Source organism: Aeromicrobium duanguangcaii (assembly GCF_024508295.1).
Classification (GTDB): Bacteria; Actinomycetota; Actinomycetes; order Propionibacteriales; family Nocardioidaceae; genus Aeromicrobium; species Aeromicrobium duanguangcaii.
Genome location: NZ_CP101990.1, coordinates 1 through 112,170, shown reverse-complemented (window position 1 = coordinate 112,170; position 112,170 = coordinate 1). Strand labels below are relative to the sequence as shown.

112 protein-coding genes and 4 tRNA genes (1 of these 116 only partly in view) are annotated in these 112,170 nt (G+C 70.6%); 53 read left to right on the top strand and 63 right to left on the bottom strand.

Annotated features, from left to right (window positions below):
- A protein-coding gene (locus NP095_RS00580) for an aspartate-semialdehyde dehydrogenase (RefSeq protein WP_232418173.1) crosses the window boundary here: on the top strand, positions 1-37 show its end. It extends 1,001 nt beyond the left edge of the window; the window shows 37 of its 1,038 coding nt (coding positions 1,002-1,038); the start codon falls outside the window, past its left edge; it ends in the stop codon at positions 35-37.
- Positions 38-115: 78 nt separating this feature from the next.
- On the opposite strand, the gene NP095_RS00575 is transcribed toward NP095_RS00580, so the two are convergent.
- The 5 genes from NP095_RS00575 to NP095_RS00555 form a co-directional block, all read right to left on the bottom strand.
- On the bottom strand, positions 116-2,065 hold the full coding sequence (locus NP095_RS00575; protein WP_232418174.1) for an acetoacetate--CoA ligase: 1,950 nt from the start codon (positions 2,063-2,065) through the stop codon (positions 116-118).
- Between the two features lie 431 nt (positions 2,066-2,496).
- A tRNA-Pro gene (locus NP095_RS00570) sits at positions 2,497-2,573 on the bottom strand.
- Between the two features lie 18 nt (positions 2,574-2,591).
- A complete protein-coding gene (locus NP095_RS00565) occupies positions 2,592-3,494 on the bottom strand; it encodes a metallophosphoesterase (RefSeq protein ID WP_232418175.1) in 903 nt (300 codons plus the stop codon).
- Positions 3,495-3,526: 32 nt separating this feature from the next.
- Positions 3,527-4,123 carry a response regulator transcription factor gene (locus tag NP095_RS00560; RefSeq protein WP_232418176.1) on the bottom strand — a complete coding sequence of 199 codons (597 nt, stop codon included), beginning with the start codon at positions 4,121-4,123 and terminating at the stop codon, positions 3,527-3,529.
- Positions 4,120-5,244, bottom strand: a complete 1,125-nt coding sequence (locus NP095_RS00555) for a sensor histidine kinase (protein WP_232418177.1) — start codon at positions 5,242-5,244, stop codon at positions 4,120-4,122. Before NP095_RS00555 ends, NP095_RS00560 begins: the two co-directional genes overlap by 4 nt.
- A gap of 98 nt (positions 5,245-5,342) precedes the next feature.
- Here NP095_RS00555 and NP095_RS00550 point away from each other — a divergent pair, with 98 nt between their 5' ends.
- Genes NP095_RS00550 through NP095_RS00540 form a run of 3 tightly spaced genes read left to right on the top strand, consistent with a single transcriptional unit; the run spans position 5,343 to position 7,539 of the window.
- A complete protein-coding gene (locus NP095_RS00550) occupies positions 5,343-6,281 on the top strand; it encodes an ABC transporter ATP-binding protein (RefSeq protein ID WP_232418178.1) in 939 nt (312 codons plus the stop codon).
- Positions 6,278-7,042, top strand: coding sequence for an ABC transporter permease (locus NP095_RS00545; protein WP_232418179.1), 765 nt, complete (start codon positions 6,278-6,280; stop codon positions 7,040-7,042). The genes NP095_RS00550 and NP095_RS00545 overlap by 4 nt, the downstream gene beginning before the upstream one ends.
- A gap of 35 nt (positions 7,043-7,077) precedes the next feature.
- Entirely contained in the window at positions 7,078-7,539 is a 462-nt protein-coding gene (locus tag NP095_RS00540) for a GatB/YqeY domain-containing protein (RefSeq protein WP_232418180.1), read from the top strand.
- Between the two features lie 6 nt (positions 7,540-7,545).
- Here the strand turns inward: NP095_RS00540 and NP095_RS00535 are convergent, their stop codons facing one another.
- Positions 7,546-9,738 carry a transglycosylase domain-containing protein gene (locus NP095_RS00535; protein WP_232418181.1) on the bottom strand — a complete coding sequence of 731 codons (2,193 nt, stop codon included), beginning with the start codon at positions 9,736-9,738 and terminating at the stop codon, positions 7,546-7,548.
- Positions 9,739-9,980: 242 nt separating this feature from the next.
- Here NP095_RS00535 and NP095_RS00530 point away from each other — a divergent pair, with 242 nt between their 5' ends.
- Positions 9,981-10,238, top strand: coding sequence for a WhiB family transcriptional regulator (locus NP095_RS00530; protein ID WP_232418182.1), 258 nt, complete (start codon positions 9,981-9,983; stop codon positions 10,236-10,238).
- A gap of 10 nt (positions 10,239-10,248) precedes the next feature.
- On the opposite strand, the gene NP095_RS00525 is transcribed toward NP095_RS00530, so the two are convergent.
- A complete protein-coding gene (locus NP095_RS00525) occupies positions 10,249-11,448 on the bottom strand; it encodes an ArsA family ATPase (RefSeq protein WP_232418183.1) in 1,200 nt (399 codons plus the stop codon).
- Entirely contained in the window at positions 11,445-12,425 is a 981-nt protein-coding gene (locus NP095_RS00520) for an ArsA-related P-loop ATPase (RefSeq protein ID WP_232418184.1), read from the bottom strand. Before NP095_RS00520 ends, NP095_RS00525 begins: the two co-directional genes overlap by 4 nt.
- Positions 12,426-12,499: 74 nt before the next feature.
- On the opposite strand from NP095_RS00520, the gene NP095_RS00515 reads away from it, so the two are divergent.
- Genes NP095_RS00515 through NP095_RS00500 form a run of 4 tightly spaced genes read left to right on the top strand, consistent with a single transcriptional unit; the run spans position 12,500 to position 14,688 of the window.
- Positions 12,500-12,655 (top strand): DUF4177 domain-containing protein, encoded by a 156-nt coding sequence (locus NP095_RS00515; protein ID WP_153302903.1) that lies wholly within the window; start codon positions 12,500-12,502, stop codon positions 12,653-12,655.
- A 2-nt stretch (positions 12,656-12,657) separates the two neighbouring features.
- Positions 12,658-13,116, top strand: coding sequence for a RidA family protein (locus tag NP095_RS00510; RefSeq protein WP_232418185.1), 459 nt, complete (start codon positions 12,658-12,660; stop codon positions 13,114-13,116).
- A gap of 1 nt (position 13,117) precedes the next feature.
- Positions 13,118-13,930 (top strand): NUDIX hydrolase, encoded by an 813-nt coding sequence (locus tag NP095_RS00505; RefSeq protein WP_222865810.1) that lies wholly within the window; start codon positions 13,118-13,120, stop codon positions 13,928-13,930.
- The gene (locus NP095_RS00500; protein ID WP_232418186.1) at positions 13,927-14,688 is read left to right on the top strand and encodes an MBL fold metallo-hydrolase; all 762 of its coding nucleotides are present in this window, start codon (positions 13,927-13,929) and stop codon (positions 14,686-14,688) included. The genes NP095_RS00505 and NP095_RS00500 overlap by 4 nt, the downstream gene beginning before the upstream one ends.
- Positions 14,689-14,691: 3 nt before the next feature.
- Here NP095_RS00500 and NP095_RS00495 read toward each other — a convergent pair whose 3' ends face one another.
- On the bottom strand, positions 14,692-15,369 hold the full coding sequence (locus NP095_RS00495) for a Crp/Fnr family transcriptional regulator (RefSeq protein WP_232418187.1): 678 nt from the start codon (positions 15,367-15,369) through the stop codon (positions 14,692-14,694).
- Between the two features lie 81 nt (positions 15,370-15,450).
- Here NP095_RS00495 and nth point away from each other — a divergent pair, with 81 nt between their 5' ends.
- From nth to NP095_RS00475, 4 genes are read left to right on the top strand one after another with little or no spacing between them, the layout of a single operon-like run.
- Positions 15,451-16,182 carry an endonuclease III gene (gene nth, locus NP095_RS00490; RefSeq protein ID WP_232418188.1) on the top strand — a complete coding sequence of 244 codons (732 nt, stop codon included), beginning with the start codon at positions 15,451-15,453 and terminating at the stop codon, positions 16,180-16,182.
- On the top strand, positions 16,179-16,826 hold the full coding sequence (locus tag NP095_RS00485; RefSeq protein ID WP_232418189.1) for an NUDIX hydrolase: 648 nt from the start codon (positions 16,179-16,181) through the stop codon (positions 16,824-16,826). Before nth ends, NP095_RS00485 begins: the two co-directional genes overlap by 4 nt.
- A 1-nt stretch (position 16,827) precedes the next feature.
- Positions 16,828-17,994 (top strand): MarP family serine protease, encoded by a 1,167-nt coding sequence (locus NP095_RS00480; protein ID WP_232418190.1) that lies wholly within the window; start codon positions 16,828-16,830, stop codon positions 17,992-17,994.
- Positions 17,994-18,809 carry a hypothetical protein gene (locus NP095_RS00475; RefSeq protein WP_232418191.1) on the top strand — a complete coding sequence of 272 codons (816 nt, stop codon included), beginning with the start codon at positions 17,994-17,996 and terminating at the stop codon, positions 18,807-18,809. Before NP095_RS00480 ends, NP095_RS00475 begins: the two co-directional genes overlap by 1 nt.
- Here NP095_RS00475 and NP095_RS00470 read toward each other — a convergent pair.
- The 4 genes from NP095_RS00470 to serS all read right to left on the bottom strand — a co-directional run bounded on the left by NP095_RS00470 (position 18,787) and on the right by serS (position 23,460).
- Positions 18,787-19,215: a phage holin family protein gene (locus tag NP095_RS00470; protein ID WP_232418192.1), complete on the bottom strand. Its 429-nt coding sequence runs from the start codon at positions 19,213-19,215 to the stop codon at positions 18,787-18,789. The two genes, NP095_RS00475 and NP095_RS00470, sit on opposite strands and share 23 nt — an antisense overlap.
- 74 nt (positions 19,216-19,289) lie before the next feature.
- Positions 19,290-21,260, bottom strand: coding sequence for an acetate--CoA ligase (gene acs / locus NP095_RS00465; protein WP_232418193.1), 1,971 nt, complete (start codon positions 21,258-21,260; stop codon positions 19,290-19,292).
- Positions 21,261-21,393: 133 nt separating this feature from the next.
- Entirely contained in the window at positions 21,394-22,179 is a 786-nt protein-coding gene (locus NP095_RS00460; protein WP_232418194.1) for an HAD family hydrolase, read from the bottom strand.
- A 3-nt stretch (positions 22,180-22,182) separates the two neighbouring features.
- Entirely contained in the window at positions 22,183-23,460 is a 1,278-nt protein-coding gene (gene serS / locus NP095_RS00455) for a serine--tRNA ligase (RefSeq protein ID WP_232418195.1), read from the bottom strand.
- A gap of 84 nt (positions 23,461-23,544) precedes the next feature.
- Here serS and NP095_RS00450 point away from each other — a divergent pair, with 84 nt between their 5' ends.
- Positions 23,545-25,155, top strand: coding sequence for a YegS/Rv2252/BmrU family lipid kinase (locus NP095_RS00450; RefSeq protein ID WP_232418196.1), 1,611 nt, complete (start codon positions 23,545-23,547; stop codon positions 25,153-25,155).
- A 6-nt stretch (positions 25,156-25,161) separates the two neighbouring features.
- Here the strand turns inward: NP095_RS00450 and NP095_RS00445 are convergent, their stop codons facing one another.
- The 4 genes from NP095_RS00445 to NP095_RS00430 form a co-directional block, all read right to left on the bottom strand.
- Positions 25,162-27,666 (bottom strand): glycoside hydrolase family 65 protein, encoded by a 2,505-nt coding sequence (locus tag NP095_RS00445; protein WP_232418197.1) that lies wholly within the window; start codon positions 27,664-27,666, stop codon positions 25,162-25,164.
- On the bottom strand, positions 27,663-28,382 hold the full coding sequence (locus NP095_RS00440) for an HAD family hydrolase (RefSeq protein ID WP_232418572.1): 720 nt from the start codon (positions 28,380-28,382) through the stop codon (positions 27,663-27,665). Before NP095_RS00440 ends, NP095_RS00445 begins: the two co-directional genes overlap by 4 nt.
- Positions 28,383-28,462: 80 nt before the next feature.
- The gene (locus NP095_RS00435; RefSeq protein ID WP_232418198.1) at positions 28,463-29,302 is read right to left on the bottom strand and encodes a DUF5926 family protein; all 840 of its coding nucleotides are present in this window, start codon (positions 29,300-29,302) and stop codon (positions 28,463-28,465) included.
- A 37-nt stretch (positions 29,303-29,339) separates the two neighbouring features.
- On the bottom strand, positions 29,340-29,714 hold the full coding sequence (locus tag NP095_RS00430) for an ATP-binding protein (RefSeq protein WP_232418199.1): 375 nt from the start codon (positions 29,712-29,714) through the stop codon (positions 29,340-29,342).
- Positions 29,715-29,872: 158 nt separating this feature from the next.
- Here NP095_RS00430 and NP095_RS00425 point away from each other — a divergent pair, with 158 nt between their 5' ends.
- The 3 genes from NP095_RS00425 to NP095_RS00415 are packed head-to-tail and all read left to right on the top strand — an operon-like array spanning position 29,873 to position 33,189.
- Entirely contained in the window at positions 29,873-30,190 is a 318-nt protein-coding gene (locus NP095_RS00425; RefSeq protein WP_232418200.1) for a rhodanese-like domain-containing protein, read from the top strand.
- Between the two features lie 50 nt (positions 30,191-30,240).
- Positions 30,241-30,834 carry a TetR/AcrR family transcriptional regulator gene (locus NP095_RS00420; protein ID WP_232418201.1) on the top strand — a complete coding sequence of 198 codons (594 nt, stop codon included), beginning with the start codon at positions 30,241-30,243 and terminating at the stop codon, positions 30,832-30,834.
- Positions 30,835-30,873: 39 nt separating this feature from the next.
- Positions 30,874-33,189, top strand: a complete 2,316-nt coding sequence (locus NP095_RS00415; protein ID WP_232418202.1) for an MMPL family transporter — start codon at positions 30,874-30,876, stop codon at positions 33,187-33,189.
- A 70-nt stretch (positions 33,190-33,259) separates the two neighbouring features.
- On the opposite strand, the gene NP095_RS00410 is transcribed toward NP095_RS00415, so the two are convergent.
- The 4 genes from NP095_RS00410 to NP095_RS00395 all read right to left on the bottom strand — a co-directional run bounded on the left by NP095_RS00410 (position 33,260) and on the right by NP095_RS00395 (position 36,411).
- Positions 33,260-34,348: a CPBP family intramembrane glutamic endopeptidase gene (locus tag NP095_RS00410; protein ID WP_232418203.1), complete on the bottom strand. Its 1,089-nt coding sequence runs from the start codon at positions 34,346-34,348 to the stop codon at positions 33,260-33,262.
- Between the two features lie 71 nt (positions 34,349-34,419).
- Positions 34,420-34,698: an HU family DNA-binding protein gene (locus tag NP095_RS00405; protein ID WP_146826569.1), complete on the bottom strand. Its 279-nt coding sequence runs from the start codon at positions 34,696-34,698 to the stop codon at positions 34,420-34,422.
- A 97-nt stretch (positions 34,699-34,795) separates the two neighbouring features.
- Entirely contained in the window at positions 34,796-35,452 is a 657-nt protein-coding gene (gene aat / locus NP095_RS00400) for a leucyl/phenylalanyl-tRNA--protein transferase (protein WP_232418204.1), read from the bottom strand.
- Positions 35,449-36,411 (bottom strand): phosphotransferase, encoded by a 963-nt coding sequence (locus NP095_RS00395; protein WP_232418205.1) that lies wholly within the window; start codon positions 36,409-36,411, stop codon positions 35,449-35,451. Before NP095_RS00395 ends, aat begins: the two co-directional genes overlap by 4 nt.
- Before the next feature lie 87 nt (positions 36,412-36,498).
- Here NP095_RS00395 and NP095_RS00390 point away from each other — a divergent pair, with 87 nt between their 5' ends.
- Entirely contained in the window at positions 36,499-37,176 is a 678-nt protein-coding gene (locus tag NP095_RS00390; protein WP_232418206.1) for an EcsC family protein, read from the top strand.
- Between the two features lie 95 nt (positions 37,177-37,271).
- On the opposite strand, the gene NP095_RS00385 is transcribed toward NP095_RS00390, so the two are convergent.
- Genes NP095_RS00385 through NP095_RS00375 form a run of 3 tightly spaced genes read right to left on the bottom strand, consistent with a single transcriptional unit; the run spans position 37,272 to position 41,523 of the window.
- Positions 37,272-38,198, bottom strand: coding sequence for a hydroxymethylglutaryl-CoA lyase (locus NP095_RS00385; protein WP_232418207.1), 927 nt, complete (start codon positions 38,196-38,198; stop codon positions 37,272-37,274).
- Entirely contained in the window at positions 38,195-39,985 is a 1,791-nt protein-coding gene (locus tag NP095_RS00380; RefSeq protein ID WP_232418208.1) for an acetyl/propionyl/methylcrotonyl-CoA carboxylase subunit alpha, read from the bottom strand. Before NP095_RS00380 ends, NP095_RS00385 begins: the two co-directional genes overlap by 4 nt.
- 5 nt (positions 39,986-39,990) lie before the next feature.
- Entirely contained in the window at positions 39,991-41,523 is a 1,533-nt protein-coding gene (locus NP095_RS00375; protein WP_232418573.1) for a carboxyl transferase domain-containing protein, read from the bottom strand.
- A gap of 53 nt (positions 41,524-41,576) precedes the next feature.
- Here NP095_RS00375 and NP095_RS00370 point away from each other — a divergent pair, with 53 nt between their 5' ends.
- Positions 41,577-42,137: a TetR/AcrR family transcriptional regulator gene (locus NP095_RS00370; RefSeq protein ID WP_232418209.1), complete on the top strand. Its 561-nt coding sequence runs from the start codon at positions 41,577-41,579 to the stop codon at positions 42,135-42,137.
- Here NP095_RS00370 and NP095_RS00365 read toward each other — a convergent pair.
- The 4 genes from NP095_RS00365 to NP095_RS00350 all read right to left on the bottom strand — a co-directional run bounded on the left by NP095_RS00365 (position 42,067) and on the right by NP095_RS00350 (position 45,906).
- Complete coding sequence (locus tag NP095_RS00365; RefSeq protein ID WP_232418210.1) at positions 42,067-42,978, bottom strand: EamA family transporter; 912 nt, start codon at positions 42,976-42,978, stop codon at positions 42,067-42,069. The two genes, NP095_RS00370 and NP095_RS00365, sit on opposite strands and share 71 nt — an antisense overlap.
- Positions 42,979-43,063: 85 nt before the next feature.
- Positions 43,064-43,549 (bottom strand): NUDIX hydrolase, encoded by a 486-nt coding sequence (locus NP095_RS00360; RefSeq protein WP_232418211.1) that lies wholly within the window; start codon positions 43,547-43,549, stop codon positions 43,064-43,066.
- 25 nt (positions 43,550-43,574) lie between these two features.
- Positions 43,575-44,381, bottom strand: a complete 807-nt coding sequence (locus NP095_RS00355; protein ID WP_232418212.1) for a hypothetical protein — start codon at positions 44,379-44,381, stop codon at positions 43,575-43,577.
- Positions 44,382-44,400: 19 nt separating this feature from the next.
- Complete coding sequence (locus NP095_RS00350; protein ID WP_232418213.1) at positions 44,401-45,906, bottom strand: MFS transporter; 1,506 nt, start codon at positions 45,904-45,906, stop codon at positions 44,401-44,403.
- 126 nt (positions 45,907-46,032) lie between these two features.
- Here NP095_RS00350 and NP095_RS00345 point away from each other — a divergent pair, with 126 nt between their 5' ends.
- Positions 46,033-46,551, top strand: a complete 519-nt coding sequence (locus NP095_RS00345; RefSeq protein WP_232418214.1) for a TetR/AcrR family transcriptional regulator — start codon at positions 46,033-46,035, stop codon at positions 46,549-46,551.
- Between the two features lie 9 nt (positions 46,552-46,560).
- On the opposite strand, the gene NP095_RS00340 is transcribed toward NP095_RS00345, so the two are convergent.
- From NP095_RS00340 to NP095_RS00325, 4 genes are read right to left on the bottom strand one after another with little or no spacing between them, the layout of a single operon-like run.
- Positions 46,561-47,163 (bottom strand): IMPACT family protein, encoded by a 603-nt coding sequence (locus NP095_RS00340; protein ID WP_232418215.1) that lies wholly within the window; start codon positions 47,161-47,163, stop codon positions 46,561-46,563.
- Position 47,164: 1 nt separating this feature from the next.
- The gene (locus NP095_RS00335; protein ID WP_232418216.1) at positions 47,165-47,929 is read right to left on the bottom strand and encodes a class I SAM-dependent methyltransferase; all 765 of its coding nucleotides are present in this window, start codon (positions 47,927-47,929) and stop codon (positions 47,165-47,167) included.
- A 48-nt stretch (positions 47,930-47,977) separates the two neighbouring features.
- Entirely contained in the window at positions 47,978-48,781 is an 804-nt protein-coding gene (locus tag NP095_RS00330; RefSeq protein ID WP_232418217.1) for a crotonase/enoyl-CoA hydratase family protein, read from the bottom strand.
- A gap of 4 nt (positions 48,782-48,785) precedes the next feature.
- A complete protein-coding gene (locus NP095_RS00325; protein WP_232418218.1) occupies positions 48,786-49,667 on the bottom strand; it encodes a MerR family transcriptional regulator in 882 nt (293 codons plus the stop codon).
- A gap of 129 nt (positions 49,668-49,796) precedes the next feature.
- Here NP095_RS00325 and NP095_RS00320 point away from each other — a divergent pair, with 129 nt between their 5' ends.
- Together NP095_RS00320 and NP095_RS00315 are read left to right on the top strand one after the other, a co-directional pair.
- Positions 49,797-50,087, top strand: a complete 291-nt coding sequence (locus NP095_RS00320; protein ID WP_232418219.1) for a WhiB family transcriptional regulator — start codon at positions 49,797-49,799, stop codon at positions 50,085-50,087.
- Entirely contained in the window at positions 50,087-50,389 is a 303-nt protein-coding gene (locus tag NP095_RS00315) for a DUF4235 domain-containing protein (RefSeq protein WP_232418220.1), read from the top strand. The genes NP095_RS00320 and NP095_RS00315 overlap by 1 nt, the downstream gene beginning before the upstream one ends.
- A gap of 103 nt (positions 50,390-50,492) precedes the next feature.
- On the opposite strand, the gene NP095_RS00310 is transcribed toward NP095_RS00315, so the two are convergent.
- Positions 50,493-51,122, bottom strand: coding sequence for a M15 family metallopeptidase (locus NP095_RS00310; protein WP_232418221.1), 630 nt, complete (start codon positions 51,120-51,122; stop codon positions 50,493-50,495).
- An 82-nt stretch (positions 51,123-51,204) separates the two neighbouring features.
- A tRNA-Leu gene (locus NP095_RS00305) sits at positions 51,205-51,287 on the bottom strand.
- A 195-nt stretch (positions 51,288-51,482) separates the two neighbouring features.
- Between NP095_RS00305 and NP095_RS00300 the strand changes: the two genes are divergently transcribed.
- The 6 genes from NP095_RS00300 to pknB are packed head-to-tail and all read left to right on the top strand — an operon-like array spanning position 51,483 to position 58,621.
- Complete coding sequence (locus NP095_RS00300; protein WP_232418222.1) at positions 51,483-52,193, top strand: FhaA domain-containing protein; 711 nt, start codon at positions 51,483-51,485, stop codon at positions 52,191-52,193.
- A 19-nt stretch (positions 52,194-52,212) separates the two neighbouring features.
- Positions 52,213-52,698 carry an FHA domain-containing protein FhaB/FipA gene (locus tag NP095_RS00295; RefSeq protein ID WP_232418223.1) on the top strand — a complete coding sequence of 162 codons (486 nt, stop codon included), beginning with the start codon at positions 52,213-52,215 and terminating at the stop codon, positions 52,696-52,698.
- Positions 52,699-54,012 (top strand): PP2C family protein-serine/threonine phosphatase, encoded by a 1,314-nt coding sequence (locus NP095_RS00290; RefSeq protein ID WP_232418224.1) that lies wholly within the window; start codon positions 52,699-52,701, stop codon positions 54,010-54,012.
- A complete protein-coding gene (locus NP095_RS00285) occupies positions 54,009-55,394 on the top strand; it encodes an FtsW/RodA/SpoVE family cell cycle protein (RefSeq protein WP_232418225.1) in 1,386 nt (461 codons plus the stop codon). The genes NP095_RS00290 and NP095_RS00285 overlap by 4 nt, the downstream gene beginning before the upstream one ends.
- The gene (locus NP095_RS00280) at positions 55,391-56,857 is read left to right on the top strand and encodes a peptidoglycan D,D-transpeptidase FtsI family protein (protein WP_232418226.1); all 1,467 of its coding nucleotides are present in this window, start codon (positions 55,391-55,393) and stop codon (positions 56,855-56,857) included. Before NP095_RS00285 ends, NP095_RS00280 begins: the two co-directional genes overlap by 4 nt.
- 30 nt (positions 56,858-56,887) lie before the next feature.
- Positions 56,888-58,621 (top strand): Stk1 family PASTA domain-containing Ser/Thr kinase, encoded by a 1,734-nt coding sequence (gene pknB / locus NP095_RS00275; protein WP_232418227.1) that lies wholly within the window; start codon positions 56,888-56,890, stop codon positions 58,619-58,621.
- 8 nt (positions 58,622-58,629) lie between these two features.
- Here the strand turns inward: pknB and NP095_RS00270 are convergent, their stop codons facing one another.
- Positions 58,630-59,340 carry a DUF881 domain-containing protein gene (locus NP095_RS00270; RefSeq protein WP_232418228.1) on the bottom strand — a complete coding sequence of 237 codons (711 nt, stop codon included), beginning with the start codon at positions 59,338-59,340 and terminating at the stop codon, positions 58,630-58,632.
- 12 nt (positions 59,341-59,352) lie between these two features.
- Between NP095_RS00270 and NP095_RS00265 the strand changes: the two genes are divergently transcribed.
- The gene (locus NP095_RS00265) at positions 59,353-59,685 is read left to right on the top strand and encodes a cell division protein CrgA (RefSeq protein WP_232418229.1); all 333 of its coding nucleotides are present in this window, start codon (positions 59,353-59,355) and stop codon (positions 59,683-59,685) included.
- Between the two features lie 77 nt (positions 59,686-59,762).
- Here the strand turns inward: NP095_RS00265 and NP095_RS00260 are convergent, their stop codons facing one another.
- Together NP095_RS00260 and NP095_RS00255 are read right to left on the bottom strand one after the other, a co-directional pair.
- Positions 59,763-60,629, bottom strand: coding sequence for a rhomboid family intramembrane serine protease (locus tag NP095_RS00260; protein ID WP_232418230.1), 867 nt, complete (start codon positions 60,627-60,629; stop codon positions 59,763-59,765).
- Positions 60,626-61,156, bottom strand: a complete 531-nt coding sequence (locus tag NP095_RS00255) for a peptidylprolyl isomerase (RefSeq protein WP_232418231.1) — start codon at positions 61,154-61,156, stop codon at positions 60,626-60,628. The genes NP095_RS00260 and NP095_RS00255 overlap by 4 nt, the downstream gene beginning before the upstream one ends.
- A gap of 173 nt (positions 61,157-61,329) precedes the next feature.
- On the opposite strand from NP095_RS00255, the gene NP095_RS00250 reads away from it, so the two are divergent.
- The 3 genes from NP095_RS00250 (at position 61,330) to NP095_RS00240 (ending at position 62,902) form a co-directional block, all read left to right on the top strand.
- Positions 61,330-62,103, top strand: coding sequence for an enoyl-CoA hydratase/isomerase family protein (locus NP095_RS00250; RefSeq protein WP_232418232.1), 774 nt, complete (start codon positions 61,330-61,332; stop codon positions 62,101-62,103).
- Between the two features lie 134 nt (positions 62,104-62,237).
- Positions 62,238-62,699, top strand: coding sequence for a hypothetical protein (locus tag NP095_RS00245; RefSeq protein ID WP_232418233.1), 462 nt, complete (start codon positions 62,238-62,240; stop codon positions 62,697-62,699).
- Positions 62,699-62,902: a helix-turn-helix transcriptional regulator gene (locus NP095_RS00240; RefSeq protein WP_154597244.1), complete on the top strand. Its 204-nt coding sequence runs from the start codon at positions 62,699-62,701 to the stop codon at positions 62,900-62,902. Before NP095_RS00245 ends, NP095_RS00240 begins: the two co-directional genes overlap by 1 nt.
- A gap of 4 nt (positions 62,903-62,906) precedes the next feature.
- Here NP095_RS00240 and NP095_RS00235 read toward each other — a convergent pair whose 3' ends face one another.
- Genes NP095_RS00235 through glyA form a run of 3 tightly spaced genes read right to left on the bottom strand, consistent with a single transcriptional unit; the run spans position 62,907 to position 65,263 of the window.
- Entirely contained in the window at positions 62,907-63,245 is a 339-nt protein-coding gene (locus NP095_RS00235; RefSeq protein ID WP_232418234.1) for a DUF3817 domain-containing protein, read from the bottom strand.
- Positions 63,246-63,254: 9 nt separating this feature from the next.
- A complete protein-coding gene (locus NP095_RS00230) occupies positions 63,255-63,989 on the bottom strand; it encodes an SURF1 family protein (RefSeq protein ID WP_232418235.1) in 735 nt (244 codons plus the stop codon).
- The gene (gene glyA, locus NP095_RS00225; protein ID WP_232418236.1) at positions 63,986-65,263 is read right to left on the bottom strand and encodes a serine hydroxymethyltransferase; all 1,278 of its coding nucleotides are present in this window, start codon (positions 65,261-65,263) and stop codon (positions 63,986-63,988) included. The genes NP095_RS00230 and glyA overlap by 4 nt, the downstream gene beginning before the upstream one ends.
- A gap of 152 nt (positions 65,264-65,415) precedes the next feature.
- Here glyA and NP095_RS00220 point away from each other — a divergent pair, with 152 nt between their 5' ends.
- The 3 genes from NP095_RS00220 (at position 65,416) to NP095_RS00210 (ending at position 70,838) form a co-directional block, all read left to right on the top strand.
- Complete coding sequence (locus NP095_RS00220; RefSeq protein ID WP_232418237.1) at positions 65,416-66,999, top strand: ABC transporter substrate-binding protein; 1,584 nt, start codon at positions 65,416-65,418, stop codon at positions 66,997-66,999.
- 81 nt (positions 67,000-67,080) lie between these two features.
- Positions 67,081-68,163, top strand: coding sequence for an ABC transporter permease (locus NP095_RS00215; RefSeq protein WP_249378820.1), 1,083 nt, complete (start codon positions 67,081-67,083; stop codon positions 68,161-68,163).
- Positions 68,163-70,838, top strand: a complete 2,676-nt coding sequence (locus tag NP095_RS00210; RefSeq protein ID WP_232418238.1) for an ABC transporter ATP-binding protein/permease — start codon at positions 68,163-68,165, stop codon at positions 70,836-70,838. Before NP095_RS00215 ends, NP095_RS00210 begins: the two co-directional genes overlap by 1 nt.
- A gap of 59 nt (positions 70,839-70,897) precedes the next feature.
- Here NP095_RS00210 and NP095_RS00205 read toward each other — a convergent pair whose 3' ends face one another.
- Positions 70,898-71,341: a VOC family protein gene (locus tag NP095_RS00205; protein WP_232418239.1), complete on the bottom strand. Its 444-nt coding sequence runs from the start codon at positions 71,339-71,341 to the stop codon at positions 70,898-70,900.
- A gap of 426 nt (positions 71,342-71,767) precedes the next feature.
- Here NP095_RS00205 and NP095_RS00200 point away from each other — a divergent pair, with 426 nt between their 5' ends.
- Complete coding sequence (locus NP095_RS00200; RefSeq protein WP_232418240.1) at positions 71,768-74,995, top strand: beta-glucosidase; 3,228 nt, start codon at positions 71,768-71,770, stop codon at positions 74,993-74,995.
- Positions 74,996-75,025: 30 nt separating this feature from the next.
- On the opposite strand, the gene NP095_RS00195 is transcribed toward NP095_RS00200, so the two are convergent.
- The 3 genes from NP095_RS00195 to NP095_RS00185 all read right to left on the bottom strand — a co-directional run bounded on the left by NP095_RS00195 (position 75,026) and on the right by NP095_RS00185 (position 77,706).
- Entirely contained in the window at positions 75,026-75,649 is a 624-nt protein-coding gene (locus NP095_RS00195) for a response regulator (protein ID WP_232418241.1), read from the bottom strand.
- Positions 75,650-75,658: 9 nt separating this feature from the next.
- The gene (locus NP095_RS00190) at positions 75,659-76,471 is read right to left on the bottom strand and encodes a collagen-like protein (protein WP_232418242.1); all 813 of its coding nucleotides are present in this window, start codon (positions 76,469-76,471) and stop codon (positions 75,659-75,661) included.
- Positions 76,472-76,575: 104 nt separating this feature from the next.
- A complete protein-coding gene (locus NP095_RS00185) occupies positions 76,576-77,706 on the bottom strand; it encodes a GAF domain-containing sensor histidine kinase (RefSeq protein WP_232418243.1) in 1,131 nt (376 codons plus the stop codon).
- Between the two features lie 116 nt (positions 77,707-77,822).
- Between NP095_RS00185 and NP095_RS00180 the strand changes: the two genes are divergently transcribed.
- The 4 genes from NP095_RS00180 (at position 77,823) to NP095_RS00165 (ending at position 80,780) form a co-directional block, all read left to right on the top strand.
- Positions 77,823-78,308: a universal stress protein gene (locus tag NP095_RS00180; RefSeq protein ID WP_232418244.1), complete on the top strand. Its 486-nt coding sequence runs from the start codon at positions 77,823-77,825 to the stop codon at positions 78,306-78,308.
- Positions 78,309-78,458: 150 nt separating this feature from the next.
- Positions 78,459-79,313, top strand: a complete 855-nt coding sequence (locus tag NP095_RS00175) for an oxygenase MpaB family protein (protein ID WP_232418245.1) — start codon at positions 78,459-78,461, stop codon at positions 79,311-79,313.
- A 61-nt stretch (positions 79,314-79,374) separates the two neighbouring features.
- Complete coding sequence (locus NP095_RS00170) at positions 79,375-79,860, top strand: hypothetical protein (RefSeq protein ID WP_232418246.1); 486 nt, start codon at positions 79,375-79,377, stop codon at positions 79,858-79,860.
- Complete coding sequence (locus NP095_RS00165) at positions 79,860-80,780, top strand: LLM class F420-dependent oxidoreductase (RefSeq protein WP_232418247.1); 921 nt, start codon at positions 79,860-79,862, stop codon at positions 80,778-80,780. The genes NP095_RS00170 and NP095_RS00165 overlap by 1 nt, the downstream gene beginning before the upstream one ends.
- 9 nt (positions 80,781-80,789) lie before the next feature.
- Here NP095_RS00165 and NP095_RS00160 read toward each other — a convergent pair whose 3' ends face one another.
- Entirely contained in the window at positions 80,790-81,290 is a 501-nt protein-coding gene (locus tag NP095_RS00160) for a MarR family winged helix-turn-helix transcriptional regulator (RefSeq protein WP_232418248.1), read from the bottom strand.
- A 111-nt stretch (positions 81,291-81,401) separates the two neighbouring features.
- Between NP095_RS00160 and idi the strand changes: the two genes are divergently transcribed.
- The 7 genes from idi to NP095_RS00125 are packed head-to-tail and all read left to right on the top strand — an operon-like array spanning position 81,402 to position 87,047.
- Entirely contained in the window at positions 81,402-82,025 is a 624-nt protein-coding gene (gene idi / locus NP095_RS00155; RefSeq protein WP_232418249.1) for an isopentenyl-diphosphate Delta-isomerase, read from the top strand.
- On the top strand, positions 82,022-83,059 hold the full coding sequence (locus NP095_RS00150) for a polyprenyl synthetase family protein (protein ID WP_232418250.1): 1,038 nt from the start codon (positions 82,022-82,024) through the stop codon (positions 83,057-83,059). Before idi ends, NP095_RS00150 begins: the two co-directional genes overlap by 4 nt.
- Positions 83,056-83,949, top strand: coding sequence for a phytoene/squalene synthase family protein (locus tag NP095_RS00145; protein WP_232418251.1), 894 nt, complete (start codon positions 83,056-83,058; stop codon positions 83,947-83,949). Before NP095_RS00150 ends, NP095_RS00145 begins: the two co-directional genes overlap by 4 nt.
- Positions 83,946-85,541 (top strand): phytoene desaturase family protein, encoded by a 1,596-nt coding sequence (crtI, locus tag NP095_RS00140; RefSeq protein WP_232418252.1) that lies wholly within the window; start codon positions 83,946-83,948, stop codon positions 85,539-85,541. Before NP095_RS00145 ends, crtI begins: the two co-directional genes overlap by 4 nt.
- The gene (locus NP095_RS00135; protein WP_232418253.1) at positions 85,538-85,867 is read left to right on the top strand and encodes a lycopene cyclase domain-containing protein; all 330 of its coding nucleotides are present in this window, start codon (positions 85,538-85,540) and stop codon (positions 85,865-85,867) included. The genes crtI and NP095_RS00135 overlap by 4 nt, the downstream gene beginning before the upstream one ends.
- A complete protein-coding gene (locus NP095_RS00130; protein WP_232418254.1) occupies positions 85,864-86,175 on the top strand; it encodes a lycopene cyclase domain-containing protein in 312 nt (103 codons plus the stop codon). Before NP095_RS00135 ends, NP095_RS00130 begins: the two co-directional genes overlap by 4 nt.
- A complete protein-coding gene (locus NP095_RS00125; RefSeq protein WP_232418255.1) occupies positions 86,172-87,047 on the top strand; it encodes a prenyltransferase in 876 nt (291 codons plus the stop codon). The genes NP095_RS00130 and NP095_RS00125 overlap by 4 nt, the downstream gene beginning before the upstream one ends.
- Here the strand turns inward: NP095_RS00125 and NP095_RS00120 are convergent.
- Both NP095_RS00120 and NP095_RS00115 read right to left on the bottom strand, forming a co-directional pair.
- A complete protein-coding gene (locus NP095_RS00120) occupies positions 87,034-87,771 on the bottom strand; it encodes a glycosyltransferase family 2 protein (RefSeq protein ID WP_232418256.1) in 738 nt (245 codons plus the stop codon). The genes NP095_RS00125 and NP095_RS00120 overlap by 14 nt on opposite strands.
- Positions 87,768-88,316 (bottom strand): hypothetical protein, encoded by a 549-nt coding sequence (locus NP095_RS00115; protein ID WP_232418257.1) that lies wholly within the window; start codon positions 88,314-88,316, stop codon positions 87,768-87,770. Before NP095_RS00115 ends, NP095_RS00120 begins: the two co-directional genes overlap by 4 nt.
- A 205-nt stretch (positions 88,317-88,521) precedes the next feature.
- Between NP095_RS00115 and NP095_RS00110 the strand changes: the two genes are divergently transcribed.
- Entirely contained in the window at positions 88,522-89,106 is a 585-nt protein-coding gene (locus NP095_RS00110) for a hypothetical protein (RefSeq protein ID WP_232418258.1), read from the top strand.
- Here the strand turns inward: NP095_RS00110 and NP095_RS00105 are convergent.
- Positions 89,045-89,584 carry a hypothetical protein gene (locus tag NP095_RS00105; protein WP_232418259.1) on the bottom strand — a complete coding sequence of 180 codons (540 nt, stop codon included), beginning with the start codon at positions 89,582-89,584 and terminating at the stop codon, positions 89,045-89,047. The genes NP095_RS00110 and NP095_RS00105 overlap by 62 nt on opposite strands.
- Before the next feature lie 143 nt (positions 89,585-89,727).
- On the opposite strand from NP095_RS00105, the gene NP095_RS00100 reads away from it, so the two are divergent.
- Complete coding sequence (locus NP095_RS00100) at positions 89,728-90,201, top strand: hypothetical protein (RefSeq protein WP_232418260.1); 474 nt, start codon at positions 89,728-89,730, stop codon at positions 90,199-90,201.
- A gap of 134 nt (positions 90,202-90,335) precedes the next feature.
- On the opposite strand, the gene NP095_RS00095 is transcribed toward NP095_RS00100, so the two are convergent.
- The 10 genes from NP095_RS00095 to NP095_RS00050 all read right to left on the bottom strand — a co-directional run bounded on the left by NP095_RS00095 (position 90,336) and on the right by NP095_RS00050 (position 101,967).
- Positions 90,336-90,411 (bottom strand) — tRNA-Ala (locus NP095_RS00095).
- A gap of 145 nt (positions 90,412-90,556) precedes the next feature.
- A tRNA-Ile gene (locus tag NP095_RS00090) sits at positions 90,557-90,631 on the bottom strand.
- Between the two features lie 93 nt (positions 90,632-90,724).
- Positions 90,725-91,699: a DUF3566 domain-containing protein gene (locus NP095_RS00085; protein WP_232418261.1), complete on the bottom strand. Its 975-nt coding sequence runs from the start codon at positions 91,697-91,699 to the stop codon at positions 90,725-90,727.
- Positions 91,692-94,244, bottom strand: coding sequence for a DNA gyrase subunit A (gyrA, locus tag NP095_RS00080; RefSeq protein ID WP_232418262.1), 2,553 nt, complete (start codon positions 94,242-94,244; stop codon positions 91,692-91,694). Before gyrA ends, NP095_RS00085 begins: the two co-directional genes overlap by 8 nt.
- A gap of 85 nt (positions 94,245-94,329) precedes the next feature.
- A complete protein-coding gene (gyrB, locus tag NP095_RS00075; RefSeq protein WP_232418263.1) occupies positions 94,330-96,315 on the bottom strand; it encodes a DNA topoisomerase (ATP-hydrolyzing) subunit B in 1,986 nt (661 codons plus the stop codon).
- A 194-nt stretch (positions 96,316-96,509) separates the two neighbouring features.
- Positions 96,510-97,118: a histidine phosphatase family protein gene (locus tag NP095_RS00070; protein ID WP_232418264.1), complete on the bottom strand. Its 609-nt coding sequence runs from the start codon at positions 97,116-97,118 to the stop codon at positions 96,510-96,512.
- The gene (locus NP095_RS00065; protein ID WP_232418265.1) at positions 97,115-98,617 is read right to left on the bottom strand and encodes an FGGY-family carbohydrate kinase; all 1,503 of its coding nucleotides are present in this window, start codon (positions 98,615-98,617) and stop codon (positions 97,115-97,117) included. The genes NP095_RS00070 and NP095_RS00065 overlap by 4 nt, the downstream gene beginning before the upstream one ends.
- Positions 98,614-100,062 (bottom strand): FGGY family carbohydrate kinase, encoded by a 1,449-nt coding sequence (locus NP095_RS00060; protein ID WP_232418266.1) that lies wholly within the window; start codon positions 100,060-100,062, stop codon positions 98,614-98,616. The genes NP095_RS00065 and NP095_RS00060 overlap by 4 nt, the downstream gene beginning before the upstream one ends.
- Positions 100,059-101,099: a 2-hydroxyacid dehydrogenase gene (locus tag NP095_RS00055; RefSeq protein ID WP_232418267.1), complete on the bottom strand. Its 1,041-nt coding sequence runs from the start codon at positions 101,097-101,099 to the stop codon at positions 100,059-100,061. The genes NP095_RS00060 and NP095_RS00055 overlap by 4 nt, the downstream gene beginning before the upstream one ends.
- A gap of 79 nt (positions 101,100-101,178) precedes the next feature.
- Positions 101,179-101,967, bottom strand: a complete 789-nt coding sequence (locus NP095_RS00050; protein WP_232418268.1) for a DeoR/GlpR family DNA-binding transcription regulator — start codon at positions 101,965-101,967, stop codon at positions 101,179-101,181.
- A 164-nt stretch (positions 101,968-102,131) separates the two neighbouring features.
- Between NP095_RS00050 and NP095_RS00045 the strand changes: the two genes are divergently transcribed.
- The 4 genes from NP095_RS00045 (at position 102,132) to NP095_RS00030 (ending at position 106,221) form a co-directional block, all read left to right on the top strand.
- A complete protein-coding gene (locus NP095_RS00045) occupies positions 102,132-103,208 on the top strand; it encodes an ABC transporter substrate-binding protein (protein WP_232418269.1) in 1,077 nt (358 codons plus the stop codon).
- A gap of 62 nt (positions 103,209-103,270) precedes the next feature.
- Positions 103,271-104,083 carry an ATP-binding cassette domain-containing protein gene (locus NP095_RS00040; protein WP_232418270.1) on the top strand — a complete coding sequence of 271 codons (813 nt, stop codon included), beginning with the start codon at positions 103,271-103,273 and terminating at the stop codon, positions 104,081-104,083.
- Positions 104,080-105,330 (top strand): sugar ABC transporter permease, encoded by a 1,251-nt coding sequence (locus tag NP095_RS00035; RefSeq protein ID WP_232418271.1) that lies wholly within the window; start codon positions 104,080-104,082, stop codon positions 105,328-105,330. The genes NP095_RS00040 and NP095_RS00035 overlap by 4 nt, the downstream gene beginning before the upstream one ends.
- 90 nt (positions 105,331-105,420) lie before the next feature.
- Positions 105,421-106,221 carry a phosphatase PAP2 family protein gene (locus NP095_RS00030; RefSeq protein WP_232418272.1) on the top strand — a complete coding sequence of 267 codons (801 nt, stop codon included), beginning with the start codon at positions 105,421-105,423 and terminating at the stop codon, positions 106,219-106,221.
- A gap of 131 nt (positions 106,222-106,352) precedes the next feature.
- On the opposite strand, the gene NP095_RS00025 is transcribed toward NP095_RS00030, so the two are convergent.
- The 5 genes from NP095_RS00025 to dnaA form a co-directional block, all read right to left on the bottom strand.
- Positions 106,353-106,835 carry a DUF721 domain-containing protein gene (locus NP095_RS00025; protein ID WP_232418273.1) on the bottom strand — a complete coding sequence of 161 codons (483 nt, stop codon included), beginning with the start codon at positions 106,833-106,835 and terminating at the stop codon, positions 106,353-106,355.
- Positions 106,828-107,955 carry a DNA replication/repair protein RecF gene (gene recF / locus NP095_RS00020; RefSeq protein WP_232418274.1) on the bottom strand — a complete coding sequence of 376 codons (1,128 nt, stop codon included), beginning with the start codon at positions 107,953-107,955 and terminating at the stop codon, positions 106,828-106,830. Before recF ends, NP095_RS00025 begins: the two co-directional genes overlap by 8 nt.
- Positions 107,956-108,064: 109 nt before the next feature.
- Entirely contained in the window at positions 108,065-108,967 is a 903-nt protein-coding gene (gnd, locus tag NP095_RS00015) for a phosphogluconate dehydrogenase (NAD(+)-dependent, decarboxylating) (RefSeq protein WP_232418275.1), read from the bottom strand.
- A 27-nt stretch (positions 108,968-108,994) separates the two neighbouring features.
- Complete coding sequence (gene dnaN, locus NP095_RS00010; RefSeq protein ID WP_232418276.1) at positions 108,995-110,140, bottom strand: DNA polymerase III subunit beta; 1,146 nt, start codon at positions 110,138-110,140, stop codon at positions 108,995-108,997.
- 330 nt (positions 110,141-110,470) lie between these two features.
- Positions 110,471-111,940 (bottom strand): chromosomal replication initiator protein DnaA, encoded by a 1,470-nt coding sequence (gene dnaA / locus NP095_RS00005; RefSeq protein ID WP_404801100.1) that lies wholly within the window; start codon positions 111,938-111,940, stop codon positions 110,471-110,473.
- Positions 111,941-112,170 lie beyond the last annotated feature (230 nt).

The window sequence follows — 112,170 nt, the reverse complement described above, 5'->3', positions numbered from 1 at the left end:
GCTCAACACGATCCAGATCGCCGAGCTGCTCGTCTGAGCGACCCGCCGTCCCAAGATTTGCTCCGATTCCTACCTTTCAAAGGGTTTGAAAGGTAGGAATCGGAGCAAATCTCGTTCAGGAGCGGAAGGCCTCGAAGTCGTCCAGGACCTCGGGGTTCTGCAGGGCGCCCTTCGCGGCGGCCTCGTCGACCGGGGTGCCGCGCAGGATCTTCTTGACGGGCACCTCGAGCTTCTTGCCCGAGAGCGTGCGCGGCATGCCGCGCACCTGGTGGATCTCGTCGGGCACGTGGCGCGGCGAGAGCTTGGACCGCAGCTCGCTGGCGATCTGCTTCGTCAGGGCCTCGTCCAGCTGCGCGCCCTCGACCAGCGCCACGAACAGCAGCAGCCGTCCGGCGCCGCCCTCGGTGTCCTCGAGGTGGACCACGATGCTGTCGGCGACCTCGGGCAGTGACTCGACCACCGAGTAGAACTCCGAGGTGCCCAGCCGCACGCCGCCACGGTTCAGGGTGGCGTCGCTGCGACCGGTGATCGTGCAGGAGCCGTACGAGGTCAGGTTGATCCAGTCGCCGTGGCGCCAGACGCCCGGGAAGTCCTCGAAGTAGGCGGCGCGATAGCGCGAGCCGTCCTCGTCGCCCCAGAAGCCGACCGGCATCGAGGGCATCGGCTGCTTGATGACGAGCTCGCCGAGCTGGTCGCGCACGGGCTGGCCGGACGCGTCGAAGGAGTCGACGTCGCAGCCCAGGCAGCGGCACGAGATCTCGCCGGCGTAGACCGGCACGGTCGGCGCGGCTCCCACGAAGGCGGCGCACGTGTCGGTGCCGCCCGAGACCGAGCACAGCTGCACGTGCGGCTCGAACTCCTCGTAGACCCACCGGAACCCCGCCTCGGGCAGCGGCGCGCCCGTGGAGCCGATCGCGCGCAGCGACGACAGGTCGGCGATCCGGGCGGGGTGCAGGCCCTCCTTGCGGCACTGCAGCAGGTACGGCGCGCTGGTGCCGAAGTACGTGACGCCGACCTCGGCCGCCATGCGCCACAGCTCGCCCAGGTCGGGGTGGGCCGGGTTGCCGTCGAACATCACCACGGTGGCCCCGACGCCGATCCCCGAGACGAGGTAGTTCCACATCATCCAGCCCGTGGTCGAGAACCAGAAGAAGCGGTCGGCCGGACCGAGGTCGCTCTGCAGGGCGAGCGCCTTGAGGTGCTCGATCGTGATGCCGCCGTGCCCGTGCACGATCGGCTTGGGCAGGCCGGTGGTGCCCGACGAGAACAGGACGTACAGCGGGGCGTCGAAGGCCACCCGGTCGAACTCCAGCGGCCCGGGCGTCGCCGTGAACTGCTGCCACGTGATCGCCTCGGCCGGGACGGTCGCCTCGAAGTCGAGGTACGGCAGCCACACCACGGTGCGCAGGCTCGGCAACGCGGCGGTGATGGTCTCGACCTGCTCGCGGCGGTCGATGCCCTTGTCCCCGTAGCGGTAGCCGTCGACGGCCAGCAGCACGACCGGCTGGATCTGCTGCCAGCGGTCGATGACGCTCTGCGTGCCGAACTCCGGGGCGCACGAGGAGAAGATCGCCCCGAGGCTGGCGGCCGCCAGCAGCAGGACCAGCGTCTCGGGGATATTGGGCGAGTACGCCGCGACCCGGTCACCCGGACCGACGCCGGCGTCGATCAGACCCTGCCGTGCCCGGGCCACCTGATCGCGCAGACCCGCGGCGGTCAGGCTGATCTCGTCGCGGCTCTGCGACCGGGCGACCACCACGACGTCGTCGTCGGCGCGACCGGGCAGGCGCAGCATCGCCTCGGCGTAGTTCAGCCGGACGTCGGGGAACCAGCGGGCCCCGGGCATCGACGCGTCCGGCAGGACCTCGGTGGCGTCGCCGTCGTACGGCAGCTCCAGGTACTCCAGCCACGCGCCCCAGAAGCCCGCGATGTCGTCGACCGACCACTGCCACAGGGAGTCGTAGTCAGGGACGTCCACGCCCCGGTGCTGCGCGATCCACGCCGCGAATCGCTCGATCTGCGTGGTGCCTCGATGAGGCGGTTTCCAGAGGACGTCGGCGGACATGCCCGCAGTCTAGGACGGCGGGGGCGCCGAGTCGGCGTGGCGCGGACGGCGTCCGACGGCCGGTGGCGTCGAGGTGATCGACGACCCTGCCTTCCCCAGCAGGTCGACGATCACCTCGACGTCGGCATGCCCCCGGGCACACCGGCACGTTCCGACTCGGGTGACGCAACGGGCTCCACGGCAGTTCTCCCGCTCCCGATCGCGCCACACCAGCGCTCCCGGACCTGCCGGTCCGCCGATCCCCTCCGGCGAACACCGCACATCATGCCGAACTGACAGTTACAGCGGGCTGATTCCGCAGAAATGCCGAGAAGTGTGATCCAGTCCACACTCCCCGCACTGAGTGTCGGATCAGTCGGGCACCGGGGTCTGCTTGAAACGACAGATCCCCGGAACCCGAGGGTTCCGAGGATCTGATCGTGCTGAGGCACTGGTCGGGGTGACAGGATTTGAACCTGCGGCCTCGTCGTCCCGAACGACGCGCGCTACCAAGCTGCGCCACACCCCGTGTGCAACCTTTGAGATTCTACCCGGTCAGGGTGAGAACTGTCGCCTCGGGTCGGCAGGAGAACCGGAAGGGCGTGAACGGCGAGGTTCCGCAGCCTGCCGAGACGTGCAGCCACGAGGCGTGGTGACCGGGCGTCTGGTGCGTGTGCAGGCCGTTCGCGCGGGCCCGATCGATGTCGCAGTTCGTGACCAGGGCGCCGAAGCCGGGCACCTGCAGCTGGCCCCCGTGCGTGTGCCCCGCGAGGATCAGCTCGTTGCCCGCGGCGTTGAACGAGTCCAGGACGCGCAGGTAGGGAGCGTGGGCCACCCCGATCCGCAGGTCGGCCGTGGCGTCGGCCGGCTGGTGGTCGAGCCGGTCGAACCGCAGGTGCGGGTCGTCGACGCCCGTGAACGCGATGCGCGTGCCCTTGACCGTGAGCTCGCCGCGGTCGTTGTTGAGGTCCAGCCAGCCCTGCTGGGTGAACGCGGCGCGCAGGTCCTCGAAGGGCAGGTCCGGCGACCGGCTCCAGTCGCCGCCGACGTCGACGCCGGTGCCGCCGCTCAGGTAGGTCGTGGGGCTCTTGAGCTTCGGCGAGAAGTAGTCGTTGGACCCGAAGACGAACACACCGGGGACGCCCAGCAGCCCGGCGAGCGAGGCGACCAGCGGCGACACGGAGTCCGCGTGCGCGAGGTTGTCACCGGTGTCCACGACCAGGTCCGGCTCCAGCGCAGCCAGCGACTCGAGCCACTCGCGCTTGGGCAGCTGGCCGGGCACCAGGTGGATGTCGGAGAGGTGGAGCACCCGCAGCGGCTCGTGCCCGGCGGGCAGGACGGGCGCGGTGAACTCGCGGACCACGAACCGGCGGGTCGCCTCGACGTACGAGTAGCCCAACGTGCCGAGCCCGAGCGCGGTCGTCGCCGCTGCCAGCCGTCCCAGTCTCATGCGGGCAGCCTAGTCAGGCGGTGCCAGTGGACTCAGATCCAGCCGTGCTCGTACGCGTGCTCGGCCGCCTCGTACCGCGAGGAGGTGTCCGTCTTGGCCATCGCGCTCGACAGGTAGTTGCGCACCGTGCCCTCGGCCAGGTGCAGCGTGCCCGCGATCTCGGCGATCGACACATGCCGCCGGGTCAGGCGCAGGGCATCGAGCTCGCGATCCGACAAGGGGCACGTCTCGGCCACGAGCGCCGCCGCGGCGACCTCGGAGTCGACGTAGCGCCGGCCCGCCGCGACCTCGCGGATCACCTGCGCCAGCGTGGACACCGGGCTCGACTTCGGCACGAAACCCGAGATCCCGGCCGCCATGGCCCGCCGCAGCACGCCCGGACGGGCATGGCGAGTCATCAGCACCGAGCGCGTCGGCGCCGCGATCTGGGTCGACACCTCGATCCCGTCGGTCGGCGGCATCTCCAGGTCGAGCAGCACGACGTGCGGCTCGTGCAGCCGGACCAGGTCGAGGCCGTCCGCGCCGTTCGCGGCCTCGCCCACGATGTCGAGGTCCTCCTCCAGGGCGAGGAGCGCCACGATCGCGCTGCGGATCATCTCCTCGTCGTCGACGACCACCACGCGGATCACACCGTCACCTCCAGCGTGAAGTGGCCCTCCTCGCGCCGGACCGCCAGTCGGCCGCCGGCAGCGGCGACGCGCTCGGTCAGCGAGGCCAGGCCCGTCCCGTGGGACGACGTCGCGGGACCGGCGCCGTCGTTGGTGATCGCGAACCGCTGCGGGGATGCGGCGATCCGCACCGAGGTCGCGTCGCTGTGGCGCAGGATGTTCGTCGTCGCCTCACGCAGCGCCAGCGCGAACAGCGGCTGCTCGAGCTCGCCGACACAGTCGACCTGGACGGCCGCGCCGGCGGCCTCGAGCACGGCGGCGGCGTTCGCCATCTCCTCGCGCAGGCTGGTCCGGCGGTAGCCGCGCACGATCTCCTTCGTCTCGGCGATGGCTGCGCGGGCGATCTGCTGGACCTCGTTCATCGTGGCGCGGGCCGCCTCGGGGTCCCAGTCGAGCTGACGCTCGGCCAGCTCGGCCTTGAGCGCGATCACCTGCAGGTGGTGGCCCTGCACGTCGTGCAGGTCGGCCGCCAACCGCAACCGCTCGCGCACGGCGGCGAGATCGGCCTCGGCCTCGCCCCGCGAGCGCACCTGCAGCATGAGCTGCCACAGCCAGACCTGGAAGACGCTGACCACGGGCAGGAAGACCGCGATGAAGCCGATCGCGTAGGCGCCGGACCAGTCCAGCTGCCCCAGCCGGTCCCAGCCGCCGAGGGCGTACAGGCCGACGAGCAGCACCAGCACGAGCGGCACCGCGTTGTTCCGCCACCGCGGCGCGAGGTCGATCGCCAGCAGCGACACGACCAGCCACGGCACGAGGACGACGCCGGGCGGGAACGTGGGCGGCAGCCACGCCAGCGGGAAGACCAGCAACGCGGGAGCCAGGAATCTCGCCCGCTGCCCCCAGGAGAACTGCTGCTGACCGAGCCCCGCCTTCGCGGCCGCGATCAGCGGACGACAGGAGAACCACACGACCGCTGCGATGACGACGAGCAGCCCGACCGTGCGGACGACGGCGATCCCCGCCGCGAGGTCGCTCACGGCTCGAGCGACCGGCCCGATGAGGCCGATCACCACGTAGAGCCACAGGCTCGTCGCGGTGTAGCGCCAGGTGGCGACGAAGCCGTCGGGATTCGGACTCACGCCGACGACCGTAGCGGACAGAGCGCATGACAGATGTCATGAGTTGTGGTGACGCCACACTCTGGTCCGGCCCACCCCGAGCCCGCGAGGGTTGAGGCATGGACATCACCACCGACACCGTCATCGAGGCCCACGGGCTGACGTGCTCCTACGGGGACTTCGTCGCCGTGCGCGACCTCGACCTGACGGTCCAGCGCGGCGAGCTGTTCGCGCTCCTGGGCACGAACGGCGCCGGCAAGACCACGACCATGGAGACCCTGGAGGGCCACCGCGGCGCCGACGGCGGGCAGGTGCGCGTGCTCGGGCTCGACCCGCAGCGCGACCGGGCCGCCCTGCGCCCGCGCATCGGCATGATGCTGCAGGAGACCGGGTTCGCCGGCGACCTGACCGTCCGCGAGACACTCGAGATGTGGGCCGCGCTGACGACCCGCCCCGATCCCGTCGCCGACGTTCTCGAGCGCGTCGAGCTGGCCGATCGCGCCGACACCCGGGTCGTCCAGCTGTCCGGTGGCCAGCGCCGTCGCCTGGACCTCGCCCTCGCCACCCTCAACCGCCCCGAGGTGCTCTTCCTCGACGAGCCGACCGCCGGACTGGACCCCGAGTCGCGCGAGCGCACCTGGAGCCTGGTGACCGACCTGCTGGCCGGCGGCACGACCGTCGTCCTGACCACGCACTACCTCGAGGAGGCCGAGTCGCTGGCCGACCGCATCGCGATCATGCACGGCGGGCGGATCGTGCGCGAGGGCACGCTGGAGCAGATCGTCGGGGCCGCCCCGGCCCAGATCACGTTCCGCGCACCGCTCGCCGACGGGGCGCAACTGGAGCGCGAACTGCGTACCGTGGTCGACCCGCAGGACCTGCACGTCGACGGGGACCACGTCCGGCTCGGGGTCGCCGAGCTGCAGCCGGCCCTCGGCCGCCTGCTGGGCTGGGCGGACCAGCACGACCACCGCCTCGGCCGCCTGCACGCCCAGGAGGCGAGCCTGTCCGAGGTCTTCACCCGCATCAGCCAGGACCGTATCGAGGAGAACGCATGAGCACCACGACCGTGACCCCCGCCGCCACCCGACCCTCCGTCAAGGCATCGGCTGCCCGGGCCCGGGTGATCGCCCGCACCGAGCTGCGCCTCATCGCCCGGTCCAAGGCCACGCTGATCAGCGCGACCGCGTTCCCGCTGCTGTTCGCCGCCTTCGTCATCGCGCAGGCCGAGACGGCGCGGAACGCCGCTGTCGGGATGATCTGCATGGTGCTGGCCTTCTTCGCCCTGTTCGCCATCTACCTCACGGCCACGACGACGCTGGTCACCCGCCGCCAGGACCTGTTCCTCAAGCGGCTGCGGTCCGGCGAGACGTCCGACGGCGCGATCCTGGCCGGAGTGATGGCCGCGCCGCTGGTGTTGTTCCTGGCGCAGGTCGCCGTGGTCGCCGGTGTCCTCGTCGCGCTCGACATCCCCGCCCCGTCGCGACCGTGGTGGATCCTCGTGGCCGTCGTCGGCCTGGTGGCGTCGAGCCTGACGGCGGCCACCGCCACGGCGGCGCTCACGCCGAACGCGAGCGCGGCCCAGATCTCGACGATGCCCTTCATCACCGTCGTGCTGGGATCGCTGATCGCCGGACCGTTGGTCGAGAGCCGGTACCTCGACCTGACCCCCGGCGGAGCGGTCGTGACGCTCGTCCGCGCCGCCTACGATCTCGAGCTGGCCGGCAGCCCGTGGTTCGCGACGGCGGGGCTGGCGCTGTGGACGTGGGTGGGCGTCGATCTCACGCGCCGGTACTTCCGCTGGGAGCCGCGGCACTGAGCCGGAGCCTCGCCGACTGGTGGGACACTGGAGCCATGTCAGCTCTCAAGGATCGACTCCGCGACGACCTCAACACCGCCCTGAAGGCCCGTGACGCCCTGCGCACCTCGGTCATCCGGATGGCGCTGGCGGCGATCACCAACGCCGAGGTCGCCGGCAAGGAGGCGCGCGAGCTGACCGACGACGACGTCCTGACCGTCCTGTCGTCCGAGGCCAAGAAGCGCCGCGAGTCGGCCACCGCGTTCGACGAGGGGAACCGTCCCGAGCTCGCCGAGAAGGAGCGCGCCGAGGCCGCCATCTTGGCCGACTACCTGCCGGAGCCGCTGAGCGCCGAGGAGATCTCGGCGATCGTTGCCGAGACCATCGATCAGACCGGCGCCGCGGGCGAGGGCATGAAGGCCATGGGCAAGGTCATGGGCGCCGTCACGGCGAAGACCAAGGGCCGCGCCGACGGAGGCGCCGTCGCGGCCGAGGTCAGGCGCCAGCTCGGCGCCTGACCTTCGTCAGTCGTCCCGGTCGCCGCCGCGGTCGGGGCGGTCGCCACCGCGCCTGGGCCGATCCCCACCGCGGGTGGGCTTGGCGTCGGCCTTCTGGGCCGTGGGCAGGCTGGCCGAGTCGAACTTGGCCGGCGTCAGGCTCTTCTCGATCTCGCCCATCGCCGCCTTCCACTGCGGACCGGCCAGCGACGAGCCGCCGGCCTGGTTGAACGACACGGGAACGCCGCGCAGGCTGGTGTTGACCAGACCGGCCGGCCGGCCGCTCTTGGTGATGCCGGCGATCATCGACGCCGCCGAGATCTCGGGGGTGTAGCCCACGTACCAGACGGCCTTGGAGTCGTTGGTCGTACCGGTCTTGGCCGCCGAGGGGATGCTCAGGCCGGTGCCGTTGCTGTGTCCGAAGCCGCCGGGCTGCTGCAGGCCGACGAGGATCGCGTTGATCGTGGCGGCCGTCTTTTTGCTCATGACGCGCTTGCAGTCGGGCTTGTACTTCTTGACGGTCTTGCCGTTGCGGTCGAGGATCTCGGCGACCGGAGCCGGCTCGCAGTACTCGCCACCGGCGGCCGGCGTCGCGTAGGCGGCGGCCATGTCGAGCGGGCTCACGTCGATCGGGCCGAGCGTGAACGAGGGAACGTAACTGCCGGGCTCGCCCTTCTTGGGATCCGGCTCGTCGATCGGGATGCCCATCTTCTTGGCCATCTTGACCGTCTTGCACAGGCCCGCGTCTCGCTCGAGCTGGGCGAAGTAGGTGTTCACGGACTTTCGCAGCCCGGTGACCATGTTGAATCCGCCGGCGCCCGTGGAGTTCTTGACCTCCCACGAGCCCGTGCCGCGGCCGTCGCAGTCGAAGTAGGTCCCGGTCGGGATGGTCATCGTCTGGGGCGCGTTGTACGACTTGCTCGGCGGGATCCCGTCCTCGAGCGCCGCGGCGGTCGTGAACATCTTGAAGGTCGATCCGGCCTGGAAGCCGGCCGAGTCGCCGTACTTCCGCGGCACGGAGAAGTTGATGTACGTCTCGCCCTTCTTCTTGCCCATCGAGCGCGACTGGCCCAGGGCGCGGACCTTGCCCGTGCCCGGCTCGACCAGCGCGAGCGAGCCGATGGCCTTGTCGGTGGCGCCGACGTACTTCGTGACGGCCTTGTTGACCGCCTCCTGCATCGAGAGGTCGATGTTGGACTTGATCGTGAGGCCACCGCGCTCGAGCATCGTCTGACGCTCCTTCACGGTCGCGCCCAGCGCCGGCTCCTGCAGCAGGTAGCGGCGGATGTAGTCGCACGAGAAGGAGGCGACCGAGTCGACGCAGCCGTTCGGGAACGACGTGATCTTCAGGCCGATGGTGGTGGCGCTGAGCTTCTCGGCCTCGGCCGCCGGGATCTTGCCCAGGCGCGCCATGACGCCGAGCACCGTGTTGCGGCGCTGCAGCGCACGCTCGGGGTAGACCCGCGGGTTGAACTGCTCGGGGTTCTGGACCAGGCCGGCGAGCGTGGCGGCCTGCGAGGTCGACAGCTTGTCCGGGCTGACCGAGAAGTAGTGATAGGCCGCGGCGTTGACGCCGTAGGCACCGTCACCGAAGTAGGCGATGTTCAGGTAGTGCTCGAGGATCTCGTCCTTCGAGTACTCCTTCTCGTAGTTGATGGCCAGCTTCAGCTCGCGGATCTTGCGGGCCGTCGAGACCTCGGTGGCCGCCGCGCGCTGCTCCTTGGTCGTCGCCTGCTGGACCAGCGTCAGCTTGACCAGCTGCTGCGTGATCGAGGAGCCACCCTGGGTCTCGCCGGCCGACGCGTTGTTCATGAGGGCGCGCAGCGTGCCCTTGAGGTCCAGCGCGCCGTGCTCGTAGAACCGGTAGTCCTCGATCGAGATGATCGCCTCCTGCATGACCGGGGCGATCTTCTTCAGCGGGACGTCCTGGCGGTTCTCCTGGTAGAAGTACGCGACGCGTCGGCCGTTGGAGGCCAGCACGCGCGTGGTCTGCGGGTTGGGCAGGTCCTGCAGCGCCAACGGCAGGTCCACAATGTCCTTGCTGGCCTTGTTGCCCGTGGAGGCCACGAAGGCCGTGCCCGGTACGAAGATCACCGCGATGATCACGCCGGCCAGGACGGACAGCCACGCGATCGACCCGATCGCCCCCCACACAGAGGTCGGCTTCGGTTCGCTCTCGGCGACCTTCTTGATCGATTCGCCCATGTCCTGCCACGCCATGGCACGAGGATACGGGAGTTTCGCAATGTGAACACGGACCGCTGCGATGCCGGGAGGCGGCACGTCGGTTCTGGGCGCCGGGACGTATCAGGCGGGCCCGGAGTGACTCTTTGGAACTATGTACCAACTACCCGGACGAATCTGTCCACTTCGGACGATCCTCCCTAGGCTGGTGGCACTGCAGAAACAAATTCTCCTTCCGGTCACGGGGACCGGGGGGATCTCGGGAAAGGTCTCTGCGCATGTGGAACGACAACTGGTCTCAGGACGCCGCCTGCTTGGGCAAGTCGGACGATCTCTTCGTCAAGGGTGCCGAGCAGAATCGCGCCAAGGTCGTCTGCAACGGGTGTGAGGTCCGCGCCGAATGCCTGGCCGAAGCCCTCGACAACCGCATCGAGTGGGGCGTGTGGGGCGGCATGACCGAGCGGGAGCGCCGCGCGCTGCTGCGTCGCAAGCCCAACGTCCGCCGCTGGCGTGACGTGCTCGTCCCCGCCACCTGACCGTCGCCCCTCAGGCGCCCTGCGGGGCGCCGAGGTGGTTGCCGATCGTCCGTAGTCCCGCCACGTCGTGGACGTCGGTGTCCAACGCCGGCACCGGGACGATCTCGACACTGCGGTGCGCGGCACTGAACCGCTCGCGCAGCCGGTTCTCGCGCTCGGCGAGCCGCATCCGCTCGGCATGCACGTCGAGCAGCTCGGCCGTCCGGCGCTCCGCCGCCTTCCCCCCGGCCAGCCGCGGCGACGCCGACTCGGCGTCCACCGCGCTGACCCCGGCCGCCGCCTCGTCGTGCACCCGGTTCACCACCAGGCCCGCCAGCGGCATGTCGTCGGCCGCGAGCCGCTCGACGAAGTAGGCCGCCTCGCGCATCGCCGCCGACTCGGGCGCGGCGATGACCAGGAACGCCGTCCCCTCGGCCTGCAGCAGCGAGAACGTCGCCTCGGCGCGCTGGCGGAATCCGCCGAAGAGCGTGTCGAAGGCCGCGATGAACGTCTGCATGTCGGTCAGCACCTGCGCGCCGAGCACCTTGTTGAGCGCCCCCGTGACGAGGCCGAGTCCCGCCGACAGCATCCGCGCCGGACCGCGGGCCGGCGCCAGCATCAATCGGATGAACCGTCCGTCCAGCAACGACGACAGCCGCTCCGGGGCGTCGAGGAAGTCCAGGGCCGACCGCGACGGCGGCGTGTCCACGACGATCAGGTCCCAGCGGTTCTCGCCGTGCAGCTGGCCCAGCTTCTCCATCGCCATGTACTCCTGCGTGCCCGCGAACGAGCTGGACAGGGCGACGTAGAACGGGTTGTTCAGGATCTCGGCGGCCTTCTCGGGCGAGGCGTGCGCCTCGACGACCTCGTCGAAGGTCGTCTTCATGTCCAGCATCATCGCGTCGAGCGAGCCGCCGGCCGACGTGTCGATCCCGGCGACCGGCCGCGGGGTGTTGTCGAGCTCCAGCAGTCCCAGCGACTGCGCCAGCCGCCGCGCCGGGTCGATCGTCAGGACGCAGACCGTGCGTCCTTGCTCGGCCGCGCGCAGCGCCAGCGCGGCGGCCGTGGTGGTCTTGCCGACACCGCCGGAGCCGCAGCACACGACGATGCGGGTCTGGGGATCGCCGATCAGCCCGTCGACATCGATGCGCACCGGCTCGTGCGCCGAGGAGATCCGGCGCTCCGTGCGGGGACGGCGCTCGCGCGGCGTCGTGGTCGCGCGCCCGCTCATCGGGCGTCCTCGACGAGGGGAGCCAGCGTGTCGGCCAGGTCCTGCAGGGCGCCCAGGTCGATCCCGCCGGTCAGCATCGGCAGGCTCAGGTGCGGCCGACCGCACTCCTCGATGATGGACCGCTGCTCGTCCTGCAGTCGTTGCCGCTCGACGTGCCCGAACCCGTCCGCGACGAGCCTCTCCGCGGCCTGTCGCGGGAGCCCGACCCGCTCGAGCACGGGCGCCACGGCCTTGGCGTCGAGGCGGCCGGCCTCGAGCGCCTCGACCGTGTCGGGCGAGAGCAACGAGGGACGCACCAGGTTCACGACCACGTGGCCGACCGGCAGGCCCGCCCGGGTGAGCTCCGCGATGCCGTCGAGGGTCTCCTGCACGGGCATCTCCTCCAGCACGGTGACCAGGTGCACGGCCGTCTGCGGGCTGCGCATCATCGTCATGATCGATTCGGACTGGGTCTTGATCGGGCCGACCTTGGCCAGCCCCGCGACGTCGTCGTTGACGCCCAGGAAGCGGGTGATCCGGCCCGTGGGCGGCGCGTCGACGACCACCGCGTCGTAGACGAAGTCCGACGACTTGTCCTTCGTGCGTCGCCGCGCGGCCTCGTAGACCTTGCCGGTCAGCAGCACGTCGCGCACGCCCGGCGCGATCGTCGTCGCGAAGTCGATGACGCCGAACTTGTCCAGCGCCCGCCCGGCCCGGCCGAGCCGGTAGTACATCTGCAGGTACTCCAGCAGCGCGGCCTCGGGATCGATCGCGAGCGCGTGGACGTGACCGCCGGCGTCGCTCGTGGCGATGCGGCGCTCCTCGTAGGGCAGCGGCGGCACGTCGAACAGCTGGGCGATCCCCTGGCGGCCCTCCACCTCGCACAGCAGCACCTTCTTGCCCTGATCGGCCAGGGACAGCGCGAGGGCGGCGGCCACGGTCGTCTTGCCGGTGCCGCCCTTGCCGGTCACGACGTGCAAGGGGGTCGAGTTCGCCACGCGTCGAGACTACCGAGGGTCGGGCCGTCGCGTCGGTCGAGAAGTGGTCGCGGTCCCGGCGATACAGTCGGGCCATGACCAAGTGGGAATACCTGACGGCACCCGTGCTCGTCCATGCGACCAAGCAGATCCTCGACAACTTCGGACGCGACGGCTGGGAGCTGGTGCAGATCGTCCCGGGCATGAACCCGGAGAACCTCGTGGCCTACTTCAAGCGGCCGGTGGCCTGACCATGGGCGTCGTCACCGAACGCCTCGCGTCGATGGGGCTGACCGTCCCCGACGTCGCCGCTCCCGTGGCGTCGTACGTGCCCGCGCTGCGCAGCGGCTCGCACATCTTCACGTCCGGGCAGCTGCCGTTCGTCGACGGCGCCCTGCCGGCCGTGGGCAAGGTCGGCGCCGAGGTGTCGCCCGAGGACGCCCAGGAGCTCGCCCGGCTCTGCGGCCTCAACGTCATCGCGGCCATCAACTCGATCGCCGACCTCGACCAGGTCGTGCGCGTCGTCAAGGTCACCGTGTTCGTGGCCAGCGCGCCGGACTTCACGGGTCAGCCCGGGGTGGCCAACGGCGCCAGCGATCTGCTCGCGGCGGCGTTCGGCGCCGCCGGGTCGCACACCCGCAGCGCGGTCGGCGTGGCCGTCCTGCCGTTGAACTCGCCCGTCGAGGTGGACGCGATCGTCGAGGTGGCCTGACGTGCTGGTGCCCGTCCCGCCGAAGGCCCTGAAGCGGCTCGAGACCTTCGACCCGGCCGACGCCGTCCAGCCCAAGGACGCCGCCACCATCGCCGTCGTGCGCGACGGCGAGGCCGGTCTCGAGGCCTTCCTCATGCGCCGCCAGGCGTCGATGGCCTTCGCGGCGGGCATGTACGTGTTCCCCGGTGGCGGCGTGCAGGACGACGACGGCGAGCCGATGACGTGGGTCGGGCCGGAGCCCGAGGAGTGGGCCGTCCGGTTCTCGTGCGATCCGGAGCTGGCCCGGCGTCTGGTCGTCGCCGCCGTGCGCGAGACCTTCGAGGAGACCGGCGTGCTGCTGGCCGGCCCCGACGAGCACTCGATCGTGGGGGACACCACCGATCTGGCCGGGGCCCGCGACGAGCTCGAGGCGAAGAAGATGTCGTTCGCGCAGTTCCTCGCCGACGAGAAGCTCGTGCTGCGCGCCGACCTGCTGGGCGCGTGGGCGCACTGGATCACCCCGGCGCTCGAGCCGCGCCGTTACGACACCCGCTTCTTCGTCGCCGCCCTGCCCGAGGGTCAGCGGATCGGCACCGTCAGCACCGAGGCGGACAAGTCGTTGTGGGCACCCCTGGCGGACGTGCTCGCGCTGGTCGACGCGGGCCGGGCGGCCATGATGCCGCCCACCGCCGTGACCTGCCGCGAACTGGCACCCCTGGCAGCCGGCGACGTGCTGACTGCCTCGGCCGAGCGGACCATCAAGCCCATCGAGCCCCGCTTCGTCCGGGTGGACGGTCAGTGGTGGCTCGACATCGATCGTGAGGAAGAGCTGTGACCACCTCGGTGACGCCCCGCGCGTCGTTCATCCTGGCCGACAACCCCGGCATCATGACGCTCGACGGCACCAACACCTGGATCCTGCGCGAGCCCGGAGCCACCCGGTCCGTCGTGGTCGACCCCGGCCCCGACATCGCCGAGCACGTCGACGCCGTCGTGGCCGCCGCCGGCGAGGTCGCTCTCGTGCTGTTCACCCACCACCACTGGGACCACACCGACGCCCTCGAATCGATCGTCCGGGCCACCGGCGCACCGACCCGGGCGCTCTCGCCCGACTACACCCGCTCGGCCGATCCCCTGCGCGACGGCGAGACCCTCGAGGTCGACGGGCTCACGATCGAGGTGGTGACCGCGCCCGGTCACACGAAGGACTCCGTCGCGTTCCTGCTGCCGCAGGACCGGGCGTTGCTGAGCGGCGACATGGTCCTGGGTCGGGGCACGACCGTGGTGGCCCATCCCGACGGCGCCCTCGGCCCGTACCTGGACTCGATGCGGCGGTTCCGCGCGCTGGTCACGAACGGGCAGGTCGAGACGATCCTGCCGGGTCACGGACCCGTGATCGACGACCCCGGCGCCGTCCTGGACTTCTACCTGACGCACCGCGAGGAGCGGCTCGACCAGGTGCGCTCGGCGCTGGCCGCGGGCGCGGTCAGCGCACGCGACGTGGTCGAGACGGTCTACGCCGACGTCGACCCGATCCTGTGGGACGCCGCCGAGCTCTCCGTGCGCGCCCAGCTGGAGTACCTGCAGGCCTGAGGGTCAGCGCGAACGGCGCTTGAGACGCTCGAGGTCGAGGATGATGACCGAGCGGGGCTCGAGGCGCAGCCAGCCGCGCGACGCGAAGTCGGCCAGCGCCTTGTTGACCGTCTCGCGCGAGGCGCCGACGAGCTGCGCCAACTCCTCCTGCGTGAGGTCGTGGTTGACGTGGATGCCGTCGTCGGCCTCGCGTCCGAAGCGGGCGGCCAGGTCGAGCAGCGCCTTGGACACGCGACCGGGCACGTCGGAGAACACGAGGTCGCCGACGACCTCGTTGGTGCGACGCAGGCGGCCGGCCAGCTGGTTCAGCAGCGCGTACGCCACGTCGGGGTGCGACTGCAGGACCGGGTTGAGCGCGCTGTGACCGAGGCTGCGAAGCTCGACGTCGGTGACCGCGGTGGCGGTGGCGGAGCGGGGGCCCGGATCGAAGAACGACAGCTCGCCGAACATCTGGCCGGGGCCGAGGATCGCGATCAGGTTCTCGCGGCCGTCGACGGAGCGACGGCCCAGCTTGATCTTGCCCTCGATGACGACGTAGAGCTGATCGCCCTCGTCACCCTCGCCGAACAGGACCTCGCCACGGCGCAGGGACACCGCGGACATGGAGGACTCGAGGGCGCCGGAGGCGTCGTCGTCGAGGCCGTTGAACAGAGGGGCTTGGCGCAGAACTTCGTCGGTCACCCTCCTAGTTTCCCACATGCAACCCAGATCACACCTATGATGCCTGCATGCGGGTGTGCCGTGTCCGGATACGGTGTTAACGTGCCCGCCGATCCGCGCCCCGCGACCCCCCGTCCGGCGACCTCGTTGGTGCGGCGTGCACGCAAGATCGACCGGGTGCTCGCCGAGACCTATCCCGACGCCCACTGCGAGCTCGATTTCGAGAATCCGTTCCAGCTCCTGGTGGCCACGGTCCTGTCCGCGCAGACCACCGACCGTCGCGTCAACGCGATCACGCCGGCGCTGTTCACCGCGTTCCCCGACGCCGCGGCGCTCGCCGCGGCCGACCGCACCGCGGTCGAGGAGATCATCCGCCCCACGGGCTTCTTCCGCGCCAAGACCGAGAGCATCATGGGCCTGTCCGCGGCCCTGGTCGAGCGCTTCGACGGCGAGGTGCCCGCCCGCCTGCCCGACCTCGTGTCGCTGCCGGGTGTGGGCCGCAAGACCGCCAACGTCGTCCTGGGCAACGCGTTCGGCGTCCCCGGGATCACCGTCGACACCCACTTCGCCCGGCTGGTCCGCCGCTGGGGGTGGGTGGACGAGGCGACCGCGAAGGATCCGGTCAAGACCGAGCACGCGGTCGGAGCGCTCTTCCCGAAGCGCGACTGGACCATGCTGTGCCAGCGCGTGATCTGGCACGGCCGCCGCCGCTGCCATGCCCGCACGCCCGCCTGCGGCGCCTGCCCCGTCGCCCACTGGTGCCCCTCCTACGGCATCGGTCCCACCGACCCGGAGATCGCCGAGGCGCTGGTCACCACCCAGGGACCCGCATGACCCAGACTCCCCCCACGTCGCTGCCGGACTGGCTGCGACCGCTCGCCGACCTGCTCGGCTCCGTCGAGGCCGAGCAGCTCGCTCCCCGGTTCCCCCACCCGCCGGCCGACGCCCGGCCCGCCGCGGTCCTGATGCTCTTCTCCGAGGGCGAGCGAGGCCGCGAGCTGCTGCTGACCGAGCGCGCGGCCACGCTGCGCAACCACGCCGGCCAGATCTCGTTCCCCGGCGGCAAGCAGGACGACACCGACCGCGACCCCGTGCACACCGCGCTGCGCGAGGCCGAGGAGGAGGTCGGACTGGACCCGAGCGAGGTGGTCGTCTTCGGCACGCTGCCCACGCTGTGGCTGCCGCCGAGCAACCACGCGGTCACGCCCGTCCTGGGCTACTGGACGAACCCGCATCCGCTGACCGCCCACAGCCCCGACGAGGTCGAGCAGGTCCTGCCCACGTCGCTGGACCTGCTGCTGGACCCGGAGCACCGGTTCAGCGTCGTCCACCCGTCCGGCTGGACCGGCCCCGCCTTCGACATCGGCGCGGAGACCCCGCTGTGGGGCTTCACCGCCGGCATCATCTCCCGACTGTTCGAGCGTCTGGGCTGGGAGCGCCCGTGGGACGCCACCCGAACCCGACCCCTGCCGGAGTGACATGAACTGGCTCGATCTCGTCCTGATCACGACGTTCGTGGTCTACGCCTACGCGGGGTGGGTCCACGGCTTCGTGTCGAACGTCTTCTCCGGCGGCGGTCTGTTCCTGGGCTTCCTGCTCGGCATCGCCCTGGCGCCGCGGTTCTTCACCCAGGGATCCGGTGACGCCCTGTCGGCGGTCATGTCGATCGTGTTCGTGTTCGTCGTCGCCGCCGTGGGCAACTTCACCGGCAGCATGATCGGCCGCTCGCTGCGCATCCGCCGGGGCCCGGGGCGCGCGATCGATGCCGTGCTCGGAGCCGCCTTCGGCACGAGCGTCGTGATGGCCGCGTCCTGGGCGCTGGGCTACGCGGTCAGCGCGTCGACACTGCCCTACGTCAGCGCGGCGGTCCGCGACTCGACCGTGCTGCAGCGCGTCGACCAGTTGATGCCGCAGCGTGCCGGCGAGGCGCTGCAGGCCTTCACCGACACCCTCACCGGCGATGTCTTCCCCCGGTACCTCGACCCGTTCGAGACCGAGATCATCCCGGCCACCGAGCGGCCGGACGACAAGACGCTCGCGCTGAAGTCGGTGCGCGCCGCTCGTGCCAGCGTCGTCCGAGTGCTCGGTGAGGCCGAGTGCAACCGCACCATCGAGGGCTCGGGCTTCGTCATCGCCCGCGACCGGATCATGACCAACGCCCACGTCCTGGCCGGCGTGGACGAGCCGACCGTCACCGTCGGTGACCGCCGCTACGACGCGCGACCGGTGCTCTTCGATCCCGAGCTCGACCTCGCCGTCGTCGACGTGCCAGGGCTGGATGCCAAGCCCCTCCGCTTCGACACCAGCGCCCAGCAGGGTGAATCGGCCGCCGTCCTCGGATTCCCCGAGAACGGCCCGTTCGACGCGCGCTCCGCGCGAATCCGTGGCCGACTGGACCTGAAGGGTCCCGACATCTACGGGGACGGCCGCGTCTCGCGCGACGTCTTCTCCATCCGCTCGCTGGTTCGGTCGGGCAACTCCGGCGGGCCGCTGATCTCGACGAAGGGCCGGGTGATCGGAGTGATCTTCGCAGCGTCCATCTCCGATCCGGAGACCGGTTACGCGGTGACCGCGGCCGAGGCGATCCCGATCGCCCGAGCGGCGGCGCGCGCCGAGGACACGGTGTCGACGGGCAGCTGCGCCTGATGCGCACGGTCGCGACCGCCCTGCTGTGGTGCGTGGCCACCGTGGCCACGTTCGTCGGCATCGGCGCGGGCTGGACGGCCACCCACGTCCAGAGTGAGAGCGGCTTCGTCGACCTGGTCTCGCGGGTCGGCGACGATCGGCAGGTCCAGCGAGCCGCGGCCGACACGGCCGGCGAGGCCTTCGCGGACCGGACCGGACTGCCCGGCACCCTGCACGACCGCATCGCCGACGGCGTCCGCGACGGCGTGCTGCGCCTGACCGACTCCCCGGACTGGAACGACGCGTGGGCCGAGACGGCCCGCAGCGCGCACCAGCGGCTCTACTCCGAGCCGACGCCGACGAACGTCCGGGCCGACATCTCTCCCCTGGTGGACCTCGCCCTGGATGAGGTCTCGGCGAAGCTGCCGGTCGACCTGCCGCGGCCCGGCGAGCTGCTGGTCACGCTGAGCGACGAGAACCCCACCGACTTCGTGGAGGCGACGTCGCGGGCGGCCACCGTGGCCGTGGTGGCCGTCGGGACGGCCGTGGTCGCGGCCCTGCTGGCCCTGGCCGTGTCGCGACGCCGGGGCGCCACCCTGACCGCCCTGGGTCTCGGGGCCGTGCTGGCGGCTGCGGCGTGGTGGGTCCTGGGCCACCTCGCGCTGCCCCGGCTGGTCGAGGACCGGGCGGACGCCACCACCGAGGCCGGACGTCACCTACGCGACGAGTTGACCGACCGCATCGTCGCGTCGCTGGACGTGACGCTGCTGTGGGTGGCGCTGGGCGGCGCCGTGCTGGTCGTGCTGGGGCTGGTCAGCCGCGCGCGGCGGTCTTGACGCGGCTTCCCGCGGCGTGGTTGCCGGGCTTGAGCGCCGACGGCAGCTGACGCGCCGTGCCGATGGACTTCTCCGGCACGCGGATCTTCTTGAACCGCGTCCACGCCACGAGCAGCAGGACGACGGCCACCAGCAGGTAGAACGCCGTCACGATGAGGAACGCCCACGCGGCGTGCATCCCCGTCATCGTCAGGAAGTACGCGATGGTGACGGAGCCGAGGATCAGTACGAGCAGCAGCAGGAACGCGGCGGCCGCGACGAGCGCGACGCCGAGTCCACCGGCCCTCACACTGACGCGCAGCTCGGACTTCACCAAGGCGATCTCGTGCTGGACGATCGACGACAGGTCGCGGGTCACATCTGCGACGAGTCGTCCGATCGTGGGGTCGTCCGTGGGCTTCGTCATGGGGTGAGCGTACCCAAATCCCGCCGGAGCAGCCCCTCGTGGCCGTCCCGGCGGGCGCGGGCGTCCCGCGGGGGTCACTCCTGGCCGGCTGCCGGCTTCTTCAGGCCGGCGGTGATCAGGTCCATGACGGAGGAGTCCGCCAGGGTCGTCGCGTCACCGACCTCGCGGTTCTCCGCGACGTCGCGCAGCAGCCGCCGCATGATCTTGCCCGAGCGCGTCTTGGGCAGCTCCGGCACGACCATGATCTGGCGCGGCTTGGCGATCGGGCCGATCTCCTTGGCGACGTGGTCGCGCAGCGCGGCGATGTGCTCCTCGGTGGACGCGGCGGCCGACTCACGCAGGATCACGAAGGCCACGACGGCCTGTCCCGTCGTGTCGTCGGTGGCGCCGACGACCGCCGCCTCGGCGACGGTCGGGTGCGAGACGAGCGCCGACTCGATCTCGGTGGTCGACAGCCGGTGCCCCGAGATGTTCATGACGTCGTCGACCCGGCCGAGCAGCCAGATGGCGCCGTCCTTGTCCTTCTTGGCGCCGTCGCCGGCGAAGTACATGTCCGGGAAGCGCGCCCAGTAGGTGTCCTTGAAGCGCTGGTCGTCGCCCCAGATCGTGCGCAGCATGGCCGGCCACGGCTCGGTGAGGACGAGGTAGCCGCCCTCGCCGTTGCCGACGGGCTTCCCGGCGTCGTCGACGACCTCGGCGCTGATGCCCGGCAGCGGCCCCATCGCCGAGCCCGGCTTGGCGGCGGTGACGCCCGGCAGCGGGCTGAGCATGTGCGCGCCGGTCTCGGTCTGCCACCAGGTGTCCACGATGGGCGTGCGGTCGCCGCCGATGTTCGTCCGGTACCAGACGTACGCCTCGGGGTTGATGGACTCACCGACCGAGCCGAGGATGCGCAGCGTCGACAGGTCGTACTGCGCGGGGATCTCGTCGCCCCACTTCATGAACGTCCGGATCGCGGTCGGCGCGGTGTAGAAGAGCGTCACGCCCTTCTCCTGGATGATCTCCCACCAGCGGCCCTTGTGCGGCGTGTCGGGCGTGCCCTCGTAGAGCACCTGCGTCGCCGCGTTCGCGGTCGGCCCGTACGCGATGTACGAGTGCCCGGTGACCCAGCCGACGTCCGCGGTGCACCAGAAGACGTCGGTGTCGCGCTTGTGGTCGAACACCGCGTCGAAGGTGTAGGCGCACTGGGTCAGGTAGCCGCCGCTGGTGTGCAGGATGCCCTTGGGCTTGCCCGTCGTGCCCGAGGTGTACATGACGTACAGCGGGTGCTCGGCGTCGAAGGCCTGCGGCGTGTGGTCGGGCGAGGACTCGTCGACCAGCTCGTGCCACCAGACGTCGATGTCCTCGTCGAAGGCCACGTCCTCGCCGGTGCGGCGCACGACCAGGACGTTCTCGACCGGGCTGGCGTCGCCGAGCTTGGCGATCGCCTCGTCCACGGCGGGCTTGAGCGCCGAGGGAGCGCCACGGCGGTAGCCTCCGTCGGCCGTGATGACGAGCTTGGCCTCGCAGTCCTCGACCCGGCTGGCCAGGGCATCGGAGCTGAAGCCGCCGAACACGACGGTGTGGGGGGCGCCCAGGCGCGCGCAGGCGAGCATCGCGATGACGGCCTCGGGGATCATCGGCAGGTAGATCGCCACCCGGTCGCCGGCCTCGATGCCCAGCTCCTCGATGGCGTTCGCCGCGCGGCTGACCTCGTCCTTGAGCTGGGCGTAGGTGATGTCCCGCGTGTCACCGGGCTCGCCGACGAAGTGGATCGCGACCTTGTCGCCCAGCCCGTTCTCGACGTGGCGGTCCACGCAGTTGTAGGCGACGTTGAGCTTGCCGCCGACGAACCACTTCGCGAACGGCGGGTTCGACCAGTCCAGGACGTCGGTGAACGGGGTGTCCCACGTCAGCCGGCCGGCCTGCTCACCCCAGAAGCCGAGGCGGTCCTCCGCGGCGCGATCGTAGGCGTCGGCCTTGACGTTGGCGTTCGCGGCCAGTTCCGCCGGGGGCTCGAAGATGCGGTCCTCGGTGGCGAGGTTGTCGATGCCGGTCTGAGTCACGGGTGGGCCTCCTGGGCGGGATGCGGTGTGTCGCGGGTCACCATTGTGGACGACTCCACCGTGCCCCATCCCTACGGGTGTGCGCCAGCACACACCGCTGAGCGGCTCCTGCGCTGCGGTGAACGGCGGCCGCTCAGTCCAGCCAGCGGCGGAGCTCGGCCGCGAGGCCGTCCTCCTCGACGGTGCCCGTGACGTCGTCGGCGGCCGCCTTGAGCTCGTCCGGGGCCTGGCCCATCGCGACCCCGCGGCCGGCCCACTGGAGCATCTCGAGGTCGTTGTTCCCGTCGCCGACGGCCAGGACGTCGGCGGCAGTCAGCCCCATCCGGTGGCACACGACGTCCAGCCCGGAGGCCTTCGAGACGCCCTCGGGCGCCAGGTCGAGCCACGCCGTGTAGCCGATGTAGTAGTTCGTGCCCTCGAGGCCGAGGTCCTCCACGAGCGAGGAGAACTTGTCGCGGTCGTGGTCCGGCGCGCGCACGACGACGCGGGTCACGGGCTGGGACACCATGCGCTCGACCTCGTCGAGGATGATGTCGCCGGTGATCTCACCGTGCGGGAAGGCGCGGTTGACGCGGTACCCGATGCCGACCTCCTCGACCGCCACGAGCGCCTCGGGCACGCGCTCGAGGACGCGGCGCACCGCCTCGCGGGCGTCGAAGGTCGTGGTGTGGACGACCTCGAACGGGTCGACGTCGAAGACGACCGAGCCGTTGCTGGCCACGCCGAGTCCCTCGCGGAAGCCCAGCTTGTCGAGCACGTCGTACACGCCCGGGACGGCACGCCCCGTGGCGATGACCACGGGGATCCCCTGGGCGCGCAGGGCCAGGATCGCGTCCTTGACCGCAGGGCTCAGCTGGTTGTCATGGTCGACGATGGTGCCGTCGACGTCGAGCGCGACCAGCCGCGGGCGCCACGTCATGGCTCAGCGATCCTCGACCGGGCGCAGGACCTCGCCCAGGTAGGGGTGCAGTGCCTCGGGCAGCCGGACGGAGCCGTCGGCCTGCTGGCCGTTCTCGAGCAGGGCCACGATCGTGCGCGTCATGGCGCACAGCGTGCCGTTGAGCGTCGCCACGTGGGACGTGCCGTCCTCGCCGGTCGCCCGGGTGCGCGTGTCCAGGCGGCGGGCCTGGAACTCGGTGCAGTTCGAGGCGGACGAGAGCTCGCGGTACTTGGCCTGGGTCGGGATCCACGCCTCACAGTCGAACTTGCGGACGGCGGACAGGCCCAGGTCGCCGGCGGCCACGTCGATGACGCGGAAGGGCAGCTCGAGCTTCTGCAGCCACGCCTTCTCCCAGCCCAGCAGCCGCTCGTGCTCGGCGGCGGCCTCGTCGAGCGTCGTGTAGACGAACATCTCGACCTTGTCGAACCAGTGGACGCGGAAGATGCCGCGCGTGTCCTTGCCGTACGAGCCGGCCTCACGCCGGAAGCACGGGCTGAACGCCGCGTAACGACGCGGCAGCGACTCGGTCGGGAGGATCTCGCCGCCGTGATACGCCGCGAGCGGCACCTCGGAGGTGCCGACGAGGTACAGGTCGTCCTTCTCCAGGTGGTAGACGTCGTCGGCCGCCTGGCCGAGGAAGCCGGTGCCCTCCATCGCCTGCGGCTTGACCAGCGCGGGCGGGATCATCGGCGTGAAGCCCCACTCGGCGGCGGTCTTCATCGCCAGCTGCACGAGCGCCAGCTCCAGCTGGGCGCCCACGCCGGTGAGGTAATAGAAGCGCGAGCCGCTGACCTTGGCGCCACGCTCGACGTCGATCGCGCCGAGCAGCTCGCCCAGCTCGAGATGGTCGCGCGGCTCGAAGCCCTCGGCGGCGAAGTCGCGGGGCGTGCCGATCTCCTCCAGCACGACGAAGTCGTCCTCACCGCCGGGAGGCGCGTCGACCGTGGGGTTCGGGAGCGTCTTCAGCAGCTCCTCGAACGCCCGTGCCGTCTCGGCCTGAGCGGCCTCGGCGGTCTTCACCTCGGCGCTGAGCTCCTTGGTGCGGGCCAGCAGTGCCTGCTTCTCGTCGCCCTGGGCCTTCGGGATCTGCTTGCCGAGCTGCTTCTGCTCGGAGCGGACCGCCTCGAAGGCCACGATGGCGGCGCGACGTGCCTCGTCGGCCGCGATCAGGTCGTCGACGAGCTGGGACGACTCGCCGCGGCGCTCCTGGGCGGCTCGCAGCAGGTCGGCTTCGTCACGCAACAGTCGGGGATCGATCACCCCGCCAGCCTAGCGAGGCGCGACCGGCCGAGCTGTCGCGGCGCGGTTACGCTTGGCGGGCGCCACACCGACGAGAGGACTGCCGTGACGATCGACCTGCGCCGTGCCGACGGTGACCGGCCGTTCATCCCGACCCTCCTGATGGCCGTCGAGGCTGTCCTGTTCGTGCTCCTGACGGCCCTCGTCACCACCACGTGGCGGCCGCTGATCGACCTCGACCAGGACGTCGCCCAGTGGGCCTTCGACCTCACCGAGGCACGACCGTGGCTCGTGGACGTGTTGGACGTCGCCGCGGCGGTGACGAGCAACTGGGGCGTCGGGGTGGTGCTGGCGGTCCTGGCCGGACTGCTGTGGTGGCGCAGCGAGCGTCTGCTGGCGGTCTGGGTCGTGGTCAGTGCCGTGGTGGTGCTCGGTGGCAACGCCCTGATCAAGCTGGTCGTCCAGCGCGAGCGGCCCGTCTGGGACCTGCCGTTGCACGAGATCGGCGGCTACTCGTTCCCCAGCGGCCACTCCGCCGGCGCCGGCCTGCTCTTCACGGTGCTCGCGCTGCTGACGATCGTCCTGACCGGCCGCGGACTGCGCCGCCGCCTGTTCCTCGCGCTGTGGGTCGTCCTGGCGCTCCTGATCGCGGCCGATCGCGTCTTCCTCGGCGTCCACTTCCTCAGCGACGTCACGGCGGGACTGGCCTTCGGCAGCTTCGTCCCGCTGTTGCTGTGGCGGTTCCTGATCAGCGGCAGCGGCAGGGCACCGGTCGAGACCGCCGTCCTGACCGGTTCCGGCCGCCGCCGCGCCGCCGTCGTCCTCAACCCGGTCAAGGTCGGTGACGTCGAGGACTTCAAGACGAAGGTGCGCCAGGTGGGCGCCCTGCACGGCTGGGACGAGCCGCAGTGGTTCGAGACCACCGTCGAGGACCCCGGCCACGGCCAGACCCGCGCCGCCCTGGATGCCGGCGTCGACCTCATCATCGCCGCCGGCGGCGACGGCACGGTGCGCTCCGTGTGCGAGGAGGCCACCCGGTCCGGCGTCGCGATCGGGGTCCTGCCGCTGGGCACGGGCAACCTGCTGGCGCGCAACCTCGACATCCCGGTCAACACCCGCGACGCCCTCGACGTGGTGTTCGGCGGCCAGGACCGCGCGATCGACCTGGCCAGCTTCTCGACCGACGGCGGCACCGAGACCTCGTTCCTGGTCATGGCCGGCCTGGGCATGGACGCGATGATCATGACCGGCGTGAACGAGGACCTCAAGAAGCGCGTGGGCTACCTCGCGTACTTCCTGTCCGGGCTCAAGGCCGTGACCTTCCCGCGCACCAAGGTCGCCATCACGCTGGACGACGACCCGCCCCGGCACTTCCGCGCCCGCACCGTGGTGATCGGCAACGTCGGCTTCCTGCAGGCGGGCATCCCGCTGCTGCCCGAGGCCAAGATCGACGACGGCCTGCTCGACATCGTCGTCGTCGCCCCGAAGCGCTTCATCGGCTGGCTGTCGATCGTCGCCCGCGTGCTGACGCGTCGCAAGACCAACGACAAGCGACTGGCGCGCCTGTGCGCCCAGAAGGTGCACGTCCGCGCCGAGAAGCCCGTGCCGATGCAGCTGGACGGCGACCCCGTCGGCGAGTTCCAGGAGATCACCGCCGAGATCCACCCCGGCGTCGTGCTGGTGCGGGTCCCCGCGACGCTGGCTCCGGCGCCGTAGCCGAAGTCAGCTGCCCGGGACGATCGCCGTGATGACGGTGCCGTCGGCCCGCCGACGCCCGGCCACGGGCTGCGGGGTGCCGTGGATGCGCGGACCCTGCCCGTCGAGCGGGACCACGGTCGGGGCGCCCGGCGAGACCTTGATGGTGCGTCCACGCACGCTGAACACCGGGTCGACGAGGTCGCCCAACCCGTTCGGCTGCTGGTCCTCGATGAACAGCTCCAACTCGCGCTCGCGGACCGTCACCCGCACGCGGGAGCCCTGGATCGTGACGCGGTAGATCAGCTCGTCCCACGCCTCGGGGAGCCGCGGGTCGAGCGTGAAGTCGCCGCGGTGATCGCGGAAGCCACCGAAGCCGCAGGCCAGGACGCTCCAGATGCCGCCGGTGGAGGCGACGTGGACGCCGTCTGTCGCGTTCTTGTGCCGGTCGGCCAGGTCGACGAACAGGGCCCCGAGGAAGTAGCGGTACGCCAGATCGCGGTACCCGACCTCGGCCGCGATGATCGACTGCACGACCGCGGACAGCGTGGAGTCGCCGGTCGTGATCGGGTCGTAGTACTCGAAGTTGGCGCGCTTCTGCTCGTTGGTGAAGTGATTGCCCTGCAGGTACAGCGCCAGGACGATGTCGGCCTGCTTGATGACCTGGAACCGGTAGATCACCAGGGGGTGGTAGTGCAGCAGCAGCGGCCGCTTCTCCAGCGGCGTGTGGTCCAGGTCCCACACCTCGCGCTCGAGGAAGTGCTGGTCCTGCGGGTGCACGCCGAGCGCCTCGTCGAAGGGGATGGCCATGTTGTGCGCGGCCCGCCTCCAGTCGCCGGGCTCGTGGTCCTTCAAGCCCAGCCGGATCACCATGCGGTCGTAGGCGGCCGTGTCGCGCTGGCTGATGAGCTCGACGGCCTGGGCGGCCGCGGCCAGGTTGAAGCGGGCCATGACGTTCGTGAACAGGTTGTCGTTGACGACGGTCGTGTACTCGTCGGGCCCGGTGACGCCGTGGATGTGGAAGGTGCCCACCTCCTCGTCGCGCCAGAACCCCAGGTCGACCCACATCCGGGCCGTCTCGACCAGGATGTCGATCCCCTGACGGAACATGAAGTTCTCGTCGGAGGTGGCGAGGTAGTACTGCGCGACGGCGTACGCGATGTCGGCGTCGATGTGGTACTGCGCCGTTCCGGCGGCGAAGAAGGCAGAGGCCTCCTCGCCGTTGATGGTGCGCCACGGAAAGAGCGCGCCGGACTGGGACATCTCGCGGGCGCGCTTGCGACCGGCGTCGAGCAGGCTGTACCGGAACTTCAGGGCGTTCCGGGCGTGGTCGGGGTTCGTGTACGTCAGGAACGGCAGGACGTAGACCTCGGTGTCCCAGAAGTAGTGCCCGCTGTAGCCCGAGCCGGTGAGGCCCTTGGCGGGGATGCCCGCGCCCTCGGCCCGACCACTGGCCTGGGCGACCTGGAACAGGTTCCAGCGGATCGCCTGCTGGACCTCCGGGTGGCCCGGGACCTCGACGTCGGAGCGCCGCCAGAAGTCCTCGAGCCAGGCGCGCTGGTCGTCGTACTGCTTCTGGACGCCCTGCTCGAAGGCGCGATCGAGCGTGCGGCGGCACCGGTCGACCAGTTCGCGCACCGGCACGCCGCGCGAGGTGTGATAGGCGACCATCTTGGTCAGCCGGATCGGCACGCCGGGCTCGGCGGCGATCCGGTACGTGACCTTGGCGAGGTCGTCCTCGACCTGGACGCGGGTGTCGCTGTGGTTCTCGGTGACGAGCACGTGGTCGGCCGCGACGGCGAGCGTCATGCCGCTGTCGTAGCAGCGGAAGCCCAGCACGACCCGCGCCTCGTCGGCGTCGCCCCAGCTGTACTTCGGCTCGAGCACACGACGGTCGAATCCCTCGGACTTGCGGGGGTCGTGGCCTTCGCCCATCGCCTTGGAGCGAACGTGGTACTCGTCCTCGCCGTCCTGGCGGTTCAGGATCTGCGAGGACAGCGCGATCGGCGCGGCGGAGTCGACCATCGTGACCTCGAACTCCAGCACGGCCAGGTGGCGCTGCGCGAACGAGACCATGCGGGTCGCGACGACGCGCACGAGCTTGTTCGACGGCGTGCGCCACAGGATCTCGCGACGCAGGACACCGCTGCGGAAGTCCAGCGAGCGCTCGTACTCGAGCAGGTCGGCGACGCTGATCAGCAGCGGCTCGTCGTCGACGTACAGGCGGATGACCTTGGCGTCGGGCGCGTTGACGATCGTCTGACCCACGCGGGCGAAGCCGAACGCCTCCTCGGCGTGGTGGATGGGCCACGTCTCGTGGAAGCCGTTCACGAACGTGCCGTGAGTGTGGGAGTCACGGCCCTCGGTGACGTTGCCGCGCATGCCCAGGTAGCCGTTGGCCACCGAGAACAAGGTCTCGGCGACGCCCAGGTCGCTCTGGTCGGGATGTGTCTCGATCAGTCGCCACGGATCGGCGGGCCACCGGGAGCGGTCGAGGAAGTCCTCGGTGCCGGGCGCCTCGTGCCAGCTCACAGCAGCTCCGCCAGGTCGGAGACGACGACGTCCGCGCCGTGCTCGAGCAGGACGTCGGCGCCGGCGCCTCGATCGACGCCGATCACCAACCCGAAGTCGCCGGCGGCGCCGGCCTGCACGCCCGAGACCGCGTCCTCCAGGACGACCGAGCGGGTCGTGGGAACGCCGAGCCTCTCGGCGGCGGTGACGAAGGTGTCGGGTCTCGGCTTGCCGGCGATGTGCTCGGCGGCGGCGACCTCGCCGTCGACGACGACCTCGAAGCGGTCGGAGAGACCGGCCGCCTCCAGGACGGGGCGCGCATTGCGCGAGCTCGACACCAGCGCCGACTTCACGCCACGCTTCTCGAGCGCGTCGAGCAGGGCGACGGAGCCCGGGTACGCCTGGACGCCGTCGGTGCGCAGCACGTCGGAGAAGTAGTCGTTCTTGCGGTTGCCGAGAGCGCAGACCGTCTCGGCCGAGGGATCGTCGGAGGGGTCGCCGTACGGCAGCTCGAGCCCGCGGGACGCGAGGAAGGACGCGACCCCCTCGTAGCGCGGCTTGCCGTCGACGTAGGCGAAGTAGTCCGCCTCCGTGTAGGGATCGACGTCGCGATGACCCTGCAGGAAGTCGGTGAACATCCGTGCCCAGGCCATCTGGTGCACGCGAGCGGTCGGGGTGATCACTCCGTCGAGATCGAACAACGCAGCGTCATAGTCGGTCCAGTCCACGTCTTCCAGCCTAGGCGGCTCACATGACAACCGCGTGAATGCGGGGCCACCCGGGTGCGTGGTGTGACCAGAACCCCACGCATCCCGCGTCAGCGGATGGTGACCTGACGGCTGATCAGCTCGCGCCGCGCGGTCCGCTCCTCGCTGCTGAGCTCGTCGGTGCGGCCCTTCGCCTCGTCCAGGACGGCGACGAAATCGGGCACCGCCGCGTCGAGCTCCTCGGCTCCGACACCGTCGACCTCCCACACCGGCACGAGCAGTCCGTGCGCCCGGAAGATCCCGATCAGCTCGGTGCCCTCGCCGAGCGAGTCCGTGCCGGCCGCGCGCAGGCGGGCGAAGGCGTCCAGCAGCGGGCCCTCGTCGTCGAGCATGATCCAGCGCAGGTAGGCGTGGTCGCCCATGTCCGTGACGTACGCCGAGTCGGTGGCCGTCAGCTTCGTGGTGGGCGCGACGGTGGCGTTGGCCTCCTCGAGGGCGGCCGCGGCGGCGGAGGAGTCGCGGTCCTCCTCGACGAGCCACCAGTCGAAGCCGTCGTGCAGCTCGACCTCGAAGTCGCTGTCGGGATCGATGAGGTCCTGCAGTCGCGCACCGACGCCGGGCGCCGTCATGCGGATCGGGGTGCCGGGCTCGGTCTCGCGGGCGACCTCGATGACGTGGGCCAGGTCGCGGCTGATGTCGCCGTGATTGTGCATGACCTGCAGGCCCACCCAGATCTCGCCGTCGGGACGGACGAGCCCGGCGCCGGCGCCGGGCAGCAGCGAGCAGATCCGCACGGTGCCGCCGTCGCGCAGGCCGACCGTCGCCGTGGCGGACGGCACGAACTCACGCAGGGCGACCCAGTCGCCCTCGGACGGCAATCCCTCGAAGGTGCGCGCGACGAACGGCATGCGCTGCTTGGCCGGCTTGGTACGCCTCGACTTCTTGCCCATGACGGACACGCTATCGCCCGCCGCGGCGGGCGAGCGGTCAGGCCAGCGCGAGCTCGGCGCGCACGCAGGTGCCGCGGGTCAGGTCGACCGACCACTTGTCGGCCACCCGGCTGATGATCGAGAGGCCGCGGCCGCCGAGGGAGTCCTCGTCGAACGGGCGGGGCACCATCTCGGCGCAGCGGCCGGCATCACGGACGCTGAGGTTCAGCAGGCCGTCGTCGATGCTCCAGGCGATCTCCATCGTGCCGTCCTGGTCGGGCGTGCCGTGCGCGACGGCGTTGGCGATCATCTCGCTGAGCACGATCAGGGCGTTGTCGATCATCGGCAGATCGATGCGATTGAGGGTCAGGAAGGCGGCCAGCTTCGTGCGGGCGATGCCCGGGGTGGAAGACTCGAATGGCAGTCGCACCACATCGCGACTGTGAACCATCTGTCCCCCTTTCGGTTCCCCCGGCAGCTGTCCTGAGCGGTGGTCCGCGGGCACGCCGTTGCCGGCACATACCCATGGCTAGTAACAATTAACCATTCAACCGCCCTCGTTTCAAGGTCCTCCGGGAGGTCCGACGTCACATGACCGATCACACACCGGCCCGGTTCACCCCTGCCGAGGTGCCCGATCCGGTCCCGGCGGAGTGGATCGTGCTCGACGTCCGCGAGCCGTTCGAGTGGGCTCGGGGGCATCTGCCCGACGCGGTTCACATCCCGCTCGGCGACCTGCCGGCCCGGGTCGACGAGCTCGATCCGCAGCGTCCCGTCCTGGTCGTGTGTCACCTCGGCCAGCGCTCGGCGCATGCCGCCGCGTGGCTGAACCACGTGGGCCGCGAGGCGATCAACCTCGAGGGCGGAATGGACGCGTGGGAGGCGGCGGGCCGCACGATCGTGCCCTGATCCGCGCCATCTGATTGCACCGCTCGCACCAGAGTGCAAGACTGCACTCCGTGTCAAAGAGTGCAACGCAGCTGCGTCGGGAGCGGACGCTCCTGAGCATCACGCGGTGCGCGCGCGAGCTGACGCAGGAGCACGGGCTCGACGGATTCACCATGGACCAGCTGGCCGAGCGGGCGGGCGTCTCGCGACGCACCCTGTTCAACTACGTGCCGGGCAAGATCGATGCGGTGCTCGGCCCCGAGCACGAGATCGACCCTGCACTGTGGGAGGCGTTCCTGGCCGGCGGTCCGACGGGCCGGCTCCTGGTCGACGTGCTGGAGATCCTGCGCGCGACGCTGGCGGCCGACGCCCCGGATCCCGCGGAGGTCGACGCCGTCCGGCGCGTCCTGCACAGCGACCCGCGATTGATCACCGCCGTGCACGAGCGCTTCGTCGAGAAGTCGCGCGTGCTGTCGGAGGCGATCACCCGGCGCGAGGGCCAGGCCCTCGATCCCCTCGTCATGCGTCTGCTGAGCGCCTCGGTCGTCGCGATGTGCGACGCCGCGCTCGACGAGGCTCTCGCCACCCCCACCCGGACGGTCGCGGAATGCCTCGACCTCACCTTCGACGCGATGAGCTCTCTGTTCGAGCCTCCTCGCGACTGACCACCACCCCCGCCCCCCACCTCAGGAGACGACCGCCGCATGGCAACCCTGCTCTATCGACTCGGCAAGACCGCCTACCGGCGCTGGCCGATCTTCCTCGCCGGCTGGCTGGTGGCCCTCGTGGGCCTCGGCGCCGTCGCGGGCTACCTGTCCAAGCCCATGTCCAACACCTTCTCGATCCCCGGGATCGAGTCGGTCGAGGCCGCCGAGCTGCAGCAGGAGCTCTTCCCCGACGCCGCGGCCGTCGACGCTCCCAGCAGCACGATCGTCGTGGCGGCCCCGGAGGGCGAGAAGCTCGTGCAGGAGCCGTACGCCGCCGCGGTGCAGGCGCTCGTCGCCGACCTCGCCGAGCTCGAGGACGTCCAGGAGGGCGTCGTCGGTCCCGTCGAGGCCGCCGCCGGCCTCGAGGGGCAGGTGACCTCCGGCATCGACCAGGCCGAGGCCCAGGCGAAGGAGGCCGGCCAGCCGTTCGACCGCGATGCCGCCCTGGCCGGGGCGCAGTCGCAGATCCGCGCCGCCACCCCCCTGTCCGAGGACGGCCGGGTCGGCACGATCGCGTTCACGTTCGACGTGCCCACCGTCCTCGAGGTCACGCCCGAGATGCAGGACGCCGTCACGGCCGCGATGGACGACGCCCGCGACGCCGGCCTGACCGTCGAGGTCTCCGGGTCGGCGATGCAGTCGATGGAGTCCGGTGGAGCCTCCGCCGAGCTGATCGGCATCGCGCTGGCGCTGGTGATCCTGGCGCTGACCTTCGGATCGCTCGTGGCGGCCGGCATGCCGATCGTCACCGCAGGCATCGGCGTGGGCATCGGCATCACCGCGATCACCGCGATGACCGCCATCACCGAGATCCCCTCCAGCACGACCGCCCTGGCCAGCATGCTGGGCCTGGCCGTCGGCATCGACTACGCCCTGTTCATCCTGGCGCGCTACCGCAGCGAGCTCGACCACACCGACGACCGCGAGGAGGCCATCGGCGTCGCGGTCGGCACCGCGGGCTCCGCCGTGGTGTTCGCCGGCCTGACGGTGATCATCGCCCTCGTCGCGCTCAGCGTCGTCGGCATCTCGTTCCTGACCGCCATGGGACTGGGCGCCGCGGCGACCGTCACCGTCGCCGTGCTCGTCGCCCTCACGCTGCTGCCGGCGATCCTGGGCATGCTGAAGTCGAAGGCGTTCGGCGGCACGTTCCGCCGGTACCGCCCCGCCCGCGAGGCCAACGGCCACATCCTCAACAACGGCGTCCGATGGGCCCGGTTCCTGCGCAAGGCGCCGCTGGCCTGGGTGCTGCTCGTCGTCGTGGGACTGGGCCTGCTGGCCGTCCCGGTCAAGAACATGCACCTGGCCCTGCCCACCGACAGCACCGCCGCGGAGGACACCACCCAGCGCAAGGCGTCCGACCTCGTCACCGACGCCTTCGGCCCGGGCCGGCTCTCGCCGATGCTGCTGGTCGTCGACGGCCGTGGGCTGAAGGACCCGCAGGAGCAGCAGGCCGCCTACCAAGCGGTCACCGCCTGGGCGGCAGGTCAGGACGACGTCGCCGACGCGATGACGGCCGCGGCGAACGACAAGGGCGCGATGATCCTGCTGCAGCCGGCCTCCGGCGCCGAGGACACCGAGACCGAGGAGCTGCTGGAGTCACTGCGCGACGGCGAGCAGGCCATCGAGCAGGAGACGGGCACCAGGGTCGGGGTCACCGGCCTCACGGCCATCCAGGCGGACGTGTCGAAGATGCTGGCCGACGCGCTGCCGCTCTACCTGGCCATCGTCATCGGCCTGGCGTTCGTGCTGCTGGTCATGGTGTTCCGCTCGCTGCTCGTGCCGCTGACGGCCACCCTGGGCTTCCTGCTCTCGGTCATGGCGACCCTGGGCGCGACGGTCGCGATCTTCCAGGAGGGGATGTTCGGGCTCTTCCCGGGCCAGCCGATCGTCAGCTTCATCCCGATCTTCCTGATCGGCGTGGTGTTCGGTCTGGCGATGGACTACCAGGTCTTCCTGGTGACCCGGATCCGCGAGGCGCACGTCCACGGCGCGTCCTACCGCGAAGCCGTCGTCGACGGTTTCCGCAACAGCGCCCGGGTGGTCACGGCCGCGGCCCTGATCATGACGTCGGTGTTCGCCGGCTTCATCTTCATGGACGAGCCGATCGTGCAGTCGATGGGCTTCGCCCTGGCCGCCGCGGTGATCTTCGACGCCTTCATCGTGCGTCTCGTGCTGATCCCCGCGCTGATGTACCTGATGGGCGAGAAGGCCTGGTACCTGCCGAAGTGGCTGGACCGGATCATCCCGAACGTCGACATCGAGGGCGAGAACCTGCACCGTCCGCACCTCGAGGAGCACTACAGCAAGGTCTGAGCTCCGACGTCGCACGGGCCGCTCTCGGATTCGTCCGGGGGCGGCCCGTCGCCGTCCGGGCAGGATCGGCTCAGCGCTCCCACACGCCGGGATCGCCCGGATAGGACGGCGCGTTGGGCGGGACCTCCGCGCGGGGCGCCGGCGGGGCCTCCGGCGTGGGCGGCATCGCCGCCTGGGGCGCCGGCATGGCCGCCTGCGGCACCGTGCCCGCCGGCACGTAGGGCGGCGGCGGGACGACGAGGTACGCCGGGACGCGAGCGGGCAGCGGCGGCAGTGGCGGCCGCAGCCGCTGGAGGCCACGGCGACGGGCGCACCACTCGACGATCGCCCAGAAGACCAGGCACATGAGGGTCGACGGCACGACCTCGTCGAGGAGTCCCGAGCCGTCGCCGCTGGAGTCGACCAGGCCCACGACGTCGAGGACCATCAGGACCACGTTGTTCGCGATGTGCAGTCCGATCGCGGCCTCCAGTCCGCCGGTCCGGATCGTCATGACCGCGGCGATGACCCCGAACAGGAACACCGAGACCAGGCCCCAGAAGTCGTAGACGTGACCGGCCGCGAACAACAGGCTGCTGACCACGACCGGCACGACGGCCCAGCGGGTCCAGGAGCCGATCAGCTGCATCAGCGCCCCACGGAACACGTACTCCTCGGCGGCGGCCTGGAACGGCACCACGAGCAGCACGACCAGCAGCGACGCGAGGGCCCGGCCGCCGAGCGGCTCGAGCTCGAGGGAGTCGTCACCGGCCAGGGCCGCGGCGAGGACCGAGAGCCCGAGGGTGACGCCGACGACGAGGAAGGCCAGGGCGACGCAGTGGCCGAGCCAGCGCCACCGCAGGTACCCCTGGACCGAGTGCAGGTATCCGACGTGGCGGCGCCAGACCAGGGCGACCGGCAGCAGGACACAGGGGATCAGTGCCGCGATCGTGCCCAGCTGGAACAGCAGCGTCCCCGGGGAGTCGAGAGCGATGTCGGTGCCGGCGGAGTCCAGCCAGCGGTCCACGTCGGTCCCCGAGGCCAGCAGGACGATCATCGCCACGATGACCAGGACCACCGAGATCACGCCGTACGAGACCACGCCGAGCACCGCGGCCACGGGCAGTCGCCAGTGGGCGAAGTCAGGCGAGTCGCGGGCGAGGCGGTGGTAGGGCGTCACCGTCGAATCCTCACACAACGCACGACGCCCCCGACCCTGTGTGCACAGGGCGGGGGCGTCGGGGCGAAGACTTACTTCGCGGCAGCCTTGAGGCGCGAACCGGCGCTGACCTTCACGCCGAAGCCGGCGGGGATGTCGATGGTCTCGCCGGTGGCGGGGTTGCGACCCGTGCGGGCGGCACGCGCGACGCGCTCGACCGAGAGCACACCGGGGATGGAGATCTTCTCGCCCTTGGCGACCGAGTCGATGACGAGCTCGGCGAAGGCGGTGACGAACTCGTCGACGTCCTTCTTGGTGCTGCCGGTCTTGGCGGCCAGCTCGGCCACGAGATCGTTGCGGGAAAGTGCCACGATTCTGCTCCTGAAATGGATGTGATGGGTACGTCAGCAGTCTAGGGATCGCTCGGGGGGTGCTTTCCCCCGGGGGCCCTCGGCGTGTCGCGAGATTTCAGTCCCAAACGGGTGCGGGACGGTCGACGAGGGTCTCGATCGTGGCGAGATAGGACTCGCGGGAGACCACCCGGACGCCGAGCGTCGCCAGGTGCGCCGTCTGCCACTGGGTGTCGATGATCCACTCCGGCAACGTCGACATCCGGTCGACCAGGCCCACCAGCGCGGCCTTCGAGGCGTCCGTGCGGCGGTGGAACATCGATTCGCCTGCGAACAGGGACCCCAGGGCCAGTCCGTAGAGCCCACCGACCAGGCCACCCTCCTCATCGCGCGTCTCGATGCTGTGCGCGTAGCCCAGCTCGTGCAGGCGCAGGTAGGCCGAGCGGATCGAGGAGGTGATCCACGACCCCGGCCGGCGCGGGTCGGCGCACGCGTCGACCACGGCCTCGAAGTCGGTGTCGACCGTGATGGTCAAGTGCCGCAGGGAGCGCCGCAACGAGCGCGAGACGCGCAGGTCGCCCGGGCCCAGCACCCCGCGTTCCAAGGGTGACCACCACAGCAGCAGGTCGCGGTCGGGCATCGGGAACGCGCCGTGGCGGTAGGCCTCGATGATGGTGGCAGGCTCCAGGTCGGCTCCGTAGGCGATGCAGTCGTCCCGGGGCCAGTCGCGCGGATCGAACGTCCAGGGCGACGGGGGCAGGGGGACCGGCTTCATACGTCCAGCATGGACGCCAGGTGATGCTCCACCGCATCGCCCCACTCGTCGATCTCGGCGGCGGTCGCGGTCAGCAGGGCGCGATGCCACGTGACGGCCCGGTTCACCGCGTGCGTCAGGGCCGAGGCGCGCCACAGCCGGTCGAACTCGGCCGGCTCCAGCTCCCACGCCTCGGTCCACGCCGTCACGACCTCGGGCCACGCGACCGACCCCTCGTCGGTGATCACGCCGTACGGGACCGACAGGATCTCGACGGCGTGCGCCCACATCCCGTCGCCGAGGTCGAAGAACGCGATCCGGTCGTTCTCGTGCAGGTTGTTCGGGTGCAGGTCGCCGTGCTGCCACGTCGACGGCACCGACGACTCGGCCAGCTCCGCGCAGGCGTCGACCAGCTCGGCACGTCGCCCGCGCAGCTCGACGATCCGCTCCGGCGCCACGTGGGCGCCGTGCCCGACGGTCTGGTGCTCGTGGATCTGCAGCAGTCGGTCGAACCGGTCCACGACCGTCTCGGGGCCGGCATCGGGGAGCCCCGTGGCCAGCAGCTCCGCACGATGCGGCACCAGGGCCCGCTGCACCCGCGCCGCCTCGGTCAGCGCGCGTCGCCAGTCGTCCAAGGTCGCGGTGCGCTGGTCCGCGAGCGTCGGACCGTGGTCGAGCGTCAGCATCCAACCCCGGTCGGGCTCGACCGCCAGCGGATCCTGCACCGAGCCGGGGACGAGTCGCGCCAGCGCCTGCTGCAGCGCCGGCTCGAACGACATCGACGGGCAGGCCGCCTTGAACCAGACGGTGCCCCGGTCGGTCGGCACGGTCAGCTGGGTCGACCACGGGCGGATCCGGGGCTGCTCGACGGCGCCGGTGACGGCGATCCCCCGGTCGGCCAGCGAGGCCCGGATCCACTCCTGCGCCCCCGTGCGCCACTGCGGTGTCGCCACCTGCGTGGAGAACGGCTCGTGCACCATGGGCCAACCCTAGGGGCGGCGCGCCCCGAAACGCCTGCGACGACGCGACCGAGGGGCGCATTCGCGCGTCCTTCCTATGCTTGCGGCATGGGAATGATGAAGGACCGCATCGCCAAGGAGGCCGGCACGCGCGTCGTGCCCAACGTGGCGTCGGGATACGTCCGCGCGGTTCTGGACATGGCGATCGACGGCGTCGGGCCGCTGCGCCCCGTGATCGAGACCGCCGGGGGCAAGCTCGCCGCGCACGGCGGTGACGTCGAGAAGACGGTCGCCGCCCTCGTGCGATCGCACACCAGCCTGGCCGGCCTGCAGGGGTTCGTCACCAACTTGGGCGGCATCGCGTTCGCCGCCGCCACCGTGCCGGCGAACGTCGTCGGGGTGACGATCGTGCAGTGCCATCTCGTCGCGAGCATCGCGCACCTGCGTGGCTACGACCTCGAGGATCCTCGGGTGCGCAACGCCGTGCTCGCGGTGATGCTCGGCGAGGACACGGTCACCGAGATGGTCAAGAAGAAGCGGCTGCCCTCCTCGCCCATGGCCCTGGCCACCTCTCCGGCCCACGATCCGCTGCTGGACGACCGGATCGCCAAGGAGGTCACCGGTGAGCTCGTCGGTCGCACGATCGGCCGCCGCGCCCTGATGCTCGCCGGCAAGCGCATCCCGCTGCTCGGCGGCGCGGTCGGCGCCGGCGCCGACGGCTTCGGCACCTGGCAGGTCGGCCGCTACGCCCAGAGCGAGCTCAAGGACCGCCGCCTCAGGCGCTGAAACGCCTCCCTCCGGCCCCGAGATTTGCTCCCATTCCGACCTTTCAGGTGCTCTGAAAGGTCGGAATCGGAGCAAATCTCGGGAGGGGGCGGGCGTCAGGCGAGGGCCCGGACGACCGCGGACGGGCTCTCACGGCCGAGCGCCTGCGCCATCGTGACGCTGGCCCGGACGAGGGCATCGAGATCGACGCCGTGCTCGATGCCCAGTCCGTCGAGCATCCAGACGAGGTCCTCGGTCGCCAGGTTGCCCGTCGCGCTCTCGGCGTAGGGGCAGCCGCCCAGGCCGCCCGCGGACGCGTCGAAGGTCGTGATCCCGCACCGCAGCGCCGCGAGCGTGTTCGAGAGCGCCTGCCCGTAGGTGTCGTGGAAGTGCATCGCCAGCCGGTCGACCGGCACGCCGGCGTCGACGAACTCGCGGACCAGCCGGGCGACGTGGCCCGGGGTGCCGACGCCGATCGTGTCGCCGAGGGACAGCTGGGACGCGCCGAGATCGAGCAGGCGCCGGCCCACGCGGACCACCTGGGCCGGATCGACGGCGCCCTCCCAGGGATCGCCGAAGCACATCGAGACGTAGGCGCGGACGTCCACGCCTGCGTCGAGGGCGCGCGCGATGACCGGCTCGAACATCGCGAACTGGCCCTCGACCGAGCTGTTGAGGTTCCGCTCGGCGAACGTCTCGGTGGCGCTGGCGAAGACCGCGATGTGGCGCACGCCGGCCTCCAGCGCGCGGTCGAGTCCTCGCTCGTTCGGCACCAGCACCGGCAGGGGCACGCGGCCCGCCACGGGCAGCCGGTCGACGACCTCGGCGGCGTCGGCCAGCTGGGGCACCCACTTCGGGTGCACGAAGCTGGTCGCCTCGACGACGGGCAGGCCCGCCGCGACGAGGGCCTCGATGAACGCGACCTTGACGTCGACGGGGACGATCCCGGACTCGTTCTGCAGGCCGTCGCGCGGACCGACCTCGTAGATCGTGACGCGGTCCGGCAGGGACGGGTCACGCTCGACCATCGGCAGTGCGGTCACGACTCCTCCAGCGGCTCGACGTGGAACAGCAACTCACCCATCTTGACCTGACGTCCCACGGTGGCGACCTCGGTGACGGTGCCGGCGTGGGCGGCGGTCAGGGCCAGCTCCATCTTCATCGCCTCGACCGCGCCGAGCCGCTGGCCGGCCTCGACCCGGTCGCCCTTCTCGACGTCGACCGCGATGACCGTGCCGGGCATCGGCGCGGTGACCTCCGCGTCGCCGGCGTGCAGGACGCGCGGGCGCCGCGTGCCGTCGGGACGCTCGAACACGTACGTCTCACCCTCGGCGGCGACCCATGCGCGGGCGCCGTCCGTGGTCGACGGCAGCACGTGATCGGACCAGGCGGTCACGTCGTGTCGCGTGCCCTCCTCGTCGACGACGGGAAGCCGCAGCGCGGCGGCGGGACCGGCGGAGCGCCAGCCGTCGTCCGGCTCGGGCCACAGCAGTCGCGCGGCCACCGCTGCCGCCTGCGCGGGGACCTCGGGAGTGGACAGCAGCTCCTCGGGAGCCGTGTCGAGCCATCCGGTGTCCATCGCCGCGTCGCGGAACGTCGCCGAGTCGACGACCCGGCGCAGGAATCCGACGTTGCTGCGGATGCCGAACACGGCCGTCATGTCCAGCGCCTCGACCATCGCGTCGACGGCCTCGGCTCGGTCGTCGCCTGTCGTGATGATCTTGGCGATCATCGGGTCGAACGACGCCGTGACGTCCGCGCCGTCGACGTCGTCGATGACGGACTCGACGCGGGCGCCCGGCCACCAGACCTCGCGGATGCGGCCGGCCTGCGGCAGGAATCCCGCGGCGGGGTCCTCGGCGTAGACGCGCACCTCGATCGCGTGACCGACCTCGACGATCTCGTCCTGGGTCAGCGGCAGCGGCTCACCGGCCGCGACCGCCAGCTGCCAGTGCACGAGGTCCGTCGCGGTGACCTCCTCGGTGACGGGGTGCTCGACCTGGAGGCGGGTGTTCATCTCGAGGAAGAACGCCTCCTGCCCCATCACGAGGTACTCGACGGTGCCGGCGTTCACGTACCCGACCTCGCGGCACAGGGCCACGGCCGCCGAGCGGATGCGGTCGCGCACGCGGGGGTCGAGGTCGGGAGCGGGGGCCTCCTCGACGACCTTCTGGTGGCGACGCTGTACCGAGCAGTCGCGGTCGAGCAGGTGGACGACGTTGCCCTGGTCGTCGCCGAACACCTGGACCTCGACGTGGCGGCCGCCCTCGACGTACCGCTCGATCAGGAGGGTGTCGTCGCCGAAGGCCGCGCGCGCCTCGCGGGCCGCCATCGCCAGCGCCTCGGCGAGCTCGTCGGGGCGCCGCACGACGTGCATGCCCTTGCCACCGCCGCCGGCCGCGGCCTTGACGAGCACCGGGTAGGCGTCGGCCGGGACGGCCTCCGGCTCGTAGCGCGACATGACCGGGACACCGGCCCGCTCGGCGACCTCGCGAGCGCGGTCCTTGCGGCCCATCAGCTCGATGACGTCGGCGCTGGGCCCGACGAACACCAGTCCGGCGTCGGTCACCGCGCGGGCGAAGCCGGCGTTCTCGGACAGGAACCCGTAGCCCGGGTGGATCGCCTCGGCCCCGGCGGAGCGGGCGGCCTCGATGATCGCGGCGCCGTCGAGGTACGAGGGTACCTCGACGACGGTGTCGGCCAGGGCGACGTGCGCGACGTCGCCGGGAACGTGGACCGCGACCGAGCGGATGCCGAGCTCGCGGCAGGCCCGCAGGACGCGGGCGGCGATCTCGCCGCGGTTGGCGACGAGCACAGAGTGCAGAGCCATGTCACTCACATCCGGAAGATGCCGAAGTTCGGCGAGGGAAGGGGGGCGTGCGCCGCGGCCGCGAGGCCCAGCGCCAGGACGCGACGGGTGTCGACGGGGTCGATGATCCCGTCGTCCCAGAGGCGCGCGGTCGAGTAGTAGGGCGAGCCCTGGGTCTCGTACTGCTCGCGGATCGGAGCCTTGAACTGTTCCTCGGCCTCGGGCGACTCGAAGTCGCCGCGCACCGTCGCCAGCACCGAGGCCGCCTGCTCGCCGCCCATCACCGAGATCCGGGCGTTGGGCCACATCCACAGGAACCGCGGGTCGTACGCGCGGCCGCACATGCCGTAGTTGCCGGCGCCGAACGAGCCGCCGATGACGACGGTGAACTTCGGCACGACGCTGGACGCGACCGCCGTGACGAGCTTGGCGCCGTCCTTGGCGATGCCGCCGTTCTCGTACTCCTTGCCGACCATGAAGCCGGTGATGTTCTGCAGGAAGACCAGCGGGATGCCGCGCTGGTTGGCCAGCTCGATGAAGTGCGCGCCCTTGAGCGCCGACTCGCTGAACAGGATCCCGTTGTTCGCCAGGATCGCCACCGGCCAGCCGTCGATGTGCGCGAATCCGCACACGAGGGTCTCGCCGTAGAGCGGCTTGAACTCGTGCAGCCGCGAGTCGTCGACGATCCGGCTGATCACCTCGCGCACGTCGTACGGCGTCCGCGAGTCGACCGGCACGACGTCGTAGAGCTCGTCGGGGTCCTCGCGCGGCGGCAGCGCCTCGCGGCGGGTGATCGTCGGGTCGGCGGGCCGCGCGAACGTGTCGACGATCGAGCGCACCAACTGCAGGGCGTGGTCATCGTCGTCGGCCAGGTGGTCGACGACGCCCGAGACCCTGGCGTGGACCTCGCCGCCGCCGAGCTCCTCGGCGGTGACGACCTCGCCCGTGGCGGCCTTCACCAGCGGCGGACCGCCGAGGAAGATCGTGCCCTGGTCCCGCACGATCACGGACTCGTCGCTCATCGCGGGCACGTAGGCGCCGCCGGCGGTGCAGGAGCCCATGACCGCGGCGACCTGCGGGATGCCCCGGGCCGACATCTGGGCCTGGTGGAAGAAGATCCGGCCGAAGTCGTCGCGGTCGGGGAAGACCTCGTCCTGCATCGGCAGGAACGCGCCGCCGGAGTCGACCAGGTACAGGCACGGCAGGTGGTTGTCGGCCGCGATCGTCTGGGCGCGCAGGTGCTTCTTGACCGTGAGCGGGTAGTACGTGCCGCCCTTGACCGTCGCGTCGTTGGCGACGATCACGCAGTCACGCCCGGACACCCGGCCGATTCCGGTGATGATGCCGGCGCTGGGGACGGTGAACGGGTCGTCGCCGTACATGTCGTAGGCCGCCAGCGCGCCGATCTCCAGGAAGGGCGAGCCGGGATCGAGCAACCGGTCGACCCGCTCCCGCGGCAGCAGCTTGCCGCGCGCGACGTGCCGGTCGCGTGCCTTCTCCGAACCGCCTCGCCGCGCGGTCGCCGTACGTTCTCTCAGCTCGGCGACGAGCTCTCGCATGTCCACGGCTCGAAGGTTAACACTCATTAACCTGCCCTTGCTATGCTCCGGTGGTGAGCGTGAGCCGTCGGGACCAGATCTTGAACACGGCCGCGGGCCTGTTCGCCGAGCGTGGGTACCACGGCGTCTCGGTCAACGACATCGGCGAGGCGTGCGGCATCTCCGGCCCGGCGATCTACAAGCACTTCACCGGCAAGGAGGATCTGCTGGCCCAGTCGCTCACCTCGATCAGTGAGCAGCTGCTGGCCGGCGGGCGCCAACGCCGGGCCGAGGCCACCGAGCCCGAGGCGGCACTGGACGCGCTGATCGCCTGGCACGTCGAGTTCGCCCTGACCCATCCGGCGCTGATCGTCATCCAGGACCGCGAGTGGGCCAACCTCCCCGTCGACGCCCAGCAGACGGTGCGTGAGCTGCAGCTGTCCTACATCGACGCCTGGGTGGACACCCTGCGCGAGCTGCGTCCGAACCTGGACCGCGCCACCGCACGCGCCGCGACGCAGGCCGTCTTCGGCCTGATCAACTCGACCCCGCACTCGGCGCGCATCAGCCCGGAGGCGATGTCGCAGTTGCTGGTGTCGATGGCCCGAGCGGGCGTGCTCGCCCCCGGAGTGTGACCGTCGCGACCGCGACGCCGACCATCATCACGACACCGCCGATCCACTCCAGCGTGCTGGGCACCTCGCCGAGCGCGACCCAGGCCGACAGCACGCCGACGGGCGGCACGAGCAGGATGAACGGCACCACGCTGGCTGCTGGGTAGGTCGCCATGAGCCGGTTGAAGATCGTGTACCCGACCAGCGACGCCAGCACGACCGTGTAGACGGTGCTGAGCCACGCCGTGAGCCCGAAGCGGCCGAGGGCATCGGCCATCTCGGCGGGACCGTCGACCACGAACGAGACCGCCAGGCAGGGCAGCGGCACGACGAGCGCCGACCAGACCACCAGCGACAGGCCCGACGACACCTTCGCCGCGCGGGCGATGACGTTGCCGATCGCCCACGACAGCGCGGCGCCCACCGTGACCAGCAGCGGGATCAGCGGGGCGTCCTGGTGGAAGCCCCACGCCACGATGACGAGTCCGGCCGTCCCGATCACCGCGCCGAGACCCTGGCGCACGGACGCCCGCTCGTTGAGCGCGACGGCGGCGATCACGATCGTGAAGATCACCTGGGCCTGCAGGACCAGGGCGGCCAGTCCGGCCGGCATCCCGATCGCCATGGCCAGGTACAGCAGCCCGAACTGCCCGAAGCTCATGAACAGGCCGATGCTGAAGACGACGCCGAACGGCGCCTGCGGCCGCGGCACGAAGAAGACCAGCGGGAGCGCCACGAGGGTGAAACGGATGGCGAGGAACAGGAACGGCGGGACGTCGGCGAGACCGACGTGGATGGCCACGAAGTTGAAGCCCCAGATCAGCGCGACGAGAACGGCGAGCAGGCTGTCGCGGCGAGTCACCGATCCATGCTCGCACGCGCTGACCGGGCCGCACGGCAGTTCGGCCCGCCAGCCTTCGTCAAGATCACGCCACCCCGCGGCGGGTTCACAACGGCAGCGAGATCACCGGCGGGATCGGCCGCCCGGCCGCGAGCAGGTCGAGGACGTCGCGCTCGTGCGGGACGGTCGGCTCGGGCAGGTCGTCGAGCCGGAACCAGCGCATCTCGGCGGCCTTGTCGGCCTCCTGCAGTCCCGCTTCACCGGTCCAGCCGGTGACCTCGAAGAACGCGTCCAGCCGCTGCTCCACCTGGGGCCCACCGCGCTCGAACCGGTGGATGGCGGTCAGCGGGCGCAGGTCGGCGGGATCGATCGTGACGCCCGCCTCCTCGTACGCCTCGCGCACAGCGGCCTCGTGGACCGACTCACCCGGGTCGACATGGCCGGCCAGGACGGCCCAGTGGCCGTCGCGGTAGCCCGTGCCCGCCCGCAACTGCAACAGGACCTCGTCGCCGCGACGCAGGATCACGTAGGCGGCGGCGACGAGCAGGCTGCGCTCTCCGGCGTGGTCGTCGCTGGGGTAGTGCTCGGTCACGCGACCAGTGTTCCAGCGCGATCCCTCAGGGGCGACACCGCTGCGCGTAGAACTGCTCGAGCGAGTCGTGGATCCTCTCGTCGAGCGCCAGCGTGAAGTAGCCGTACTCGAGCCCCGGCGTGCGCACCCAGGCCCCGAACCGGGATCCGACCTTGTCCTCGGCCACGATGTGCGGATCGCACCGGCCCATCACGACGTCGAGCGTGAGCCGCTGGGGGCGGTCGAGAGGGATCTCCACCTCGGCGGGCGTCCGTGGACCGAAGGCGAACCGCAGCGTGGGCGCGAAGCCGAGCAGCACGGTGTCGTTCGGCTGCCGGGGCGTGAGGGTGATCCGGCTCGACCACGTGTCGTCCCGCACCCGCGGCGTGCCGACGGTCATCGTGACCGCCTCGTCGAAGGCCTGCTCACCGCAGTCGCCGTCGACGAGGTCGCGCAGGACGCCGTGGGGGTCCTCGACCGGCACCACCGAGCGTCGCTCCTCGTCACCGAATCGGTAGGCGAGCTCGGCCGAGGCCGACAGCCCCTCCCCGTCCGGGCACGTGCCGGACGGCGGATCCACGTCGAGACCCGTGCCCGCCCCGGCGCCGACCTCCTCGTTGCCGCTCCACCGGGCCGGCTCGGACCACCGGTTCGAGGTGAGCCGCATCGACGTCAGCTCGATCCGCCGGTCCGTGTCGTTGGCGACCGCCACCGCGATCTCACGGGTCAGCCGCTTGCCGCGGTACTGCATGATCTGGGCGGTCAAGCCGTCCGGCGGGTCGGTGCGCTCGGGCTCCGTCGAGCAGGCGGCAGCCAGCAGCATCATCCCGGCCACTGCGATGCGCCCCCGCATGGGGCGAGTGTAGGCCCGCTCAGCCGCGTCGCAGCGTGCGTCGCGAGACCAGCGCCGCACCCAGGGCGACGAAGATCGCCGCACCGGCCGTGAACTGCACACCCAGGTCGAACGCCGACGCGGCCGACGCCTCGATCCAGCCACGCACCGGGTCGCCGAGCTTCTCGGCGAACTGCATCGTGCTGCCGAGCGTCTCGAACGCGTTCTCGTTCTCTCCGTAGCCCGCGGCCGACGGGATGGTCAGGTTCGAGCGGAAGGTCGCCGTCAGCACGCTGCCGAGGACGGCCGTTCCCAGGACCGCGCCGATCTCGTACGCGGTCTCGGAGATCGCCGAGGCGGCTCCGGCCTTCGCCGGCGGCACGCTGGACAGGATGAGGTCGTTCGTGATGGTCTCCGCCAGCCCGATGCCGATGCCCAGGACGGTGAAGGCCACCATCACCGAGACCACGGTCGGGTGCCCGGTGAACGCGGCGAGCGCGTAGCCGCTGGCGGACAGCACGAAGCTCATCGGCACGAGGGTGCGCGGCGGGATGTGCTCGACGACGCGCACCGCCGCGAAGCCGGCCACCATCGTGGCGACCGAGCCCGGGACGAGCACCAGCGCCGACTCCAGCGGCGACAGGCCCAGCACGAGCTGCAGCAGCTGGGCGCCGAAGAACAGGAACCCGGCGAGCGCCATGAGGCTGAGCGCGTTGGCCGCAAGGGCCCCGCTGAAGACGGGGTTGCGGAACAGCGTCAGGTCCAGCATCGGCGAGGAACTGCGCTGCTGGCGACGCACGAACAGCCAGCCGGCCACGATGCCCAGCGCCAGCGAGGCGAGGGTCGTGTCGTCCAGGCCGTGGCCCGCGCCGTGCTTGATCGCGAAGACCAGCGGCACCATCGCCACCAGCGACAGGCCGATGGAGATCGGGTCGAACGGGCCCGGCCGAGGGTCGCGCGACTCGGGGATGGTCGCCAGCGCCAGGGGCACGAAGACGATGATCATGGGGACGTTCAGCAGGAACACCGAGCCCCACCAGAAGTGCTCCAGCAGGTAGCCGCCCACGACGGGGCCGAGCACGGCGCCGCCGGAGAACATCGAGGCCCAGGCGGCGATGGCGGTACGCCGGTCGCGCGCGTCCTCGAAGATGTTGCGGATCAGCGACAGCGTCGAGGGCATCAGCGTGGCGCCGAAGAACCCGAGCAGCGCCCGGCCCGCGATCAGCATCTCGGCTGACGAGCTGAAGGCCGCGAGGGCCGACGCGCCGCCGAATCCGACGGCGCCGACCACGAGCAGGCGGCGGCGCCCGATGCGGTCGCCGAGGCTGCCCATCGCAATGAGCAGACCCGCCAGCATCAGGGCGTAGATGTCGACGATCCACATCAGCTGGTTGCCACCGGGGCGCAGGGACCTGCTGATCTCCGGCAGGGCGAAGGACAGCACCGTGTTGTCCACCGAGACGAGGAGGACCGGGATCATCAGCACGGCCAGCGCGATCCATTCGCGGCGGCCGGCGCGCGTGGTGGGAGAGGTGAACGAGGACATCGGAAGAACTATACCGTCCAGACGGTACAGTTTCAAAACGCCTGTCGTAACAGTCGTTTTCGTGATCGGGGTCACGCCTTCGGGCGTGTCGCCCCCACAACGCTCCGCACTCACTAGGCTGGGCGCATGCCCGAGGAACGCAGCACCCGCGACCGCGTCCTCGACGCCTTCGAGCGTCTGCTGGTCGGCGCCGGCAGTCGGGCGGCCACGCTCGACGCGGTGGCCGCCGATGCCGGTGTGTCCAAGGGCGGGTTGCTCTACCACTTCCACAGCCGCGAGGCGCTCGTCGAGGGCATGGTCGAGCGACTGCGCGAACAGGCGCGGGCCGACGTGGCGAAGATGGTCTCCGCACCCCAGGGCCCGGTCGAGTTCTACCTCGAGACCTCCGTCGACTCCGGCAGCGACTTCGATCGCGCCCTGATCGCCGCCTCGCGCATCGCGCAGGAGAACGACGCCGGCGCTCGCACGGCCCTGGCCGACATCCGCGAGGCCTGGTTCGACGTTCTGAACGAGCACCTCGGTGACATCGCCCTCGCGCGGACGATCCAGCTCATCGGCGACGGCCTCTACTTCGACGACACCACCGGCCTGGCGCACCCGGACGCCCTCACCCACGTGCGCGAGGTGCTCAAGCGCCTGCCGTGACGCGGCGGCTCAGGCGTCGCGCCAGACGGGGTCCAGCTCCTCGTGCTCGAGCCGGTCGAGGACGCCGAGGTCCGGCGCCGCCACCTCGTAGGTGACCTGCTCGGCCCCGTACGCCACGCCGAGGACGTCGGTGCTGCGCCGCAGCCGGTTCTCGAGGGCGCCCACCTCGGCGATCGGCGCCACGAGACGGGCGCGTCGCCACAGCACCCGGTCGCGCGTGCCGGCGACGTCGAGGACGGCGGCGGTGGCGTCGCCGTAGGCGCGAACCAGGCCGCCCGCCCCGAGCAGGGTGCCGCCGAACCAGCGCGTCACCACCACGACCACGTCGCTGACCTCACGCCCGGAGATGACCTCCAGGATCGGCCGGCCGGCGGTGCCCGAGGGCTCGCCGTCGTCGTTGCTGCGCCGCAGCGAGCCGTCGGGCCCGATCACGAACGCCGTGCAGTGGTGACGGGCGTCGTGATGCGTGGCCCGGACGTCCGCGATCAGTGAGCGCGCGGAGGCCTCGTCCTCGACCCGGGCCGCCCGGGCCAGGAAACGCGACCGGAGCACGACGATCTCGGCCTCGGCGCTGCCGCCGAGCGGTCGATCGATCGTGCGGTAGGCCGCCACCTCAGTTCTTGCGCAGTTCCAAGAAGATCGAGGGACCGAAGTCGCTGGCGGCGAGCGGCTTCTGCAGCACGCGCTCGATGGCCACGAGGACCTTCGTCGGCACGATCCGCTTGAGCTTCTGGCTGCGCAGGTTCGAGACCGAGAGCTTGCGCTGCAGGGTCAGGCCCGCCGCGGCCAGCTGGCTGACGACCGTGTCGATGTTGTGGTTGACGAACGCGATCGCGTCGGGCTCGTCCGCCGCCACGGTGCGGATGCTGACGGGCTCCTTCGGCAGCGCCTTGCCGGCCTTCTTGAAGGCGCGACGGTTCTTGAAGTGGCCGTAGTTGGCGACCTCGATGATGGCGGTGCCGCCGGGCGCGAGCACGCGAGCGATCTCGGCGAACTCGTCGGTGGGCTCGGGGATGTGGTGCATGACGCGGACCATCGTGATGAGGTCCAGCTCGCCGTCGGCGAACTTGAGCGCGTCGGCCTGCTGGCGCTCGCGGATCACGTCGGTGCCGGCCAGGAACTTCTCGGCGGCGTCGAGCTGCGTCTGGCTGGGCTCGGCGAGCGTGACCCGGTCGGCGTACTCGCGCAGCAACAGCGCGAGGCGGCCGAAGCCACCTCCGACGTCCGCGGCCTTGGCGAAGTGGCGACCCTGGAGCAGGCGGCGGATCGCGACCTGTTCGGCGGCGTTCTCGTAGTCGCGGTTGTTCCAGTACTGGGTGTAGTCGTAACCCCGGTCGTACTGGTCGGCGACCTTCTTGCTCGGCTTGTCCTCGTTCACCGGGCAACCCTAACAATCACAGGCTGACGAGAGCGCCGTCGCACGGACTCAGCCGAACGTGCGGGGTCCGAACTTGGGCTCGGTCTTGGCCATGCCGGCCTTGCGGGCGATGGCCGTGTTGGGCGACTTGAACATCGCACGCTGCAGCTTGCGCTCCAGCGAGAACGCCCGGCGCGGCTGCGCCCGACGCGTCTCGTTGAGCAGGCGCTTGGACGCCGCGACCGAGTCGGGCGACCGGGCCAGGATCTGGTCGACCAGCTCGAGAGCCGGCTTGAGCGGGTCCTCGGCGACCCCGGAGGCGAGGCCGTACTCGGCGGCCTTCTCGCCGGAGAAGATCTCACCGGTCATCACGAGGCGCTTGGCCAGGTCGGCGCCGACCAGCTCCGACAGTGCGACGGTGCCGCTCATGTCGGGAACCAGGCCCCACTTGGCCTCGAGGATCGACCACTGGCAGTCCGGCGAGGTGAAGCGGAAGTCCGCGGCCAGCGCGAGCTGGATGCCGCCGCCGAACACGTGCCCACGGGTCACGGCGATGACGGGCACCGAGAGCCGGCGCCAGGCCCACAGGGGCTCCTGGAACCGGTTCGTCCCCTTGAACGGGTTCGGCAGGAAGTAACGCGTGACGCGCTTCTTGTCGCCCATCACCGAGCCGAAGTCCAGACCGGCGCAGAACGACGGTCCGCGACCCTCGAGCAGGACCACGCGAACGTTGGGATCGGCCTCGATCCGGTCCGCCGCCTCCATCAGCCCGTCGAGCACGTCGAACGTGATGCCGTTCAACTTGTCGGGGCGGTTCAGCCAGACGCGGGCGATGGGCCCTTCGATCTCGGTGACGACATGGGGTTCGGCCATGGCATCAGGGTAGGGGCTGGCTCAGCGCCTCATGCAACTGCGCCGCGGCCTGGGACAACGAGTGCGAGGTGGCCATGCCGTCGGGCCATCCGGTGCCGCCCAGGAGCAGGCGCGTGCTCCGGCCCAGGGACTCCAGCCGGACCAGGTCCTCCTCGGACGGCCCGACGTAGGAGGCCCACAGGAACACGGCCGCGGGACTGCTGCTCGTGACGAACGCCTCGAGCGACTCGATCGGCAGGCGTGCGCCCAGCTCGGTCCAGGGATGACCACGCTTGGCCAGCGCCGCGCCGAGGGCGACGATGGGCAGCTTGTGCTGCTCCTCCTCGATGCACGCCAGGACGACGCGGGACGGGCCCCGAGTGGGGTGCTCGTGCGCCGCGGCCCTCAGCGCGCTCAGGATGCCGGCGGTCACCAGGTGCTCGGACGCGACGCCCAGCCGGCCGTCCGCCCACTGCACGCCGACCTCGATCATCGCCGGGGCGATCACCTCGTCCCAAGCCTCCTCGATGCCGAAGCGCGCGATGGCGTTCTCAGCGACCGACTGGACCTTGGCCGCGTCGAACTCCTTCGTGCCGGCGAGAATCTCGAAGACCGCCTGTTCGTGGCCGGAGGCACGTAGTCCTTCCGGGCCGGACCCGACGATGGCCGCGAGCTCGTGCGGCGCCAGTCGTTTGACCCGGTCGGCCGCGTCGTGGGTCGGCAGCCCGTCCGCGATGAACCGCGCCATCGTGGCCACGCGGTCCGCGTCGATGATCGTGTAGCGCCGATGTCCGCCCGCCGTGCGGAACGTGGGGCCTACGCCATAGCGCCGCTCCCACGTTCGCAACGTGGGTGCGGCGATCCCCAACATGTCCGAGAGCGCGCCCACGGTCCACCGGCGGTGCATGGGGCTGATCCTAAAACTTATTCAAGCCACTTGCCAATTGAATAGATTGCCTAGTACGGTCGGACTACTTGACCGGGTTGTGCACCCAGCCCGGGTCAAATCCTCACCCTTGGGGAAGGGGCAGGTTCCATGGTTAACATCAAACGACTGCCGTCGCCGATCATCGAGTCCTACGAATGGCAGTGGGAGGGCGCCTGCATGGGCGTCGATTCCTCGGTCTTCTTCTCACCCGAAGCCGAACGTGGCATGAAGCGCCACCGCCGCGAAGAGTCCGCCAAGGCAGTCTGTGCCACGTGTCCGGTCATCGACCGGTGCCGCGAGCACGCACTCGCCGTCCAGGAGCCGTACGGCGTCTGGGGTGGCCTCACCGAATCCGAACGCGTTGAGGTCCTGGCCGGCCGCGTGTCGGCTGCAGGCTGATGGCCCGGTCGAAGCAGGGCAAGGCCAGTACGTCGGCCAAGATCCTGTACCAGCCGGTCGGACTGATCTCCTCGATCATCGCGGGGCTCATCGCCTCCACGATCTTCAAGCAGATCTGGAAGCGGGCCAGCCCGAACAGCACCGGGGACGCGCCGGGCCCGACCCAGTCGGAGTTCCCGCTCAAGGAGATCGTGCTCGCTGCGATCATCCAAGGCGCGATCTTCTCCGGCATTCGGGCGGTCGTCCAGCGTCAGGGAGCCAAGGCGTTCGCCAAGGCGACCGGCGAGTGGCCCGGCGACTGAGCGCTTCTCGCGCTCGGAACGTCGGCTCGTCACAGGACGACGTCGAAAGAACCGCATCGCCGATGGCCCCGGGGGATTCCTCGGGGCCATCGGCGTTCCCACCTCAGATCGGCGCGTACCGCGCCGCCGGTGCGCCCGTGACGGTGGCCCAGTAGCGGTCGCCGAAGGACCAGTGCCACCACTCGGGGGGATAGTTCACCAAACCCGCGCCCGACATCGCCGCGCCCAGGACGTCGCGCAGCCGGCGCGCCTCGGCGGGGATGTTCGTCGCCGCCGTGAAGCAGGCCTCGTCGCTCTCGTCGGGCGTGGCGTTCACCCGCGTGCCCAGATCGAGCTCGCGTCCGTCGACCGCCAGCGTGAGGTCCACCGCCGCGCCGCACGGGTGCGGCGCCACCGCCGGGGGCGAGATGTGCCGGCTCGCCTCGATCGCCACCTGCTCTGCAGAGCGGCCAGGACGCGCCGCCGCGAGCTCCGCACAGTGCTCGTCGAAGTACCTCTGCTGCAGGGCGGCCGGTCGATGGCACTCGACAACCAGCAGCGAGAAGCCCTCGGGCAGGAGTTGCTGGGCGCGGACCAGGCGCCGGCCCACTCCCTCACGCACCCGCGCCCACGACCCCTGCGGGTCCGCCTTGCGGTGATCGAGGGCCAGTCCGAGCTCACGGACGTCGACCAGCGGCTCGCCGAGGTCGTGCGCCGGGACGGCCGCCACGGATGGATCGGACAACAGGAGCATCTGACGATGCTACGGGGGCGCGCGGTCGTCACCGGGGAACGAGAAAGGGCCGGATCCAGTGGATCCGACCCTTCTGTCACTGTGCGCGAGGGGGGATTTGAACCCCCACGCCCTTGCGGACACTGGCACCTGAAGCCAGCGCGTCTACCATTCCGCCACTCGCGCATGATCCGGATAACCGAACCGACGTCAGAGTCTAACAGGCGTCCGCCGAGCCATGAACTCGGCGGGTCCCTTCGCGATCCGCGGGGCCGGTGTGCGGCGGGTCGCAGGCGCGAACGACCCCGATGTGGTCGGGTGTCGATACGATCAACAGGACCAGACGTCGCCGTCGTTCGCATGCCCAGGAGGTGAGCACCCGTGGCCGGAGTACTGCAGAGGTTCGAGAAGCGCCTCGAAGGGGCGGTCACCGGAGCCTTCGCGCGCGCCTTCCGCAGCGCCGTCCAGCCGGTAGAGATCGCCGCGGCACTGCAGCGCGAGGTCGACCAGAACGCCACGATCATCAGCCGCGAGCGCACGCTCGTGCCCAACGACTTCACCGTCGAGCTCTCGCCGGCCGACCACGAGCGCCTGACTCCGTACGGCGCGACGCTCTCGACCGAGCTGGCGACGCTGCTCAAGGAGCACATCGCCGAGCAGCACTACATCGCCGCCGGCCCGCTGCACATCGAGTTCGCGCTCGACGAGGACCTGCACACCGGCCGCTTCACGATCGTCAGCACGTCGAACGCGTCCGTCACCCCGGTCCGCGGCGAGCCGATCACCGACACCGCCGTGCGCCGCGCCAAGGTCGTCCTCGACATCGGCGGCCTGCGTCACCCGGTGAACCCGCCCGGCATCACGATCGGCCGCGGCTCGACCGCCGACCTCAAGATCGACGACCCGGGCATCAGCCGCAACCACGCCGAGATCTCGTTCCTCGGGTCGGGCGTCGAGGTCCGCGACCTCGGGTCCACGAACGGGGTCATCGTCGACGGTCGCCGCGTGGACGCGGCGTTCCTGCGCAACGGATCCACGATCCGGCTGGGCAACACCACCATCGCGGTGCAGATCAGCGAGGAGATCGGGTGACCGGGGACGCGGGGGGCCGATGAGCGAACTGACCCTCACCTTGATCAAGCTCGGCTTCCTGGCCGTGCTGTGGCTGTTCGTGCTCTCGGCCGTCTCCGTGATCCGCACCGACATCTTCGGCACCAAGGTCACGACCCCGAAGCCGCCCAAGGGACAGAAGCAGAAGGCGCCCAAGCCGGCCAAGGGCGGAACCCGCAGCCGCCGCGCACGGGGCGCTCCCAGCCAGCTCGTGATCGTCGACGGCCCCAACGCCGGCCAGAGCGTTCCGGTCGGCACCGAGCCGGTCCTGCTGGGCCGCGGCACCGACGCCGCGATCCGCCTCGACGACGACTACGTCTCCACCCGTCACGCCCGGTTCGCCACCAACGGCGAGCAGTGGTTCGTGGAGGACCTCGGGTCGACCAACGGCACCTACATCGGCAGCCAGCGCGTGACCACGCCGGAGCCCGTCGCGATCGGCACCGCCGTCCGGCTGGGGAAGACGATCGTGGAGTTGCGCAAGTAGATGGCGTCCCTGACCTATCGCTACGTGGCGCTCACCGACGTCGGTCTGCGCCGTTCCAACAACCAGGATTCCGGTTATGCCAGCCCTCGGCTGCTGGTGATCGCCGACGGGATGGGCGGCGCCGCGGCCGGTGACCTGGCCTCCTCGGCCGCGCTGGCCGAGATCCGCGAGCTCGACCGCGACCTCGATCCCGAGGAGGACGGGGACGCGCTCGACGCGATGCGCACCGCCGTCGCCCACGCCAACCACCGCCTCGCCGAGCTCATCCACGACGATCCCGCCGTCGAGGGGATGGGCACGACGCTCGAGGCGATGCTCTGGGACGGCGAGAAGCTGGCCGTGGCCCACATCGGCGACTCGCGGGCCTACCGGCTGCGCCACGGCCAGTTGAGCCAGCTCAGCCTCGACCACACGTTCGTGCAGAGCCTCGTGGACGAAGGGCGCATCACCGCCGAGGAGGCGCGCGTCCACCCGCACCGGTCCCTGCTGCTGAAGGCGATCCTGGGCCGCGACGACTTCGAGCCCGACTTCACCTGGCTGCAGCCCTCGGCCGGCGATCGCTACCTGCTGTGCAGCGACGGCCTGACCGACATGGTCGACGACGCGACGATCGAGCGGACGATGAGGCTCGAGACGATCGACATCGCCGCCACCGAGCTGATCCGGCTCGCGCTCGAGGCCGGCGGCTACGACAACGTCACCGTCGTCGTCGCGGAGTTCGTGTCGGCCGACGAGCCGGAGGACGAGGATCTCGTCTGCGCCGACGGCAAGCCCCAGATCGTGGGCGCGGCGACCAACCAGCCGCGCGGTCGCACCGGCTCGGTCCGGGCGGCCACCTCGTCCTCGTCGAACCTCACCGCCCACACCGGCGCCGTCGAGGCCGATCCCGAGGAGCTGCGCTACGCGCCCCGTCCCGTCCCGCGGCGACGCTGGGTGCGCTGGGTCCTGGTCGCGGTCGTGATCGTCGGTCTGCTCGGTGGCGCGGGCGCGTACGCCTACGACTGGTCCCAGCGCCAGTACTTCGTCGCTCCCCAGGACGGCCAGGTGGCGATCTTTCGCGGCGTGGACCTGTCGGTGCCCGGTCTCACGCTGGCGCACCTCGACGAGGTCACCCGGATCCAGATCGACACCCTGCCGGCGTACCAGCGCGACCGCGTCTCGGCGGGCATCACCGCCGCCGACCACGACGAGGCCCAGCGGATCGTCACGAACCTGAGCATCCAGGCCGTCGAGCCGACCCCGACCCCGACCCCCACGCCCTCGCCCACGCCACGACGCACCCGGGCGACGCCTAAGCCGACGGAGACCCCGTGAGTGCCGCGGGCGCGACCCCGGCCTGGATCCCCCGCAAGCGCCGCACCGCCGAACTGGGTCTGCTGCTGCTCGCGATCGTGATCGGCATCGGCTCGTACGCCGCGGTGGGCCTGGGCATCGACGGCACGGTGCCGGCGGGCATCTACACGGTCGGCGCCGTCTACGCCGTCGTCGCGCTGGGCGCCCACGTGGCCGTCCGCCGGTTCGCCGGCTACGCCGACCCCGTCCTGCTCCCCCTGGTGGTGTGCCTCAACGGCATCGGCCTGGTGATGATCTACCGCATCGATCTCGGGCTGGACTCGATCGGCTCGCCGTACGGCCCGTTCGCGCAGGGCCAGCTGCGCTGGACGATCCTGGGCGTGCTCATGTTCGTCGCGGTCCTGGTGCTGATCCGCGACCACCGCCGGCTGCAGCAGTACACCTACACCTTCGGGCTCGCCGCGATCGCGCTGCTGGTCCTGCCGATCCTGCCGCTCATCGGCAGCGCCAAGCGCGGCGCGCAGATCTGGATCCAGCTCGGTCCCTTCAGCTTCCAGCCGGCCGAGGCCGCCAAGATCGCGCTCGCGATCTTCTTCGCCGGCTACCTGGTCGCCAAGCGCGATGCGCTGGCACTGGCGGGCCGCCGGATCCTCGGCGTCGACCTGCCGCGCGGGCGCGACCTGGGCCCGATCCTGCTCGGCTGGCTGATCAGCGTCGGCATCCTGGTGTTCCAGCGCGACCTCGGCTCGTCGCTGCTGTTCTTCGGCCTGTTCGTCGTCATGCTCTACGTCGCCACCGAGCGCCCGGGCTGGCTGGTCGTCGGCACCGGCCTGTTCGCCGTCGGCGCCTGGTTCGGCTACCTGGCCTTCGGCCACGTCCGCGCCCGCTTCGACGCCTGGCTCGATCCGTGGGCCGATCCGGACCAGAACTACCAGATCATCACCGCGCTCTACGGGCTCGGCCACGGCGGCCTGCTCGGCCGCGGCTGGGGTCAGGGCAGCCCTGAGCTGACGCCGTTCGGCTTCTCCGACTTCATCTTGTCCTCCATCGGCGAGGAGCTCGGCCTGGCCGGGCTCATGGCCGTGATCGTGATCTACGGGCTCATCGTCGAGCGCGGTCTGCGCATCGCGCTGACCTGCCGCGACGCCTTCGGCAAGCTGCTCGCCGTCGGCCTCTCGGTCTCGTTCGCCCTGCAGGTGTTCGTCGTCGCCGGCGGCGTCACCCGGCTGATCCCGCTGACCGGCCTCACCGCGCCCTTCCTGGCCGCCGGTGGATCGTCGATCATCATGAACTGGATCATCGTCGCGTTGCTGCTGCGCATCAGCGACCAGACCCGTCGGCCCGCACCCGAGGCGACGCCCTTCACCGGTGACGAGGCCACCCAGGTGGTGAAGCTGTCGTGAACAAGCCCATCCGCGCCATGGCCGTCGTCTGCCTGCTGATGTTCATGGGACTGCTCCTCAACGCGAACTACGTCCAGTTCGTGCAGGCCGACGACCTCAACGAGAAGCAGGGCAACCGCCGGGTCATCGACGAGGAGTTCAGCCGCGAGCGCGGCGCCATCATCGTCGACGGCGAGCCGATCGCCCAGTCGGTCCCGACGAAGGACCGGTGGCAGTTCCAGCGCAAGTACACCGACCCGAAGCTCTACGCTCCGGTGACGGGTTACTTCTCGTACCAGTACGGCCAGGCGGGCATCGAGCGCTCGTACAACTCGATCCTGTCCGGCAGCGACGACCGGCTGTTCGTCAACCGGGTCATCGACCTCATCGGCAACGACCAGCCGCAGGGCGGCAGTGTCGAGCTGACCCTGGACGCGGCCGCGCAGAAGGCCGCCTTCGAGGGTCTGGCCGACCTCGGCGAGGACACCCGGGGCGCGGTCGTGGCGCTCAACCCCCAGACCGGCGCCGTCCTCGCGATGGTCAGCCAGCCCACGTACAACCCCAACCAGCTGTCCAGCCACGACGCTGACAAGGTCACGCGGACGATGCAGCGGCTGGAGAAGGACACGACGCAGCCGCTGACCAACCGCGGCACCCAGACCATCCTGCCGCCGGGCTCGACCTTCAAGGTCGTCACGGCGGCGGCAGCGCTCGACGACCTCGACCTCTCCGCGGACGACGAGGTGCGCGGCGGTGCGACGCTGGGCTTCCCGGGCATCAACTACAAGCTCGTCAACCAGGGCGGCAGCACCTGCGGCGGCAACCCGATCAGCTTCGAGCGCGCCCTCGAGGTGTCCTGCAACGTGTCGTTCGGCTGGCTCGCCGGCAAGGTCGGCCAGGAGAAGATGTCCGAGCAGGCCACGAAGTTCGGCTTCGGCGAGCGTCCCATCGAGGACCTCCCCTCGGCCGTCAGCCGCTTCACCGCCGATCCCGACGCCACGCTGGAGCCCCCGCAGCTCGCGCAGTCCGGCATCGGCCAGTACGAGGTCGCCGCGACCCCGCTGCAGATGGCCATGGTGTCCGCCGCGGTCGCCAACGACGGCGTCCTGATGAAGCCGCACCTGGTCCGCACCGTCGTGGCGCCCAACCTCTCGGTCCTCGAGAAGCCCGAGCCGGAGGAGCTGGAGCGCCCCATGTCGGCCGGCAAGGCCCGCGAGCTCCGCGACATGATGGTCGCCGTCGTCGACGAGGGCACGGGCAGCCCTGCCGCGATCCCCGGCGTCGACGTCGGCGGCAAGACCGGAACCGCCGAGTCCGCACCCGACCGACCCCCGTACGCGTGGTTCATCGGCTTCGCGCCGGCCGACGACCCCCAGGTCGCGGTCGCCGTGCTGGTCGAGTCCGCGCAGAACACCAGTGACATCGCCGGAGGCCGCCTCGGCGGGCCGATCGCCCGCGCCGTGATGGAGGCAGTGCTCCGATGAACCACATCCACCCTTTGGGAGACTGGAACCATGACCGAGAGTGACGCGAAGATGGAGCCGCTCGGCGGCCGCTACGAGGTCGGCGAGCTGGTCGGACGCGGAGGCATGGCCGACGTCCGCGCCGGCTACGACCTGCGACTCGGCCGACCCGTGGCGATCAAGCTGCTCCGCGCCGACCTGGCCGCCGACGAGACGTTCCAGGAGCGGTTCCGCCGCGAGGCACAGTCCGCGGCATCCCTGAACCACCCGTCGATCGTCGCCGTCTACGACACCGGCGAGGCCACCGACGCCTCCGGCGCCACGGTGCCCTACATCGTGATGGAGCTGGTCGAGGGCCGCACGCTGCGCGACGTCCTGCGCGACGGCCGCAAGATCCTGCCCGAGCGCGCGCTGTCGATCACCGCCGACATCCTGGCGGCGCTGGACTACAGCCACCGCGCCGGCATCATCCACCGCGACATCAAGCCCGCGAACGTCATGCTGACGCCCGAGGGCAAGGTCAAGGTGATGGACTTCGGCATCGCCCGCGCCATCGCCGACACCTCGAGCGCGATGACCCAGACCGCCGCCGTCATCGGCACGGCGCAGTACCTCTCGCCCGAGCAGGCGCGCGGCGAGACCGTCGACGCCCGCAGCGACATCTACTCCACGGGCTGCGTGCTCTACGAGCTGCTGACCGGTCGCCCGCCGTTCGTCGGCGACAGCCCCGTCTCGGTGGCGTACCAGCACGTGCGCGAGGAGGCCCGGCCCCCGTCGCAGCTCAACCCCGACGTCTCGGTCGCGGTGGACCACGTGGTCGCCAAGGCCCTCGCCAAGCGCGTCGACGACCGGTACTCCAGCGCCGGCGAGATGCGCAAGGACATCGAGCGCGTCCTGGCCGGCGGCTCGGTCGACGCGCCGACGCAGGCGGTCCCGGTGACCGCCGCCAGCACCCAGGTCGCCCCGGCCGTCACGGCACCGGTCCTCCCCCCGCCCGGCGAGGAGGAGGAGAAGAAGAGCCACGCCAAGTGGTGGGCCCTGGCGCTCGTGCTGATCGCGATCGCGGCCGCCATCGGGGTGGCCCTCATGCTCAACAACGGCGACGAGGACAACGCTCCGCCGCAGGTCGCGGTGCCGCGGGTCGAGGGACTGGACGTCGAGACCGCCACGAACCGGCTGGAGTCCAAGAACCTCACCGTCGGCGACACCAGTGAGCAGACCAGCGCGGACATCCCCAAGGGCCAGGTCATGGCGACCGATCCCGAGGCCGGCACGTCCGTCGACGAGGGCACCTCGGTCGACCTGATCGTCAGCGCCGGACCGGAGCTGGTCGACCTGCCCAACCTCACCAGCTACTCCTACGACGAGGCCAAGGACCTGCTCGAGGGCGACCAGTACGGCCTGAAGGTCAAGCGTCAGAACACCGACAGCGACCAGCCGAAGAACCGCGTCCTCAACAGCAACCCGCCGCCCGGGACCTCCGTCGAGCGCGGCAGCACCGTCACGCTGATCGTCTCGCGCGGTCAGGTCGACGTGCCGAACGTCGTCGGGCAGAGCGCCGACCAGGCCCGTCAGACGCTGGAGGACGCCGGCCTGAAGGTCTCGGTGCAGAACGACACGTCCGGGACCGCGCCGAACGGGACCGTCACGGCGCAGAGCCGCGAGCCGGGCACCATGGTCTCGCCGGGCACGACGATCACCATCACGGTGTCGCGCCCGCCGGAGCCCACCACGCCCACGCCGACCCCGACCACGGAGCCGACGGACGACGGCATCCTCCCGTAAGGGGAGGGTCACTCCAGAGCGGTCGCGTACCGCATCGAGACGCTGCCGTCGTAGGCCGGAGCCTTGATCCGGTCCACGGCGCGCTCGTCGAGCCCGAGGCGGTAGCGCTCGGCGTACTGCGTGTAGGTCGCCACCTCGGGCGAGGCGGCCAGGGCCTGGCGCAGGGCGCCCTGGTTGCCGATCGCCTCGATGACGTAGGGCGGGGCGTACGGCACGCCGTCGAGCACGACGGTGTTGCCGACGCACTTGATCCCGATGGACGTGATCAGCCGCTGTCCCTGCAGCGTCACGGCCTCGGCGCCGCCGGCCCACAGGGCGTTCACGAATGCCTGGATGTCCTGCTGGTGGACCACGAGCAGGTTGGGGTCCAGGCCCGGGATGTCGACGGAGCGGGGTGCGTCCTGCAGCGCGATGCGCAGTCCGGGTCCCTGGACAGGAGTCAGGCCCGCCGGGTCGGACAGGGCCGCCACCCGGCGCAGGTCGCGGCGCAGGTCGGCGTCGTCGACCTTGCGGCTCAACGCGTCGACCTCGCGCTGCAGCCGGGCCGCCTCCTCGCGGCGGGTCTCGACCTCGCGGGCCCGGTCGCGCAGGACCGAGTTCAGGTCGCCTCCGGCGGGACGCAGGTCCGATCCGTTGGACGTCACCGCGGCCGCGACGACGACGAATCCGCACAGGCAGGCCAACAGCAGCGCCAGCATTCTCCACCTGCTGACGGTCATGTTCTTCCCCTCATGGCGTGGCCTGTCCCGCACGGCGACTACGCTAGCGGAGTACGTCACACCGCGGCCTCGCCGCCGCCCGACCGGGAGAAGCTCGTGTTCAACAGGTTCAAGCGCAAGTCCGTCGACGACAACGGCCCCAAGCCGGTGCGCATCGGCAACCGGTGGGCAGCTCCTCTGATGGTCGCGTGCGCGGTCATCGGCCTGGCCTGGATCGTCGTGTTCTACACGATCAGCAACACCGACGTCACCATCCCCGGCTACAGCGACCTCGGTGGCTGGAACCTCGTGATCGGCATGGGATTCATCCTCGCGGCCTTCGGCTTCGCGATGAAGTGGGAGTGAATCACACCCATGTGATTACCCACAGGTGTGCACACACATGTGGATAACTACACCGTTGTCATTCGGTGCCACGACGGTCAGGCGAAGCCGGGAATGAGCGACCCGACGAGGTTGTCGGTCCGCCACGCGATCGCGGCGATGAACAGCGCCCACAGGGCCACGAAGGCCACGACCTGCGTCAGCGTGCGACGGTCGCGCGGCGCGTAGGCGAACACCAGGCCGAGCGCGACACCGGTGAGGAAGCCGCCGAGGTGGCCCTCCCAGCTGATCCCCGAGCGCAGGCTGAAGAACGCGTTGATCGCCAGGATGACGACCATCCCGGTGATGTTCTGGCGCGTGCGGATCAGGAAGATCAACGCCAGCCCGAACAGGCCGAACACCGCCCCGGACGCGCCAATCGTGGGGGTGAACGGGCTCGCGAGCAGATAGACGAGCACGGACGAGCCGATGGCGAGCGTCAGGTAGGTGATGACGTATCGGACCCGGCCCAGGGTCTGCTCGACGTACGGCCCGAAGAGGTACAGCGCGAACATGTTCAGGGCGATGTGGATCAGGCTGCCGTGCAGGAACGCAGCGGTGAGCAGGCGCCAGTAGTCACCCTGGGCGACCTCGATGCCGCTCATCCAGCCCCAGCGGAAGAAGCCGCTCTGGTTGGGGTTCCCGGCGCCGCCGGTGGCCATCACCACGACCTGGGCCGCGATGTTGATCGCGATGATCGCGAAGGTGATGGTCCCGGCGTTGCCGGTGACGGCCCCGCCCGCGATCGTGCGCGGCTGGCGCACGGCTGCCTGGCCCCGGCTCACGCACTCGGGGCACTGGAAGCCGACGCTGGCCTCACGCATGTCCTGTGGACAGATGTACCGCTGGCACCGCTGGCACTGGATGTACGCGGGCCGGTCGGGATGCCGGTAGCAGGTCTGCTGACCGGCGCCCTCGGGGTTCACCGCTCGATGGTCACGGATTCGATCACGACGGGCTCGGCCGGACGGTCGAACCGGTCGGTCTCGATCGCGGCGATCGCGTCGACCACGGCGCGGCTCTCGGGATCCTTGACCTCGCCGAAGATGGAGTGCTTGCGGTTCAGCCACTCGGTCTTGGCGACCGTGATGAAGAACTGCGAGCCGTTCGTTCCGGAGCCGTTGGGCTTGGTGCCGGCGTTGGCCATGGCGAGCAGGTACGGGCGATCGAACTGCAGCTCCGGGTGGAACTCGTCGTCGAACTCGTACCCGGGTCCACCGCGGCCGTCACCGAGCGGGTCGCCGCCCTGGAGCATGAAGTTGGAGATCACGCGGTGGAACGTGAGCCCGTCGTAGAAGGGCTTCGTCGACACCGAACCAGTGGCGGGATCGATCCATTCCTTCGTGCCCTCGGCCAAGCCGACGAAGTTCGCCACCGTTTTGGGTGCTTGGTGGTCGAACAGCTCGATCTTGATGTCTCCACGGTTGGTGTGGAGCGTTGCGTTGATGGGCACTTCACGTCCTTTCAGGGGTTGGCTCCATCCTTGCACGAGCCGACGAACGGGGAACGCTAGCGTGGGGGCATGTCGAGACTGGTGTTGCTCCTGGCCGCCGTGGCGACCGCCGTCGTGGTCCTCCGCAAGGCGACCGCCGACCGCGGTGGCTCCTACGATCCCCGGACGGATCGGTGACCGTCGACCTGCGCCACGACGCGGGGGTCACGACGCTGACCTTCTCGTCGGGCCCGGTGAACCTCTACTCGCTGGAGCTCCACGACGAGTTCGACGCAGCGCTGGACGAGGTCGAGGCCGACCTGCCTCGCGTCCTCGTGGTGCGCGCCGAGGGCAAGATCGTCTCCGGCGGCGTGGACGTCGCGCAGTTCCACGCCCGGAAGACGAAGGCCGACACCCAGGCGCTCTACGACCGCATGCTGGAGCTGCCCGAGCGCTTCGCCGCGCTGCCGGTGCCGACCGTGTTCGTCGCGCACGCCCTCACGCTGACGTGGGCCCTCGAGGTCGCGCTCGCCTGTGACGTGCTGCTGGCCTCCGAGAAGGCGAAGTTCGGCCTGGTCGAGCGGGTCATCGGTCTCACCCCCACGATGGGCGGCACGCAGCGCTTCGCGGGCCGTGCCGGCGTCGCGCGGGCCAAGGAGTTCGTGTTCACCGGGACCCCGTACGACGCGGCCACCCTCGAGCGCTGGAACGTCGTGAACCGCGTCTTCGCCCCCGACGAGCTGGACGCCGGCGTCGACGCCTTCGCCGCGGACCTCGCGGTGGGCCCCACCCGCGCCTTCGGCGCCGCCAAGCAGATCCTGCGCGAGTTCGAGGCCGGCGGCGTGCCCGGCTCGATCGCCCGCACCACCGCCATCGCCGCCGAGCTCTTCGACACCGAGGACCTCCAGCACGGCATGGCCTCCTTCCTCGCCGACGGCCCCGGCAACGCCACCTTCGCCGGCCGCTGACCCCCCGCCCCTCCCCAGATTTGCTCCTATTTCCACCTTTGAGGGGCAATCAAAGGTGAGATGAGGAGCAAATCTCGGGGCGGAGAGGTCAAGGTCCCTTGACTGTCAAACGTCCTTGACACTACGGTCGCGGCATGACGTCGCAGGTGAGGGACCAGAGCTCGTGGGGACGGTCGCGGTTCGGGGGTGGGACCGCGGTGCTGCTGGCAGGATGCACCGGGGCGGCGCTCGCGGTGTCGGGGGCGCTCGCGCTGTGGGCGCTGACGGGGCTCGACGGGTCGCGCCGCGACGAGATCCTCCTGGTGGCGTTCGTCTCGCTGCCGTCGATCTTCGCGATGGCATGGGTCGCCCTGGTCGACCCGGGCTCGATCCGCGACGCGGTGCAGCGCCCCGACGACACGATCGAGTCCCAGTGGCTGCAGCGTGCCCAGAGCGGCGCCTTCACCGACCTGCTGCTGGTCCTGGGGGTGGTCCTGGTCGCCGGGGTGATCGTCGACCTGGCCGTCTCACTCAGGGTCGCGCTCATCGCTCTGACCAGCTTCGCGATGGCCGACGTCGGCGTTCGACTGGTGTGGATCAGGCGCCGGGAGGGCTGATGCTCAACCACGTCCTGCGCACGCGCGAGGAGCGCGGATGGTCGCAGAAGCGCCTCGCCGACGAGCTCGGCGTCTCGCGCCAGACCGTGATCTCGATCGAGAAGGGCCGGTACGACCCCTCACTGCCGTTGGCGTTCCGGCTGGCCGAGGTGTTCGAGTGCCGGATCGAGGACCTGTTCGTCCCCGGGCACGACGAGGGCTAGAGCGTCAGACCGCAGCGGCGCGCTGGCGGCCGGCGTGGACGCGCAGGGTGGTGCGGCGCTCGGACCAGAAGGACACGAACGGGATGCACGCCAGCACGATGACGCTGAGCATGAAGCCCCAGGACCACTTCTCGCGCAGGGTCAGGCGGGCGACGATGACGATCAGGATCATGAACAGGAAGCCGTGCACCTGGTCGATGACCAGGAACATGTCCTGGTTGAGGTTCCACCACGAGCCCGCGTCGGTGGCGATCTTGCCGATGAAGCCCGCCATCACGATCAGGAGGTTGAGTCCGACGATGGTCGCCATGACCTGGTAAGCGCGCAGCAGTCGATCGTTCACGGCCCCAGATTACCGATCTCGGCCAAGCACCATCTCGCGGGACATGCGCCACCACATGAAGAGCGCGAAGACCGCGAACACCCACCATTGCAGTCCGTATCCGAGGTTGCGGCCGCCGGCCGTCCACGACACGTCGGGCGACGGGACCTCGGCGACGTCCAGGCCGCCGGCCACCTTCTGATCGGTCGCGATCGCGAAGCCGGACCACAGGTTGTCGTAGCCGAGCTCGTTCAGCAGGGTCGGGATCCGCACCGAGCCGATCGTGCGGGCCTGGGGATCCCAGCCCGCGCCGGACTCCTGGCCCGGCTGCAGCACCGCCTCGAAGGAGACGTCGCCGACCGGCACGTCGGGGAACGTGGCGGTGGGCTTGGGCGCCCAACCCCGCACGACCATCAGCTGGGCGTTGTCGACCGTGACCGGCGCCAGCAGCCAAGCGCCCGAGCGATCGCCCTGGTCACGATCGGTGACCCAGAGCTGCTCGGCCGCCGGCCGGAACCGACCCGTCACCGTGACGGCGCGCTGGTCCTGGTCGGTCGTGAAGACCTCGCCCGGACCCCACACCGACGTGATGTCGGCGGGGGCGGCGTCGGCCGCCTCGACCCGCTCATCGTCCTGACGCTGGTCGTAGACGCCCAGCTGCCACGTGCCCATGAACAGACAGAACCCGATCGCGACGATCGCGAACAGGTGCAGGCCGAGCAGGCGCGGAGCAAACCACGCACCCGGTCCCGGCCGATCGATCATGACGTGAACGGCTTGAGGCCGGGGTAGAGCGGGAAGCGCTCGGCCAGGACGGCCGTGCGCTTGCGCAGGCCCTCGATGTCGACCTCGCCGGGCTGCAGCGCGGCGGCGATGACGTCGGCGACCTCGCGGAACTCCTCGGCACCGAAGCCCCGGGTGGCCAGCGCGGGAGTGCCGATCCGCAGACCAGACGTGACCATCGGCGGGCGCGGGTCGTTCGGGACGGCGTTGCGGTTGACCGTGATGCCGACCTGGTCGAGGCGGTCCTCGGCCTGCTGACCATCGAGCTCGGAGTTGCGCAGGTCGACCAGGACCAGGTGCACGTCGGTGCCACCGGTGAGGACCTGGACGCCGGCAGCGACCGCGTCGTCGGCCAGGAGCCGGTCGGCGAGGATCTTGGCGCCCTCGATGGTGCGCTGCTGACGCTCGGCGAACTCCGGCTGGAGGGCCATCTTGAACGCGACGGCCTTGGCGGCGATCACGTGCTCGAGCGGGCCGCCCTGCTGGCCGGGGAACACCGCGGAGCGCATCTTCTTGGCGATCGCCTCGTCGTTGGTGAGGATCGCGCCACCGCGCGGACCGCCGAGGGTTTTGTGCGTCGTGGTGGTGACGATGTGCGCGTGCGGCAGCGGGCTCGGGTGCAGACCCGCGGCGACGAGGCCGGCGAAGTGGGCCATGTCGACCCACAGGACCGCGTCGACCTCGTCGGCGATCGCGCGGAACGCGGCGAAGTCGAGCTGGCGCGGGTAGGCCGACCAGCCGGCGATGATCACGCGGGGGCGGTGCTCGATCGCGAGGGCGCGCACCTCGTCCATGTCGACCAGGCCGGTCTCGGGGACGACGTGGTAGGCGATGGGGTTGTAGAGGCGGCCGGAGAAGTTGAGCTTCATGCCGTGCGTCAGGTGGCCGCCGTTGGCCAGATCCAGGCCCAGGATCGTGTCGCCTGCCGTGGCGATCGCGTGCAGGGCGGCGGCGTTGGCCGAGGCGCCCGAGTGGGGCTGCACGTTGGCATACTCGGCGTCGAAGAGCTGCTTGAGCCGGTCGATGGCCAGCTGCTCGACCTGGTCGACGAACTCGCAGCCGCCGTAGTAGCGCTTGCCGGGGTAGCCCTCGGCGTACTTGTTCGTCAGCACGCTGCCCTGCGCCTCGAGGGCGGCGACGGGAGCGAAGTTCTCGGAGGCGATCATCTCGAGCGTCGTCTGCTGGCGAGCCAGCTCGGCGTCGAGGAGCGCCGCGATGTCGGGATCGAAATCGGCGAGATGCTGGTCATGGCTCATGCCCTCAAGGGTATCGCCCGGACTGACACTCCCATTCTCCCGTCCGGGGAGCGGTTAATCGAACCGCAACCTTTCGGGCGTGGCACCCGCCGCCCGACGGGAGTACCGTCTGGACAGAGTGTCCAGATGGTGGACACCGACAGGAGGATCGGATGAATTCCATGCGGCGACGCGCCACCGTCCTGGCTGCTGCCACCCTCGCCGGCTCCGTGCTGGCGGCGTGCGGCTCCGGCCGGAGCGACGACAGCGACGCAGGCCTGATCGTGGGCACCACCGACAAGGTGGTCTCGATCGACCCGGCCGGCTCGTACGACAACGGCTCGATGGCGGTGCAGACGCAGGTGTACCAGTACCTGCTCAACTTCCCGGCCGGCAGCACCGAGCTCACGCCGGACGCGGCGGAGAAGTGCGACTTCGAGAAGCCCACCGTGTACGTGTGCACGATCAAGTCCGGCCTGAAGTTCGCCAACGGCAACGAGCTCAGCGCGTCCGATGTCGCGTTCTCGTTCCAGCGCATCGTCGACATCAACGATCCCAACGGCCCGGCGTCGCTGCTCGGCGCCATGAAGAAGGTCGAGGCGCGTGACGACTCGACCGTCGCGTTCACGCTCGCCGCGCCGAACGACCAGACCTTCGCCCAGGTGCTCGTCACCTCGGCCGGTCCGATCGTCGACGAGGAGACCTACCCCGCCGACAAGCTGCTCTCCGACGAGGAGGCGGTCGAGGCCAACGGCTTCTCCGGCCCCTACACGCTCGGCGAGTACAAGAAGAACGAGCTGGCCGAGTTCACGATCAACTCCGACTACGACGGCACCTACGGTGAGCCGAAGGCCGACGTGACGATGCGGTACTACGCCGACTCGAACAACCTCAAGCTCGACGTCGAGAAGGGTGACATCGACGTCGCGTACCGCTCGCTGACGCCGACCGACATCGAGAGCCTCGAGAAGAAGAAGGACGACGTCACGGTCCACACCGGCCCCGGTGGCGAGCTGCGCTACATCGTCTTCAACCTCAAGACGATGCCCGGCGACGGCGACGACCAGAAGCTGGCCGTCCGCAAGGCCGCGGCCTCGCTGGTCGACCGCGACGAGATCTCATCCGAGGTCTACAAGGGCACGTTCACGCCCGCGTACTCGGCCGTCCCCGACGGCCAGAAGGGCGCCACCGAGGCGTTCAAGGACGCCTACGGCGACAAGCCGGACGCCGACGCCGCCAAGAAGTACCTCGAGGACGCGGGCGTGAAGACCCCCGTCACGCTCAACCTGCAGTGGAGCCCCGACCACTACGGCAGCAGCTCGGACCAGGAGTACCAGGCGGTCAAGCGCCAGCTCGAGGCCGATGGCCTGTTCAAGGTCAACCTGCAGTCGACGGAGTGGAACACCTACTCCGAGGAGCGCGTCAGCGACGCCTACCCCGCCTTCCAACTGGGCTGGTTCCCGGACTTCCCGGACGCCGACAACTACCTGACCCCGTTCTTCGCGCCGAACAACTTCCTCCAGTCGCACTACGAGGATGACGCGATGACGAAGCTGCTCGACGCCCAGCGCGTCGACTCCGACCAGGCGTCGCGCGAGGCGACCCTGGCCGAGGCGCAGGACATGGTCGCCGCCCAGGTGCCGATCCTGCCGCTGCTGACCGGCGCGCAGGTCGCCGTGTCGGGCACGGACGTCAAGGGCGTGGACGACACGCTCGACGCGTCGTTCAAGTTCCGGTTCTCGTCGCTGTCGAAGTAACCGACAAACCCAGGAATACGGGGTCCCGGCGCGCCAGGTCGGCGCGCCGGGACCCCGCTTCCACGCTGGCAGGAGTGCATTGTGACCACTGACGTCCTCGTCGCCGCCGACACACCGTCGGCCGAGCCGCCCGGCCGCCGCGGCGGGCTGAGCCCGCTCGCGCGCTACCTGCTGATCCGACTGGCCCTGATCGTGCCCATGCTGTGGGTGCTGGTCACGTTGGTCTTCTTCCTCATGCGCGTGATCGGCGACCCGATCACCGCGGCGCAGGGCGGCCGGCTGACACCGGCCCAGATCGCCGAGCGCAAGGCCGAGGCCGGCCTCGACCGGCCGATCCTGACCCAGTACCTCGAGTACCTCGGCAACATCCTGCGCGGCGACTTCGGCACGACGCTGACCGACAACCGCGATGTCACCGACATCCTCATCGTCAACGGCGCGGCCACGCTCGAGCTGTCCTTCTGGGCGCTCCTGGTGGCGTTCGCCGTGGGCATCCCGCTGGGCCGCATCGCCGCCCGGTACCGCGACCGCTGGCCCGACGTGCTGCTGCGGCTGTTCGCGATCGTCGCGTACGCCGCGCCGGTCTTCTTCGTGGGCCTGCTGCTGAAGCTGGCGACCGCGCCGTTCGGCTGGCCGACCTCGGGCCGCGCCTCGACCGCCACCGAGCTGACCCTGGCGAAGGTCGAGCCCCAGACCAACATCATGATCATCGACGCCCTGCTGTGGGGCGAGCCGACGTACGTGTGGGACGTCCTGCAGCACGCGGTGCTGCCGGCCCTCGCGCTGGGCCTGCTCACCGGCGGCGTCTTCCTGCGCCTCGTGCGCGTCAACCTGCTGCAGACGCTGCGCGCCGACTACGTCACGGCCGCCCGCGCCCGTGGCGTCTCCGAGCGTCAGGTCGAGCGCAAGCACGCGTTCCGCAACGCCCTCGTCCCCGTCGTCACGGTCATGGGCATGCAGATCGCCATGCTGCTGGCCGGCGCCGTGCTGACCGAGACGACCTTCGAGTGGAAGGGCATCGGCTACGAGCTGGCGCAGTACCTGATCCGGCGTGACTTCCTCGCCGTGCAGGGCATCGTCACCGCGATCGCGTTCGTCGTGTGCATCGCGAGTTTCCTCATCGACGCCATCGTGGCGCTCGTCGACCCCCGAGTGAGGTTCTGATGCGGTACCCCGGCAAGAGCGTCGTCGAGCAGTCCCACGGACTGCAGCGGTTCATGCTGCTGCTCGGCGCCTTCCTCATCGCGTTCTTCCTCGTGCTCGCGGTCTTCGCGCCGTGGCTGGCCCCCTACGACTTCAACCAGGTGCGCGGCGACGACGGCGTCCTGTTCGGCACCCAGCAGCCGCCGAGCGCCGACCACTGGTTCGGCACGACCGTCGGCGGCACCGACGTCCTGTCCCGCGTGATCTACGGCGCGCGCACCGCCGTCGAGGTCATCGTGCTGGCCGTGGCCGTGTCGAGCCTGATCGGCGTCCCGCTGGGCCTGGTCTCGGGCTACCTCGGCGGCTGGCTCGACAAGACCCTCGTCCTGGTGATGGACGCGCTGTACTCGTTCCCCTCGCTGCTGCTGGCGATCGTCGTGTCGATCGTGGTCTCGGGCGGCTCGAGCGGGGCCCTGGGCGGCATCGCGTCGGCGGCGATCTCGATCACCGTCATCTTCATCCCGCAGTACTTCCGCGTCATCCGCAACGCGACCGTCTCGGTCAAGACCGAGCCGTACGTCGACGCCGCGAAGGTCGTGGGCGTCCGCACGCCGCGCATCCTGCGCAAGCACGTCCTGTCGAACGTGGCGCAGACCCTGCCGGTCATCGCCACGCTGAACGCCTCCGAGGCGATCCTGACGCTGGCGGCCCTGGGCTTCCTGGGCTTCGGCATCGAGCCGTCGGCCGCCGCCGAATGGGGTTACGACCTCAACAAGGCGATGCCCGACGCGACGAACGACATCTGGTGGACGGGCCTGTTCCCGGGCCTGGCCATCGTGCTGGTCGTGCTCGGCGTGACGCTGCTCGGCGAGAGCCTCAACGACATCACGAACCCCTTGCTGCGCACCCGTGGCGGCGACAAGGCCGAGAGCGAACTCGAGATCGAGCTCGCCGAGGACCTGGCCCCGGCCCCCGAGGTGGCAGCGGGCGCCGAGGTCCCGGTCGGGGCGGACGGCCAGCCGCCGCGACGCACGGCGGTCCTGTCGCTGTCGAACCTGCGCATCAGCTTCGGCACCGATGCCGGCCGGATCGTCGCGGTGGACGACGTCGGGTTCGACGTCGAGCCCGGTGAGGTCGTGGCCGTGGTCGGCGAGTCCGGTTCGGGCAAGTCCGTCACGTCCCGTGCCGTCATGGGCCTGCTGCCCGGCACGGCGAACGTCGACGGCTCGGCGGTCCTGCGCACGTCCGACGCCGCCGAGCGCGAGCTCATCGGGATGAGCTCGCGCGACCTGCGCCCCGTTCGTGGCGACGAGATCTCGATGATCTTCCAGGAGCCCTCGACCGCGCTCGATCCGGTGCGCACCGTGGGGTGGCAGATCATCGAGGCGATCCGCGCGCACCGGGACGTCAGCAAGTCGCAGGCCCGCGCCCGCGCGGTCGAGCTGCTCGACCTGGTCGGGCTGCCCGATCCCGCGCAGCGCGTCGACTACTACCCGCACCAGCTCTCGGGCGGTCAGAAGCAGCGCGTCATGATCGCCATCGCGATCGCCTGCGACCCCGACGTGATCGTGGCGGACGAGCCCACCACGGCGCTCGACGTCACGGTCCAGGCCGCGATCCTCGAGCTGCTACTGGACCTGCGGGACCGGCTCGGCACCGCGATCGTGCTGATCACGCACAACATGGGCGTCGTCGCCGACATGGCCGATCGCGTCGTGGTGATGTACCGCGGCAAGATCGTCGAGACGGCGCCGGTCGACCAGCTGTTCGCGGCTCCGGCGCACCCCTACACGCGCGCCCTGCTGGACTCGGTGCCCCACCTCGGTCGCGCCGACGAGCGGGCGACGGGTCCGGTCCCGCTGGAGAACGCGCCCGTCGTACTGGACCTGGACGACATCGTCGTCGAGTTCCCCGGCGGCTGGGGCGAGCCGGCCTTCCGGGCCGTCGACCACGTCAGCCTGCAGGTGCACCGCGGCGAGGTTCTCGGACTCGTGGGCGAGTCCGGCTCGGGCAAGTCGACGCTCGGACGGGTGGCCGTCGGCCTCCAGCAGCCGACGTCGGGCACCGTGCGAGTGGGCGGCGAGCTCATCTCGGGGCTGAGTGACGCCGATCTGCGGCCGTTCCGCAGCCGATTCGGCTTCGTCTTCCAGGACCCCGCCGCGTCGCTCAACCCGCGGATGTCGATCCTGGACTGCATCGCCGAGCCGCTGCGGGTGCACACCGATCTGACGAGCACGCAGGTGACCGAGAAGGTCCAGAGCCTGCTCGACTCGGTCGAGCTGCCCCGCGACTTCGCCGAGCGGTTCCCGCACGAGCTGTCCGGCGGCCAGCGCCAGCGCATCAGCCTGGCCCGCGCCCTGGCCCTCGATCCCGACCTGCTGATCGCGGACGAGCCGACGTCGGCCCTGGACGTGTCGGTGCAGTCGCGGGTGCTGGACCTGTTCCTGGAATTGCAGCAGCGGCTGCAGTTCGCCTGCCTGTTCATCACGCACGACCTCGCCGTCGTGGACACCCTGGCCAACCGGGTGGCCGTGATGCAGCGCGGAAAGCTGGTCGAGCTGGGCGATCGCGAGCAGGTCCTGCGGTCCCCGGCGCAGGAGTACACCCGCAGCCTGATCGCCGCGGTGCCCGTGCCCGATCCGGACGAGCAGCGCCGTCGTCGCGCCGAGCGGGGGAATCTGCTGACCGGCGCGTAGTCGAGTTCGCGGCGTTCGCGTTCAGGCAGGGCGGACCGTCGGCCTGACCGGCGCGTCCGTCAGGCGATGCAGAACTCGTTGCCCTCGGGATCGGCCATCACGAAATGGTCGAGGTGGTCGCCGGCCAGGTACTCGGTGAGGTTCACGGCTCCGGCGGCGAGCAGCTCGGCCTGCTTGGCACGGATGCGGCTCTCGCGCGTCTGCGGATCCACGTGGCGCCCGCCGGAGACCTTCACATCGAGGTGGACGCGGTTCTTCGTCTGCTTGGGCTCGGGCACCTTCAGGAAGCTGATCGTGGGTCCGGAGCCGTTCTCGGGCTCGATGGCGGCACCGTCGTTCCACTCGGACTCGGGTACATCCCATGCGGTGAGGAAGTCCTCCCAGGACGCCCACCCGGCCGGGGGCGACGCCTCGACGTAGGGCAGCGCCGTCATCCAGAAGCGCGCCAGCAGTCGGGGGTCGGTGCAGTCGATCGTGATACCGAGGGTGACGTCGTCGGCCATCGACCACTCCTACCACGCGGGCGACCACCGCTGGTACCGGCGATCCACAGCGTGGGCGGATGAAGGCAGTGGTCCAGGACCGGGGTGGCGACTTTGTGACGCCGATCACACTCAGCCCTTGCCGGGTCGCCGTGTCGCGTTCATGATGAACAGAACGGTGACTCGGATGATCCGCGACCGGCCCGCCCCACCAGGCGCCTCGGCCACGCGACCGCTCTCGAGTCGGGCCAACAGAGGTACCACTACGCGCCAGGCCTCACGGCGCGCACTCGCACCCCCGCACCGGCATGACGAAGACCCGGAGAGAAACGCCGACGGTGGGCCTGCGGTCCTGTGACCATCCGCGGTGTGGCTGTCCCGCCGCGTGCACCTCCTGGAGCCACCATGCTCGCTCACCTGTTCCATCCGCTCGCACGATCACGCCGCGTGTTCGCCCGTCGGCCCCGGGCGGTGGTCTGCGCCCTGGCCGTCGCCACGCTGACGGCCTCGGCCGTGCTCGTGGCGCCGGCGGCCGGTGCCGCGGCGCCACGCGCCGCGGCGGCCGAGCCCCAGTGGCTCGACCAGGGCCGCAGCGCGGACGAGCGTGCCAGCGCGCTGGTCGGCCAACTGAGCCTGGTGCAGAAGGTCACGGTCATCGACCAGAACTCGGGCACGGGCGTGCCGCAGTTCGGCATCCCGCCGATCCGCAGCATCGACGGGTGCTGCGGCATCACGGGGACGGTTCCCACCACGGCGATGCCGGTGGGCATCGCGCTGGCCTCGTCGTTCAGCAACGAGTTCGCCCGCGAGTACGGCCAGGTGCTGGGGCGCGAGGGCTGGCTGACGGGCTTCAACAGCGTCGCGGGACCCACGATGGACCTCACGCGCACACCGTTCAACGGCCGCATGTGGGAGTCGTTCGGCGAGGACGTGCACCTCAACGGCATGATGGCCGCCGGCCAGGTGGCCGGCGAGCAGGAGCAGGACGTCTGGGCGATCCCCAAGCACTACAACCTCAATCTGCAGGAGACCCGGCGCGGCCACGTCAGCTCGCAGGTCGACGAGCGCACGCTCCACGAGGTCTACCTGGCACCGTGGGAGCGCATGGTCCGCGACTCCTCGCCCGGCGCGGTGATGTGCTCGTTCAACCGCATCAACGACGTCTACGGATGCTCCAACGCCGAGCTGCTCCAGCGGAACCTCAAGGACCGGATCGGCTTCCGCGGCTACGTGACGAGTGACTTCGACGCCTTCCACGGCTTCGGCGACTACGCGGCGGGACTGGACGTCTCCGGCCCCACCGAGACCTACGCCGGCGCGGCACTCGTGGAGGCAGTCCACGACGGGGTGGTGTCCGAGACCCGCGTGACCGATGCCGCCTTCCGCGTCCTGCGGACGATGATCGAGACGGGCGTCTACGACAACCCGCCGCCCGGGGCGCTGACCGTCCCGACGCCGCCCCAGCCCCGCATCGCGCAGGACGTGCTCGGCCGGCACAACGCCATCGCAGCCCGCATCGGGGACGCGACCTCGGTGCTGCTGAAGAACGCCGGCGGCGCGCTGCCGCTGACGGACGACGGTGGCCAGATGGCCCTCATCGGCCCCGACGCCGACTACTACATCGCCGGAGGAGGCGCCGGCGCCGTGACCGTCCCGAACGACGTCACGACGGTGCTCGAGGCACTCCAGGACCGCGCCGGCGAGAACGACATGACCGTCTCGTACTCCGCGGGCACCGACTCCTTGGGCCTGGGCGACACCTTGCCCGGCCCTGCGCCCGTGCCGTCGGCCGTGCTCTCCCCGAACGACGGCAGCGACGACGCCGGCCTGGCGGGCGAGTACTTCGCGAACCGCACGTTCCAGGGGACGCCGACGGCCACGCGCAACGACACCCAGATCAACATCCGGTCGGGCATCGGTGCGGACTTCTCCACCACCTCGCGCGACGCGGGCATCGGCGCTCCGTTCTACGCGGCGGGCTTCGCCGGGCGCTGGACGGGCCAGCTGACCGCACCCACGACGGGGGAGTACGAGCTGTCGCTCAGCCACCTGGGCACCGCACGGTTGTGGATCGACGACGAACAGCTGATCTCCGATCCCGCCCAGACCTACTCCACCCAGACCGCCACGGTGTCACTCACGGCGGGCGAGCCGGTCGACGTGCGGATCGAGTACGTCACCGACGCGCCCGAGCAGTTCAACGGCGGGCTCAACGACCAGCCCGGTCCGATGCTGCGGTTCGGCTGGACGCCGCCCGCGGGGGCGCAGCCCGAGCGGATCCAGGCGGCGGTCGCGGCGGCGCAGAACGCCGACGTCGCCGTCGTCGTGGCCCGCGACTACACCAGTGAGGGTTCGGACCGCGGCACGCTGACGCTGCCGCAGGACCAGAACCGGCTGATCTCGGCGGTCGCCGCGGCCAATCCCCGCACCGTCGTCGTGCTGGCGACCAGCGGCCCCGTCCTGATGCCGTGGCTCGACGACGTCGATGCCGTGCTGGAGACCTGGTACGGCGGCCAGGTGCAGGGCCGCACCGTCGCCCGGACGCTCTTCGGTGACGTCAATCCCTCGGGCAAGCTGCCCGTGACGTTCCCGGCGTCGCAGGACCAGGTCGACGAGATCGGCGCCGAGAACCCGTTCCGGCAGATCAACGAGATCAACCCGGTGCAGGAGTTCACCGAGGGCGTGTTCCTGGGGTACAAGGCCTACGACCGGGCCGACCTGACGCCGCTGTTCCCGTTCGGACACGGGCTGTCCTACACCTCGTTCCGGTACTCCGGGCTGAAGGTGCAGCCGACGGCTTCGGGGCTCACGGCCACGTTCACCGTGACGAACACGGGCTCGAGGAAGGGGACCGAGGCGGCACAGGTGTACGCCGGCAGGCCCGCTCCGACGCAGGTCGACATGCCCGAGCGGTCCCTCGTCGGGTTCAAGCGGGTGACGCTCGATCCGGGCGAGTCCGCCTCGGTCAGCGTGCCCGTCAGCACCCGCGACCTGTCGTACTGGTCGACGGCCGACGACAACTGGCGGCTCCCGAGCGGGGCCCGCGCGATCGAGGTCGGCGCGTCGTCGCGCGACATCCGACTCACGGCCCGCAACGCGACCGCCGGGGTCTTCAGTCCCCGCTTCTCGCGCATCCCGGACCGGAACGGCTGGTACCGCAAGCCCGTCGTCGTGACGGGTCAGCTGTCCGCCGTCGGCGGCGGTGGAACCTGCAGCCGCGTGCGGTACGCCGGTCCCGACGGCCGCAACCGTCCGGTGACCATCACGTGCACGGCGAACGGCGTCTCGTCCCGACACGTCGTGCGGGTCAACTACGACGCGACTGCGCCGCGGGCGACCGTGCGCCGGCCGGCCGCTCCCACCCGCCCGAAGTCGTGGCGCACCGTGCGGGGCACCATCCGCGCCGGAGCCGGCTCGCCCGTGGCCGACGTGCGGGTGAAGGCGGTCCAACGGCGGGGCAGCACCTGGTACGCCTTCCGCAACGGGAAGTGGCGCCGTTCCACGAGCGCGGCCCGGGCGTTGGGCCAGGCCGAGCTGCGCGGAGCCAAGGTCTCGGGGACCCGCTGGTCGGTGCGGCTGCCCGGGGTGACCCGTGGCCGTCTCGCGATCCGCGTCCGCGCCACGGACCGGGCCGGGAACGTCGATCTGGCGCGGCGCTCCCAGCAGCTCCGCTAGGAGATCGGCCCGGGGATCGCCGCCTGGACGTCAGTCCTTCCAGGCGGCGACCTGGGCACGACGCTCGAGCCCGAGCTTGGCCAACACCGTCGACACGTAGTTCTTGACGGTCTTCTCCGAGAGGAAGAGGTGCTCGGCGATCTCGCGGTTCGAGTGGCCCAGGCGCAGCTGCTCGAAGACCTTGCGCTCCTGGACGGTGAGGCCGGCGAGCGGATCGGGGGCGTCCTGGCGGCGCAGCCGCTCGAGCACCGAGCGGGTGACCGCGGGGTCGAGCAGGGACTGGCCGGCGGCGACGCGCTGCACGGCGTCGACCAGGTCGTTGCCGCGCACCTGCTTGAGCAGGAAGCCCGACGCGCCCGACATGATCGCGTCGAAGAGGGCCTCGTCGTCCTCGTAGGACGTGAGGATCAACACCGCGGTGCGCTCGGCGCTCAGGCGCACCCGGCGGCACAGTTCGATGCCCGAGCCGTCGGGCAGTCGCGCGTCGAGCACCGCCACGTCCGGCTGGAGCCGTTCGATGGCCTCGGCGGCCTCGGCGACCGTTCCCGCCTGCCCCACGACCGTGATGGTCCCGGAGTCCTCGAGCAGGTCACCGACCCCGCGTCGGACCACTTCGTGATCGTCGAGCAGGAAGACGCGGATCGGATCGGTCATGGGCTCAGCCTAGGACGCCGCCTCTGCCGGAGCATCGATGATCCGCCACGTGCACGTGTCCCCAGTCCTGGTGCCACTGAGCGTCAGCTTGCCCATGGTGTCCGTGGCATGGTCGGTCACCATCAGATCCGCCCAGACGCGAGTGGCGCCCGCGCCAGGCTCACTGGTCTCCTCCACGTTCGGCGCGGCCCAACGCTCGAGGGGGCCACTGCCCACCTGGCGCAAACCGTCGATGCTGAGGCTGTTGCTGGCGCCACTCTTCTTGCTCAGCGACATGTACATCTGCGAGGAGCCGCAGTAGACGTACACCTTCACGTTCGAGAGATTGAGCGTCCGACCGTTGGGCGTCGCGAGGGACACCGTGTACGACGAGGCACCGACGCCATCTCGACCCGCGGGGCCTTGCGGACCACGCTCACCCGGGTCGCCCTGCGGACCTTGCGCACCCGGGTCGCCCTGCGGACCTTGCGCACCCGGGTCGCCCTGCGGACCTTGCGCACCCTGCGCACCCGGGTCGCCCTGCGGACCTTGCGGACCCTGTGCACCCGGATCGCCCTGCGGACCTTGCAGACCATGCGGGCCCTGGGGACCCTTCGCACCCTGGGCGCCCTTGGCGCCCTTGGCGCCCTTCAGGCCCCGGAGCTTCTCGCGCGTCTCGGGCTGGATGTCACCCATCCGAATCGTGTGGTTTCGGATCTTCTCCGACGTCACCGCGCCGTCCTTCAGATCAGCGGTGCCGATCCTCGCGGCGGCGTAGGCGGTGCCGGCGGACAGGGCGACGACGAGGGCCAGCAGGCTGACGAGGAGCGCCGTGGGGCTCATGGCGCGAGTAAGACGGAACATGCGAAGCGGGCTCGCTTTCTACGGAGGTTGGCACGAACCCTAGGGCACCGAGCGCACCGGGCGGGGGGTTTCTCCGACATGGTTCAGCGCACGTCCAGCGGAGCCCGCCACGTCACACGCGTCCCAGCCGTCCCGTCGGCCGAACCGATGACGAAGGTGCCGCCGGCGCGCTCGGCACGCTCAGCGAGGTTCCGCAACCCGCTCGCGGGCTTCCGGTCACCCATCCCCACCCCGTCGTCCGTCACGGTCGCCACGACTCCGTCGTCACCCACGACCAGGCTGAGCGAGACCGACGAGGCGGACGCATGCCGGATCACGTTGGCGAGCGCCTCGTTCATGACGGCCTGCACGTCGCTACGCAGCCCGATGTCCAGGCGTGAGAGGTCGCCCTCGATCTCGATCGTGGGATCGAAGCCCAGCGGCGTGGCCGTTGCCTTGAGCAGTCGGACCAACCGCGCCTTGTCGGTGCCGGGATCCGAGCCCAGCGCGAAGATCGCGCCCCGGAGGTCGGCGATGGCCCGGTCGACGTCATCGACCGCCTGCGAGGCCCGCCCGGCCCATGGATCGTCGATGTGGCGGGAGATCCGGTCGAGCGAGAGACCCACGGCGAACAGCCGGCCGATCACGAGGTCGTGCAGGTCGCGGGCGATGCGGTTGCGGTCCTCGACGACGGCCATGCGCGCGAGCTCGGCACGGGTCGTGGCCAGCTCGTCGAACAGGCGCGCGTTCGCGATCGCCGTGCCGGCCACGGCGGCCAGGCCCGTCACGAGTCGCTCGTCGTCGGCGGTGAACCCACCCTCCTTCTCAGTGAGGTACAGGTCGCCGAAGACCACGCCGTTGACGCGCACGGGCACGCCGAGGAACGCCCCCATCGGCGGGTGGTGGGGCGGGAAGCCCACCGAGTCGGGGTGGTTCGCGACGTCGTCGAGGCGCAACGGCTTGCCCTCGCGCAGGACGACGCCGAGCACCCCGCGGCCGCGCGGGAGCTGGCCGATCCGCGCCGCGGTCTCCGGGTCGACGCCCTCGGTGAGGAATTCGACGAGGTCCTCGTCGGAATCGCGCCCCAGCACGCCCATGGCCGCGTAGCGCGCGCCGGTCAACTCACGCGCCTGGTCGATGATCCGCCGCAGCAGGCTGTCGAGGTCCAGGTCCGAGGTCACCGCCACCGCAGCGTCGACGATGTTCTCCCAACGGCTCCGGTCCAGTTCGTCCACGCGCCCCACCGTACCCACCCGGCGTCGGGCCCAAGGTCCCACCAAGTCAGGACGTTCGACTCTGCTGCCTCGCGTCAGGCCGTCGCACAATGGAAAGGTACGAAAGGAACGATTCGATGAGCAGCAACCACACCATCGTCGTCGGTGTCGACGAGACGCCCGCCGGTGCTTCCGCCCTCAGGTGGGCGGCCCGCGAGGCCGAGCTTCGTGACGCCGAGTTGAAGATCGTTCACGTCTGGCAGATCGACGCCGCGGTCGCCATGGCCGGTGCCGAGGTGCCGTGGATGGCCTACGAGTCCGATGCCCGGTCGAACGCCGCCCGCTGGGTGACCGAGACCATCGGCGCCCAGGATCCGAACGGTCGCCCGCGACGCATCGACGTGGTTCAGGGCGCCCCCGGCCCGACCCTCGTCGAGGCCTCTCGTGAGGCGGACATGCTCGTGGTGGGCACCCGCGTCCACACCGGCATCAGCCGGGTCCTGTTCGGATCGGTGAGCCACTACTGCCTGACGCACGCCCAGTGCGTGGTCGTGGCCGTGCCGACCGTCTCGACGGGCGACCTGCTGGACGTGGAGTCGGCCGACGAACTGGTCGAACACTGAGGCGCGCCGGGAGCTGATCCCGGCGGCCCCACCGTCGTGGCCGACGCGTTCCCCCCGGCGCCGGCCCTCACACGGGGCCTCATTTCCCCCTCGGAGGCCCCATTCCCCGCAGTCCCGGCGGCTCTGTGCCGCCGGGACTACGTTGGTTCCATGATCGAGAAGGTCCGCGCACAGGCCGGGTCGGCGATCTTCGCCCGCGTGGCGGGGCCGGAGGGTCCGCGGCGTCGCGAGCGCATCCACGGCACCGAGGGTCCGCGGCGCTTCACCCCGGACGACCCGATCTGGCGCGTGCACGCCGATGCCTCGATGTTCGTCGGCGGCATCCGCGCGCTGCTCCTGCAGTCCCTGCACCCCTTGGCGATGGCCGGCGTGGACCAGCACTCCGGGTTCCGCGGCGACCCGTGGGGCCGGCTGCAGCGCACCAGCGCCTTCCTCGCCGAGACGACCTTCGGCACGATCGAGCACGCCGATCGCTCGATCGGCGCGGTGCGGCGGATCCACGAGCGGATCACCGGGACCGCCGACGACGGCCGCCCCTACGCCGCGTCCGACCCCCACCTGCTGCGGTGGGTGCACGTGGCCGAGGCCGACTCCTTCCTGCGCGCCCACGATCGGTACGGGGCGCAGCGCCTCTCGGCCGACGAGCGCGACACCTACGTCGCCCAGTCCGCGGTGACCGCCCGGCTGCTGGGCGCCACCGACCTGCCCGAGGACGTCGCCGGACTCGAGGAGGCCCTGCGCAACTACCGCCCCGAGCTGCGCAGCACACCCGCCGCCCGCGAGGCCGCCCGCTTCATGTTGCTGCGTCCTCCCGTGCCGTGGGCGATCCGCCCGCCGTACGGCCTGCTCGCCGCCGCCGCCGTGGGCCTGCTGCCGCGCTGGGCACGCCTCCCGTTGCGGGTGCCGTGGCTGCCACTGACGGAGGCGACGGCCGTGCGCGCCGGGGGCGCCGTCGTCACCCGCGCGATCGGCTGGGCGATATCACCCCCCGAACGCTCCACATGAGGATCAGGCCGAATGGGGCAACAATGGGTGGCGACCCCACCTCGATCCAAGGAGTGACCCCGTGAAGAAGCTCGCGCTGTTGACCGCTGTCGGCGTCGGATACGTCCTCGGGACCCGTGCCGGCCGCGGCCGCTACGAACAGATCAAGCAGCAGGCCGAGAAGGTCTGGAACACCGAGCCGGTCCAGGCGACCGCTCACAAGGCCCAGGACACGGCCAAGACCACCGCGAGCGACGTGGGCCACCGCGCCGCCGAGACGGCCAAGGACGTCACCAGCACCGTGACCGAGAAGGTCAAGACCGCCGCCGACTTCTCGAAGGACGACTCGTCCTCCACCTCGGCCAGCCAGTCGGCCGCCGCGGCCGACGCCGATGCCGCCGATGCCGCCGCCCCCGCGTACAGCACCAGCAGCGAGGGCCTGCGCGCCGACGCCGCCGAGGCTGATGCCGCCGCCGCCTTCGATATCGACGAGGCGGGCTCGGACGACCTGGCCGCCCAGCCGTACCCGCTCGGCGCCGACAAGACCACCGACGAGCCGCGCGCCTGATGCGACTGCGGATCTTCACCGAGCCCCAGCAAGGCGCTTCCTACGACGACCTGCTCGCCGTGGCCCAGGAGAGCGAGCGGTCGGGCTTCGACGCCTTCTTCCGCTCCGACCACTACCTGGCGATGGGTGGCGACGGGCTGCCCGGTCCGACCGACGCCTGGATCACGCTGGCCGGCCTGGCCCGCGAGACCTCGACGATCCGGCTCGGGACGCTCGTCACCAGCTCGACGTTCCGGTTGCCCGGCCCGCTGGCCGTCAGCGTGGCCGGTGTCGACCAGATGAGTGGTGGACGCGTCGAGCTGGGGCTCGGTGCCGGCTGGTTCGACGACGAGCACCGGGCGTACGGGATCCCCTTCCCGGGCACGCCCGAGCGCTTCGACCGGCTGGAGGAGCAGCTCGAGATCATCACCGGCCTGTGGGCCGACACCTCGGGCGCCTTCTCGTTCGAGGGCGAGCACTTCCAGGTGCAGAACTCCCCGGCCCTACCCAAGCCGGTGCAGGACCGCGTCCCGGTGATCATCGGCGGCAAGGGCAAGCGCCGCACGCCGGCCCTGGCGGCGCGGTTCGCCGACGAGTTCAACGTCCCGTTCGTCTCGGTCGACGAGACCCGGACGTTGTTCGGTCGCGTGCGCACGGCGTGCGAGACGGCCGAGCGCGACCCCGGCTCGCTGGTGTACTCCAACGCGCTGGTGCTGTGCGCCGGCTCGGATGAGGCCGAGATCGCCCGTCGCGCCGCCGCCATCGGCCGCGAGGTCGACGAGCTGCGCGAGAACGGCCTGGCCGGGACCCCGGCCGAGATCCTGGACCGGATCGGTCAGTTCGCCGATGCCGGGACCGAGCGGATCTACCTGCAGGTCCTGGACCTGTCCGATCTGGACCACCTGCGGCTCGTGGCCGAGGAGATCCTCCCGCACGTGTGAGGCGGGCGGTCAGTCACGGCTGACGTCGAGCCGGTCGCGCTCCATCTCGCGCGTCAGTGCCTCGAGGAACTCGATCAGGGCCGGGCGCGCGCTCTCGGGAACGGCTGCGGCGATCCGCTTCATCCGGTCGTGCATGTCCAGCAGGTGCGCGTCCATCTGGCTCCGGGCCAGCTCCGTCGGCAGCAGGATGACCGACCGCCGGTCGGTCGGGTGCGGGGCCCGGGTCAGGTGGCCGGACGCGACGAGTCGGTCGACCAGGGTCGTGACGGCCGCGGTCGAGATGCCGAGGTGATCGGCGAGCTTCCGCGGCGTCACGCCTCCCGGCGAGACCTCGGTCTCGTCCGAGTCCTGCGCCTCCACCGCACGCATGACGTGACGGATCGAGCGCAGGTCGGTGGGGTTGACGCGCATGGAGGCGCTCAGCCGCGCCCGCATGTCGCGGTCGGCTCGCACGAGATGGCGTACCGCGCGCAACAGAGCGCGCTCGTCGTCGGTGTACTCGTGCGTCATCGGAGGGTTCTGGGGGTGGTGCGACGACACGTGCTCAGACTACACTTCCTTTTAGAAGTTGATATCTAGATTGGTTAGCAATAATCTGCAAGGGTCGTCGAGGAGGCGCCCATGGAGACCGTGCTGGACCCTGATTCGGCGAACCGCGAGCCCGACCGGTTGCCCCCGGGCGACCCACGCGACCTCGTCGTGCTGCTCGATGACGACCACCAGCCCCGCGGCACCGCGTCCCGCTCGGCGGTCCACAGCCACTACACGCCCCTGCACCTGGCGTTCTCCTGCTACCTCTTCGATGCCGACGACCGGCTGCTGGTGACCCGCCGCGCCCTGACCAAGCGGTCCTGGCCGGGCGTCTGGACCAACTCGTTCTGCGGACACCCGCGTCCGCAGGAGTCGCTCGAGGAAGCCGTCCGCCGCCACGGCCGCAGTGAGCTCGGTGTCGACACCCTCGACATCCGGCCCGTGCTGCCGCAGTTCTCCTACCGCGCGGTCGACGCGGCCGGCGTGGTCGAGAACGAGTTCTGCCCCGTGTTCGTCGCCCGTGCCGGTGGCGGGGTCGAGCCGCACCCCGACGAGGTCGCCGAGCTGGCGTGGATCACCGTCGACGAGTTGCGCGACACGATCCGGGTCGCCCCGTGGGCGGTCAGCCCGTGGCTCGTGGCCCAGACCCTGGCGCTCGAGGAGGCCGATGCGTGGCACCTGCTGGCGCCGAACCGGACGGAGACGGCGCCATGAGCCTGCAGGACGAGCTCGATGACCTGGTCATCCCGACCCGCGTGCCCGCCCTGAGCCGCGACCACGACGCCCTGATGGCGGCCGTCGAGGTCGGCACCTCGGGCGGAAAGCGCTTCCGGCCGTGGCTCGTGACGACGGTGCACGCCGCGTTCACCGGCGCCCAGCCCGAGTCCGTGGTCGACCGGGCCGCGGCCGCCACCGAGCTGCTGCACACCGCCTTCGTGGTCCACGACGACGTCATCGACAACGACGACACCCGCCGTGGCCGGCCCAGCGTTCCCGGCTGGTTCCGTGCCGACGCGGTCGCGCTCGACACCGCGCCGGACGACCAGGACACCTACACCCGCGCCGGCGCGATCCTGGCCGGTGACCTCGCGCTCGCCGCCGCGATCCGCGCCGTGGCGACGTGCGGCGCGGACGTGCGGACCACCGCGCGGCTGCTCGACCTGCTGGACGACACCTTGCACGCCTCGGCGGCCGGCGAGCTGGCCGACGTCCGGCTGGCGCTCAGCCCGCGCATGCCCGACGCGCAGGAGGCGCTCGCCGTCGCCGAGCACAAGACGGCCGTCTACTCGTTCGTGCTGCCGATGCAGGCCGGCGCCGTGCTGGCCGGGGCCACCGAGGAGCACGTCGCCGCGCTCGGCGAGATCGGCCGCTGCCTCGGCGTCGCCTTCCAGCTGCGCGACGACGTCCGCGGCATCTTCGGCGATCCCGTCGACACGGGCAAGGACCGCCTGGGGGACCTGCGCGAGGGCAAGCGCACCCCGTTGATGGTGCACGCCTCGCAGACCTCGTCGTGGCCGAGGATCGCCCCACACCTGGGCGACCCGCACCTGACCGAGACCACCGCCGCGACCATCCGCGAGCTGCTGGAGTCCTGTGGCTCGCGCGGGTACATCGAGGAGCTGGCGGACCAGCACCTCGAGATCGCGCGCGAGCAGTCCCGCTCGCTCGGTCTCGAAGCGGCCCTGCTCGAGCCGCTCCTGACCCATGCGTGGGGGGACGTCCCGTCCACCCGGGCCGGTGCCGCATGAGCGCACCCTGGACCCACGACCGCGACCAGCAGCCCACCACCGGGTACGAGCTCTACGACGAGGTGGCCGAGAAGAGCGCCGCCCTGGTCATCAAGCGGTACTCGACCTCCTTCGGCATGGCCTCGCGCCTGCTGAACGGCCCCGTGCGCACCCGCGTGCGCAACATCTACGCCTTGGTCCGGATCGCCGACGAGATCGTCGACGCCCCGCGGCCCCTGGGTGAGCCGCGCGACCAGCTGCGGTTGATCGACGCGCTGCAGGACGAGGTCCACGAGTCGCTGCGCACCGGGCACAGCGCCAACCTCGTGGTGCACGCCTTCGCCCGCACGGCGCGCTCGTGCGGCATCGGCGTCGATCTGGTCGACCCGTTCTTCGCCTCGATGCGCACCGACCTGTTCCGCGAGGAGCACGACGAGGCCAGCTTCGCGACGTACGTCTACGGATCAGCCGAGGTCGTCGGGCTGATGTGCCTGCGGGCGTTCCTCACCGGTCGGCCCCAGGCCGAACGCGAGTACACCGGGCTCGCCCCCGGCGCCCAGCGCCTCGGCGCCGGCTTCCAGAAGGTCAACTTCCTGCGCGACCTGGCCGCCGACCGTGACCAGCTGGGGCGCAGCTACTTCCCGGGCCTCGACCCCGATCGCTTCGACGAGGCGGCACGTGACCGGTTCCTCGACGACATCGACGCCGATCTGGCCGCGGCCGCCGTGGTCATCCCGGCGCTGCCCGTCGGCAGCCGGCGAGCCGTCGCGGCGGCGCACGCCCTCTTCGCGGAGCTGTCCCGTCGCCTGCGGGCCAGCTCGCCCGAGCGCATCCGAACCGAGCGGATCCGCGTGCCCGGGCCCGTGAAGGCACGCATCGTGGCACGAGCGGTGATGGTGGGCGCCGGATGAGCCGCGTCTCGGTGATCGGCGGCGGCATCTCGGGCCTGGCCACCGCCGCGCTGCTGGCTGCCGACGGCTGGTCCGTGGACCTGTTCGAGCAACGTGACGAGCTCGGTGGACGCGCCGGCAGCTGGAGCAGCGACGGGTTCCGGTTCGACACCGGACCGTCCTGGTACCTGATGCCCGGGGTCTTCGACCACTTCTTCCGGCTGCTGGGCACGACGTCCGCCGAGCAGCTCGACCTCGTGCGACTCGACCCGGGCTACCGGGTCTTCTTCGAGGGCCATGACCAGCCGGTCGACGTGCGCGCCACTCGCGCCGAGAACGTCGCCCTGTTCGAGTCGATCGAGCCCGGCGCCGGAGCGCGGCTCGAGGAGTACCTCGACTCGGGCAGCGACACGCACCAGATGGCGATCGACCACTTCCTCTACACGAGCTTCGAGCGGCCGACGAACCTCGCGCACCCGGACGTGGTGCGACGCCTGCCGCGCCTCGCCGAGCTGCTGGGCCGCTCCCTGGAGTCGTTCGTCGGGTCGCGGTTCGCCGATCCGCGCCTGCGGCAGGTGCTGGGCTACCCGGCCGTCTTCCTGGGCTCCTCGCCCTCGCGGACGCCGAGCATGTACCACCTGATGAGCTGGATGGATCTGGCCGACGGGGTGCAGTACCCGCAGGGCGGCTTCTCGACCATCATCGACGCGATCGCGGCGCTGGCGGTCTCGCGTGGGGTGCGCATCCACACCGGCGCCACCGTCGTCGGCATCGACACCGAGCGCGCCGACCGGCGTCGACCGTCGCGGCGGCGTGCTCGCGTCACCGGCGTGACGGTGCGGACGTCCGACGGAATCGCGCAGATCGGCGCGGATGTCGTGGTGGGGGCGAACGACCTGCACCACCTCGAGACGCGACTGCTGCCCGAGCACCTGCGCACGTACCCCGAGTCGTGGTGGCAGCGCCGCGACCCGGGACCGGGCGCCGTCCTGGCCTACCTCGGCGTGCGCGGCAGCCTGCCCGAACTGGAACACCATTCGATGTTCTTCACCAGCGACTGGGACCGGAACTTCGACGACGTGCTGGGCCGGCCCGGTCGCGTCCCGGACCCGGCGTCGTCCTACGTGTGCCGCCCCTCGGCCACGGATCCGTCGGTGGCTCCCGCGGGCGACGAGAACGTGTTCGTCCTGGTACCCGTGCCCGCCGACGTGCGGCTCGGCCGAGGCGGGATCGACGGTGCCGGCGACCCTGCGGTCGAGAAGGTCGCGGACGCGGCGATCGGGCAGATCGCGCAGTGGGCCGGCGTGCCCGATCTTGCCGAGCGGATCGTCGTCCGGCGCACGGTCGGACCGCGCGACTTCGCCGACGACCTCAACGCCTGGTCCGGCGGCGCCCTCGGCCCGGCCCACGTCCTGCGCCAGAGCGCCTTCCTGCGAGCGAACAACGCGTCGCGGCGCGTCGACGGACTGCTCTACGCCGGATCCAGCACGATCCCGGGCATCGGCCTGCCGATGTGCCTGATCAGTGCCGAGCTCGTGCTCAAGCGCCTGCGCGGCGACCGGTCCGCCGGACCCTCACCCGCACCCGGAAACGGCACTACGGTGGTCGCGTGAGCTGGCTCTACCTCGCCTCGGTGATCGGTGCGGGCTTCTGCATGGGTCTGGTCGACCACCGGTGGCGGCTCTTCGCGTTCCGCAACGCCCGTCGTGCCGCCATCGTCCTGCTCGCCGGCTTCATCTTCTTCCTCGTCTGGGACCTGGTGGCCCTCGAGATCGGCGTCTACGGCCGCGGCGAGTCGCCGGCGATGACCGGCATCGAGCTCGCGCCGCACCTGCCGCTGGAGGAGCTCTTCTTCATCGTCTTCCTCACCTACGTCACGGGCGTGCTGCACGGACTGTTCACCCTGCTGCTGCGCCAGCGTGAGTCGGTGCGCCGATGACCTACCTGCAACTCGCGGGCGTCTTCGTCGCGCTGACCCTGCCGGTCCTGGCCGTCGCCGTCATCACCCGGCGGCCCGACCGTCGCTGGTGGGCCGTGACCGGCCTGACCGGCCTGGCCCTGTGCGTGCTGACCGCCGTCTTCGACAGCATCATGATCGCGGCGGACCTGTTCCGGTTCGACGAGTCGTCCCTCGTCGGCATCCACGTGGGACTGGCGCCGATCGAGGACTTCGCGTGGCCGATCGCGGCGACGATCCTCGTGTCCTCGCTGACGCTGCTGCTCGACCGGGACGAGGAGCCGGCGTGAGTCCGCTCGGGCAGGTGCTGGCCTCGTCCCGTCCGCTCTCGTGGGTCAATACGGCCTTCCCGTTCGGCGCGGCCTACCTGCTGGCCGGGGGCGGGCCCGATGCGCTGTTCTGGCTGGGCTGCCTGTGGTTCCTCATCCCCTACAACCTGCTGATGTACGGGATCAACGACGTGTTCGACTACGAGTCGGACCTGCGCAACCCGCGCAAGGGCGGCGTCGAGGGCGTCGTCCTGGACCGACGCGTCCACCGCCTGACCATCTGGGCCGCCGTCGTCTCGAACGTGCCGTTCGTCGTGCTGTTCGCGGCCGTCGGATCGGTCGCGTCCAACCTCGTCCTGGCGATCAGCATCTTCGCCGTGGTGGCGTACTCGGCCCCGGTGCTGCGCTTCAAGGAGCGGCCCTTCCTGGACTCGATCACCTCCAGCACCCACTTCGTGAGCCCGGCCGTGTTCGGGCTGGCCCTGGCCGACGCCCGGGGCCACGAGGTCGAGGTCGGTGTCACCGTGCTGGCGGCGCTCGTCGGATTCTTCCTGTGGGGTGTCGGTTCGCACGCCTTCGGCGCCGTCCAGGACGTCACGGCCGACCGCGCGGCGGACATCGGATCGATCGGGACGGTGCTGGGCGCCCGCAACACCGCGCGGTTCGCGCTGGCGGCCTACCTGCTGGCGGGGGTGTGCCTGTTGGCGCTGCCGTGGCCCGCCACGCTGGCCGCGCTGCTGGTGCTGCCGTATGCCGCGAACGTCGCCCCGTTCCTGTCGGTCACCGACGAGACGTGCGAGCAGGCCAACGCGGGATGGCGCCGGTTCCTGTGGCTGAACTTCCTCACCGGCTTCCTGGTGACGCAGTTGCTGATCTGGATCAGTCTGCGCTGATCGCGCGGATCCGGTCCTGCCAGCGCGTCCACGGCGGGCGGACGGCCCAGTTCAGCCGCAGTGTCGTGACCGCGCGGCTCATCCGGCGGCGCAGCTGAGGCCAGCCTCGCAGGGACCGCGCCGAGACCCCCACGCGCAGGCCGCGGTCGTAACGGATCACGGACTCGGGGCCGAGGACGAAGGACAGGTCCATGTCGTCGTGGACGTCGTCGAACCGGTGCACCTCGTCGCGGACTCGCAGCCAGCTGGTGCGCCGGATCGCCATGCTCGATCCCCACAGCGGCACGTGCGCGAGCGCCAGGTAGGTCAGCACGAAGTAGGCGCCGAGATAGACCAGCGCGGCGGGTGGCCGCAGCACGGCGGGCAGGTCGTGGAACCGACCTGGGCCGGTGACGGCGTCGACCTCGGGGTTCGCCATCGCCCGGGCGACCTGGGCGATCCAGTCGCGCTCGGGGCGCGAGTCTGCATCGAGCCGGGCGATGACGTCGCCGGTGGCGGCGTCGTAGCCGCACGCGGCGGCGACCGGGATGCCGAGCCGGGGCTCGGTCACGACCCGGGCGCCGTACGCGTGCGCCACCTCGACCGAGGTGTCGGTGCTGGCGTTGTCGACGACGACGACCTCGTGGGGCGCCACGGTCTGGCGGGCCAGCAGGCGCAGGCAGGCGCCCAGCTCGACGGCGTCGTCGTGGACCGGGATCACGACGGAGATGCGCGGCCGGGTCACTGCGGCTCGGCCATGTCGGTGCGGCTGACGATGAGTGCGGCGACCACGGCGCCGAGAGCGCCGGCGGCCAGGTCGCCGATCGTGTCGTCGTAGCCGACCTGGATGCGCTCGTCGAGGTACGTGTGGCCCAGCCACTCGCCGAACTCCCACAGCACGGCCAGCGTGACGGCAGCGGTGGCGGTGACGACGAAGGCGCCGAGCGCGGGACGGCCGATCCGCGGATCGCGGTGGCGGGGCAGCGCGTCGGCGCGCACGAGCACCTGCCACGTGATGACGGCGATGAGTCCGGTGGCGGTCGCGTGGACCACGAGGTCCAGGGCCGGGATGGCGTCGTACCAGTCGAGCTGGGCGGCCCAGCCGCCGAACAGCAGCGTGCCGCAGTAGGCCAGGTCGAGCCACGGTGACGAGCCGATCGCCCGCGGGACGAACAACGCGCCGAGGACGAGGGAGAACAGCGCGAAACCGAGCCAACCCCCCTCGATCGTCGCCGCGACGAGGCTGACGACACCTGCCGCGCGCAGGACATCAGGGGCGATCAACGGCATTCGACCATCCTACTGAGCGAGGGTCTTCCCGCGCGGGGCCGACGGCCGTTCTGCCTAGAAATGACAGGAAACTACACGCGTGTAGTTTGTCCACACCTCTGTGCACACCTGGGGACAACGCCTCACTCTGTCCACAGGTTCGTCCACACACGTGGGGACCCGGTATTCGGCCACGACCGTCCGCCAGATCGCCTACGGTCGATCCATGTCGATCCGGTACCCGTTCGCCGCCCTGATCGCCCTGACCGGTGCCGTCGTGGTGCTGGCCTGGGTGGTCGCGCCTCGCCTCCTGGCCGAGGCGCCGTCCCGGCGCGAGGGCGCACTGGCCGCCGGTGTCGCCGAGGACGGCACGCTCCTGGTCCGCTCGGTCGAGTGCGGGGGCGCGCCGACCGAGGTGACGGTGTCGTGGGTGACCCCGGGCAACCCCGGCTCGCGATCGGAGCGCCGGTTCGGCGCCGCACGCGTGGTCGAGGTCGACCTGCCGGCGGGCCTCGGCGCACGGACGACGCTGAGGATCACCGCACCGCGCTTCGACGGTCTCGACCTGACGCCCGCCCAGTGGACCGCCGTCAGCCCGGACACGTGGCTGGTCGCCTCACCGCCCGAGAGCCAGGGACGACGACGCTCGCGACCGCCGAACTGGAGGACCGGGTCTGCTGACCCGCCCATGACGACATCGGGTGACCCGCCTGGTGGCGGGTCACCCGAGAGGTCGTGGAACGGTGTGGTCAGCGACGCGGCGCGTCGGGATCCTGGCCCGGATCGGGACGCAGGACCTCGTCGCGCGTGACGTCCGTGCGCGTCTCGCGGTACTCGCCACCGGCGACCGCGGGATCGACACCGGTCGTGGTGTCGTGGTGCTCGGTCGTCGTCTCGTGCGTCTCGGTCACGTTGCCGTGCTTGTCGGTCGTGACGTCCGGGTCGATCTTGTCGGCCTTCGCGACGTGCTGCTCGGCGTCCTGGTGGACCTCGGTGGCCTCGTTCTCGAGCTTGCCGGCGCGCTGCTCGAGCCGCTCGGCGTCCAGTCGGGCCTGCTCGGCGTCCGCGCGAGCTGCGGCGGCGCTCGCCTCGGTCTGCCGGGCGGTCACCGTGGCCTCGCGGGCCTCCTCGCGCAGCCGTGCGGCCTCGTCACGCTGCTCGCGCTCCTTCTCGAGTCGGCGTTGCTCGTTGGCCTTGCGGCCCTTCGTGAGGGCCCAGATCAGTGCGAGAACCACCAGCACCGCGACGACCGCGATCAGTACCCAGACCCAGGTGTCGATGTTGTCCATGGGATTTCTCCTCCACGGGCACGGCTGCGTCGGTCGACGCTGGAGCGCCGAGCCCTCCATCCTTGGTACCGCAGTCGGACCGATGGCGCTCGTCGGACGTTTCGTGAGAGGACCAGTGACGCGAGTGGGACGGGCCTCACCCGGTGCGGTGCAGGGCCTGGTGCGCGCGGACGACGGTCACCAAGGTCCGCTCCAGCAAGAAGCGCACATACGCCGTCAACGTCAAGGTGTCGACCGCGGGCGCCCACCACCGCGGAGCGGTGCGGATCGCCGGTAAGGCCTACGCCAAGAAGGTCATGACCTTCGACGGCACCGGCATCTACTTCCACGTCGCACGCGTCTGCTCGACCTTCTCCGCGTCCATCGGGGTCCCGGACGGCAGCTCCGACACCGCTGAACTGCTCGCGCTCACGCAGAAGAAGACCGACCTGAGCGACGAGCCCGTTCCCACCTTCACCCAGGTCTCGGCCGGCCAGGCCCCGAGGGCTGTGCGTCAGTCCCTCACCGGAGTCACGCTGCTGGGCATCGGCGCCGGTGACGGGGTGCTCTCGGTCATCGACCCGCGGGTGCGCTGCACCGTGAACACGCTCACCGCCCCTCCCTGCGGCGTCGCCTGACCGACGCAGGAAACCGCGAACGCCCCCTCCCGGCGGGGAGGGGGCGTTCTGGCGTTCAGGGGCAGCATGGTCCGGATGACGCCCGGTCGAGGAGGTGTGGGCTCCGGACCACTGGAGCCGATCGTCGCCGGATCTGGTGGAGCCTAGGGGACTCGAACCCCTAACCCCCTGCTTGCAAAGCAGGTGCGCTACCAATTGCGCCAAGGCCCCCGGGTGGGAGAGATCAGACCGTATCGCTGTGCGCGGCCCACGGATCGGGCTGGGCGGCGGACTTGCGGCGGCGGGAGAACCAGACGGCCCCGGCGACCGCGGCCGCGAGGGTGAGGAGCTTCTTCATGTCGATCCTCCTTCGGGGTGGGCCTAGATGGACTTGAACCATCGACCTCTTCCTTATCAGGGAAGCGCTCTAACCGAGCTGAGCTATAGGCCCCGGGCAGCAATAGAAGAGATTACCGCAAGTCCCTGAGGGACTTCCAATCGGGTCCGCGAGTGCTGCGCTCGCGGACCCGATCGGCCGCCGTGGTCAGCGGCGTTCGCCGAACGTGACCTCGATTCCACCCAGAATCCCGGCGGCGAGGTTGTACAGATGGGCGGCGATCGTCGCGAGGGCGGACATGAAGATCACGTTGAGGCTCGACACCAGCAGCGTCAGGCCCACGACCCGGCCGAAGCCGAGGTAGTCGGTGACGTCGAAGCCCGAAGCGTCGTCGGCGAGCACGTTCGAGACGCTGTCGTTCAGCGAGCCCCACACGCCGGTGATCTGCATGACGAGCCAGAACACCGTCACCGCGACGACGCTGACGACCATGAGGGCCACCGAGACGACGAACGCCATCTTGGTGACGCTCCAGGGATCGATGTGCTTGACCTTGAGCTGGGCCGACCGCGTCGTGCCGGAATCGGCGGCCGCGGCCGTCGACGTGGTCGAGGACGTGCCCGGCTTGCTCGGGGCGACCGGGGCCGTCTTGGTCACCGGAGCGGTCTTCTTCTCGCCCGGACGGGGGACCAGGGGCGGCGTCGGCGCCTTCGGCGCGGGCGCGGTGGGCGCGCTCGCGGCCGCACCAGCAGCACCCGCGGCAGCGGCACCGGCGGCCGGCTTCTTCGATTCGGCCGGCTCAGCCGTGGGCTGCTGCTTCGCAGCCGGCTTGTCGGCCTTCTTCGGCGGCTGGGGTGCCGGCTTCTTCTCCGGCACCTCGCGCGGGACGGCCTTGAACGTCTGGGTCGGACGGTCGTCACCCGCCGACGCCTTGGCGTCGGGGGCGGGCTGGTCATCGCGCACCGCGGGGATCACGGCCGTCGCGTCGGGCGTCGCCTTCGTCGTGCGGGCGTACTCGGCCTTGCTCAGCGGTCGCCGTGCCGACACCGTCGGACCGGTGCCGTTCGACTTGGCGCCGTTCTGGACACCGTTCGGCTGGGCGCCGTTCTGGACACCGTTCGGCTGGGCGCCGCTGTGAGGCGTGCCGTTCTGCTGGCCGTCGCCTGGCTTCTGGTCAGTCACTGTCGTCCCCACTCACGTTCGACTCCTCGGCCGGCTCCGCGGCGTCCTCGACGGTCAGATCGGTGTTACGCGCGATGGTCACGACCCGATCGTTCCCCTTGAACTTCACGAAACTCACTCCCATCGTGCCACGTCCCTTCACAGGAACACCGGACACGAGGCTTCGCGTGATCTGGCCGTGCTCGGTCACGCTGATGACGTCATCGTCGTCACGCAGGACCAATCCACCCACAAGCTCCCCACGGGACTCGGTGATCTGCATGGCCTTGATGCCCAGACCGCCACGTCCCTGGACGCGGTACTCGTCGATGCGCGTCTTCTTGGCAAAGCCGCCATCGGTGACGGTGAAGACGTAGAGCTGCTGGCTCTCGTCGTCCTTGCCCTCCTCGTCGGCGCCCGCCTTGATGACGGTCATCGACAGCAGCGAGTCGTCGTCGCGGAACTTCATGCCCGTGACGCCGGACGTCGCGCGGCCCATCGGACGCAGCTGCTCGTCGTCGGCCCGGAAGCGGATCGACTGCGCCTTGCGGCTGATCAGCAGGATGTCGTCCTCGGGCGAGACCAGCTCGGCACCGACCAGCTCGTCGTCCTCGTCGCGGAAGTTGATCGCGATGACGCCGGCCTGGCGCGGGCTGTTGTAGTCCGTGAGGCGGGTCTTCTTGACCAGGCCGCGCTTGGTGGCGAGCACCAGGTACGGCGCCTGCTCGTAGTCGCGGATGGCCAGGACCTGGGCGATCTCCTCGTCCGGCTGGAACGCCAGCAGGCCGGCGACGTGGCCGCCGCGGGCGTCACGGCCGCCCTCGGGCAGGTGGTACGCCTTGGCACGGTAGACCCGGCCGGCCGTGGTGAAGAACAGGATCCAGTGGTGGGCCGTCGTGGAGAACACGTGCTCGACGACGTCCTCGCCACGCAGCGACGCACCGCGCACGCCCTTGCCGCCGCGGTTCTGGACCCGGTACAGGTCGGTCTTGGTGCGCTTGGCGTAGCCGCCCTTGGTGATCGTGACGACCAGATCCTCGTCGGGGATGAGGTCCTCGTCGGACAGGTCGCCGTCGGCGGCGATGATCTTGGTGCGTCGGTCATCGCCGTACTTGTCGACGATGACGGCCAGCTCCTCGCCGACGATCTCGCGCTGGCGGGCCTCGCTGGCCAGGATCAGCTTGTAGGCGGCGATCTCCTGCTCGATGGCGGCGAGGTCGTCGATGATCTTCTGGCGCTCGAGGGCGGCCAGACGACGCAGCTGCATGTCGAGGATGGCGGTGGCCTGGAGCTCATCGATGGCGAGCAGCTCCATCAGACCCTGGCGCGCCTCGTCGACGGTGGGGCTGCGCCGGATCAGCGCGATGACGTCGTCGAGCAGGTCGAGGGCCTTGACCAGGCCGCGCAGGATGTGGGCGCGCTCCTCGGCCTTGCGCAGGCGGTACTCGGTGCGGCGCCGGATGACGCTGATCTGGTGGGTGATCCAGTGCGAGATGAACCCGTCGAGGGTCAACGTGCGCGGCACGTCGTCGACGATCGCCAGCATGTTCGCGCTGAAGTTCGTCTGCAGGTCGGTGTGCTTGTAGAGGTTGTTCAGCACGACCCGCGCCACGGCGTCGCGGCGGATCTCGATGACGATGCGGCGGCCGGCGCGATCGCTGGACTCGTCGCGCAGGTCGCTGATGCCCTGGACCCGGCCGCTCTGGGCGAGGTCGGCGATCTTGCGCATCAGGCCGTCCGGGTTCACCTGGTAGGGCAGCTCGGTGACGACGAGCTGCATCCGTCCCTTGGTGTCCTCCTCGATGCTGACCACGGCGCGCATCGGGACCGAGCCGCGACCCGTGCGGTACATGTCCTCGATGCCGCTGGTGCCGACGATCAGGCCGTCGGTCGGGAAGTCGGGGCCCTTGATGCGCTCCAGCAGGGCCTCGAGGAGCTCCTCGCGGGAGGCCTCGGGGTGCTTGAGCGCCCACTGGACGCCCTCGGCGACCTCGCGCAGGTTGTGCGGCGGGATGTTCGTGGCCATGCCGACCGCGATGCCGGCCGAGCCGTTGACCAGCAGGTTCGGGATGCGCGCCGGCAGGACGGTCGGCTCCTGCGAGCGGCCGTCGTAGTTGGCCTTGAAGTCGACGGTCTCCTCGTCGATGTCCTTGACCATCTCCATGGCGATCGGCGCGAGCTTGCACTCGGTGTACCGCATGGCGGCCGCGGGATCGTCGCCCGGCGAGCCGAAGTTGCCCTGGCCGCTGATCATCGGCGCCCGCATCACCCACGGCTGCGCGAGACGCACGAGGGTGTCGTAGATCGCCGAGTCGCCGTGCGGGTGGTACTGACCCATGACGTCACCGACGATGCGGCTGCACTTGTTGAAACCGCGGTCGGGACGGTAGCCACCGTCGTACATCGCGTACAGGACACGGCGGTGCACCGGCTTGAGGCCGTCGCGCACGTCGGGCAACGCACGAGAGACGATGACGCTCATCGCGTAGTCGATGTACGACCGCTGCATCTCGTCCTGCAGCTCGACCGGTTCGGTGCGGTCGGTTTCGATCGGGGAGTCGGTCACTTCTGTGTCCTTCGTTCCGTGGCCTGGCTACGTCGGCTCGCTGAGCTCGCCGTGCTGCCGGACCACCGGTGGTCCATGGAGAGGGTCAGATGTCGAGGAAGCGGACGTCCTTGGCGTTCCGCTGGATGAACGAGCGTCGCTGGTCGACGTCCTCGCCCATGAGGATGGTGAAGATCTCGTCGGCGGCGGCCGCGTCGGCCAGCGTGACCTGACGCAGCAGGCGGCCGTCGGGGTCCATCGTGGTCTCCCACAGCTCGCTGGCGTTCATCTCGCCCAGACCCTTGTATCGCTGGACCGGGGCCGTGTTCGGCAGGCGGTAGCCGGCGTCGAGTCCGGCCGCCACCACGGCGTCGCGCTCGGAGTCGGAGTAGGCCAGCTCGTGGTGGTGGTTCGTCCACTTGATCTTGTACAGCGGCGGCTGCGCCAGGTACACGTGCCCGGCGTCGATGAGCGGCTTCATGAACCGGAACAGCAGCGTCAGCAGCAGCGTGGTGATGTGCTGGCCGTCGACGTCGGCGTCGGCCATCAGCACGATCTTGTGATAGCGCAGCTTGGCGATGTCGAAGTCCTCGTGGACGCCGGTGCCGAGCGCGCTGATGATCGCCTGGACCTCGGCGTTCTGCAGGATCTTGTCGATCCGGGCCTTCTCGACGTTGAGGATCTTGCCGCGCAACGGCAGGATCGCCTGCGTCGCGGGATTGCGTCCGTTGCGCGCCGAGCCGCCGGCCGAGTTGCCCTCGACCACGAAGATCTCGCACTCCTCCGGGTTGCGGCTGGAGCAGTCGATCAGCTTGCCGGGCAGACCGCCGCCGGAGCCGAAGCCCTTGCGGTTGCGGGCCAGGTCGCGGGCCTTGCGGGCGGCGACACGGGCCGCGGCGGCGTCGATCGACTTGCGGACGATCGTCTTGCCCTCGGCGGGGTTGCGCTCGAACCAGGCGCCGAGCTCGTCGTTGAGGACCTGCTGGACGAAGCCCTTGGCCTCGGTGTTGCCGAGCTTGGTCTTGGTCTGACCCTCGAACTGCGGCTCGGCCAGCTTGATCGAGATGATCGCGGTCAGGCCCTCGCGGATGTCGTCGCCGGTGAGGCGGTCTTCCTTGCGCTTGATGAGGTTGTTGGTCTCGGCGAAGCGGTTGACCGTGGTGGTCAGCGCCGCGCGGAAGCCTTCCTCGTGCGTGCCGCCCTCGTGCGTGTTGATCGTGTTGGCGAACGTGTGGACCGACTCGCTGAAGCTGTCGTTCCACTGCATCGCCAGCTCGAGCGACAGGCCGTGCGCCTCGTCGTCGCGCTCGAGGCTGATGACGTCGCGGTGGATCGGCGCCTTGCTGCCGACGTTGATGTAGTTCACGTAGTCGACCAGGCCGCCGTCATAGCGGAAGGTGACCTCGCGCTCGACGTCGTCGACGACGCCCTCGGTCTCGTCGGTGCTCTCGCTGCGCTCGTCGCGCAGCGTCAACTGCAGGCCCTTGTTCAGGAAGGCCATCTCACGGAAGCGCGTCTTGAGCGTCTCGTAGTCGTAGGTCGTGGTCTCGAAGATGGTGTCCGAGGCGTAGAAGGTCGTGGTGGTGCCGGTCTCGTCGGTCTCCTCCTCGCGCACCAGCTCCCCGTCCGGGACGCCGTACGTGAAGGACTGCGTCCAGCGGTACCCGTCGCGCTTGACCTCGACGTACAGCTTGGTCGACAGCGCGTTCACGACCGAGACGCCGACCCCGTGCAGACCGCCGGAGACCTTGTAGCCGCCGCCGCCGAACTTGCCGCCGGCGTGCAGCGAGGTGAGCACCAGGGTGACCGCGGGGATCTTCTCCTCGGGGTGCTCGTCGACCGGGATGCCACGACCGTCGTCGACGACCTTGACGCCACCGTCGGCCTGCAGCACCACGAGGATCTCGGTGGCGTAGCCGGCGAGGGCCTCGTCGACGGAGTTGTCGACGACCTCGTAGACGAGGTGGTGCAGGCCGCGCTCGCCGGTGGAGCCGATGTACATGCCCGGTCGCTTGCGGACCGCCTCGAGCCCTTCCAGGACCTGAATGTTGCTCGCGTCGTACGTGCTGGGTGTCTCGGGCGCGTGGGTCACCCATCCAGTATACGGGGCCATTCTGTTCGTCCCACGACACGACACCTCCTGGGGAGGCTTCGATATTCATCCACAGATGCCGCTGAACGGCTCATAATCGCCTCTGGGAGTCACGACCAGGGGGCCGACCAAGGCACCCATCATCTGGGGCCCTCCGAGCCGGCCTCGTGGACCGCTGGTGCCCGGCACCGGGCTCAGACCGGGACGTTGAACCCCAGCAGGGCAGCGGATCGACCGTCGTCGGCGAGCTCGAGGGTCGTCACCGCGACGTTGCGCACCCGCGGCATGACCGTGCGATACCGGTTCGGATCGATGCCCACCAGCGTGCACAGCACGAGGCGCAGCAGCGTCGAGTGCATGACGACCAGCGCGGGCGTCTCGGACTGCGATGCCAAGGAGCGCAGCTCGGGCAGCGCGCGCTCGACGGCTGCCCGGCCGGCCTCGCCACCGGGCAACGGCGACTCGGCGGGACGCTCCAGGAAGCGGGCGAGGTCGTCGGGGAACCGCTCGGCCATCTCGGTCCGGGTCAGGCCCTCGCCCTGTCCGAAGTCGACCTCGCGCAACGCGGGGCGCACGTGAAGCTCCAGCCCCAGCGCCTCGGCCGCGGGGGTCGCCGTCACGACGGCGCGGCTCAGGTCCGAGCTGTGCACGGTGAGGGGTCCGTGGGCGGCGGCCCAGGCGCCCAGCGCGCGGGCCTGTTCCATCCCGCGCTCGGTGAGGCCGACGTCGGAGGAGCCGGCGTACCGGTTCTCCGCGTGCCACACCGTCTCGCCGTGCCGCGCCAGGTGGATCACCGAGGTCATGCCAGCCATCCTCGGGCACGCCAGGCGTCGGCCAGTCGGCCGTGCACCTGCAGCAGTCGCTCGGACGACTCCGGTCGCGGCTCGACGACCGCCGCGACTCCGGACATCCGGCGGACCAGCGCGGTCCAGTCGGACTCGGTCTCGGCGCCGACGATCGACGACGCCGCCAGGATCGCCGCGCCCACCGCCGGCTCGGCCGAGCGGGGGATCGTGACCGGACGCTCGAGCAGATCGGCGCGCACCTGGTTCCACAGGTCGCTGCGGGTGCCACCGCCCGAGGTGCTGTACCGGCCGTCGACCGATCCGCCGGCGGAGGCCAGCACGTCCAGGCACGTCCGCTCGAGCGCGGCCACGCCGACGATCACCGAGAGGTACGCGTCGGCTCCGTAGCCGAGGACGGAGAGCTCGCGCTCGACGCCGTCGACCAGCGCGAAGCCCTGGGCGTCGGGGCGCACGAACGGGAACCGCTCGCCGGTGCCCGTCAGCGGGTAGGCCGGCACGACGGCCGCGCCCTTGTCCCAGAGCTGCTGCGCCTGCGCCGTGAGGCCGGCCAGGTCGGCACCGGGCAGGAGCGCGGCCAGCGCACCCGCGCCGACGCTCGACGCGCCACCGGGCAGCCACCGGCCCGGGACGGGCGAGCGGTGCGAGTAGACCGCGCCACCGTCGTCCTTCAGCGGCGTCGCGGTCACACCCTTGAGCACGAGGGTCGTGCCGATGACGCAGTGCCAGTCGCCCTCACCGATCGCACCGGCGCCCAGCTGCGAGGCACAGCCGTCGGTCATGCCGCCCACGACGGGCGTGCCCGCCGCGATGCCGGTGCGCTCGGCCCAGTCCGCCCCGACAGCGCCCAGCGGCGCACCGGGCGCCACGACCTCGGGGAGGGTGCCCGGGTCGACGCCCAGCCCGGAGAGGACGTCGGTGGGCCAGGCCAGCTCGAGCAGGTCATAGCCGCTCTTGAGCGCGCTGCTCCAGTCGGTCGCGACCGGGCCGCCGCACATGGCCGCGGCCACGACGTCCGGCTGGTGGGCGAAGCGGTGTCCCGCGGGCAGCCCCTGGCGCGCCGCGTGGACGATCGTCGTGACGCCCCAGCTGGGCTGGATGCGGTAGCCGAGCCGGTCCCAGCGGGCGGGGTCGGCGGCGGCCACCTCGGCCGCCTCGGCCGCGGCGCGGGCGTCGTCGTACATGATCGCCGGCCCGACGGGGCGGCCCGCGGCATCGACCTCGATCACGGTGCCGGAGGTGCCGCACAGGGACACCGCGGCGATGGCGGCCCGCTGGGCGGCGTCGAGCCGGCCCACCGCGTCGGCGGTCGCGGCGACCGTCGCGGCCAGCCACTCCTGCGGGTCCTGCTCGTGGCGGACCCCGTCGCGGGTGCTGGTCAGCGGTCGCGCCGCCTCGGCCAGGACCCGGCCGTCGAGATCGACGGCGAGGACCTTGACGCTCTGCGTCCCCAGGTCCACGCCGATGCTGACGGGGCTCGCGCCACCGGAACTGCTCATGCGGTCCACCTCTGTCGTGCTTCGCGGACGTCCGCCAGGTAGCGGGCGTATCCGGCTTCGTACTGGTCGCGCAGGTCGTACTGCGGGGCGATCACCTGGCGGTCGGCCGCCCAGGCGTCCTCGTCGACGGGGGCGCCGAGCGCCGCCCAGGCGACCGCTGCCGCTCCGCGTGCGCCGACGAACGGCTCGTGCGGAACGTGCAGGGCCTGGCCGGTGGCGTCGGCGATCAGCTGCGCGAAGGCGGCGGTGCCCAGTCCGCCGCCGCATCCCGAGAGCTCGCCGGACAGGCCGGCGGCCTCGAGGCAGTGCCGGGCGGCGTAGGCGACCGACTCGCACATCGCCCGGACCACGTCGGCCGGTCCGTTCGCGAGCGTCATGCCGAGGAGCTGGCCGGTGGCCCGCGGCTCGACGAACGGTGCGCGCTCGCCCGCACCGGACACGAACGGCAGGGCACGGACCCCCGAGGCCCCCGGGGCCGACTCCTCCAGGAATCCCTGCAGGTCGGCGGTTCCGGCCCCCACGAGGGAGAGCGCGTGCGCGATCGCGGCGGTGCCGGCCATCGAGGGCATCGTGCGCAGGTACAGGTCGGGGTCGGGCGTGCACAGCCACATGCCGGCCGGCTCGGTCGCCGGATCGATCGTGGCGTCGGTGGTCAGCGCCTGGCAGGACAGGGTCGTGCCCACGACGACGGTGCCCTGGCCCGCGCGCCGGGCGCCGGCGCCGATGCCGCAGGTCATCACGTCGTAGGGGCCGGCCGTGACCGGCAGACCCTCGGGCAGGCCGAGCAGCCCGGCGCCGGTGGCGTCGAGCGCGAACACGGCGTGCGGTTCGGCCGGATCCGCCAGCAGGCGCCGCCAGTCCGCGACACCGCACGCGGCCAGGGCCTCGTCGACGTACCCCCGGGTCCGCACGTCGAGGAAGGGCAGCGACGCATCCGACGCGTCGACCGTGATCACGCCGGTCAGTCGCTGCAGGACGGCGTCGATGCAGTACCCGGCGACCGCCGAGCGCTCCAGGACCTCCGGCTCGTGCTCGGCCAGGTGGGCGAGCAGCGCGGCGTGCGACCCCGGGAAGACGCCGGATCCGGTGAGGGCGTGGACCCGGTCGAGCACGCCGTCCGCGCGCCACCGGGCGACGCGGTCGGCCGCCCGGCCGTCCATCCAGGAGATCGCGCGTCGGGTGGGGCGGCCCTGCTCGTCGCGCAGCCACAGGCCGTCGCCCTGGCCGGTCAGCGCGATGGCATCGATCGGCTCGTCGGTGCCGTCCATGACGGCGCGCACGACGGTGACCACCGAGGCCACGACGTCGTCGAGGTCCTGCTCGACCACGCCGCCGGGGCCGCGCAGCAGCTCGGACGGACGGCTCGCGGACCGCACGCTGCGACCGTCACGACCGATCAGCGCGGCCTTCGTGACCGACGTGCCGATGTCGACGCCGAGGATCATCCCCGCAGCACCTCGGGGTTGCACACGTACCGCAGCTCGCCGCCGGTCAGGTACGTGGCGACCTCGCCGGCGATGATCGACGCGGCGCGCTCGGCCGTCTGGCGGGTCGCGCCCGCGAGGTGCGGCGACAGCACGACGTTGGGCGCCGACAGCAGCGGCCAGTCGGCCGGCGGCGGCTCGATGTCGTAGACGTCCAGACCGAGAGCGCGCAGGTGACCGGACTCGAGCAGCTCGGGCAGCGGGGCGTAGTCGAGCAGGCCGCCGCGCGCGGTGTTGATGAGCACGGCGCCGGGACGCATCGCACGCAGGCGCGTCTCGTCCAGGATGTGCCGGGTCTCGTCGGTCAGGCGCGCGTGCAGGCTGACGATCCCGCTGCGTGCGATGAGGTCGTCCAGCTCGACCAGCTCGACGCCCTCGGTGGGAGCGGCGTAGGGGTCGTACGCGATGACGGTGGCGCCGAAGGCCCGCAGGATGCGCGCGACGATCGTGCTGATCGCGCCGAGGCCGATCAGGCCGACCGTCTCGCCGTCGAGCTCGCCGCCGGCCTCCTCCCACGAGTAGTAGTCGCCGCGCCACGTGCCGCGGGCGAGCTCGCCGTGCGCGGCGGGGATGCGGCGGCTGGCGGCCAGGATCAGGCCGATCGTGAACTCGGCGGCGGCCTGGGCGTTGCGTCCGGGCGCGTTGACCACGACGACGCCGGCGCGCGTGGCGGCCTCGAGGTCGACGTTCACCGGCCCGCCGCGGCTGACGCCGATGAGCTTGAGGTCCGGTGACGCCTCGATGATCGAGCGCGAGAACGGAGCGAGCTGCGTGACGGCGATCTCGACACCCCGGAGCGCCTCGATCATGCCCTCGACCGTGCCGGAGGCCTCGTCCACGTTCTCGACCGGGCCGAACGGCTCGTGCGGCCACTGCGAGGTCGTCGTCCGGAACTCCAGCGGGACCCCCTCACCGACTGCGGCTCGGATGGCGTCGGAGAACAGTTCCGGGCGGACGAAGCGGTCGCCCGCCGAGAGGATCGTGGTCAATGGGTTCACCTTTTCCGAGGGCGGAGCGGCACACCCCGCCGGAGATAACAAGATTGTTGTTATCTATATCACCGGGACTGTGACGATGTCACATGCCGTCTGTGACGTGCAGACGCACGTGCTCTGCCATCGTCTCGCGCATCGGTGCGGGAACGTCCGGTGTGACCACGAGATCGGAGAACTCCGAGAGCTCCGCGAACCGGTGCAGCGAGCGCCGGCCCACCTTCGAGCCGTCGATCATCAGGACGCTGCGCTCGCCGGCCTCGATCATCGCGCGCTTCATCAGCACCAGCTCCTGCTCCTGGTGGTAGGCGCGGACGTCGTCGATCGTCGAGGTCGACTGGAACGAGACGTCGACGGCGTAGGTGGCCAGGCCTGACGCATCGGGCGCGCCGATGAACGAGTCGTGGGTGCGCGAGTACGCGCCACCGAGCATGATCACCGAGACCTCGTCCTGGTCCATCAAGACCTCCAGCACCTGCCGGTAGTTGGTGATCACCGTGAGCGCACCGACGGAGGGAAGAAGTCGCGCCAGGGCCAGTGCGGTGGTCGAGTCGTCGAGCAGCACCGACATGCCCGGCTCCACGAAGCCCAGCGCCGTGCGCGCCAGCGCGTCCTTGGCCTCGACCTGGCGCTGCATCCGGAACTCCGAGCTGGACTCGAAAACGCCGGTGGGCAGCGCCGACACGCCGCCGTGCACGCGCCGGAGCAGTCCGCGTCCCGCCAGGTCGTCGAGGTCGCGGTGGATCGTCATGACGCTGACGCCCGCGTCCTCGACCAGTTCCGCGACGCTGGCGAAGCCCTGCTCGACGACGCGATCGATGATCCGCCGCTGGCGTTGGGCACGCGATGGCCGGCCTGGAGCCTGATCGGGCATGGGTGTCCTCCTCGGTTCGACACGCGACATGGTGGGGTAACAACCCACTTGACAGAGTTAACGTGTTAAATGTTACGGTCCCCGCATTCAGCGTGTGACAGCTGTCACAAGCGATGGTATAGGCACGGCTTCGGCCCGACGCCCGGTTCAGAAGAGAGAGACACATGAAGACAACGAACTTCCGCATCGCGGCAGTTGCCGCCGCGGTCCTGGCCCTGGGAACCCTGGCCGCCTGCGGCTCGGGCGATGACTCCGAGGGCAAGGACGGCGACAAGGCCTCGGGCACGATCGCGTTCCTCATGCCCGACCGCGCCTCCACGCGCTACGAGGAGCAGGACCGCCCGCTGTTCGAGAAGAAGGTCAAGGAGCTGTGCGAGGACTGCAAGGTCCTGTACCAGAACGGCGACGGCGACCCGAACAAGCAGCAGCAGCAGGCCAACTCGGCCATCGCGCAGGGCGTCGACGTCCTCGTGCTCGACGCCGTCGACACCAAGGCCGCCGCCACCATCGTGGCCAACGCCCAGGCGCAGGACATCCCGGTCATCACCTACGACCGTCCGATCACGACCAAGCCGGCCGACTTCTACGTGTCGTTCGACAACGAGGGGATCGGCAAGATGATCGCCGAGTCGCTCGTCAAGAAGCTCGACGCCGACCAGGCCGACGGCGGCCTGCTGATGGTCTACGGGTCGCCCACCGACGACGCCGCGCAGCTCATCAAGAAGGGCATGAAGGCCGGCGTCGAGGGCAGCAAGTACGAGATGCTCGCCGAGTTCGACACGCCGGACTGGAACCCGCAGAAGGCCCAGGACTGGGTCTCGGGCCAGATCACCAAGTACCGCGATGACATCGCGGGCGCGGTCGCGGCCAACGACGGCACCGGCGGCGGCACCGTCGCGGCGCTCAAGGCCGCGGGCATCGACCCGGTCCCGCCGGTCACCGGCAACGACGCCGAGGTCGCCGCGATCCAGCGGATCATCGCCGGTGAGCAGTACAACACCATCTCCAAGCCGATCAGCATCGTCGCCAGCGCCGCCGCCGAGGCCGCCGTCTCGTTCCTGAAGGGTGAGGAGCCGAAGGCCGACACCGAGCTGTTCGACACCCCGTCGCAGCTCTTCACGCCCGAGGTCGTCACGGCCGAGAACGTGAAGAAGGTCATCTTCGACAGCAAGATCTACACCGCCGACCAGGTCTGCACCGGCGCCTACGCCGCCGGCTGCAAGAAGCTCGGCATCAACTGATCACGCTCGGCCGGTCCCCGCTGCGTGCGGGGACCGGCCGTCGTCGATCCACAGGGAGAGACATGAACCAAGCCACCGAGGCGACCCCCGCGTCCGGGCGCCCCATCCTGAGCCTGCGGGCGATCAGCAAGAACTTCGGCGCGGTCGCCGCGCTCACCGACGTCGACCTCGACGTCCACGCCGGTGAGGTCGTGGCCGTGGTCGGCGACAACGGCGCCGGCAAGTCCACGCTCGTGAAGGTGTTGTCCGGCGTGCACACGGCCTCGTCCGGCACGCTCGAGTTCAACGGCCGTCAGGTCAGCATCACGAGCCCGCAGAACGCGATCGACCTCGGCATCGCGACGGTCTTCCAGGACCTCGCGCTGTGCGACAACCTCGACGTCGTCAGCAACCTCTTCCTCAACAGCGAGATCTCGCCGCTGCGCCTCGACGAGGTGCAGATGGAGGTCCGCTCGTGGGAGCTGCTGCGCCAGCTCGCGGCCAAGATCCCGTCCGTGCGGATCCCGATCGCGTCGCTGTCCGGCGGCCAGCGCCAGACCGTCGCGATCGCACGGTCGCTGCTGCTGGACCCGAAGCTCATCATCCTCGACGAGCCGACCGCCGCGCTGGGTGTCGCCCAGACCGCGGAGGTCCTCAACCTCGTCGAGCGACTGCGTGAGAACGGCCTGGCCGTGATCATGATCAGCCACAACATGGAGGACGTGCGCGCCGTCGCCGACCGCGTCGCCGTCCTGCGACTGGGTCGCAACAACGGCGTCTTCGACGCCCGTCAGGTCACGACCGAGGAACTCGTCGCGGCCATCACCGGCGCCACGGACAACGCCGTGACCCGCCGTGCCGACCGTTCCGCCTCGACCGATGAGGAGATCCGATGACCAGCCCCGAGGGCCTGAGCCCCGTCGCCGCCGACCTGCAGGACGAGCGCCTGCGCACCAGTGAAGGGTTCGGCGGCCTCGTGCGATCGGTGGGCGAGCGCATCCGTGGCGGCGATCTGGGCGTCCTGCCCGTCATCGTCGGCCTGCTCGTGATCTGGACGGTGTTCCAGTCGCTGAACTCGTCGTTCCTGTCCAGCGCGAACCTGGGCAACCTGTTGATGGAGTCGGCCGCGGTCGGCGTCATCGCGCTGGGCATCGTCTGCGTGCTGCTGGTGGGCGAGATCGACCTGTCGGTCGGCTCGGTCAGCGGTCTGTCCGCCGCCATCCTGGGCGTCTCGTTCGTCCAGAACGACTGGCCGGTCTGGGTGGCCGTGCTCGGCTCGCTCGCCGCCGGCGCGGCGATCGGCTTCGTCTACTCGATCGTCTACACGCGGTTCGGCGTGCCGTCGTTCGTCATCTCGCTGGCCGGCCTGCTGGGCTTCCTGGGCCTGCAGTTGAAGGTGCTCGGCCCCAGCGGCACGATCAACCTGCCGTTCGACTCGCCGATCGTGAAGCTCGGCCAACTGTGGTTCGTGCCGGCGACGCTGTCGTACGTCCTGGTCGTGCTGGCCGCGGCGGGCTTCTTCCTGGCCCGCTTCGGTCGCTCGCGGGCTCGCGCGAAGGCTGGCCTCTCCTCGGTCCCGGTCCTGCACCTGGCCCTGCAGGCCGGCGCGATGGCCGTCGTGCTGCTGGCGGCCGCCTGGTACATGAACCAGGCGCGCGGCATCGGCTGGATGTTCGTCCTGTTCGTCGGCCTGGTCCTCGCGCTTCACTACGCGCTCACCCGCACGCGCTGGGGCCGCTCGGTCTTCGCCGTCGGTGGCAACGAGGAGGCGGCGCGGCGCGCCGGCGTCAACGTGAACCGCGTCTACACGAGCGTCTTCATGCTGTGCTCGATGCTGGCTGCCCTCGGCGGCATCCTGGCCGCCGGTCGCCTCGCCGCCGCGGCGCAGAGCAGCGGCACCGGTGACGTGAACCTCAACGCCATCGCGGCGGCGGTCATCGGCGGCACCAGCCTGTTCGGTGGTCGCGGCTCGGCCTTCGCGGCCCTGCTGGGCATCTTGGTGATCTCGTCGATCTCCAGCGGCCTGACGCTGGTCAACCTCGACTCGTCGTGGCGGTTCATGGTGACCGGCGGCGTCCTGCTGCTGGCGGTCATCCTCGACTCGGTCGCGCGTCGGTCGCGCGTGAGTCACGGTCGGGCCTAGCAGTTCGACCTTCTCGGCCACGGCCGCGCGACCGTCTCAGGACGGCGCGCGGCCGTCGTCGTTCGTGGGCTGGTCTGAAAGCATGGAGATGTGAGTTCCACGACCCGAGTACCCGCGCGGGTGTCGGGGCCGGCGGTGATCGTCGGCGCCGGCGCCGTTGCCGCGTTCTTCGTCCTCGTCCGGGTGGCGCTGTGGTCCACCACGGGCCAGGCCGCGGACGAGGACTCGATGCTCGCGGTGACCGCGGGACGCGACGCTCGGCTGACCCTGTTGTCGATCCTCGGTCGCGTCTCGATCGGCACCGTCGCGATCCTGGCCGTCGGCTGTCTGCTGCTGGCCGCGGTGCGCCGGCACGGTCGCGCCGCGCTGGCCGCCGTCACCGTCATCGTGGGCGCCAACGTGACAACGCAGGTGCTCAAGCACGGCGTTCTGGACCGGCCGGATCTGGGTTACGGCATCCACAACTCGCTGCCGAGCGGCCACGTCACGGTCGTGGCAGCCGCCGTGGCCGCGCTGTTGATCGTCGTGCCGTCCCGGGCACGGGCCTCCGTCGCCGGGCTGGGCACCTTCGCGACGGGCCTGACCGGCCTGTCCACGATCGTCGCCGGTTGGCACCGGCCCGCCGATGTCGTCGCCGCGCTGCTCGTGACCCTCGCGTGGTGCGCCGTCGGCGTCCTCGTCCACGGCGGCCGCCGCTCGCGGGACTCCGCCGTCTTCCTGACCGCGCTCAGCGGAGCGATCGCCGCGTTGATCGGGATCGTCCTGATCGGCGTGCGCCCGGTGTCGGGACTCGAGGGCTTCCTGCAGGCGTCGCTCGTGCTCGGCGCGGTGGCCCTGGCATCGGCGTGCGTGGTCTGGCTGATGTCCTGGATCTCCCCCCAGGACCGCTGAGGGCGGAGCTCCTTGCGACGGCGAGGATGAATTTCCTTGCCATGGCGAGGAGCGAAGCGACGAGGGGCCGGCCCGGCGGAGCTCTGCGGAGCCGGAAGTGAGCGCGAAGCGAAGCGAGCGCGGCCGGCCCACTATCCGTAGGTGTCGCGCGGACCGCGGCCCTTGATCGAGCGCCGGCCCTTCTTCCAGCTCGGCGCCTGCGGACCGCGGACGTCGATCCGCAGCACCTGACCGTCTCCGAGCTCCTGGTTGAGCTTGGCCACGAGGCGCGGCGCGAGCAGCTTGAGCTCCTTCGCCCAGGCCGTCGAGTCGGCCTCCAGGTGCACGATCCCGTCGCTGAAGTGGTCGACCGTGCAGTGCTGCGCGACCTCGGGACCGACGATCGCGGCCCAGTCCGAGAAGACGCGCGACGCCGCGAGGCGGTCGTTCCAGCCCTGGTTCTTCACCATCTCGCCCAGCACGTCGCCCAGGGCGACGGCGTCCTCGCGGCCGGGGCGCCGCGCCGGACCCGTGCGGCGCATCGGACGACGGCGCCGCGACACCGGCTGGCCGCCGGTCCGGTAGGCGTCGGCGATCTCGCGCGCCAGGCGCAGGACGTCCTCGTCGTCAGCCACGCGGGGTCACGGCTCCTCGCGACACGTCGAACGACTGCCCCACGAGCTCGGCAGGGACGTCTCCCTGCACCGCGGCCGTCACCAGCACCTGCTCGGCGGAGGCGACGCGCGCGGCGAGCCGGGAGCGGCGATCGGAGTCGAGCTCGGCGAAGACGTCGTCGAGGATCAGGATCGGGTCGTCTCCCTCGTCGCGCAGCAGCGCGAACGCCGCCAGCCGGAGCGCCAGCGCGAGGGACCAGGACTCGCCGTGACTGGCGTAGCCCTTGGCGGGCAGGTCGCCGATCCCGAGCACGACGTCGTCGCGGTGCGGGCCCACGAGGCTGATGCCGCGCTCGAGCTCCTCCCGGCGGCGACGGCCGATCTCGCCGAGCAGTGCCTTGGCGATGTCGTCGGCGTCGCGCAGCTCCTCGACGCCCTCGACCGACGGCTTGTAGACCAGCGAGACGACCTGACGGTCGGCCGCGGCGCCGGCTGCCACGTCCCGGTAGGCCTCGGTGGCGTGCGGAGCCAGCGCGTCCAGCAACGCCAGCCGCGCGGCGACCAGCTGGCCACCGGTGCGCGCCAGGTTCTCGTCCCAGATGTCCAGGGTCGAGATCTCGACGTTGCTGCGACGGCCCGCGGTCTTGAGCAGGGTGTTGCGCTGCTTCAGGACGCGGTCGTAGTCGGCCTTGACGCCCGCCAGCCGGGGCGCGCGCATGACGATGAGGTGATCGAGGAAGCGCCTGCGATCAGAGGGATCTCCCTTGACCAGCGCGAGGTCCTCCGGTGAGAACAGCACGGTCCGGGCGATGCCGACGATGTCGCGGACCCGCGGCAGGGGATTGCCGTTGACCCGGGCGCGATTGGACTTGCCGGGCGTGATCTCCAGCTCGAGCAGCGCGGAGCGGTCGTCCCGCTGCAGCTGCACACGCACGATCGCCCGATCGGCGCCCGCGCGCACGAGGGGGGTGTCGGACGAGACCCGGTGCGAATCGAGCCCGGCGAGGTAGTCGACCGCCTCGACGAGGTTGGTCTTTCCCTGCCCGTTCGCCCCGATGAACGCCACCGGACCGCGCCCCAGATCGATCCCGACGGACTCATACGACCTGAAGTCGGCGAGTTCCAACCGGGTGACGTGCATGGGCTCAGCCTACGGCCGACCGGATGTGTAGCGGTGCGCACCCATTTCAGCCCGTTTCCCGGGCTGGGAGGTGGACAGCGCCACACATCCGGGTCGCGGGAGCGACGACTCAGGCCGGCGGGACGTCCGGGCTCTCCTGGGCGGCGCGCACCGCGTGGCCACCGAACTGCTGACGCATCGCGGCGACGGCCTGCATCGCGGGCGACTCGTCCTGACGGGACACGAAGCGCGCGAACAAGGAGGCGGCGATGGTCGGGGCCGGAACCGCGTTCTCGATCGCGGCCTCGACGGTCCAGCGGCCCTCGCCCGAGTCCTCGGCGTAGCCGCGGATCTGCGACAGGCCCGGGTCGTCCTCGAGCGCCTTGACCAGCAGGTCCAGCAGCCACGAGCGGACGACCGTGCCGACGCGCCAGGAGTTGAGCACCTCGGTGACGTTCTCGACCATGTCGACCTTCTCGAGCAGCTCATAGCCCTCGGCGTAGGCCTGCATCATGGCGTACTCGATGCCGTTGTGGACCATCTTGCTGAAGTGCCCGGCGCCGACCTTGCCCGCGTGGACGAAGCCGTTCTCGGCATCGGGACGCAGGGCGTCGAACGCGGGCTGCACCTTCGCCACGTCGGCGGCGTCGCCGCCGGCCATCAGCGCGTAGCCGTTCTCGAGGCCCCAGACGCCGCCGCTGACGCCGCAGTCGACGTAGCCGATGCCCTTCTCGGCCAGCTGCGCCGCGTGGATCTCGTCGTCGGTCCAGCGCGAGTTGCCGCCGTCGACCACGACGTCGCCCTCGGACAGCAGCTCCTTGAGCTGCACGACCGTGCTGTGCGTCGGCTCACCGTGGGGGACCATCACCCAGACCACCTTCGGACTGGGCAACTGCTCGACCATCTCGGCCAGTGAGCCGACGTCACTGATCTCCGGGTCGCGGTCGTACCCGATCACGGTCAGACCGGCGTTTCGCATGCGCGTACGCATGTTCCCGCCCATCTTTCCCAGTCCGACGAGTCCGATGTGCATGGCGCCTCCCGACGTCGTTGGCGCGATTCAGTTCTGCAGGCGAACCGGCATGATCAGGTAGCGGAACGCGCCATCGGGATCCGCTCCCACCTCCGCGACTCCGGACATCGCGGCGGGCTTGGTGTGCTGGGTGAACGACAGGTGCACGACCGGCTCGGTCATGACCGACAGTCCCTCAAGCATGTAGGTCGGGTTGAAACCGATCGAGATGTCGTTGCCCTCGATGGTGGCCTCGACGCTCTCGGAGGCCTGCGCCTCGTCGCCGCTGCCGGCCTCGAGCAGGACCTGGCCCTCGGAGAACGTGAGCCGGACCGGGGTGTTGCGCTCGGCGACGAGGGCGACACGCTTGACCGCGTCGACCAGGGCGTGGGTGCTGACGTAGGCGACCGTCTCGGCCTGGGCCGTGAACAGCTGGCGGACGCGGGGGAAATCGCCCTCGAGCAGACGCGTCGTGGTGCGACGCACGCCGCCGCCGACCGTGCCCTCGAAGCCGATGAGGCCGTCACCGGTCTCGCTCGTCGAGACGGCGATCGTGATGTCGCCGCCCGCGGTCAGCGCCTTGGCGGTGTCGGACAGGACGCGCGCCGGGACGAGGGCGCGCGCCGAGATGTCGGAGGTCTCGGGGTACCAGGACAGGTCGCGCAGGCTGGCGCGGAACCGGTCGGTGGCCATCAGCGAGATCGTCGAGCCCTCGAGCTCGACGCGGATTCCGGTCAGCAGCGGCAGCATCTCGTCACGCGAGGCGGCCGCACTGGCCTGGCCCACCGCGGTGGCGAAGTCGTCGGCCTTGACCGTTCCGGTCGAGGTGGGCATCGCCGGCAGCTGGGGGTACTCGTCGACCGGCATGGTCTGCAGGCTGAAGCGCGAGCTGCCGCACGTGACCTGGACCTTCGTGCCGTCATGGACGACGTCCACCGGCTTTCCGGCGGGAAGAGCGCGCACGATCTCGGCCAGAAGACGGCCCGAGACCAGGGCCTTGCCCTCGTCGTTGACCTCCGCGGGCAGTGAGGCGCGGGTCGAGGTGTCGTAGTCGAAACCCGACAGGTGGAGCTCGTCGCCGACGGTCTCGAGCAACAGCCCGGTCAGCACCGGCACGCTCGGGCGGGTCGGCAAGCTGCGGGCGGTCCAGCCGACAGCGTCGGCAAGGGTGTCGCGATCGATGCGGAACTTCACGTTCTGGGGCCTCTCATTCGTCAGTCGAATCCTGCCACGGTGGGCGGTCATCCACACCCATGGGGCGTCGTGACTTCTACTCGGATTTGGCTCTTTGTACTTTCCGTCGTCGTAGTAGGGCCTGTGGATTCGGTGGACAACCCTTGTTTGTGCTGGTCAGCGCCGTTTTCGGCCTGTGGATGAAGTTGTGGTCGTGGCAGTGGGGGGACTCGGTCGGGCTGTGGACGAACGTTCGTGGTTCACATCGCGTTCACACCCTGGGAGCTCTGATGCACCGATTCTGGCGGTTCATCCACACGCGTGTCCCCAGGTGGGGAAGAACAAATTGCGTCAGGACTGACGCGCCTGCTGGCGGATGCGCGCCGTGAGCTCGGTGACCTGGTTGTAGACGGCGTGCTTCTCGGCCATGAGCTTGCGGATCTTGCGCTCGGCGTGCATCACCGTGGTGTGGTCGCGGCCGCCGAACTCGCTGCCGATCTGCGGCAGCGACATCTCGGTGAGCTCGCGGCACAGGTACATCGCGATCTGTCGGGCGAGCACGAGGTTGCGCGAGCGGCTCGGGCCGCACAGCTCCTCGATCGTGTACTCGGAGTACGCCGCGGTCTGCGCCATGATCATGCCGGCGGTGATCTCGGGGTCGTCGCCCTCGGCGATCAGGTCCTTGAGGACGATCTGGGCGAGCTGCAGGTCGACGGTCGTGCCGTTGAGGTTGGCGAACGCGGTGGCGCGGATGAGCGCGCCCTCCAGCTCACGGATGTTGGTCTGCACCTTGCTGGCGATGAACTCCAGCACGTCGGCCGGGGCGGTCAGCTTCTCGGTGGCGGCCTTCTTGCGCAGGATCGCGATGCGGGTCTCGAGGTCGGGCGGCAGCATCTCGGTCTGCAGGCCCCAGCTGAACCGGTTGCGCAGGCGCTCCTCCAGCGTGCGCAGCTCCGACGGCGGCCGGTCGGACGTCATGACGATCTGCTTGTTCTCGTTGTGCAGCGCGTTGAAGGTGTGGAAGAACTCCTCCTGCGTCGCGTCCTTGTTCTCGATGAACTGGATGTCGTCGACCAGGAGGACGTCGATCTCGCGGTACTTGCGGCGCAACGCGGGAGTCCGGTTCTCGCCGATCGCGTTGATGACGTCGTTCACGAACTCCTCGGAGCTGACGTAACGGACGCGCGACGAGGGGTAGAGGTTGATGACGTAGTGCCCGATGGCGTGCAACAGGTGGGTCTTACCCAGTCCGGAGTCGCCGTGGATGACCAACGGGTTGTACGCCTTGCCCGGGGCCTCGGCCGCGGCGACCGCGGCGGCGTGGGCGAAGCGGTTCGACGAGCCGATGACGAAGTTCTCGAACTGGTAGCGCGAGTTCAGTCGCGCCTCGGCGATGTTGGCGCGGTGCGACGGGCCGGGGCCGCCCTTGGAGGCGGCGGGCCGGCTGACCCAACTGGGGGTCAGGCTGTCGTCGTCCTCCTCGATCTCGTCATCCCTGTCGACAAATCGACTTGACGACTTGTCGATGTCTGTCGGCTCCTCGGCCACGGTGATCGCGGGGGAGAAGAGCTCGGGCGCGTCATCGACGACCTCGGGGTCGATCGTGACCACGAGCCGGATGTCCTCGCCGGCCTGCGTGGTGAGTGCCTGCTCCAGAGCGGGCCGGACGCGCGACTCGAGCTGCGCGCGCGAGAGGTCGTCCTGGACGGCGACGATCAGGATGCCGTTGTGCAGCGAGAGGGGCTTGGCCCCGTAGACGAAGACCTTGGCCCCTGGCGACAAGGTGGCGACCGAATCGCGCCAGACGGACTCCAAGTCCACTTCAACCTCGTCGCGCACTGCACAGCCTTCCTTCCGCCACAAAGGGCGGGTTTTCCCGGGATTTTTTCGCGGGCGGCCGAGAGCAGGGCGGGCCGCCCGAGGAGTTGTTCACACTGTTGTCCACACGTTGTGTACGAAGCGGTTCGATCTGCCGCCGTCCCTGACGCGGCGCCTGTGGATATCCTGTGACGCTAGCAGCCGGTGCCGACCGGTCACAAGCGGATCCGGAC

What these genes read in the sequence shown, in the direction of transcription:
- NP095_RS00575 (WP_232418174.1), bottom strand. Translation starts at nt 2,065, where the DNA reads ATGTCCGCCGACGTCCTCTGGAAACCGCCTCATCGAGGCACCACGCAG.
- NP095_RS00565 (WP_232418175.1), bottom strand. Translation starts at nt 3,494, where the DNA reads ATGAGACTGGGACGGCTGGCAGCGGCGACGACCGCGCTCGGGCTCGGC.
- NP095_RS00550 (WP_232418178.1), top strand. Translation starts at nt 5,343, where the DNA reads ATGGACATCACCACCGACACCGTCATCGAGGCCCACGGGCTGACGTGC.
- NP095_RS00545 (WP_232418179.1), top strand. Translation starts at nt 6,278, where the DNA reads ATGAGCACCACGACCGTGACCCCCGCCGCCACCCGACCCTCCGTCAAG.
- NP095_RS00540 (WP_232418180.1), top strand. Translation starts at nt 7,078, where the DNA reads ATGTCAGCTCTCAAGGATCGACTCCGCGACGACCTCAACACCGCCCTG.
- NP095_RS00535 (WP_232418181.1), bottom strand. Translation starts at nt 9,738, where the DNA reads ATGGCGTGGCAGGACATGGGCGAATCGATCAAGAAGGTCGCCGAGAGC.
- NP095_RS00530 (WP_232418182.1), top strand. Translation starts at nt 9,981, where the DNA reads ATGTGGAACGACAACTGGTCTCAGGACGCCGCCTGCTTGGGCAAGTCG.
- NP095_RS00525 (WP_232418183.1), bottom strand. Translation starts at nt 11,448, where the DNA reads ATGAGCGGGCGCGCGACCACGACGCCGCGCGAGCGCCGTCCCCGCACG.
- NP095_RS00515 (WP_153302903.1), top strand. Translation starts at nt 12,500, where the DNA reads ATGACCAAGTGGGAATACCTGACGGCACCCGTGCTCGTCCATGCGACC.
- NP095_RS00510 (WP_232418185.1), top strand. Translation starts at nt 12,658, where the DNA reads ATGGGCGTCGTCACCGAACGCCTCGCGTCGATGGGGCTGACCGTCCCC.
- NP095_RS00485 (WP_232418189.1), top strand. Translation starts at nt 16,179, where the DNA reads ATGACCCAGACTCCCCCCACGTCGCTGCCGGACTGGCTGCGACCGCTC.
- NP095_RS00480 (WP_232418190.1), top strand. Translation starts at nt 16,828, where the DNA reads ATGAACTGGCTCGATCTCGTCCTGATCACGACGTTCGTGGTCTACGCC.
- NP095_RS00475 (WP_232418191.1), top strand. Translation starts at nt 17,994, where the DNA reads ATGCGCACGGTCGCGACCGCCCTGCTGTGGTGCGTGGCCACCGTGGCC.
- NP095_RS00470 (WP_232418192.1), bottom strand. Translation starts at nt 19,215, where the DNA reads ATGACGAAGCCCACGGACGACCCCACGATCGGACGACTCGTCGCAGAT.
- NP095_RS00460 (WP_232418194.1), bottom strand. Translation starts at nt 22,179, where the DNA reads ATGACGTGGCGCCCGCGGCTGGTCGCGCTCGACGTCGACGGCACCATC.
- NP095_RS00435 (WP_232418198.1), bottom strand. Translation starts at nt 29,302, where the DNA reads ATGGGCAAGAAGTCGAGGCGTACCAAGCCGGCCAAGCAGCGCATGCCG.
- NP095_RS00425 (WP_232418200.1), top strand. Translation starts at nt 29,873, where the DNA reads ATGACCGATCACACACCGGCCCGGTTCACCCCTGCCGAGGTGCCCGAT.
- NP095_RS00415 (WP_232418202.1), top strand. Translation starts at nt 30,874, where the DNA reads ATGGCAACCCTGCTCTATCGACTCGGCAAGACCGCCTACCGGCGCTGG.
- aat (WP_232418204.1), bottom strand. Translation starts at nt 35,452, where the DNA reads ATGAAGCCGGTCCCCCTGCCCCCGTCGCCCTGGACGTTCGATCCGCGC.
- NP095_RS00395 (WP_232418205.1), bottom strand. Translation starts at nt 36,411, where the DNA reads ATGGTGCACGAGCCGTTCTCCACGCAGGTGGCGACACCGCAGTGGCGC.
- NP095_RS00390 (WP_232418206.1), top strand. Translation starts at nt 36,499, where the DNA reads ATGGGAATGATGAAGGACCGCATCGCCAAGGAGGCCGGCACGCGCGTC.
- NP095_RS00380 (WP_232418208.1), bottom strand. Translation starts at nt 39,985, where the DNA reads ATGGCTCTGCACTCTGTGCTCGTCGCCAACCGCGGCGAGATCGCCGCC.
- NP095_RS00375 (WP_232418573.1), bottom strand. Translation starts at nt 41,523, where the DNA reads ATGCGAGAGCTCGTCGCCGAGCTGAGAGAACGTACGGCGACCGCGCGG.
- NP095_RS00355 (WP_232418212.1), bottom strand. Translation starts at nt 44,381, where the DNA reads ATGCGGGGGCGCATCGCAGTGGCCGGGATGATGCTGCTGGCTGCCGCC.
- NP095_RS00350 (WP_232418213.1), bottom strand. Translation starts at nt 45,906, where the DNA reads ATGTCCTCGTTCACCTCTCCCACCACGCGCGCCGGCCGCCGCGAATGG.
- NP095_RS00345 (WP_232418214.1), top strand. Translation starts at nt 46,033, where the DNA reads ATGCCCGAGGAACGCAGCACCCGCGACCGCGTCCTCGACGCCTTCGAG.
- NP095_RS00330 (WP_232418217.1), bottom strand. Translation starts at nt 48,781, where the DNA reads ATGGCCGAACCCCATGTCGTCACCGAGATCGAAGGGCCCATCGCCCGC.
- NP095_RS00325 (WP_232418218.1), bottom strand. Translation starts at nt 49,667, where the DNA reads ATGCACCGCCGGTGGACCGTGGGCGCGCTCTCGGACATGTTGGGGATC.
- NP095_RS00320 (WP_232418219.1), top strand. Translation starts at nt 49,797, where the DNA reads ATGGTTAACATCAAACGACTGCCGTCGCCGATCATCGAGTCCTACGAA.
- NP095_RS00315 (WP_232418220.1), top strand. Translation starts at nt 50,087, where the DNA reads ATGGCCCGGTCGAAGCAGGGCAAGGCCAGTACGTCGGCCAAGATCCTG.
- NP095_RS00310 (WP_232418221.1), bottom strand. Translation starts at nt 51,122, where the DNA reads ATGCTCCTGTTGTCCGATCCATCCGTGGCGGCCGTCCCGGCGCACGAC.
- NP095_RS00295 (WP_232418223.1), top strand. Translation starts at nt 52,213, where the DNA reads ATGAGCGAACTGACCCTCACCTTGATCAAGCTCGGCTTCCTGGCCGTG.
- NP095_RS00290 (WP_232418224.1), top strand. Translation starts at nt 52,699, where the DNA reads ATGGCGTCCCTGACCTATCGCTACGTGGCGCTCACCGACGTCGGTCTG.
- pknB (WP_232418227.1), top strand. Translation starts at nt 56,888, where the DNA reads ATGACCGAGAGTGACGCGAAGATGGAGCCGCTCGGCGGCCGCTACGAG.
- NP095_RS00270 (WP_232418228.1), bottom strand. Translation starts at nt 59,340, where the DNA reads ATGACCGTCAGCAGGTGGAGAATGCTGGCGCTGCTGTTGGCCTGCCTG.
- NP095_RS00265 (WP_232418229.1), top strand. Translation starts at nt 59,353, where the DNA reads ATGGCGTGGCCTGTCCCGCACGGCGACTACGCTAGCGGAGTACGTCAC.
- NP095_RS00245 (WP_232418233.1), top strand. Translation starts at nt 62,238, where the DNA reads ATGACGTCGCAGGTGAGGGACCAGAGCTCGTGGGGACGGTCGCGGTTC.
- NP095_RS00240 (WP_154597244.1), top strand. Translation starts at nt 62,699, where the DNA reads ATGCTCAACCACGTCCTGCGCACGCGCGAGGAGCGCGGATGGTCGCAG.
- NP095_RS00230 (WP_232418235.1), bottom strand. Translation starts at nt 63,989, where the DNA reads ATGATCGATCGGCCGGGACCGGGTGCGTGGTTTGCTCCGCGCCTGCTC.
- glyA (WP_232418236.1), bottom strand. Translation starts at nt 65,263, where the DNA reads ATGAGCCATGACCAGCATCTCGCCGATTTCGATCCCGACATCGCGGCG.
- NP095_RS00220 (WP_232418237.1), top strand. Translation starts at nt 65,416, where the DNA reads ATGAATTCCATGCGGCGACGCGCCACCGTCCTGGCTGCTGCCACCCTC.
- NP095_RS00210 (WP_232418238.1), top strand. Translation starts at nt 68,163, where the DNA reads ATGCGGTACCCCGGCAAGAGCGTCGTCGAGCAGTCCCACGGACTGCAG.
- NP095_RS00205 (WP_232418239.1), bottom strand. Translation starts at nt 71,341, where the DNA reads ATGGCCGACGACGTCACCCTCGGTATCACGATCGACTGCACCGACCCC.
- NP095_RS00195 (WP_232418241.1), bottom strand. Translation starts at nt 75,649, where the DNA reads ATGACCGATCCGATCCGCGTCTTCCTGCTCGACGATCACGAAGTGGTC.
- NP095_RS00190 (WP_232418242.1), bottom strand. Translation starts at nt 76,471, where the DNA reads ATGAGCCCCACGGCGCTCCTCGTCAGCCTGCTGGCCCTCGTCGTCGCC.
- NP095_RS00180 (WP_232418244.1), top strand. Translation starts at nt 77,823, where the DNA reads ATGAGCAGCAACCACACCATCGTCGTCGGTGTCGACGAGACGCCCGCC.
- NP095_RS00175 (WP_232418245.1), top strand. Translation starts at nt 78,459, where the DNA reads ATGATCGAGAAGGTCCGCGCACAGGCCGGGTCGGCGATCTTCGCCCGC.
- NP095_RS00165 (WP_232418247.1), top strand. Translation starts at nt 79,860, where the DNA reads ATGCGACTGCGGATCTTCACCGAGCCCCAGCAAGGCGCTTCCTACGAC.
- NP095_RS00160 (WP_232418248.1), bottom strand. Translation starts at nt 81,290, where the DNA reads ATGACGCACGAGTACACCGACGACGAGCGCGCTCTGTTGCGCGCGGTA.
- idi (WP_232418249.1), top strand. Translation starts at nt 81,402, where the DNA reads ATGGAGACCGTGCTGGACCCTGATTCGGCGAACCGCGAGCCCGACCGG.
- NP095_RS00150 (WP_232418250.1), top strand. Translation starts at nt 82,022, where the DNA reads ATGAGCCTGCAGGACGAGCTCGATGACCTGGTCATCCCGACCCGCGTG.
- NP095_RS00145 (WP_232418251.1), top strand. Translation starts at nt 83,056, where the DNA reads ATGAGCGCACCCTGGACCCACGACCGCGACCAGCAGCCCACCACCGGG.
- crtI (WP_232418252.1), top strand. Translation starts at nt 83,946, where the DNA reads ATGAGCCGCGTCTCGGTGATCGGCGGCGGCATCTCGGGCCTGGCCACC.
- NP095_RS00130 (WP_232418254.1), top strand. Translation starts at nt 85,864, where the DNA reads ATGACCTACCTGCAACTCGCGGGCGTCTTCGTCGCGCTGACCCTGCCG.
- NP095_RS00115 (WP_232418257.1), bottom strand. Translation starts at nt 88,316, where the DNA reads ATGCCGTTGATCGCCCCTGATGTCCTGCGCGCGGCAGGTGTCGTCAGC.
- NP095_RS00110 (WP_232418258.1), top strand. Translation starts at nt 88,522, where the DNA reads ATGTCGATCCGGTACCCGTTCGCCGCCCTGATCGCCCTGACCGGTGCC.
- NP095_RS00105 (WP_232418259.1), bottom strand. Translation starts at nt 89,584, where the DNA reads ATGGACAACATCGACACCTGGGTCTGGGTACTGATCGCGGTCGTCGCG.
- NP095_RS00070 (WP_232418264.1), bottom strand. Translation starts at nt 97,118, where the DNA reads ATGACCTCGGTGATCCACCTGGCGCGGCACGGCGAGACGGTGTGGCAC.
- NP095_RS00065 (WP_232418265.1), bottom strand. Translation starts at nt 98,617, where the DNA reads ATGAGCAGTTCCGGTGGCGCGAGCCCCGTCAGCATCGGCGTGGACCTG.
- NP095_RS00060 (WP_232418266.1), bottom strand. Translation starts at nt 100,062, where the DNA reads ATGATCCTCGGCGTCGACATCGGCACGTCGGTCACGAAGGCCGCGCTG.
- NP095_RS00050 (WP_232418268.1), bottom strand. Translation starts at nt 101,967, where the DNA reads ATGCCCGATCAGGCTCCAGGCCGGCCATCGCGTGCCCAACGCCAGCGG.
- NP095_RS00045 (WP_232418269.1), top strand. Translation starts at nt 102,132, where the DNA reads ATGAAGACAACGAACTTCCGCATCGCGGCAGTTGCCGCCGCGGTCCTG.
- NP095_RS00040 (WP_232418270.1), top strand. Translation starts at nt 103,271, where the DNA reads ATGAACCAAGCCACCGAGGCGACCCCCGCGTCCGGGCGCCCCATCCTG.
- NP095_RS00035 (WP_232418271.1), top strand. Translation starts at nt 104,080, where the DNA reads ATGACCAGCCCCGAGGGCCTGAGCCCCGTCGCCGCCGACCTGCAGGAC.
- recF (WP_232418274.1), bottom strand. Translation starts at nt 107,955, where the DNA reads ATGCACGTCACCCGGTTGGAACTCGCCGACTTCAGGTCGTATGAGTCC.
- gnd (WP_232418275.1), bottom strand. Translation starts at nt 108,967, where the DNA reads ATGCACATCGGACTCGTCGGACTGGGAAAGATGGGCGGGAACATGCGT.